This is a genomic window from Bradyrhizobium sp. Leo114, from assembly GCF_055229415.2.
In genome coordinates, this window is sequence record NZ_JBUYEN020000017.1 from 1 (window position 1) to 111,044 (window position 111,044).

Genomic DNA, 111,044 nt, shown 5'->3' on the forward strand with positions numbered 1-111,044 from the left:
GGTTGCACCCATGGGTCCCGTGCAACAAAAAGCACGGGGGTAGGACCACAGGTTCAACCGAAGCATTCCGGCTTTCCCTGCGCGATGGTGTTACGGTTTCCTTCGTGCTCTCCCCGGTGACCGGGCTCTCTTGCCACCGTCATCTCTCGCGCAACTTGTTCGCACGAAAAACTTAGCGCCAGCGTCGGGGCGCCAGGACCACACGACTTCGCCGTCCGTGATGCGTGTGCTCGTCAGTCACACCCATCACGTCCACCGCATCTCACCGCAACGTTCGTGACGATCGCGACCCGCCCCTCATTCGCGCTGAGACGCGCGGAGTTAAATCACTGATTTGCCCGACGGCGAAAGCGGAATGTTTTTCGCGCGAGGGCTGGACACGTTTCTGCTGATTTGCCCGACGGGTTGTTTTGTCGCACTCCAAGCATCCACATCGTCATTGCGAGCGCAGCGAAGCAATCCATAGCGCCGCAAGTGGAGGAATGGATTGCTTCGCTGCGCTCGCAATGACGGCTGCGTGGGGGTTAGAGGGAATGGCGGATTATGCCGTTCGCTTTCGCTGTTCGGGCGAGAGCGAAAAACTCATCCGCCTACACCGCTACGCCGCCGCCACCGTCAAACTGGCGCCGTCGGCGCTGACAACCTTGACGCGGCTGCCGGCGGGCGCGTCGGGGCCGGCGACGCGCCAGATCGTGTCATCGATCCGCACCGTGCCTGAGCCGTCGATGATCGGCTTCTCCAGCGTGAACTCGCGGCCGATCAGGGCTTCGGTGCGCCGGTTGAGGAACGGGCTGCTCGCGCTCGCCGAGGTCCCGCTCTTGGCGAAGTGCCGCCATGCCGGCACGGCGGCGACCGCGAACGCGGCGAACATGAGGAACTGCGTCTGCCAAAGCGGATTGATGACGAACGACACCAGTCCGACCATGAGCGCTGATAGCCCGAGCCAGAACAGGAACACGCCGGGCGCCGCCAATTCCAGCGCCATCAGGATGAAGCCGAAGATCAGCCAGTTCCAGGTACCCAGTGTCGAAAACATCTCGGTCATGACACGACCTCTAATTCCGCAGACGCAATGCTAGCACGCCCGCGCCCTCACCGCTCCGGCGCGATTGGCGGCGGCGTCGGGCCGGCCGGCGGCACCGAGGAGCGGCGCGCGGCGGCGGCTGCTGAAGCTGTGCTTTCGCCGAAGGTGGCGCGCGCGATCTCGCCGATGCCGGCAAGCGAGCCGAGCACGCTCGATGCCTCGATCGGCAGCATCACGATTTTCTGGTTCGGCGCTTCCGCCAACTGCCCGAACGCCTTGATGTACTTGTCGGCGATGAAGTAGTTCAGTGCGGCGACGTCGCCCCTCGCGATCGCTTCGGACACCATCTGCGTTGCCTTCGCCTCAGCCTCCGCCAGTCGCTCGCGCGCTTCGGCGTCGCGGAAGGCGGCTTCGCGGCGACCTTCGGCCTGCAGGATCTGTCCCTGCTTGGCACCCTCGGCGCGCAAAATCTCCGATTGCCGCTGGCCTTCCGCCTGCAGGATGTCGGCGCGCTTGACGCGCTCGGCCTTCATCTGCCGGCCCATCGCCTCCACGAGATCCGCCGGCGGCACGATGTCCTTGATCTCGATGCGATTGACCTTGACGCCCCAGGGCGAGACCGCGGCGTCGACGACGCGGAGCAGCCGCTCGTTGATCTCATCGCGATGCGACAGCACCTGGTCGAGGTCCATCGAACCCATCACCGAGCGGATGTTGGTCATGGTCAGCACCGTGATCGCCTGGTGCAAATTGGCGACTTCGTAGCTCGCCTTCGCGGCGTCGAACACCTGGAAGAAGGCAACGCCATCAACGGTGACGGTGGCATTGTCCTTGGTGATCACCTCCTGCTCGGGGATGTCGATCACCTGCTCCATCATATTCATCTTGCGCCCGATGCGGTCGAAATAGGGCACGATGAGATTGAGGCCAGGGAGCAACGTGCGCGTGTATTTGCCGAAGCGCTCGATGGTCCAGCCATAGCCCTGCGGAACGGTCTTGACCCCGGCGAACAGCGTGACGATGACAAGCAGAACAAGGGCGATGGCGAAAATGTCGAAACCACTCATAAAGTCCTCCAAGACCGGCGAAAGCCGGCGCGGCCCTGCATTTGGTCTGCAAAACCGCAACGCCGGTTCAGCCGGCTGTTGGTTGACACATAGTTAAGGAGCGGTTTGCGAGGCTGCCAGATATAGCCTGCGAACGTAAATGATGTGTGGGCCGTCACGCGGATGCTCGTTCAGTAGCCCGGGTGGAGCGAACGCGTAACCCGGGACATCTGCATCTGCGTTTGCGACTGGCCCCGGGTTGCGCTGGCGCTCCACCCGGGCTACGGGCCGACGTTAGATCCACCCTTGCAGTTCGCGCAGCACGAGTTGGCGGATCACGTCCATGCCGGGCTCGCTGTCGTTCAGGCAGGGAATCGCCGCAAACTGCTCGCCGCCATTTTGCTTGAAGATGTGCGCGTTCTCCTGCGCGATCTCTTCCAGCGTCTCCAGACAGTCGGCGGAGAAACCGGGCGTGACGACGGCAATTCGTCGCACGCCGTCCTTGGCGAGCTTTTCGACGGTCTTGTCGGTATAGGGCTGCAGCCAGACATCGTTGCCGAAGCGCGACTGGAAGGTCAGCATCAGCCTGGAGGCATCGAGCCCGAGGCGCTTGCGCAGGCATTCCGTCGTGGCGACGCACTGGGCGAAATAGGGATCACCCTGATCGACATATTTCTGCGGCATGCCGTGGAAGGACGCCAGGATCAATTCCGGCTCGAACGGCAGCGTCGCCAGGTGCGCGTTGATCGAAACCGAGAGCGCGTCGATATAGACAGGATCGTCATAGTATGGCGAGGACACCCGCAAGGTCGGCTGCGCACGCAAGCTGGAGAGCACCCGGAACGCCTCGTCGCAGACGGTCGCCGATGTCGCGGCGGAATATTGCGGATAGAGCGGCACCACCAACAACCGGTTACAGCCCTGCGCCGTCAGCGCCTCGATCCCCGCCCGGATCGAGGGATTGCCGTAGCGCATCGCCCAATCGACCACGACATGATCTTCCCCGATCGCCGCCGCTAGCTTCTCGGCCTGCGAGCGCGTGATCGTCTTCAGCGGCGACTCGTCCTTCTCGGTATTCCAGATCTTCCGGTAGTCGAGAGCCTTGGTGCGCGGCCGCGTGCGCAGGATGATGCCGTTGAGGATCAGCTTCCACAGCAGCCCCTGATCCTCGATCACGCGCGGGTCGGAGAGGAATTCCCTCAAATAGACCCGCACGCCCGGGGCGTCGGCGGTGTCGGGCGTGCCGAGATTGACCAGCAGCACGCCGATGCGATCCGGCTGGGCTTGCGCTGCCGGCGTCGTGTTTCGGACTGGGACGGCCACGGTCATGACGGCCGTGGCTTCGCGCGTTGCCCCATTCTTGTCAAGACAACGCACCGTTAGCTAGGCTCCCCTCCGCAATGCGGGGGAGGAACCATGACGGTTGCCGAATGGTGCGTGTTCGGAACGTTGATGCTGTATTTGTTGACGCTCGCAGCCGCCAAGTGGACTGCGAGCGGCCGTTTCGACAATTCCAACCCGCGCGATCCCGCCTTCTACGACGACCCGATCCGGGCCCGCGCGCTCGGCGCCCACCAGAACGGGATCGAGGCGTTTCCGTTCTTCGCCTTCGCCGTGCTGCTCGCCGAATTCCGCATCGGACCGTTACGGCTGATCGATGAGCTCGCAGTGCTGTTCCTGATCGTGCGGATCGCTTACGTCTTCACCTATCTCGGCAACCGCCCAACCCTGCGCTCGATCCTCTGGACCATCGGTTTTACGATCAATGTCGCGATCTTCTTCCTGCCGATGATAAAGCGATATCTGACGGTCTGAGTTCTCCCTCTCCCCGTTCTTACGGGGAGAGGGTTGGGGTGAGGGGCTGCCTTCGCGAAAAAGCTGGAAGTTGTGTTTGCGGAAACAGCCCCTCACCCGGCGCAATGCGCCGACCTCTCCCCGCGAAGAGCGGGGAGAGGTAACTTCAAAGGCCGCTCCGCGGCGCCGTCACATGAAATAGGCGCAGGTCGGCGGCTCGGTGGCGAGGTAGCCGAACAGCAATCCCAGCCCAAACAGCAGCACCAGGCCGGCGGCGCCGAACTCGATGCCGCGCATGAAGAGCATGCCGTTGCCGTCGCGGCCGGCGCTGACGCGTTGCGCCAGGCCGCGGGCGGAGACGGCGAGGATCGCGATCGTCGCGACCGTGATCGCGGTGCCGAGGCCCATCACGAAGGTCGCGGCGATGCCGGCCCAGAACAGGCCCTGCGCCAGCGAGAATCCCAGCACCAGGATCGCACCCGAGCAGGGCCGGATGCCGACGGTCACGATCGCGCTCAAGCCGCGGCGCCAACCGCCGGGGCCGGCGAGCTCGCTCGGCTCGGGACCGTGCGAATGGCCGCAATGCTCGTCATGGACATGAGCGTGGGCGTGCTGGTGCCCGGCGCCATGCCCGTGCTCGTGCCCATGATCGTGGTGATGATCGTGGTCGTGGTCATGGTGATGATCGCGGTGATGGTGATGACCGTCATCGTGGTGGTGATGCGGGACACCGGCGATGGCCGGCTGCGGCACATTCGCCTGCAGCGCGCGGAAGAAGCCGCCGCCCTTGCTCCAGACCAGCCGCGCACCAAAGGCGGCAATCAGGGCATAGCTGGCGATCTCGATCGCTTTTTCCGCGCCGCACGAGGTTTTCGCGGTGGCGTTGAGCAGCCAGGCGCCGATGACGACGAACACCACGGCCACCACGGCCTGCAGCAGGGCCGAGGCAAACGACAGCGCGATGCCGCGCGAGGCGGTTTCCCGGTTGGCGACGAGATAAGAAGAGATCACCGCCTTGCCGTGGCCGGGGCCTGCAGCATGGAAGATCCCATAGGCGAAGGAGACGCCAAGCAACGTCCAGACTGCATAGCCATCGGTCTTGGCAGCACGGATGGACGCGGAAATCTCGCGGTAGAATTCCCCCTGCTTGGCGAGCAGCCAGCCGATGATACCGCCGACCTGCGGCTCGGCCGCCCGCCGCGGGGCGCCGAAGGGGTTTTGCGCTGACAGCGCATGCATCGCGGCATCGGCCAGCGCAAAGACTGCGAGCGCCACGGCGGCAATCGCCAGGCTACGCGCGACGGATGATCCCTGCTTCATGGACACTCCACCACGATCTTGTTGGCGAACATCGCGCCGAAGTTGGAGCTTTCGCCGCTCAGGAAGTTCTGCTCCCCGAGCTGCTGCGCGCTCGCGGTGCCGTCATTCGGCCGCTGGAATTGCAGCTTGCAGTCGGCCGGTGCGCCGACCAGCTTGGCGGGGTCCTTGTCGGCATATTTGAAGTCGATGAAGAAGGCGGGGTCGAACACTTCGAGCGAAAGCTGCCTGGTCTTGAACGGAGTCTTCGCCGGCAGCGTGAAGTGCAGCGTCAATTCCGTGTTGTTGTATTCGAGGAAATAATCGACCGGCTCGGTGAACTTCTGCTTCTTGCCGTCGGCCTTGGCGAAGGTGAAGTAGGCGTATTCCTTCAGCGACTCGACATTGGTCTGGGCGAGCGGCGCCAGCTCCTCGCGGGTGAAGGCGCCCTTGGTCTTGGCCTCTATGCCCTGCAGCGCATAGGTCGAGAACATGTCGTCGAAGGTCCAGGCGTGGCGGACACCGGTGATGGTGCCGTCAGGCGCATAGATCACCTCGCTCCTCGCGGTGATCCAGACATGCGGATGGGCTTGTGCGGCGGCCGCGCCGAGCATCACGGCGCCGGCGGCCAGGAGGCCGAGCCAATTGCGGGACATGCGCCTCACTTCAGGCGGCCTCGGCAGTCTCGAGCAGCCCGCGCCGGCGGAGCAGTGCATCCGGCTCCGGCTCGCGGCCGCGGAAGGCGACATAGGCCTCTTCCGGATCGCGCGAGCCGCCCGACGAATAGATGTCGTCGAGCAGGCGCTTTGCGGTCGCGGGATCGAAGATGTCGCCGGCCTCCTCGAAGGCGCCGAAGGCGTCCGCGTCCATCACCTCCGACCACATGTAGCTGTAATAGCCGGCGGCGTAATGGTCGCCGGAGAAGATGTGGCCGAACTGGGTCGGCCGGTGCCGCAGCGCGATCTCGGCGGGCATGCCGATCTTCTCGAGCTCCTGCTTCTCGAAGGCCCTGACGTCGCGGCTGGCTTCGGCCGGCTGGGTGTGGAATTCGAGGTCGATCAGCGCCGAGGATACGAACTCCACGGTGGCAAAACCCTGGTTGAACTTCCGCGCGGCGAGGAAGCGCTGCAGGAGATCGTCCGGCAGCGGCTCGCCGGTCTCATAGTGCCTTGCGAAGCGCTGCAGCACCTCCGGCCGCTCCTGCCAGTGCTCGTAAAGCTGCGACGGCAGCTCGACGAAATCGGTGAACACGGAGGTGCCCGACAGCGAGGGATAGGTGACGTTGGACAGCATGCCGTGCAGGCCGTGGCCGAATTCGTGGAACAAAGTGCGGGCATCGTCCGGCGACAGCAGCGCGGGCTCGCCGCCCGCGCCCTTGGCGAAATTGCAGACATTGATGACGAGCGGGGCAACCGCGCCGTCGAGCTGCTGCTGATCGCGCAGCGAGGTCATCCAGGCACCGGAGCGCTTCGAGGGGCGGGCGTAATAGTCGCCGTAGAACAGCGCCTTGTGCTTGCCGTCGCGATCCCTGACTTCCCAGACCCGGACGTCGGGGTGCCAGGCCGGGATATCCTTGCGCTCCTCGAAGGTGACGCCGAACAGGCGGGTGGCGCAGTCGAAGGCGGCCTCGATCATGTGGTCGAGCACAAGATAGGGCTTGATCGCGGCGTCATCGAAATTGGCGCTGATCTGCCGGAGCTTCTCGGCGTAGTAACGCCAATCCCAGGCTGCCAGCGCAAAATTGCCGCCCTCCTCCGCGATCAGCGCCTGCATCGCGTCGCGGTCGGCGAGCGCCCGCGCCCTCGCCGGCTTCCAGACCCGCTCCAAGAGGCCGCGCACGGCGTCCGGCGTTTTCGCCATGGAATCCTCGAGCCGGTAGGAGGCGTAGTTCGAGAAGCCCATGATCTTGGCGGCTTCCTCGCGCAGCGCCAGGATCTCGACGATGGTCGCGTTGTTGTCGTGGGCGTCGCCATTGTCGCCACGCGCGGTGAAGGCCTTGAAGACCTTTTCGCGCAGGTCGCGGCGATCGGAGGTTTTCAGGAACGGCTCGACCGAGGAGCGCGACAGCGTCACGATCGCCTTGCCGGCCATCCCGCGCTCTTCCGCCGCGGCCTTGGCGGCGGCGACAAAGCTGTCCGACAGCCCGGCGCGGTCGTCCTCGGCGAGCTCCATGAACCAGTCCTGCTCGTCGCCGAGCAGATGGTGGCTGAAGCTGGTGCCGAGATGGGCGAGCCGCTCGTTGATCTCGGCCATCCGCGCCTTGGCGGCGTCGTCGAGGCCGGCGCCGGCGCGGCGGAAGCGCGTATAGGTGCGCTCCAGCAGCCTGAGCTGTTCGCCGCTCAGGCCGAGCGAGGCGCGGTTCTGGTGCAAGAGCGCGATGCGGCCGAACAGCACGGCGTTCATCATGATCGGGTTCCAGTGCCGCGCCATCCGCAAGGAGACTTCCTTGTCGATCTCCAGGATCGCCGGATTGGAGTGCGCCGACACCAGGTCATAGAACACCGCCGAGACCTTGGAGAGCAGCTTGCCGGAACGCTCCAGCGCGGTGATGGTGTTGTCGAAGTCCGGCGCCGCCGGATCATGAACGATCGCGCCGATCTCGGCGGAGTGATCGGCAAAGGCCTGCTCGAAGGCCGGCAGGAAATGCTCGGGCTTGATCTCGTCGAAGGGCGGCGTCTCGAACGGCGTCTGCCAGCCCTGCAGCAGCGGGTTGGCCAAACCTTGCGAACTTGCCGACATGCGAAATCCTATTTTTGTCCAAGATATTGCGGCAAACTATACCACACCGTGCGGCAATTTTGGGCCTTTTGCGCTTGATCGCAGGGCCCATTTCAGGGACATTGCGCCCCTCAAAAAGGACCTTCTTCCATGAGCCTGCAGCCCTCCTCCACCGGCAACCGCCAGATCGTCTGGCCGAGCGTGATCACCGTGATCAGTGCGGCGATCCTGATCGGCGCGGAAGTGTTCGGCGGTGCCTTCGCCGGCGGCTGGGCGCTCGCGATCCTGTTCGGGCTCGAAGACACCGCCGCGCACATCCTGCAAGCGGTGCTGTTCGCGCTCGGCGTCCTCGTGATGATCGCGTTCATCCGCGCAGCGCAGCGCATCGAGCCGTTCACGCGGCGCGCGTGAGGCGCGACTGCGAAAACACTGTGGCAGAAGGCTCAAACGCGCAGCCGACTGCTAGCTTCTCTTAACGTCCATTCATATTCGACGTGGTGCGCGCGTGCAGCGACAAACAATCGCAAGCTCGCGTTAGGGAAATCTGCGCGCAGCCCAAAAAAATTCTTGCGCAGCTAAGTCAAAACACTTATTTCCAGCCTTGCCCAATTTCGCACGTGCCTGTGGTCGTGTGTCAGTCGGTAGGTATCCGGACAAGAGGCCGGACAGCCGCCAAGGGATGAAGAACCGAGGGTCGCCTCTGAAGCGGCCAGCATCTCTCTCAAGGGATGCCAATGAAGGTCTCTCCATCTCTTGCAACCGTGACTGGCAGCCGGAGGCGAACCGGCGCACCCCGCTCTCAACGGGGGACGCGACTTAAAGCAACGACGGAGCGGGCTTTTTTGGTCTCTACCGGCATTCCAACGCCGGCGCGGGCTACTGAAAAGGCTTGTCCTTCATTGCCAGGTGAGCGGGCGGGAAATCTCCCAACCAATCCACGGCAGCACAGTCTGGTTTGAGTTTTTTGGCTTCGTTGCGCCTCCATCGCGCAATTCGGCCAAGGCACTCTTATCCGGCGTCACGTTTTTGAATGCGGCCCCGTCGCTGGGGTCGTTGGGAGAGTGCCATGACCGAGCGCATCCAGGAATTCCTGCGTCACCGCCGCAGCGAGGGCCTCGACACCGAGCCGTGCCTCGTCGTCGACCTCGAAGTTGTGCGCGACAACTACCAGAGCTTCGCGAAGGCATTGCCGGACAGCCGCGTGTTCTACGCGGTGAAGGCCAACCCGGCGCCGGAAGTGCTGTCGCTGCTCGCCTCGCTCGGCTCCTGCTTCGACACCGCGACAGTCGCCGAGATCGAGATGGCGCTGGCCGCTGGCGCGACGCCGGACCGCATCTCCTATGGCAACACGATCAAGAAGGAGCGCGACATCGCGCGCGCCTTCGCGCTCGGCATTCGCCTGTTCGCGGTCGACTGCGCCGCCGAGGTCGAAAAGGTCGCCCGTGCCGCCCCCGGCGCCAAGGTGTTCTGCCGCATCCTCTATGACTGCGCCGGCGCCGAATGGCCGCTGTCGCGCAAGTTCGGCTGCGACCCGGAGATGGCGGTCGACGTGCTCGACCTCGCCAAGCGCCTCGGCCTGGAGCCTGTCGGCATCTCCTTCCATGTCGGCTCGCAGCAGCGCAAGGTGAAGGCGTGGGATCGGGCGCTGGCGATGGCCTCGACCGTATTCCGTGACTGCGCCGAGCGCGGGATCAACCTGTCCATGGTCAACATGGGCGGCGGCTTCCCAACCAAGTACCTGAAGGACGTGCCGCCGGTGGTGCAGTACGGCCGGTCGATCTTCCGCGCGCTGCGCAAGCATTTCGGCAACCAGATCCCGGAGACGATCATCGAACCGGGCCGCGGCATGGTCGGCAATGCCGGCATCATCGAGACCGAAGTCGTTCTGATCTCCAGGAAGAGCGACGAGGACGAGGTGCGCTGGGTCTATCTCGACATCGGCAAGTTCGGCGGTCTCGCCGAGACGATGGATGAGTCGATCCGCTACGCGATCCGCACGCCGCATGACGGCGCGGATATGACGCCGTGCGTGCTTGCTGGCCCGACCTGCGACTCGGCCGATGTGCTGTACGAGAAGCTGCCGTATCCGCTTCCGGTGACGCTCGAGATCGGCGACAAGCTGCTGATCGAGGGCACCGGCGCCTATACGTCGACCTACTCGTCGGTGGCTTTCAACGGCATCCCGCCGCTGAGGACCTACCACATCTGACGTCTCTTACCTCTCGCGTTTGCGGGAGAGGGAGAAGAAAACAGGGAGCCGGCCTGCCGGCTCCCTCCCCGACATTTTCGAATTTTCGAACGACGCTTTCACCGGTGTGCCCGCCGCTGGAAGCGGGGACTGACGTGCCATGACTGCTTTGCGGAAGACCACCGTTGCCCTCACCCCGAGCGCCGCTCCGTTCGCGATCCGTGCGGAACGTTCCTCGGACGTCGAGGCGCGTGAAATGCTGCTGGATGTCTGCTTTGGCGAGAACCGCCATCAGCGCACATGCCAGCGCCTGCGCGACGGACGCGCGCCCGCCGAAGGCCTTGCGCTGTCGGCGGTCGCAAGCGGCCGGCTGGTCGGTACCGTTCGGTTGTGGCACGTCAGCGCCGGGGGCAACCCCGCGCTGATGCTGGGGCCGCTGGCGGTGGATTCCACCTGCCGCGGCCTCGGTGTCGGCGCCGCGCTGATGGACCGCGCGATTTCGATCGCGCGGACGCGCGGCCATGGCGCGGTGATCCTGCTCGGCGATGCGCCCTATTACGCCCGCTTCGGCTTCTCGCCGGAAAGGATGAGCGAACTCGTGCTGCCCGGCCCGTTCGAGCGCGACCGGCTGCTCGGTCTCGAACTTGCCGAGGGCGCGCTCGACGGCGCCAGCGGCATGGTCACCGCGACCGGCGCATTGCTGCTCAAACGCAAGGCACGCGCATTGCGCGCCGTGCCGCAGGCCGCGTGACGGTTGCGATCATGGCCGAAAACCTTCCCGCAACCAGCGACGTCGCGCGTCCAGTTCTGCGCAGCATCATCACCACCATCGTCCTGATCCTGATCTCGGTCATGATCGTCAGGGACATCTTCGTGCGCCGCTGGAGCTCGCCGTCCGCTCCGGCAGCAGATACGACCCAGCACTCCCGCTGATCGCAAGACCGGAGCCAAAGGTTGCGCGGGCGGGAAAATCCCGTAAACCCGCGCAAGTACCCGTATGTCCCGCAACGCTGAGAATAGGAGGTCCTGAATGTCCCGACGCCTGATTTCGACCGGCTCGCCTTTCGAGAAGACCGCCGGCTACAGCCGCGCCGTGATCGACGGCGATTTCGCCTTCGTCTCCGGAACCACCGGCTATGACTACACGACGATGACAATGCCTGAAGATGTCACGAGCCAGTCACGGAACTGTTTCAAGACCATCGAGGCCGCCCTGAAGGAAGGCGGCTTCGCGCTGGCCGACATCGTCCGCACGACCTACTACCTGACGGATGCCAAGGATGCGGACGCCCACTTCGCGGTCTGCGGCGAGTTTCTCGGCGACATCCGCCCGGCCGCCACACTCTTGATCGTCGCGGGACTTTTGAAACCCGAGATGAAGGTCGAGATCGAAGTCACCGCGAAACGACGTACCGCCTGAACCACCAAACCTGTCCACCCGCTCGAGCCAATCTCCTGGAGATATTAGATGAGCCCCTCCTCGCAGATCCACGCCAAGATTTCCGGCCCCATTGTCATGATCGGCTTCGGCTCGATCGGCAAAGGCACGCTGCCTCTGATCGAGCGGCATTTCGATTATGACAAGTCGCGCTTCGTCATCATCGATCCGCATGAGGACGGCGAGCTCGCCAAGAAGCATGGCGTGCGCTTCATCAAGGATGGCGTCACCCGCGACAATTACCGCGAACTGCTGGTGCCGCTCTTGACCGCCGGCGGCGGACAGGGCTTCTGCGTCAACCTCTCGGTCGACACCTCCTCGGTCGACATCATGACGCTGTGCCGCGAGATCGGCGCGCTCTATGTCGACACCGTGATCGAGCCGTGGGCCGGCTTCTATTTCGACAAGAACATCGGCACCGAAGGGCGCTCGAACTACGCCCTGCGCGAGACCCTGCTGGCCGCCAAGCGCAAGAACCCGGGCGGCACCACCGCGGTCTCGACCTGCGGCGCCAATCCCGGCATGGTATCCTGGTTCGTCAAGCAGGCGCTGCTCGACATCGCCCGCGACACCGGCGTCGAATTCAACGAGCCGAAGAGCCGCGAGGGCTGGGGCCAGCTCGCCCATAAGCTCGGCGTCAAGGGCATCCATATCGCCGAGCGCGACACCCAGCGTTCGAAGAAGCCGAAGCCGATGAACGTCTTCGTCAACACCTGGTCGGTCGAGGGCTTCGTCTCCGAGGGCCTGCAGCCGGCCGAGCTCGGCTGGGGCACCCATGAGAAGTGGATGCCGGAGAACGGCCGCACGCACGCGCATGGCTGCCAGGCCGCGATCTATCTGCTGCAGCCCGGCGCCAACACCCGCGTGCGCTCCTGGTGCCCGACTCCAGGCGCGCAATACGGCTTCCTCGTCACCCATAACGAGTCGATCTCGATCGCGGACTATTTCACCGTACGCGACGGCGAGAAGGTGATCTATCGCCCAACCTGCCATTACGCCTATCACCCGGCCAACGACGCCGTGCTGTCGCTGCACGAGATGTTCGGCGCTGCGGGGCGGATGCAGCCGAAATGGCACATCCTCGACGAGAACGAGATCGAGGACGGCATCGACGAGCTCGGCGTCCTGCTCTATGGCCACGCCAAGAACGCCTATTGGTACGGCTCGCAGCTCTCGATCGAGGAGACCCGCCGGATTGCGCCCTATCAGAATGCGACCGGCATGCAGGTGTCCTCTGCGGTGCTCGCCGGCATGGTCTGGGCGTTGGAAAATCCGGAAGCCGGCATCGTCGAAGCCGACGAGCTGGATTTTCACCGCTGCCTGGAAATCCAGCGGCCGTATCTCGGCCCGGTGAAGGGTTTCTACACCGACTGGACCCCGCTGAACGACAGGCCGGGCCTGTTTGCCGAAGACATCGACACGTCCGATCCCTGGCAGTTCCGGAACGTGCTGGTGCGCTGACGCGCGCGCTCCTCTCGTCATTCCGGGGCGCGCGTAAGCGCGAGCTATGATGTGCAATTGCACATCAGAGAATCCATCGGACCGCGGGCGCGGGCGGAGAAATGGATTCCGGGTTCGGCGCTGCGCGCCGCCCCGGAATGACGGAGGCTACTTTTGCGAGGCCGGAATTTATCTGCGGCCTTCAACGACCTCGCCATCTTCCTTCACGAAACGTCCGACCGGATTCTCCAGAAGGTCGATGACCGCCTCGGACGGCCGGCAAAGCCGCACGCCCTTCGAGGTAACCACGATGGGGCGGTTGATCAGGATGGGATGCGCCATCATGAAATCCAGCAATTCGTCGTCCGACCATTTGGGATCATCGAGGCCGAGGTCCTTGTAGGGCGTGCCCTTCTCACGCAGCAGGGCGCGCGCCGGGATACCCATCGCAGCGATCAGCTCCTTGAGCTTCTCGCGCGACGGCGGCGTCTTGAGATATTCGACGATCGTGGGCTCGACACCGCTTTGCCGGATCATGGCGAGCGTGTTGCGCGACGTGCCGCAATCCGGGTTGTGATAAATGGTGACGCTCATCTGGTTGTCTCCGCAATTGGGACCGGGCCGCGCGCCTGAGGTCGCCCGAGCAGCCAAATCATCAACAGCATGCCGGCGAACGCTCCGCACAGTTCCGCAAGTATGAAGCCAGGCAAATCGATCGGGCGAATGCCTGCAAATGTGCTCGTCAGCGAGCGCGCGATTGCCACGGCCGGATTGGCGAACGATGTCGAGGCGGTAAACCAGTACGCGGCCGTAATGTACAGGCCCACCAGCCAGGGAACGGCGGCGCGCTGAAAACGGATGCCAGCCAGAATCGTTGTGATCAGGCCAAAAGCTGCCACGGCCTCCGCGAACCATTGCGGTCCACCTGTCCGCGTTTTGGTGGAGAAATCAATCAACGGTAGGGCGAACATCAAATGCGCGGCCATCGTTCCGGCGATACCGCCTGCGATCTGCGCCATCACATACAGTGCAGCCTCGTTCGCCGGCAGTTCGCGTTTGCCGGTGAAGACAAGTGTTACGGCCGGGTTGAAGTGCGCTCCGGAGATAGGTCCGAGCACGCTGATCAGCACAACCAGGATTGCGCCGGTCGGCAACGTATTGCAGAGAAGCGCGAGAGCGTCGTCCTTGGTCAGCGCCTCGGCCATGATCCCGGACCCGACCACGGCGGCGACGAGAATTCCGGTACCCAACGCCTCGGCCACAAGGCGCCGTGAAAGGTCGAAGGCCTCCATCAGCCGGCCCTTGGCGTCGGATGCGTCGCGCCCAAGCGCACCGAGTTGCCGGTGCAGAGGAGCAGAACCTTGTAGAGATGGTCAGCCACGGGTTCGCTCCTTTCGTTTTGGTGAACAGCACGATTGCAGGCTATTCACGACCGGCGCGCAGACCTCCGGTCGTCCGTCGCAGCAATCCCGAAGCAGGAACAGAGCGACATCGCGAAACTCACCCAGGTTGGCGCGGTAGACGATCGAGCGACTATGCCGTTCGGAAGTCACGAGGCGCGCTCTGGTCAAAATCGACAGATGCGCCGACAGCGTGTTCGGCGGCACTTCCAGCATGCGGGCAAGATCGCCAGCCGCAAGGCCGTCAGGCTCGTGCCTGACCAATGTCCGGAAGGCCTCCAGGCGGGTCGATTGCGAGAGGGCCGCGAGCGCCAAGACCGCTTCTTCGGTTTCCATATATCCAGATTTATGGAAATGTATGGCCAAGTCAACCCAATTCAGCATACCGGGATCGGCGGACTTATTTCGAATATTCTAGAAATATAGTTTGACAAGGAGACGGGTCGCGCTCATCTTGGTCACCATGAAGCTCGACGAAGCAGCAGCCCGCCTCGAAGCGCTGGGCAACCCGACCAGGTTGAAAATCTATCGCGCGCTGGTCCGTGCAGGGCGTGCAGGCATGCCGGTCGGGCGCCTGCAGGAGCGGCTCAAGATTCCGGCGTCGACACTGTCGCACCACATCAAGGCGCTGGTCTCCGTCGGTCTGATCTCGCAGGTACGCGAGGGCACGACACTTGCTTGCCACGCCGAATACGACACGATGCAGGGCTTGGTGGATTTCCTCGTTGCTGAATGCTGCATCGACGAGACCCAATGCAAAGACGCTCAGACGGCGGCCTGATTTTTTTTGTCCGATTATTCGGTAATTCTAGAAGGTTGGGAGAAGCAAAATGAGCGCAGCAAAGACCGTCGCGATCGTAGGAGCCGGACCCGTCGGCCTGGCGGCAGCCGCGCACGTGTTGGAGCGCGGCATGACGCCCGTCGTGCTCGAGTCCGGGCCAGAAGCGGGACATGCGGTCCGTCAATGGCAACACGTCCAGCTCTTTTCACCGTGGGAATACAACGTCGACCGGGCGGCCGCGCGGCTGCTCGCGCCAACTGGCTGGAATTCGCCGGACCCGCAGGTGTATCCGACCGGGGGCGAGCTCTTGGCACAGTACCTTGTCCCACTCGCGACGCGCACGCGCTTGAAGGACGTGATCCGCACGTCGAGCCGCGTCACCGCCGTTTCCCGCGTCGGCTTCGACAAGGCGAGGACAAGAGGCCGGGAGGCGGCTCCGTTCGAGATACGCTACCAGAACGGCAAAGGGCGCGAGACCCTGCGCGCTGAGGCCGTCATCGACGCCTCCGGAACGTGGGCCTCGCCGAATCCCGCCGGCGCCAATGGCCTGCCGGCGATCGGCGAACGCGAAGCACAAGCGAGGATCGCCTACGGCATGCCGGATGTCCTCGGGAGAGACCGTGAGCGCTACGCGGGCAAGATTGTCGCCGTGCTGGGCGCCGGACACTCGGCGATCGGTACCCTGACCGACCTGGCGACGCTTGCCCGTCAGGTGCCGGGCACCCGCCCGATCTGGCTGCTCCGGGGCAATGATCCGGCCAAGGCATTCGGGGGCGGCGCGAACGACAAGCTCGCTGCGCGCGGCGAACTCGGCACACACTTCGCATCGCTGGTCGCATCAGGTGAGGTACAGGTTGAGGCCGAATTTTCCGTCTCGGCGATCTCGCCGAGCGACGGCCGGCTTCGGATCGCGACGTCGTCAGCCTGCTGCGGACGCAGCGTCGTCGCCGACGAGCTGGTCATCGCAACCGGCTTCCGTCCGGACCTCTCCTTCCTCAGCGAGATTCGGCTTCGGCTCGATCCCGCGATCGAGGCGCCCGTCGCGCTCGCACCGCTGATCGATCCCAACGAGCACTCCTGCGGCACCGTGCGCCCGCATGGCGCGCGCGAACTGCAGCAGGACGATCCGGGCTTCTACCTCGCCGGCATGAAATCCTACGGCCGGGCGCCAACCTTCCTCATGATCACCGGCTACGAACAGGTGCGCTCGATCGCGGCCGATATCGCCGGCGACAAGGAAGCTGCCGAGCGCGTCGAACTCGAGCTCCCCGAAACCGGCGTCTGCACACGCGGCGGCGTGGAGGGCGGTATCGTCGCATCCGGCTGCTGCGGAGGGCCGGCACCCGCCGGCATCGACGCCTGCTGCTCCGACGATGCGATCGCGAAGGTCGCCGGCAAGCCCGGCTGCGGCTGCTAGGGCCGCCGGCGTGAACGGACAACGCTTGCGGGTGGTTGCCGCGCTGGGGACCGCCCAGACGCTGGCCTGGGGATCGAGCTACTATCTGCCGGCGATCCTGGCAGACCCCATTGCCCACGATCTCGGAATTTCGACCAACTGGTTCTTCGCCGCCTTCTCGGCCTCGCTTGTGATCTCCGGATTATTGGGTCCACGCGTCGGCCGCCAGATCGACCGCGTCGGAGGGAGGCAGGTCCTCTGTATCTCGAACGTGGTTTTTGCAGGCGGGCTCGCATTGCGCGGCGCATCGGCCTCGGTGTGGATGATGTCGGTGGCCTGGCTCCTGCTGGGCATTGGCATGGGCCTCGGACTCTACGACGCGGCGTTCGGCGCGCTGGGGCGTATCTACGGCAGCGACGCGCGCGCCTCGATCACCGGCATCACGCTGATTGCCGGCTTTGCCAGCACGGTCGGCTGGCCGCTGAGTTCATTCGGGCTCGAGACGATCGGTTGGCGGGAAACCTGCTACGCCTGGGCGATCGCGCACATAGTGATCGGTCTCCCCCTCAATCTCGCGCTGCCCAGCACGGCAAAGCCGGTCCGCTCAGAAGGACCCGTGGCGAAGCCGCATATTACGATCGACCGCACCATGGTTCTGCTCTCATTCGCGTTCGCGGCCGCCTGGACGGTGACATCGGCGATGGCGGCGCATCTGCCGCGGATCGTCGAAGCATTCGGCGCGACGCCAGCGCAGGCAGTGTTTGCCGGCATGATGATCGGACCCGCGCAGGTCGCAGCCCGTGTGATGGAAGCGAGCCTTCTTAACCGTTTCCACCCGCTCGTCTCGACACGGCTTGCCTGCATCACTCATCCCATCGGAGCGTGCGTAATCGGTATTTTCGGCGGTGGTGCTGCCGGCGTCTTCGCTCTGCTACATGGGGCCGGCAATGGTATTCTGACCATTGCACGAGGAACGCTCCCATTGGCGATTTTCGGACCGGAGAACTACGCCTATCGACTTGGATTGATCGGCGCACCATCCCGCATTTGCCAAGCATTGGCGCCCCTTGGATTCGGACTGCTCATAGATACCCTGGGCCGATCGATCGTGATCGTATCGGCCGGATTGAGTCTTTCGGCACTGATAGCGCTCTTGTCGCTCTCGCAATCTTCGGCGGTCAAAGCGTGATGATTTTTTGTTCGAATCGGCGTGACCGCAGTCGTTCACCTCTCCCCGATGGGGAGAGGTGAGGCACTTCCAGCGTGGCGCCAACTCGACCTGATCTCATCACGCCTAAAGCGACAGCGCAGTCGCCCGTGGATAGCGCCACCTGATCGGTGATCCGTGACGCATGCCGGGCCGGCGCTGCGGCCAACGAGGTCATGCGCGGCCTCGCGCCGCGCATGCACGCTTCGCCTCGGTTGGCCAAGACGTGGATTGCCGGGTCAAGCCCGGCCATGACGAAGCCGCGAGGGTCTGGCGCGGTCTCCGGTCATTTCGCCATATAATCGAACGCCACCGTGCCGAGCCCCAGCGTCAGGTCCGCCTTGAAATGCAGGGCGGAGACGACCTCGCGGACCGGAAGCCGCGCGACGTCGCAGAGCGCGTGTGGAAACAGGCCGAGAGCGGCAGGGCCGGTCCAGGCTTCCTTCAGCGTGATCTCTTCGAGATGGAAGCGCACGAGCTCGCAGATGCGCGGGCTGCCGTCGACATGCGGGATGATCTTCAGGATGAAGTTCGGCGCCTTCATGCCCTTCAGCACGGCGTCATGATCGACCGGACGGTGTTTGTAGCCCATGGTGGCGGAAGCGCAGAGCACCGAGCCGTAATGCAGGGAGCCGACCAGCACATCGCTCTCGACCTCGATCTTCGGCCTCGCCAGTTTCTTCGGGAATCCCCATAGCTCGCGGCCGCCGGCGATCGGCCCTTCGTCGTCCAGATACATCGCGTGGGTATAAGCCCCCTCCTCCCCTTTGAAGCGAACCGGGATCACCTGGCCGGTCTCGGTGTAGTCGCCAAAGCCGGTGGAGTCGGGCATCCGGATGAATTCGTATTTCACCACGGGCTCGGCGACCTCGAGTGGCTCGGGCACCACGGCGGCGAGCGCTTCGGGATCGGTCCTGTAGGTGATGACGAAATATTCTCGGTTGAAGAAGCGATAGGGCCCCGGCGGAAACGCGGGGCTGGTGAGCGGCATCGAATAGGCACTTCGCCTGACATCGTCGATCTTCATCTGCTGGCCCCAAAGGTCGTTGGCGTTTCGTTGACAACCACGATTATGCGGCGGCAGAGGGACGCAGGCGAGACTGTAAATTCGGCAGGGTACGTTCAGGCCGGTCCGCGGGAATGAGAGGACATCACTTTTTCTGGACCGGCGGGGCGGTCTTCTCTGCGGGTGCCGGTGGCAGCGCCGGCTGCGCGCCGGTCTTCTGCGCGTCCGGGTCGGGACGTGCGGGCTCGGGCGCCGGCGTGGTCGGCCGCTCGCCGCCTGGCTTTGATTCGGCTGGCTTCGTCTGCGGCTCGGGCGGGGAAGACTGCACTGGCGGCGTCGCCTGCGCCACCTCCTCGGATTGACGCGCGGCGATCTCCACCAACGAAGCGGTCGAAATCACCAGTCCGCCTACAAACAGAGCGGATGCGATCAGAATATCCTTCCGGTAGCTGCGCTGCCTGTCGGTCGCCATCTCGTTCTACCCGCGTCATTGTCTGCGGGTTCAACGATTCCAGCGAGACCTGGTTCCACGCACGGGGCAACGGGAACTGTACCGACCTGGGGCGCGGGTGGCCCGAGCCACCGGACCCGGAAAAGAACGGCCTATTTTCCGAGCGACGGCGGCGGTGTTGCATCCGTGCGCGTGGGCAATATGGGATATTCGATCCTTGGCAATTGCCCGGTCAGCGAATTCAGGAACGCCACGATATCGTTCTCTTCCTTGTCAGTTAGCTTGGCACCAAGCTGAACTTCGCCCATCACGCCGACGGCTTGCTTCAAGCTCCAGACCTGGCCCGAGTGAAAGTACGGTGCTCGCAGGGCGACGTTGCGGAGAGGCGCGGCGCGAAACACGTACTCGTCACTCGCCGTCTTGGTGACCGCGAACCGGCCTTTGTCGCCGCTGGGCAACACGTCCGAACCCGGCTTTTCGATCACGCCGAACGGGAAGTAGTCCTGGCCGCCGATGTTGATGCCGTTGTGACAGGACGAGCACCCCTTGTCCATGAACAGCTTCAATCCCGCCTTCTGCTGCGCGCTGAGGGCGTTGGCATCCCCTTCAAGGTACTGATCGAAGGCCGCGGCCGGCGTAATCAGAGTCGCCTCAAACGCCTCGATCGCCTTGGCAAAGTTGTCGAAGGTAACTGGGGATGCTTCGTTGGGGAACGCCTTCCTGAACATCGCGACATAGTCGGGCATGGACGTCAGCGTCCTGATCACGTGATCGGGTGTCGCGTTCATTTCGACGCTCGCCTGCACAGGACCCTTCGCCTGCGCCTTGAGGTCCGCCGCGCGTCCGTCCCAGAACTGCGCCACATTGAACACCGCGTTATAGACCGTTGGCGCCCGGCGCGGCCCCTTTTGCCAGCCGTGACCGACGGAGGTCGGACCGGCGTCGACGCCGCCGGTGCCAACGTTATGGCAGGTGTTACAACTGATGATCTCGCTAGCCGACAGGCGCGGATCAAAGAACAGCATCTTGCCGAGCTCGATCTTGTCGCGCGTGACGGCGTTGTTTTTGACAGCGGGGAGCACCGAAGGGATTGGTGTGAAGAGCTGCTTGGCAGCCTTCATGAGATCGTCATCAGCGACAGCTTGTGAAGAGGCCAGCATCGCAACTGCGACAGATAAGAACTTGCGCATAGTATCGAGCTCCCAACCACGACCAATGTTGGAATAGGTCCAAATGCACTCGCTCCTCATTGATCGGGATCAAACGGCCCGCTTCAGGTCGAAACCTGCAATGCTGCCGCTGTTCGCGGACGCTATTGCATGCTGTCGATCGACCGACCTACGCAACCAAGGCTGATCACAAGGGCCGGGGATCGCTGAGATCCACGACATTGTCCGCGTCGCCAAGGACGGATCTTCGGTGCGTGATGGCCAGCACCGTGACATCGCGAACCAGGGTACGAACGTGGTTCATGATGTCCCGCTCGGTCGCGTCATCGAGCGCGGAGCTCGCCTCATCGAGGAAAAGAACGGTCGGGTTGCCATAGAGGGCGCGGGCGATCGCGATGCGCTGGCGCTCTCCGCCCGACAGCTTCAGGCCGCGTTCGCCGACCCTGGTCTCGAAGCCCTCCGGGAGCGCATCGATGAAAGACAGGATAGTCGCCTTCTCCGAGACGTCGCGAAGCCGGGCCTCATCGCGAGGGCGACCCAGAATGATGTTGTCTGCAAGGCTTTCGTTCAGCAGCGCGACGTCCTGAGGCACGACCGCTATGGCGCGGTACCAGTCGGCGCGCGCGATGCGCAGGAGGTCGATGTCATCGACCAGAATGCGACCTGAATGAGGCTCGATGGATTTCAGCGCGAGCTTGAAGATGGTCGACTTTCCAGAGCCGGTCTCGCCTACGATAAACGTGATGGAGCCGCGGCTTGCCGTGAAGCTGATGCCATCGACCCCACGACCATTGCCGTAATCGTACCTGATATCGTCGAAGGTGATGCGTCCCTCTCGGGGGACAAAGGTCTCTGCATGCGGCGATTCATTCTCTTCCGGAGCCCGCCACATGTCCGCGAGCGGAATGAGTTGCGCTCGGGAACGCGCGAAAACGTCCATCGTCTGGGCGATCATCTCGAACGGCAGGTTGAGCTGGAGCAACAGGGCGTTGAACAGCACGATATCGCCGACCGTCATCGCTCCGGCCTGATGGCGGGGCAGCAACAGCAGGAAATTGACGGCGAATTGGATCGAGAGACCCAGGCCCAGCAGGGCCGACGAGCCGGCGCGACGGAATGTGTAAGCCCGCCAGCCATCCTTTACCGCGCGAGCCTTCTCGGTGAAGCGGCGGCTCATCCACGCATGACTGCCGAGATGACGCAACGTCTCCATCGCGTTCATCGCGTTGCCGACGAATCGAGCATTTTCCTGCGCAGCCGAGACGGCGGCGTCGAGAAGGGCCTGCGATCGACGCGTCGAGACGAATGTCACCGTGATCATGGCGGCGCCGTAAGCGGCGACGATCGCCACAACCTCGATGCTCAAGAGAGCGCCGAGGGTGACGAGCGTGAGCGCGATCTGCGTTGCGCCCGGAATGAACACGATCAGCGCGATGTGCATGATCGTCGTCAGCGCGCCACGCCCCTGGGCGCCGGCAGTCTGGATCTCGGCCGGGTTATGCTCGACGAAGAAGTCGGATCTTTTCCTCAAAATGCGTTCGAAGAACCGCGTGCTCACGATGAAGCCGAGGTTTTCGGCCGTCATCACCGACAGGTGTTGCACCGCGCGCTGCAGCGCCGAGGCTAATCCCACCAGCGCGGCGTAGAGCAAGAACGCCCACAGAAGGTCCGAGACAACAGTCTCTTTGGTCAGCCGGTCCACAAGGCGGGAGAACAGGTACGGCGCAGCGATGCCGCTGGCGCTCGACAGGAAGACGACCGCCGCCACCAGCGACAGCGCCCGCCAGTCGGATTTCCAGTAGGCATGGAAGATTTCGGCGATAGGGGCGTTGCTCGCGGGCTTGGTCATAAGTTTCTGATTTGCAGCGATTCACGCAAATTGCGGTTGGCCAATTCTGTCTCAGAGGCCATGACCGATCAACGATAGCGGCGACGGCTTTAGGAAAAAACGTAAACCCTCTACTCAATGGGAGCATGGTCAGGTACCCAGTCCGCACTGAACACCCGCGAACGATGTGAAGCTGCTCACATTGCTCGTGGGAGTTTCCTGTTAGTTTGACGATGATCCATCCGATGCCGGAGGGCACGGCCATGCAAAGCACAGCTTGTTTGGAATGGATACAGCGTTGGCGTAAGCAGGGATCGCTTGTTGCTTTTGTCGGCTGCTGCAGCATCTGCCTGATCTCGGCCTCTGCCACGTGTGCCGCCCAGGCACCCCTCAAACCCGCGGATCAGCCTAACGGCACGTCATCGGAAGACCCGGCGGCAACCGCCGTCTTCATTGTCGACGCAAAAAAGTGCGAGAAGAAGGCTTCCGACACCTGGTCGGACCCTGAGGTGTGGGCATGGCAACAAATCTGCCGGCATCTCAATGTCGATTTCGACGAGAAGGAAGCGAACGACTACGCGGACAAAAGGGAGGGCAAGGATTCACCGAAGCGCGATGCAGTGTACCGGCAGAAGCTTGAAGCTCTTCGAACGGAAAACAACAAGAACCCCGAGAAGCTGGCCACCGACGAATCGCGAACGCTCAGCAGCAAATTTCTGGCGATGATTTTCGGCGATCCGGAATTGAGGCATCACACGTGGAATGTACCGCTCAGGTTGTTCGGGTTCAGTACCGACCGACTTGCTATCGACACCGCGGCGCTGAAATCGCTGGATATACAAAACGCTTACGTCGAGAGGTTCGTAATCCAGAATACGACCCTTGATGGCGATCTCAGGCTGGAGAACTCCCACTTGGCAAGCATCAAGATGCAATTGGTAGCGGCCAAGCATTTCCTCCTGAACAAGGTATCGGTTACCGCGAAGAAGGTCGGAGCGGACCATGTGGATCCCGATCCGCAGTCATTGGAGGCAGAGAAGCCAGATGGAGCACTGACGATTCATACGGCCCGGATCGAGGACCGGGTATCGATCCTGGAAGGGTCCTACGACGCCATCGACTTGAAGCGCGTGAAAGTCGGCGACCTGTTCATCCTCCATCCTGACTGGAACCGCTTCAGGGACCTCGATAAGCCAGAGCTGAGCATCACCGAGTCCGTGGACCACGGGGTCTTCGCCTTTCAGGCCAACCCTACGGGCGCATCGCCTCGGCAGATCAAGCTCGACCAGTTCATCTTCGCCAATGCCTATTTCGGTCCGGACCCGATGCCGGTCGTCCGCGCCATGGATGCATACGCCGGAATCCGCACTCACGGTCGTCCCGACCTGGAGCCGTATACGCTGATCGCCAAGTCGTACGCACAACGCGGCGAAACCCACAACTCCGACAAGATCCTGATTGCCAAGAACAACCAAGACTGGCACTGGGCGGATATAGCGTCGGTGGATTTTCTTGGCCTCACTTTCACATGGCTTGTCGCCGATTACGGCTTCCATCCGGAAGTGGGTTTCTTGTGGATCGCCGGATTCGTGCTGCTTGGCTGGGGAATCTTCTGGCACGCCTCCACTCGTCTGGCAGCAGGCTCCTACCAACCGAAGAGTCCATTCCTGTTAGCTCTAGATTCAGTGATCCCGGGCATCCACTTGGACAAGAACCACCAAGATGTGCGCTATAATGGATGGCCTCAGGGCATGCTCTATCTGCTCCGGATCCTTGGCGCCGTGCTGGTCTTCGTTGCCTTCAGCTATCTGCAGAAGAAGGTGCTAGGCTGACCGCGGGAAGTCGCTTCTTCCGTTCAAATCCACGTCGTACATGCCTGCTTCGTTGGTGGCATGGAAGCGCAGCCGTAGCCAAGCGAGACGCGCGCCTGCACGTATCGAAGGGCGATTGTTTAGTTGAATTCTCGTGGATGACGGCAGCTTCCAAAGAACGAACGAAAGTCGAAGGTCAGACGCAAACGCTGTTGTCATATCGCGCCGTGCGCGGAGTTGTGTGCAGCCTTTCGCTTCTCAATCTGCGTGAAAAGCTAGATGGAATCTAAGCCCGCCGCATTGTGACCGCACCACGACCTCCTGTAGGTCGCGATCTCGGTAGCCGACAGAAGTCGGCTGGGGATTTTGGGGCGACTGATCTGATGACGTGCGGGACTACACTTCACAAGAAAACCCTTCTGGCTGCAGCGAGCGCACTTGCGTTGATGATTGATGGCGGGGACGCAGCCGTTGCGCAGACGTCGCACGAGCTGCCGGCCGTGCAGGTGCATGCGCCAACGCCGCGCGCGGCGCGTCGTGTCGCACCGCGCCAAAATGCCGCAACTGCGCCGCGTGCGGCTCCGCGCCCTGTCGAGCCTCGTGCGCGGACGACACCGCCGACCGGCATGATCGGCAGCCTGCCGCCATCCTATGCGGGCGGGCAGGTGGCTTCGGGCAGCCAGGTCGGCATGCTCGGCAATCGCAACGTGATGGACACGCCGTTCAACCAGACCAGCTACACCGCGCAGACAATCCAGGATCAGCAGGCGCGAAAGCTCGATGACGTGCTCGCCAACGATCCGTCGATCCGTTCCAACGTGCCGCGCGCCTACGGCTTCGACTTTGTGTCCATCCGCGGCTTCGACGTGCCGAGTTCGGCCTACGGCATCAACGGACTGTACGGCATCGCATCGGCTTTCTCGTTCTCGTCGCTGGCCGCGATCGAACGCGTCGAGATGCTGAAGGGGCCGGGCGCGCTGCTGAGCGGCATGCCGCCGGGCGGCGGCGTCGGCGGCAGCATCAATCTCGTCACCAAGCGTGCTGGCGATGATCCGATCGCACAGCTCACCAACACCTATGCGTCGCGCTCGCAGTTCGGCACGCATTTCGACGTCGGTCGCCGGTTCGGCGAAGCGAGCGAATTCGGCGTTCGGTTCAACGGCAGCTATCGCAACGGCGATACCGAACTCGCCAACCAGAGCCAGGAGCTCGGGACGGCAGCGCTAGGCCTCGACTACCGCGGCGAGCGCGTCCGCCTGTCCGCGGATGTCGGTTACGAGAAGAACAACGTCGACGCCATGACGCGCTTCGTGGTGTTAGGTCCGACGCTGACCGGCGTGCCGGTGCCGCCGGATGCACGCGCGAGCTTCATGCCAAGCTGGGGCTATTGGAACGGCGAAGGCAAATTCGGCCTCGTGCAGGGTGAGGTCGACATCACCGAGAACCTGACGGCCTATGCCCAGGCCGGCGTGGTGAAGGGGGAGACCAAGTATCTTTATTCGGATATCAGGGTCACCAACCTCAACGGCAATTTCGACGGTTCGCCACGACTGAACAGCCAGACCCGCGACCAGGCGGCGGTGCAAGCGGGCTTCCGTGCCTCGGTGGATACCGGGCCTATCCATCACGCGATCAATTTCAACGCGACGGGATCCGAAGGTGACGTCGGCATCATCAACACGACGGGCACGGCCTTCACGTCCAATCTCTATAGCCCGCGTCCGAGCCCGACGCCGCTGATCTCGGTTGGAGCACCGCCGAAAATCTCGGATACGCATCTGTCGAGCTTCGGCATTGCCGACACCATGTCGGTGGCAAACGGTCGCGTCCAGTTCACCGCGGGCGTGCGCCAGCAATATGTCGAGAGCCGCTCGTTCAGTGCGACGACCGGGCTGCAGACGTCCGGCTATGACACTTCGGCGACGACGCCGGCCTATGCGGTGGTGATCAAGCCGCTGGAGAACGTCTCCATCTATGCCAACTACATCGAAGGGCTCGAGGCCGGCACCGTGGTCGGCGCTCAGTATGCCAATGCCGGCCAGGTGCTGCCACCCTATCGGACCCGGCAGTATGAAGTCGGCGCCAAGGTCGATTGGGGCCGGATAACGACGACCGTCAGCGCCTTCGACATCAACCGGCCGCTGCAGCTCGTCGATTTCGTCACCAACACGCTGACGCAATCCGGCGAGAGCCGCAACCGTGGCGTCGAGCTGAATGTCTTCGGTGAGGTCACGCCAGGCGTGCGGCTGCTGGGCGGCGTGATGTTCATCGATGCGCGTCAGGACAAGACCGAGCGCGGGCAGTTTGACGGCTACCGGACTTTCGGCGTGCCCGACACACAGCTCAATCTCGGCGGTGAGTGGGACGTGCCGTTCCTGCACGGCCTGACGCTGACGGGACGCGCGATCTATACCGGCAGCTTCTTCGTCGATCAGGCCAACACGCTGCTGGTCTCGGACTGGACACGCTACGACGCCGGTGCGCGCTACACCTTTACGGCGCCGTGGAACAACAAGCCGGTGGTGGTGCGCTTCCAGGTCGAGAACCTGTTCGACAAGAACTACTGGCAGGGCGCGAACACCAACAGATACGTCTATCTCGGTGCGCCCAGAACCTATCTGGTCTCGACGACTTTCAACTTCTAGCGATGGCTGAACCAAATCATGTCTAACCGACGAACCGGAAGGCAGCTTGCCGTTGGTGCTCTGCTGATCGTCTTGCCAATGCTGTCTCATTGGGGAGCCGCGAGCGCGCAGACCGTCAACTCGTTCGAGGGCGACCGCGGACCAGGTCAGGCGGTGTGCAAATCGAACGGGGGGCCGATCCATTGTGATCGGGCGGAGATGGACGTTGCCGCGAGCGGCAAGCAGATTGTGCAGGTCACCTGGCAGAACGTCAACGTGTATGACACTACGGGCAAGCTGTTGAAATCCACGCCGCTGGCCGCACTGATCCGCGGTGCCGGGCTCGACCCGAACCCGGCGAAAGGCGGCGGGCCGTTCGAGCCGCATGTCGTCTACAACGAGTTCATCGAGCGCTGGATCATCACCGTGACCTGCGCCAACGACTGCACGCTTGTGAGCGCCAGCGCCGACGCGACGGATTCGTGGGGCGGCACCTACCTGTCCTGCCTGCAGGGCGGCCCCTGCCTCGACCGCAATCCCGGCATCAAGCTGGGCTACGACAAGAACGGTGTGTACATCTGCGGAGGCCACGTCGGCGACGACAATCCGAGCACGGTGCCGGGCGTGTCCTACGACTGCTTTGCAGTACCGCCGGATGAGATCAAGGCGATCGCGCAAGGCACAGCGCCAACCCATATCAACCGTGGCCACAAGCTGCCGCTCGACATCGTCCCTGCGGTTGACCACGATCGATCGAAGGCACCATCGGCTCTGGCGTTCTTTGCCAACAAGAGCTGCGACCACGCGGCGCAATACTCCTGCCAGCGGTCGACCAATTTCTCGTTTCACTGGATCGTGAACACCTTCAGGTGGAATGGCGCCACCGGCACCTACAATGCTGGCGGCGCCCAGCAGGTGATCAAGACCGATATCGGCTCGAAGGAGAACAAGTGGCTCTACAACACGCCGTGCTGCGGCCAGACCATGTCGATCCCGCAGGCCGGCAGCGACGTCACCCTTCGCGCCGCAACCAGCCACCGCCTGATGAATGTCGTCCAGCACGGCTCGCACCTGTATGGCGTCCTCGGGTCCGGGCCATGCACTGACTCCTGCGGGGCGCAGGGCGCTGATGCCAACAATTTGCTGATCTGGGTGGACCTCGATTGCTCGCAGCCGGCCGCCTGCGTGGTCAGCCAGACGGCAAAGATTGCCAGCCCTGACAATCACCTGGAGTTTGGCACGATTGGCGTGGACGATGCAGGGAACCTGGGCATCGTCGGCACGTCCTCAAGCGCGCGCGCAAACCTGTCGGTCCTGCTCTGGACCCGCCGCCAGGACGATCCGGCCAACACGTTCACCGGCCCGACGACGATCGTCGCGGGCACGCATCCCTACACCTGCCCGAATGAGAGGAACGTGAGCCCGATGGGGAATTCGGTCGGCATCCTGACCGCGCTCGACCCGGTGGACCGCAAGACATTGTGGGCGACCCAGCAGTGGGCCAATGATGCCACTCCCTGCGTCTGGAACACACGCATCGTCGGCTACAAGGTCGCGCCGGAGAAGCGCTGACGATCGAGGCCCCCCATCGGCTGTGTTGACTTTCCAGATGGCGTGGCGCACCCCGCCACCTGGCGCTGCGGCTCCCATTGGAACTTTCTCCCGCGCGGCCGTTTTTAGTGGTCCGGCGTGGTGGGTTAGTGCGCATGGCACTAAGTGCACCTCGCCTCCGTCTCTGGGAAGGAGCTTTCCCGCGATGGAGCATGAGACCAGGATTGAAAATCGACTGCTGGCCGCGCTGCCGCAAGCGGACCTGGATTTGCTTGCGCCCCATTTCCGGAACGTGTCGCTCAAACGCGACGCCGTCCTGGCGCGATCGGGCGATCTGATTGAACAGATCTATTTCCCGTCCAGCGGGCTGGTCGCGCACGTTATGGACATGCCGAACGGACAAACGGTCACCACCGCGATCGTCGGCAAAGAGGGCGCGGTAAACATCCTCACGGCGCTCGGGCCGGCCCGCTCGCCGATGACCATGGTGGTTCGGATCGCCGGAACTGCTTTGCAGCTCTCTCCGGCACGCTTCCATGCGGCGCTCGAGCACAGCCACGCGCTCAAGGCCGCCGTCAATAGGCTCAACAGGGCCCTGATAGTGCAGCTCCAGCATGTTGCGGCTTGCAATGCGCTGCACTCAGTCGAAGCCCGGTTGGCCCATTGGCTGCTGCACATCCACGACCGGACCGAAAGCGACATGCTGCCGCTGACGCAGGAGACGCTTTCGGAGTTGCTGGGCGTGCGACGAACGACGGTGACCCATGTCGTATCCAAGCTCCGCGCGTCGGGAGCGATCAGGTCCAATCGGCGAAGCTCGATCGAAATCGACAGGCCGCGGCTCGAAGCAGCGGCATGCGACTGCTACCAGATCATGCGCAGCAGGATCGAGCGCATCGTTTCGACGAACGAGATGACGCCGCGCGGTCACTCCTGGCCAGCGCATGAAAGGCCGCGCACGCACGCCCCGCTACCGACCGCCGAGAACGGAGCGCAGCACCGCGCGCACGCCCACGGAGCGGCCGCTCACCGTGCAAGGCACCGTTGAGGAACGGTTAGCTAGTGGCCAGCCTTAGCACACGCTCCTCACTCTTTCGTCCGTCTCGTAAACCCACGCTTCCTTGGCAAACCATTCATGGTTGGTCTGGCAGATCGAGCAATAAGTGCGCGCGAAGAACACCGTACTGCATCGAAACTTCTCGCGATCGGCTTTCATGCCCGTAGGGATCGCGCGTCCCGTCTGCGGGCATTTGATCATGACGATACCCATCTTGGTCCTCCCTCAATGTCCCGAGTTGCTGCATCAGCAGCATTCCGCGGGCCATCGGCTGGACTCCGCCTCTTCTCGCGGGAGGCGCTTTTCGTCCAGCCGATTCTCGGTGGTGCTTAAGAGAAGTTCGATCTAGGGACCTGTCCGCAGCACCCTGGCAAGACTCTTCCTGATAGGCTCGGCAGTCTCCTTCGCCACTTCCTGAGTGAGCTCCCACAGTTCCTTGTTCTGAGCGGAGGTGACCTCAAAATTCTTGCGGCCATGCGTGGCCGATAGCTGGATGATCTCTGGCAGCGACTTCGTCCCCATCAGATGCGTGAGAAATTCGAGAGCGGAGCTGGCGTTCGTGCCCGAGATCTCGATCAACTTGGCCGCGTAGTCGGCGGCGCCTTTCGCGTTGGTTGAGCAGGCCTCCTTGAGGATGTCGGCGATCTCGCCAGAAGCGGCCTTCATCTTTTCGCAATTTTCCTTCGCCCGCAGCATGCTTTGCTCGGCGATGTTCTGATACACTCCCGGTATCGCGAACAGCGGCATGTCGAATCCGCGTTTCGCGTCAGCACCGGCAGTCGGATTGGCATTCATTTCATTCGAGTATGCATCATTCACGGGTTGTAATCCTTTCAAGCGAGACTGGAACCAGCGGCAGTTCGATACGCAATCCCGGCTCTCTCGAAGCGAGCGTGCCACGAACGAGCCGGGAAGGATTTCCCAGATGTCGGACCGGACGGAGTTGTCGCGCCGTGCCCCCATCTACCGGACTATGCTCGACCAGCGCCGAGACTTCGGTTCGCTTTCTGACTCTCGAAACGTTTTTCGTAGGTAGCGACCGCCTCGCTCCGTAGGTCCATACGGCGCAAGTCTCCGGCGTATGAAGCGCGCCGCCTGACGGGGATTGTGTTCACGGCAAAAGAGCGGCCGAGCAACCAGCCGCTCCCTCCTTTTTTTGCGCCGGGTGACCCGGTGGTACGCAATCGCTGCTACCGCCCCGAGCCCATCGCGCTTGTCCTCAGCGACTGACAGGTGCAGCCTAACCCAGGACCAATGTCCTTACTCGGGCATCCAATGATTGGATTCACACAGCCGCCGTGCGACGCCGGGGTCATCGAGGCGACACCGGCTTTTGACGCTGCCCTGTCACAGAGACGCAAGTGGCTGACGCTGGCCGCAGCCGTCATTGGGTCCAGCATGGCTCTCCTCGACGGTTCTGTCGTGAACATCGCGTTACCCGCAATCCAACAGGCGCTGAATGCAGATGCGGCTGCGACACAGTGGATCGTCAACGCCTACCTGCTGCTGCTTGGTGCGCTCGTGCTGATCGGAGGTTCGGCGGCCGATCTCTACGGCCGACGCCGGATTTTTGTTATCGGCATCGCGGTCTTCACCGCCGCCTCCATCGTCTGCGGGCTCTCACCGAATATCATGGTGCTTATCGTCAGCCGTGCGGTTCAAGGTCTTGGCGCCGCGCTGTTAACGCCGGCCAGTCTGGCGATGTTAGGAGCGACCTTCGGCAAGGATGAACGGATCCGGGCAATCGGGATATGGGCGGGCGCAGGTGCACTGATGATGGCGGCCGGTCCGATGTTGGGCGGCTGGCTGGTCGACCAGGTATCGTGGCGGGCGATCTTTCTCCTCAATGTCCCGCTCGCCATTGCCGCGGCCGGACTTGCGCTTCGCTTCGGCTGCGAAAGCAGCGATCCCCGGGCGAAGCAACTCGACTGGAGCGGCGCCGCCTCAGTCGCGATTGGCCTTGCTGCGATGACATGGTCCCTCAGCGCCATTCCGGCGTCGGGATTTCGCGACAAGACAGTGCTGGTTGCCCTGGGAGTGGGAGCCGCTTTCCTGGCTTCGTTCGTCGTGATTGAAGCCCGTCTCCATGAGCGGGCGATGATGCCGTTGTCGCTCTATCAATCTCGCGATTTTTCAGCAACGAATGCGTTGACGCTGTTGCTCTACTTCGCGCTCGGAGGTGCGCTCTATTATCTGCCGTTCGGCCTGATCCGCGTCGGCGGCTACTCGGCGACCCAGGCCGGCGCAGCGTTGCTGCCTTTTGCCCTGATCATGGGATTCGGGGCGTCATTCGCCGGGACCATTGCTGACCGTTGGGGGCCGCGGCTGTTGCTCACTGTCGGGCCCATCGTCGCAGCCTGCGGATTTACGATACTTGCCTTTGTCGATCTCAGGCAGCCTTACTGGATTAGCGTATTTCCGTCGATGGTCCTGCTGGGCGGGGGGATGTCGATCACGGTTCCACCGCTGACGTCGACTGTGATGGCAGCCGCCGGCGAAGCCCACGCCGGGATTGCTTCGGGCATCAACAACGCGGTCGCTCGCGTTGGCGGCCTGCTCGCGGTTGCGGCACTCGGCGTGGTGTTCTTTGCAAACTTCTTGCATGATCTTGCCGGAGCAACGCCCGCGCAAGCCAACGAGGCCCTGAATGCCGTGATGTCCGGACAGGCGGACGCTCATGCAGGGGCAATAGCCGCATTCGAGCGGGCGCTGAGCACGATCATGCTGGTGCCCGCAAGCTGCGCCGCACTTGCCGGCCTCGCCGGTTGGGTGTGGATCGCGCCGCGCCCCAAGCGTGCAGGCACCTGACACAACCCCGCAGCCAGGCGCAGTTCGACGCCCTAATCGGCTGTGTTGACTTCCCAGGTGGCGTGGCGGACGCCGGCCTGACGCTGCAGGTCCACCGCGACGGCATTGAGCTCATTGGGATTGACTGACGTGCTGACCAGCGTCGCCACGATCTCCAGGAGATCGTCACCGATCTCCTGGAGATCGATATCAGCAACCGGGTAGCTGGCGGCCTCGAGCTTCTCGACCAATTGGTCGCGCATGGCCGGCAAGGCGTCGCTGGAGACCGCGAGCTTGAAATAGTAGGTCGCCTCCGATGCCTGCTCGTCGAGCGGGATGCGGTTGATGGCATTCACCAGCGGCCGCAGCAGCGTGTTGCCGGCGAGGATGAAGAAGGTGAGCGCTGCGGCCTGCGCCTCCATGTCGGCGCCGGCGCAAGAGCCGACCGCGGCTGATGTCCACAAGGTCGCCGCCGTGTTGAGCCCGCGCACATCCATGCCCTGCTTCATGATGACACCGGCGCCGAGAAAGCCGATGCCCGACACGACATAGGCGATCACCCGCACGGCGCCGTCCGCGCCCGACAGTCGCATCGCAAGATCGACGAACGCAGCCGCTCCGACCGCGACCAGCACATTGGTGCGCAGGCCCGCGGTGCGCTGGCGATATTGCCGCTCGGCGCCGATCAGCGTGCCCAGCACAAAGGCTGTGGTCAGGCTTATCAGCGTGTCGAAGAAATCAGCGAGTTGGAAGGTCGTCAGAAACCGCATAGCCCCTCAATACGGCTTGGACACGACAGGTGATTAAAACGCCAACAGACCTCCGTCGCCGTCTTCGTCCGCGAATGCCAATAGCGTACCTTTGGCGTTCCAGGCCAGTGCGGCGACTGGCACGCCCTGGTTGCGACGGAGCAGTATCTCGGCCCCGTCCTCCATCCGGACCATCAGCACGGTGCCGTCGCTATAGCCGGCCGCCAGGATGTCGTCCTTCGGATGGCAGGCGACGACCGCGACGCGCGCCTGCAACGGCGCCAGCATCGCCGGCTGCTTGCCCATCGGGCCATCCTTGCTGTTGAAGGGCCAGATGATGACGGTGTCGGCCCCTGAGGTAGCAAGCCCCTTGCCGCCGGCGCTCCACGACATCGACCGCACCCGGCCGGGATAGCCGCTCATCCGCATGTGCCTGTTGTCGGCGAGCCGCCAGCCATGCAGCGCCGGCTCATGCATCGCGGTGACCAGGAATTTGTTGTCAGGGCTGAAGGTGACGGCGTGATGCGAGCCCGCCCATTCCAGGAATTCCGGCTTGGCCGCCATGTTGGGAAACCACAGCGTCGCGCCGCCATAATGGGCGATTGCGAGCCGGAGGCCCTTTGGCGCAAAGGCAAGACCGCCGACGGTGGACGGCGCATCGAAGGATTTTTCCTCGCCCTTGGCCGGACGCACGAACGCGGTCTTGCCCACCGACCACGCCACCGCGCCATCGGAATGCAGCGCCACGGCATCGATCCAGCGCCGCTTCGGGTCGGTCGCCAAGGTCGAGACCTCGCCTTTAGCATTGAGCGCGACCAGCTTGCCATCGTCACCGCCCATGACGATCCGCTCGCCATCCGAGACGGAGCAGAGGATCGCGCCGCCATGCACCGGCGTCTGCGAGACTTCGCCCTCCCCGCCGACGACGGCGACATTCTCCTCGGCGCCGATGAAGTGGGCGGTGTCGCCAAGGAAATGCACTGATGTGACGGCCATGCCGAGCGGCACTGGCCGTACCTGATCGGTCATCGAAGCGATGGAGGGCACCTCGCCCGGGTCGAACTCGCTCATCACGAGACGATGCAGCGCTCAAAGCCGTCGCGGATCGCCTGCTCCGGCAATTCGCGGCCGATGAAGACCAGCCGGCTCTCGCGCGGCTCGTCCTCCTTCCACTTCCGCTGATGGTCGCCTTCCAGCATCATGTGGACGCCCTGGAACACGTAACGGTCGTCGTCGCCGGCGAAGGCGAGGATGCCCTTGGAGCGCAGGATCTTCTGGCCCTCGGTCGCCACCAGGTTCTGCAGCCACGGCATGAATTTCGTGGGGTCGAGCGCCTTGTCGGTGCGCAGCGACAGCGATTGCATCTCCTCGTCGTGGTAGTGCTTCATGCCGTGGCCATGATCATGGTGGTGATGATGGTCGTGGCCATGGTGGTGATGATCATGGTCATGATCGTGATCGTCGGCTTCCAGGAAATCCGGTTCGATGTCGAGGATGCGGTCGAGATCGAAGGCGCCCCGCTCCAGCACGTCGGCCAGTTCCACCTTGCAGCGCTCGGTCCGATGCAGCTTGGCGTAAGGGTTGATACCGCGGATGCGGGCCTCGACCTCGGCGAGCTCGGGCTTTGAGACGAGGTCGGTCTTATTCAGCACGATGACGTCGGCGAACGCGATCTGGTTCTTGGCCTCGGGCGCATCCTTCAGCCGGTCGCTGAGCCATTTGGCATCGGCCACGGTGACGACGGCATCGAGCCGGGCGTTCTTCTGCACGTCCTCGTCGACGAAGAAGGTCTGCGCCACCGGCGCCGGGTCGGCGAGGCCCGTGGTCTCCACGATGATGGCGTCGAACTTGCCTTTGCGCTTCATCAGGCCGTCCATGATGCGGACGAGGTCGCCGCGAACGGTGCAGCAGATGCAACCGTTGTTCATCTCGAACACTTCCTCGTCGGCCCCGATGATCAGGTCGTTGTCGATGCCGATCTCGCCGAATTCGTTGACGATGACCGCGTATTTCTTGCCGTGGTTCTCGGACAGGATGCGGTTGAGCAGCGTGGTCTTGCCGGCGCCGAGATAGCCCGTCAGCACGGTCACAGGGATCTTTTGCGAAGAAGGTTCTGGCATGGCGACTCCGGGGGCGGAACTAACGATCGCGCTGCCCGGGCCGGCAGGGAGGGCCCCTGCCCTAGTGGCCAAGCGCGCTGGTCAAGGCCTTTATATTGTGCCTTACCACCCCAATGTAAGTGGGGGCCTCGCCCTTTTCGGCAGTGAGACTGTCCGAATAGAGGGTCCCGCCGATCCTGGCCCCGGTCTCCTCAGCGATCCGCTGGATCAGGCGGGGATCGCTGACATTTTCGAGAAAAATCGCCGGAATTTTCGCCTTTTTGATCTGGGTGATGATCCCTGCGATATCGCGGGCGCTGGGCTCGGATTCGGTCGAGACCCCTACGGGGGCAATGAACTCGATACCGTAGGCGGCCGCAAAATAGCCGAAGGCGCGGTGGGTCGAGATCACCTTGCGGCGCGCCTCCGGGATGGTGGCGACCGCCTGCCGCGCTTCTCTGTCCAGCGCGTCGAGCTCTGCCAGATAGCTTTCCGCATTGGTGCGGAAGGCGGCGGCGTTCGCAGGCGCAGCGGCCACAAGCGCGTCGCGGATATTGGCGACATAGATCTTTGCATTAGCAACGGACTGCCAGGCATGAGGATCGGGCGCCGAGCCGAGCTTGAGCGGCGCAATGCCGTCCGTCACGGTGATGATGGTCGCTTTGCCGCCGGCGGATTGCACCAGCCGCGGCAGCCAGCCCTCCATCCCGAGCCCGTTGATGAAGAGCAGCTTCGCTTCCGCGACCTTTCTGGCGTCCGCCGGCGTCGGCCGGTACACGTGGGCATCGCCCTCGGGGCCAACCAGCGCCGCGACATTGACCTTGTCGCCTCCAACGTTGCGGACCAAGTCGGCGAGGATCGAGAAGCTGGCGACCACGTTGAGGCGCTCTTGCGCGCGCGCCGGACCTACAAGCGTGACGAGCGCGAGCAGCGCAAGCCAGAACCACCGTCGCATCGCCGCTAGGCCTCCAGATGCCGGCCGGGGAACATCTGGCGGACCAGTCCGCCGACATTGCCGAACAGGAGCGAGACCAGATAGAGCCCGGCCGCGACCAGAATGATCGCGGGGCCTGAGGGAATTCGCGTCTGGAACGACAACACCAGCCCGGCATAGCCCGAAAGGATCGCGCTTGCGACCGCGATGCAGATCATGCCGGTGATGTCGCGCGACCAGAACCGCGCGATGCCGGCCGGCAGGATCATCAATCCGACGCCGAGCAACGTGCCGAGCGCATGAAAGCCGTTGACGAGGTTGACCACGACCAGCGCCAGGAACGCCAGATGCGCCGGCGCGCCGGCGCGGCTGACCGTGCGCAGGAACACCGGATCGACGCATTCGATCACCAGCGGGCGGTAGATCACCGCGAGCACGAGCAGCGTGATGGTGGCGTTGAAGGTGATGACCAGCAGAGTCTGGTTGTCCATCGCGAGAATGTCGCCGAACAGCACATGCAGGAGGTCGATATTGGTGCCCTTGATCGAAACAATGGTGACGCCGAGCGCCAGCGAGACCAGGTAGAAGGTGGCGAGCGAGGCGTCCTCCTTCAGCTCCGTGTTGCGGGCGACGAGGCCGGCGAGCAGCGCCACCGTAAATCCCGCGGCCAGGCCGCCAACCGTCATCGCGAACAGATTGAGCCCGGAGAGCAGGAAGCCGATCGCCGCCCCCGGCAGGATCGCATGCGCCATGGCATCGCCGACCAGGCTCATCCGCCGCAGCATCAGGAACACGCCGATCGGCGCGGCGCCGAGCGAGAGCGCGACCACGGCGGCAAGCGCGCGGCGCATGAACTCGAACTCGGTGAAGGGCGCGATCAGCGCGTCAGTGAGCATGGCTTCAGGCGGCGCGCGAGGTGTCCACGGCACAGGCGGCGGCGCGGTCGTCGAAGGCTTCGCACATCCGCATCGCCACCGTGAGATTATCAGGCGTCAGCACTTCGGCGGTCGGCCCCCACGCCACCGGCCCGCGCGCGAGCAGCAGCGTTTCCGGGAAATTGGCGCGCACCATGTCGAGGTCGTGCAATGCCGCCAGCACCGTGCGTCCCTCGCTGTGCCAACGCTTGACCAATGCCAGCAGGTCGGCGGTGGTCTTGGCGTCGATGGCGTTGAAGGGTTCGTCGAGAACGATCAATCGCGCATTCTGTAGCAGCACCCGTGCAAACAGCATGCGCTGCATCTGGCCGCCGGAGAGCGTGCCGATCGGACGGTTCTCGAACCCGTTGAGCCCGACCGCGGCGATTGCGGCGAGGATCTTCTCGCGCGCGTCCTTGCCGATGCCGCCGAACAGGCCGATGCCGCGCCACAGGCCGGTGCCGACAAAATCAAACACCGAGATCGGGAAACTGCGGTCGATCTCGGCCGACTGCGGCAGATAGGCGATGTCCCTGTGGTCGAGGCCGCCGAGGTCGATCGCACCGGAGAGCGGCTTCAGGATGCCGGTGATGCCTCGCAAGAGCGTCGACTTGCCGGCGCCGTTCGGGCCGATCATTGCGAGCAGCGCGCCGGAGGCGACGTCGCCGTTCAGATGATGCACCGCCGGATGGCGGTCATAGCCGAGCGTGACGTTGCGGAATTGCACTTGCGCGGGCATCGCTCACCTCATCGCCAGCAGCACGAAGGCCCACAGGCCGGCACAGACCGCGAGCGCCGCGGCAAGGCGTGCGACGACCGTCATGCGCAGGATCGACCAAGTCGCCGCCTGCGCCGGATGCGGCGTTGTCGGACCATGGCTGTGGACGACATGGTCGTGGCCGTGTCCATGGACGTGGTCGTGGGTATGGGGATGTGCGTGAGCCATTTCGCGGGAACGTTACATTATAACATTACGCGAGTCCACCTGATCGATGGTTCACGGTTTGCCGATCGCCATCGCGATGGCGGCGGCCAGGAAGGGAAACGGCACCGAGACCGCGGCGCGGAACCAGACGAAGCGGGCCGGCATGAACGGTATCTCCCACAGGATCACCCTTTGGAAGGCGAACAGCGCCCAGGCGACGACATAGGCGATCACCTGGGGTGGCCCGCCGCCGGCCTTCAGCGCCACCGCGCCGATGGAAAAACCGACCACCGGCCCGCCCGGCGTCGCTGCGCCCGCGATGACGGCGGTCGCGACGCCGAGCCAGCCGCTGTCGGGCCCGAGCCAGCCGGTGATGATCTCCTGCGGGATCACGGCGGCGATATAGCCCGACCCGACCACGCCGATCGCGATCCGCGGCATGATATTGGCGAATTCGAGCGAGCCTTCGCGCAACGACGACACCAGCACCGTGCGTCCACGGCGCCAGGCGATGAAGCCGACGCCGGCGACCGAGCCCCACAGCAGGATGTCGATCAGGAGCGCGGCGCTCATTCCGGTGCGCCGTTCGGATAGACGCGGGCATAGACGAAGCGGCCGAAGGCGCCGGCGAGCACTGGCAGCGGCAGCGAGATCACGATCCGCCACAGCGTGAACTCGGTGCCCATGATCGGCAGTTCCCAGGCCACCGCGCGGCCGTAACCGATCAGCGTCCAGCTCACCACCATCGCGATCGTCGCGCCGAAATCGGCGCCAACGGTGAGCAGCGCCGCCGCCACCGGATAGGCGGTGAAGGGACCGCCTGGCAGGATCGCACCGAAGGCGGTGCCGATCAGAAGGCCCTTCAATCCCGACTTCGGTCCGAGCGAGCGCGAGACTTTTTCGTGCGGCAGAATTTCCGCGATGAACGCACCGAGCAGGCAGCCCGCGAGCACGCGCGGCAGGATCCCGCCGAACAGCGAGAGGTCGTGGGTGAGGATCTCGATCACGCCGTCAGCGCCGTCGCGCCGATAGACCAGGCCGGCGCAGATGAGGACGAGCACAAGGATTGAGATCATCGACCAGCCGATCGGCTTGCGCACACGGCCGGGAGGCGTCTCGGCCTCCGCGGCGTCATCGGCCGGCGGCGGATCCTTTAGCGGTGCATCTGACAAGGCAATGGGGCCAGGGCGGGGTGAGAATGTCCATCCTGCTTAGTCCCGTCACAAAGGCGACGCAAATGGAAGCTGGCCGCGTATCCATGCGCGCGCAGGCTATGGCCATGCGCGGTTGCGGCGCCCTCTCCATTTGTCATTCCGGGGCGATGCCAACGGGTCCGCGCAAAGCGCGGCCCGATGACAGGCTCCGCATCGAGCCCGGAATCCATTTCACAGCCTGTGCATGTGGCCCGTGGATTCCGGGTTCGCGCTTCGCGCGCCCCGGAATGACGGAGAGATCATGTGAGGTGGCGGACGATGGCGAGGCCGGCGAACAGGCCGGCGATCGAGAGCACGACCGAGCCGAGCACGTAGAATGCCGCGAGCCCGAGTTCGCCGCGTTCGTAGAGCAGCGCGGCGTCGAGCGAGAAGGCGGAGAAGGTGGTGTAGCCGCCGAGGATGCCGGTCATCAGGAACAGCCGCCAGGGCTGCGATGCCTCGCCCTTGAAGGCGAGATAGCCCGCGATCAGGCCCATCACGGTCGAACCGGTGATGTTGATGATGAAGGTGCCGTAGGGAAAATCGGTGCCGAGGCTGCGCGCGCAGGCGAGATTGATGAAATGGCGCAGCATTGCGCCGAGGCCGCCGCCGAAGAAGACCAGAAAATAGCTTGCTGCCGTTCCCACCACTGCCCCGCTGGTGTGCCGTCGAGAGGGACTATCACCTCTCCTTGAACGATGTGCGCACCCACAGTCTCTCCCTTGAGACGGTGCCCGCGTGGAGAGATGATCCCTCCCCGGTTCGCATTGCGCTTCGCTACATGCGAACAGACCCTCCCCTTTCGGGGGAGGGTCGGGAAAGTCGCATCCGGAACGACGGCCTAAACCGTCACACCTTGCCGAACAGCTCGTCGACGTAGTCCCAGTTGACGAGGTTGTCGACGAACGCCTTCAGATAGTCCGGACGGCGATTGCGATAGTCGATGTAGTAGGAGTGCTCCCAGACGTCGACGCCCAGGATCGGGACCGCGCCATGGACCAGCGGGTTCTCGCCATTCGGCGTCTTGGAGATTTCGAGCTTGCCGCCCTTGACCTGCAGCCAGGCCCAGCCGGAGCCGAACTGGCCGACGCCGGCGGCGGCGAAATCGGCCTTGAACTTCTCGAAGCCGCCGAGGTCCTCGTTGATCTTCTTCTCGAGACGGCCCGGCAGCTTGCTGCCGCCGCCATTCGGCTTCATCCACTTCCAGAAGTGAATGTGGTTGTAGTGCTGGCCGGCATTGTTGAAGACGGCCGCGTTCTTGTTGTACGAGCCCTTCACGATCTCCTCGAGGGACTTGCCCTCGAATTCGGTGCCTTTGATCGCGTTGTTGCCGTTGGTCACGTAAGCCTGATGATGCTTGTCGTGATGGTACTCCAGCGTTTCCTTCGACATGTAGGGCGCGAGGGCATCGTGGGCGTAGGGGAGGTCGGGTAGCGTGAAAGTCATGGTGTGATGTCCAACATGAGGGGAGACGACACTAACGGAGACCTCTTATAGAAGGTTCCATCACACTTAAACACCGCATTTTCGGCGCAGGCATGCAGGCCGTGCGGGCGATTCGCAGAACGTCAGCGCAACGAACCAACTCCAAAATAGTGTTGGGAATGAAATGCTTAAGATCAACTCCGAGCGGCAGGGTGCGGACGGAGGTGCGTTTTCCCGTTTGTGCGAGTAAGATCGCGCCGATGGAATGCAAGGACCCACTCAAGTGAGCATCGAGATCGAAGTCCTCAACGGCGATGCTTCCTGGAAGACGGTCGAGCCGCTGTTTCGGGCGGTCTGGCCGCGCGAAGTGGTCGCGAAATTGCCGTGGGGCCATATCAAGTGGGCCGGTGCCGACCTGCGCGTCTTGCTCGAAGCGCCCGAGGGCGGCGTCGGCTGCCATGTCGGCATCCATTTCCGCACCATCACCTGGAACGGACACCGGATCCATATTGGCGGCATCGGCGGTGTTGCGACCCGCGAGGACTGCCGGCGCCGCGGCTATGCCTCGATTGCGCTCAATGCCGCGGTCGAGACCGTGCGCGCCAATGAGGCGGCGCGCTTCATGCTGCTGTTCTGTGAGCCGCACAATTTCGCGTTCTACCAGGCGCGCGGCTGGCGGCCCTTCACCGGCGAGGTCTATTGCGAGCAGCCGGGCGGACGCGTCCGCTTCGAGGCGATGACACCGTTCGTGTTCGACATCAAGCGCGCGCCTGATACGGGGACCATCGACCTATGCGGCCTGCCGTGGTGATCTCTGCATAGGTTAGCCTGGCCTGCGCCGTCCGTAAGATGCGGGGCATCATCTTCACACAATCTTCAGGGCGAGACGCAGTGACAGATGCGCATCACTGGGGCAAATGATCGCGCGCCGACGCGCGGAAGTGAGATTGCACAAAGCCGATTTGTTGCTATGCAGGCGTGCCTTTTTGGGGAACGAATCATGGCTTGCAGATCAGCTCTCATCGCAGCGGTGCTGGCGGTATTACTGGCCGCACCGACGGCGCGCGCGCAAAACGCGGCCGATCCATCCGGCGTCTGGCAGACGCAGGCGGGCGACGCCCGCGTCAAGGTCAGCAAATGCGGCGGCGGGATTTGCGGCGTGATCGTCTCCCTGCGCGAGCCGATCGATCCCGCAACCGGCAAGCCGCAGGTCGACAACAAGAATCCGAATCCGTCGCTCACCACCCGTCCGATCATCGGGCTGCCGCTGTTTTCGGGCATGCGGCCGGCCGGCGGCAAGTGGACCGGTCAGATCTACAACGCTGACGACGGCGGCACCTATGCGAGCAGCATTTCGCTCGCCGGCCCCGATACGCTACGGGTCGAAGGCTGCGTCGGCGCGCTCTGCGGCGGCGAAAGCTGGACGCGGGTCGGGCGCTAACTCTTCAGATCTGCATCGCCTTCATGGCTGACGCGGCGGAGGCGTAGCCGCCGCGGGCGCCGTCGATGAAGTGCACGTGGTTGCTGCGCATCGCCGACGGCGTGAAGCAGGTCATCATCGCAGCATCCTGCCGGTGCAGGCCGTAACGCACGACGCCGTTGGCCGCGGCCTGCGCGAGACGTTCGGCGAGCGCCTGCGCCAACTCCTCGCTGCAGTCGAGGATCATCCGCAATCCGTCGTCATATTTGCGGAAGTCGGAATTGTCGACCACCTGCTGCATATAGTCCTTCGCCGCGAACTTGCCGATTTTGAGCTCGAAGCGGATGACGGTGTAGACCCACAACGTGCTGACGAACACCAGCACGCGCCGCGCGAAGAGCGGACCGCCGCGCTTGGTGCGCGCCTCGAAGTCGAGGCCCTGCGGCGGCCAGCGCAGCGCCGGCCCGCCCGACGGCACCGGACGGCCAGCATCCGGGCTCTGCTCGGCGAGAGCGATGATGTCCTCAATCACCTTGCGGAACGCGGGGGGATCGCCGCCCTTCGCCGGCACCACCAGCACGGACAGGATGACACCGCGGGCGGAAGGGATCTCCTCGAAGCGGCAGGAGAGCCCGCTGAGATCGGGCTGAGTGCCCGGCGGCGCCGGCGCGACGGCAAATTCACCCCGCTTCATCGCGGCTTCCGCGAAGCCAAGCCCGCCACCGGAGAACATCGCGTAGGAAAGATTGGTCGACGGTCCGAAGCGCGCGACGCGCACATCAAGTCCTTGCGCACGGACTGCTTCGATCGGCACCAGCGCCACGCGCATGATGAGGTCGAGATCGTCCCTCACCCAGGTCGCGGTCGCCGCCAGCGCCTCGCGCGCGGCGTCGACATCGGCGGGCGCGACCGCAAAGCTCGCGCCATCGCCGCCGAACACGAAGGGGAATTCGCGGCCACTGAGTGCATTGGTGACGGCGGCGATGACGGCCGCGCCCGCCATGTTGACGGCCTTGTAGCGCTTTGCGGCAATCGCCTTGGTCGATTCCACGATGTCGGCGACGCCGATGGTCCAATCATCGGGCAAAGGCGAATACAGCGACGGCTCCATCAGGCGGGCAAAGCCGCGGAACACCGGAATGCCGCCGTAGAAGATCTCGCTGCCGCCTGCCGCCGCCATGGACCGCTCCGCTTTCGGCGCCTGTCTAGCAGATACGGCCGGTCTTGGGATCGGTTGCGTAGAACCGAACACCGTCATGGCCGGGCTTGTCCCGGCCACCCACGTGAGCGCCGCCTCCCAGAAAGGAAGACGTGGATGCCCGGGACGAGCCCGGGCATGACGGAGCAACAGTGCGCGTTACGCTTTCGCCAATCCGCGCAGCACGAGCTGGTTGAGACGGCCGGCAAAGGCGGCCGGGTCCTCCGGCAGTTCGCCTTCGAGAATCTGCGCCTGCTCGAGCAGAAGCAGCGACAAATCCCTCGCCGCGTCCTTTTCGCGCGTGATCGCGGCGACCAACGGATGGCGCAGATTGACTTCGAGGATCGGTTTGGTCACCGCACCGCGGTTCTGCTGCGCGAGCAGTCGCTCCAGCATGCGGTCGCGGCCGCCGCCGACCAGGCACGAAGCGCTCGAGGTCAATCGCTGCGAGGCGCGGACGTCGGCGACGCGCTCGCCGAGCGCTTCCTTGATCGCGGCGATCGTCGTGGCTTCATCCGCGGCCGGCTCGTCCTTCTTCTCGTCCGCCTTGTCGTCGACGAACGGGATCAGGCTGAAATCGACGTCGCCCTGGCTCAGCGACTTCAGCGGCTTGCCGCCGAAATCGATCGGCGCCGAGGTCCAGAACGCATCCACGGGATCGGTGAGCAGGAGCACCTCGACGCCGCGTGCTTGCGCGGCCTCCAGCTTCGGGTTCGACTTCAACCGCTCGATGCTCTCGCCCGTGAGGTAGTAGATGTCGGTCTGGTTCGGCCTGATAGCCTCAACATATTGCTTGAGCGAACGGTTCTCGCCCGCGGTGGTCGTGAAGCGCGCCAGGCCGAGCAGCTTCTCGCGCCGCTCATAATCCTCCCACAGGCCCTCCTTGAGGACCGGGCCGAACGCGTCCCAGATCTTGGCGAACGCGCCCTGCTCCTTATCCGCCAATCGCTCGAGTTCGCCGATGACGCGGCCGGTCACGGCATTGCGGATTTGCGCGAGCTGCGGGTTGTTCTGCAGCATCTCGCGGGAAATGTTGAGCGGCAGATCCTCGCTGTCGATCACGCCGCGAATGAAGCGCAGATACGCGGGCAGAAGATCGGCATCGTCGGCGATGAAGACGCGGCGGACATAGAGCTTCACCCTGTCCTTGCGCGCCGGCTCGAACAGGTCGAACGGCTTTGTCGACGGCGCAAACAGCAGCACGGCATAGGACTGCCGGCCCTCGGCACGATAATGCAGCGTCATCGCCGGCTCGTCGAAGGCGCCGGCGATCGATTTGTAGGCTTCCTTGTAATCCTCCGCCGACAGCTCCGATTTCGACCGCTGCCACAGCGCGCTCGCGGAATTGATCTGGCTTGGCTCGCCCTCCTCCGCCACCAGCTCGATCGGGAACTGGATGTTATCAGAATAGGCGCGGACGATGCGCTCGATCTCATAGGTCTCGAGATATTTCGCGGCGTCCTTCTTCAAATGCAGCACGATCTCGGTGCCGCGGGTGACGCGCTTGGCATCCTCCTCGCTGGCGGGCGCGATCTCGAAGCCGCTGCCGCCCGACGAGGTCCAGGTCCAGACCTCACCGCTCCCGGCGCGGCGGCTGATCACGACGATCCTGTCGGCGACCATGAAGGCGGCATAGAAGCCGACGCCGAACTGGCCGATCAAATTGCCGCCGTCCTTGGCCTCGGTGAGCCGCGCCAGGAACGACTTGGTGCCGGAGCGCGCGATGGTGCCGAGATTGTCGATCAGCTCCTGCCGGTCCATGCCGATGCCGCTGTCGATCACGGACAAGGTATCGGCCTTCTTGTCCGGCCTGATCCAGATTTTCGGCGGCGCACCATCGGCGATCAGGTCCGGCGCGGCAATCGCCTCATAACGCAGCTTGTCGCAGGCATCGGAGGCGTTGGAGATCAATTCGCGCAGGAAGATATCGGTTTCCGAATAGACCGAATGCACCATCAGGTGCAGGAGCTCGGCAACCTCGGCCTGGAACGGCTGGGATTCGGGGGAGGTCGTGGTGGCAGTCATTGCTGGGCTCAGGTGAAACCAATAGGGGGTAGGAAACTCCAGATATAGCGCAGCCATCTCCGCCCGCAAGATTTGCCGCGACGGCAGCGGGATGATCCGACCGCGGCATTGCGCTATGTCGTTGAACCTACTATAAATATGACCACTGTAGTCACACGAGGCAACATGCGCAAGATTCAGCTGAAAGACGCAAAGGCGAAATTGTCCGCCGTCGTCGATCAGGCCACGCGGGGCAAGCCGTCCGTCATTACCCGCCACGGGCGACCGGAGGCGGTCATCCTCGGCTTTGAGGATTGGGAACGGCTGTCGCGCGTACCCTCCTTCGGCCGTCTCTTGATGTCCGCGCCGATCGAAGCCGGTGACTTGCCCGAGCGTAACCAGGCGCCCTCCCGCGACGGCGGCCTGTGACGCGCTATCTGGTCGATACCAATATCATTTCGGCTGTGGCACCCACGTCGGCGGTGACGCCGCAGCAGCTTGTTGCCTGGATGGATTCTCATTCGCTTGCTTTGTTTCTGTCGGCCGTCACTGTGGCCGAGATCGCCGATGGCATCGCCAAGGCCAAGCGCGAGGGTGCCAAGCGGAAGGCCTCCAGGCTCTCGGATTGGTCGCGAACCGTGCTGCATCTCTATGGTGATCGGGTGCTCCCGTTTGATACGCCGACGGCAGAGATCGCTGGCCAGCTGACTGATCTTGCACGCAGCCGTGGGCATGCTCCAGGCTTTGCAGATGTCGCGATTGCCGCAACAGCTCATTGGCACAAACTGACGCTCCTAACCCGGAATGTTCGCCATTTTGTGCCTATGGACGTCACCGTCATCGATCCATTCCAGGAGCCGCCTCCAGCCAAATAGATCGCTATCAATTTCCCAGGCGAGAGCCCTCCCTTTCACGCCTCACCCAGTGATCGCCGCAAGATAGCGCGCGACCGACACATCGAACGCCGCCTTCGCATCGTGCTCAATGTTACGTCCCCACCAGGCGCCATAAATGCGACCGAACGCAAGTGGCGCGATCGCCTCAGCGATACGGCGCACGGCGACAGCATTCAGCGGCGTGTAGTTCGGATAGGAGTACATGAAGCTGACGTGACGGCGATCCATCGCCACCTGCGCGACATCGCCGGCCAGGAGCGCGCCGCTGCCGTCCGCCCCCGTGCGCCAATGCAGCACGGTGGCGCCGGTGAAATGCCCGCCGGCGCGGACCAGCCGAAGATCGTCCGATATCGCGAGTTCCTCCCCCCGCCACGGCACGATCGACGGATGCGGCCGCGTGATCCATTGCGCATCGTCCCCATGCAGATAGACCGGCGCGTTGCCGAACGCTTCGCTCCAGTCGGCCAGCGCCCCATAATAATGCGGATGCGATATCGCGATCGCCTTCAGTCCGCCGCGCGACCTGACGTAGTCGATCGCCTCGCGCGTCGCGAGCGGGATGCAGTCCCACATCACAAGAGCTTCGCCATCGGGGACCAGCAACGCACGCTGGCCGATCGCCAAGCGCGGCTCGACCGCGATGCCAACGAGCCCAAGATCGTCGCGCCAGACGACATGATGGCGTTTGGCCAGTTCCTCGCGGCTGAGCCAGACCTGTCCGTTCCAGTTCACGAACTGCCGCTCGTCCTCGCAGATCCGGCAAGACGGCGGCGGATTGGCGCTGTCGGAAAACTGCGCGCCGCATTGTTCGCAAGTCCAGGTTGGCATGAGGGTCACTCCATTTGGAGGCCCAAGATAGCATGCAATGCGGCGGTTCTATCTCGCCTATATCGGCTTCCGCTGCGTCTATCCGCCTGAACCCAAAGCATCGTGATGAGTGCTGCAAAATAAAAGCCCGCCAGAGGCGGGCTTTCACGATGGTCAATCAGAAACGATCAGTGCTTGGAGCCAAGACTGACGATGACGCCGGTCGGTTCAGGCTCGTGCGGCATCAAATTCGTCAGGGTGTCGTCGCTCCAATGGGCGAGGTTCACGATCTTGCCGATCTGTGTGTCCGTCTCCGTGGACTCGCTCGGCTCGAGTACGTTGAGCCCGTTGGTGTCAAGGAAGTAGGTGTGATCACCGAACAAGCGGTTTAACTGGGCGACCGCCGGATGATCGTCGGGAAGGCAGTGAGCATCGAATTGGCTCAAGGCCCGCTCGACCTGCGATGAGTTCAGTCTCATGTTCCTCGCTCCTCTGGATTGGAGGGTTGCACCGCGCAACGGCCTAAGCCGGACGCGGCCGCCTGCATTCGCGGGACAGCCATCCCGCCAACACGACGACGCACTGGAGCTTCACTTGTGCCGCCGCTGGATGATTTTCTTCGAATTGCCATCCTGTCGCCGGCTCTTCGCCAAATACGATCCGTTTCGACCGCGTTTCAACGAACGTGAAGTGCGGGACATTGGGTCCGAGCCCGCCTATTCAACCCCGCGCTCGCATTAAATTCGTGGGTTCCCCAAGGTTCATTCCTCGGGAACAGGATGCAACCTCGCCAATTCGTCGAGCGAAAGCGCGGCTTCGCGTTCCGTCAACGTAAAGCGCACGATCACATCCTGACGGGTGACCTGCCCCCAAAGTCCCTCCGTAGACCACTTTTGCGGCACGGGCCCACGCGGACCTTCGATCCAGACGAAGTACCACTGTGTCATGACAAGTGCCTCGCCTTAAGCGATGCGCAATTATAGCGCGTCCGCTGCAAGGATCGAACCCGGCCACCAAGCTCAAGCGGCCACCGGACTCACATGAACAAGCGCGCGAGGTAGCTCAGACCGACGACGAGCCCGATCAGCCCGATGGTGATGCAGATCACGATCAGCCCGGCTTGCTCAAACACACGGTCGCGCATGGGCGCAAAGCTCCTGCTCAATGCGAAACCCGCAACACAGTCAGCGCTCGCGTTCGGCGATCCGGCGTTTGAAATTCGATGGTCTGGCCGACTGATAGGCCGATCAGCGCGGCACCGACCGGAGTCAGCACCGAAATGCGCTTGCGCGAGATGTCGGCTTCGTGCGGATAGACCAGCACCACCTCCCTCGCCGCACCGGTGCTGTCGTCACGATAGTCGACCTGCGAGCCCATGCGGACGACGTTTCGCAAATCGGCATCGTCAGGCGCGATACTCGCTCGCTCCATCTCGCGCGCAAGGAAATAGGCCACGCGCGGAAAAAGCTCCATGCTTGAGTTGGCAAGTCCGCTCAGCCGCTGCTTCTCCTCCGTTGTCACCCGGATCGGCGGCAGATTGGGTTCGGTATTCTTACTCATTGTTGTCACCTTTGTTCAGGCAGCCGTTGGCCCTGGGTCGTCGTCGATCGCGCCATCTTTTTTCCGGACCACAGGCGCACGGAACAGCGGCACGACATTCGACTCGGCTTGCTTCACACTTTCGCGCGTGCGCTCGAGCCGGCGGTCATCGGATGCGGTGTGGACGGTCTCTGACGGAGGCGGCACGGCAAGTTCCTTCTGTTCAAAGTAAATCGGGCTCCTGCACGGAAGCCACGAACTCGAGATATCGATGAGAACAGAACCCGGACGGCTCGATCGGCCGTCCGGCTAAGTGCCTGCGTGCAGGCGGCCGGCGTGCAGACAGAAGCGCGCGATGCGCGGATCAATGTCGACAACGTATGTCATAATGCACTCAACATAGCCCCACATGGCACCGTCGCCATTGCGGCGAAAGCGCGCACCTCGCCCGACGACGCGCAATTGCTTGCCTTTGCGCGCGATCGAAACCTCTCAGGGGACCGCCGATCGCAGTATTGCTAGCGCCGCTCGCTGGGTCTTTCCGTTCGTGGTGTCTCTGCTGCCGCCTGCTGCGCCATTTCCGAGGCAATCGCCTGCGCCATCCGCAAATGACTCAGGACGGTTGGCAGAAGGTCTGACGCAAGATCCTTCAGTTCAGCGTTCTCCCCTGAACCGATCTCGTACTCCAGAAGCTGAGCAGTCTTCTGATGGTCGATGATTTGTCCTTCGATGTAGGCGCGATCGAATTGAGGACCGCTGAGCTGCTCCAACTTCGCACGCATGGCTTTGTGTTCTTCGTCGAGTTTGTCGGGCGCTGCAATCCCGTTCGCTTTTGCGAGTGCTGAAAGCCGATCATTGGCAGCACTGTGATCGCGAACCATGCGTTGTGCAAATTCCGTCACGGCGCGGCTCGCCCCTTGCTGCGCCGCGAATCTGCCAAGATCCACTTCGGCCAATCCTCCGGTTGCTGCGGCATTGATGAAGGCGCGATCCGCTTGATTGGCTTGGCGCGGCGCCGGCACACCCGGAGCAGATTGTCTCGTTCCCGGCGGCATGCCGCCGGGGTTACCCGGCGCGGGGCTCACGGGATTGGTCGACTGGCCGAAAGCCGCCGGAGAAAGAAATGCAATCGCGATCGCTAAGAGCGTTAGAAGACGCATCACTCAATCTCCTTTTGCGACTCGCTGGGATAACTGCCGGCACCCGACTGGCATCACAGCGTCAGCATGTACGCCACCAGCGAATCCTTCTCCTCCTGCGTCAGCTTCAAGCCGAGCACCAGATTGAAGAACTCGACGGTGTCGGCGAGCGTTAGCAAGCGCCCGTCGTGCATATAGGGCGGTGAGTCCTTGATGCCGCGCAGGGTGAAGGTCTTGATTGGTCCATCAGCCAATGCGACGAGACCATTGACGGTCTGACCGACATTGTAGAAGCGCTCGAGCTTCAGGTCGTGCATATTGTTGTCAAGGAATGACGTCTGCGGCACGTGGCACTGTGCGCATTGTCCCTTGCCCAGAAATACCCTTTCTCCCTCGAGTTCCTGCTGTGTCGCCTTGCTGGGATCGAGCCGGCTCAGTGGATCGAGCTTTGGCGCAGGCGGGAAATCGATGATGTTCTGCATCTGCGCCATCATCGGGACCTGATCGAATCGGTCGGGCAGGTGCACGCCTTTCCGCTGCGCGCTGACGTGATCGCCGTTGAAATAGGCCGTCCGCTGCTCGAACTGCGTGAAGTCCTCGATCGAGCGCAGCGACCGTTTCGAACCATGAATTTGCTGGTTGAACATGCCGCGAAGGCTGACCGTATCGAGGCGGAAGCGGGCCGCCTGAGGGCGCACGTCAGGCGTCTGGTGGAAGGCCGCGTTAGTGTGGAAATTCGCATGACAGTCGAGGCAGGTGACGCCAAGGCTTTGGTCTGCGCTCTTGCGATCTTCTGTCTGGTTGAACTCTTCCTGCGGGAACGGCGTCAGCAACAGGCGCATTCCCTCCATCTGCACGGGCGTGATGATGCCGATCATCAGTTGATAGTAGTTCTTTATCGTCAGGAGCTGGCCGTGTGAGACATCACCCAGTTCCGGATGGCTGGTCAGAAAGATCGGCGGCGGAAACTCCGGCGTGAATTGGTCGGGGAGATCGAAATCAACATCGAAGCGCCTGATGTTCCGCGATTCCTGCCGGTTGATTTCGTCGATTTGCTGGTTCGGGAAAACCTGGCCGCCGGTCGCCTGCTTGACATGCGGCAGCGGCATGAAAGCAGCCGGCAATAGTCCACGCTGCCTTATCTCGTCCGGACTCATCGCCGACAGACTGTCCCAGGTTACTCCTGCCGGCAGCCTGATGCGGACTCCGTCCTGCACGGGCTTTCGGCCGCCCGACATCATCACATTCGCGATCGGCCGGTTCGAGAGGTCGTAGCGCTGCTCCAACAGGGCCTGCTGGCGCTGCATGACCTGCGATTTCTGCGCCTCATCTAGCGCCTTCACCACATCAAGCGGCTGCGTCGGAAGCGGCCTGTAGGTCGCGTCTGGGGGCAGAGGATCGGCCAATGCAGCGACTGCAATCAAGCTCGCTACGGCCAGTGCGGCCGCAATTTTCGGGTATTTCGACATGAGCGACCTCCGGTTCGGAGCACGCACCAGAAGTGCCGATGCAGGACCTACGCAGATGCGGAGCGCAACGCGATCGAATCTGCTTCGTTCCTACATTCCCCGATGTTTGATCATTCCGGGAGCTCAAGCCACGGCGGTCAGGCGTGGCGTCTTGGTCAGGTTGTTGGGTCACTTGGCGTCAGTTGATGATCTGGCCGCTTCAACCGGCTGGCATTGCGCCAACACTGCACACGTTACCGTCGGTGCTGCTTGACAATCGAAAACAGCTCAGACTATGTAATGTTATAACATTACATATGGATGCCCCAATGCCCTCTGCCGGGCGAAAATTCCTCGAGTTGCAAAGGCTGTTCGATCTCCATGCAAAAACTGCCCGTCACCGTCTTGTCCGGCTTCCTCGGGGCTGGAAAGACAACTTTGCTGAACCACGTGCTCAACAACCGGCACGGCCTGAAGGTGGCCGTGATTGTGAACGACATGAGCGAGGTGAACATCGATGCGGACCTCGTCCGCGATGGCGGTGCGAATCTTTCCCGGACGAACGAGAAACTGGTTGAGATGACCAACGGGTGCATCTGCTGCACCCTGCGCGACGACCTGCTGAGGGAAGTGCGCGCGCTGGCTGAAGGCGGAAAGTTCGATTACCTGCTGATCGAATCGACCGGCATCTCCGAACCGCTGCCGATTGCGGCCACATTTGATTTCCGGACCGAGCACGGCGAGAGCCTGTCCGATGTCGCGCGGCTCGACACGATGGTCACGGTCGTCGATGCCGTGAACCTGTTGAGGGACTATTCCTCCACCGATTTCCTTAGCGAGCGCGGCGAGGCCCTCGACAACGACCGGCGCACGCTGGTCGATTTGCTTGTCGAGCAGATCGAATTTGCCGATGTCGTCGTGCTGAACAAGGTGGATGACGCAACACCCGTGCAGCGCGATGCTGCACGCAAGATCATCCGGGCGCTCAATCCTGAAGCCGAGATCCTGGAAGCCAATCACAGCAAGGTCCCATTCGACCAGATCCTCGATACCGGCCGCTTCGATTTTCAGAAGGCGCAACAGCATCCGCTGTGGTTCAAGGAATTATACGGCTTTGCCGACCATGTGCCGGAGAGCGAAGAATACGGCATCAAGAGCTTCGTCTATCGTGCGCGGCGGCCGTTTGAGCCGACGAAATTTCATCACTTCCTTCATGACGCCTGGCCAGGCGTCATTCGCGCCAAGGGGCATTTCTGGATTGCCACGCGTCCGCAGTGGGTCGGTGAGATGAGCCAGGCCGGCGCCATCACCAAGACCGAGGCCTTGGGATTCTGGTGGGCGGCGATACCGCGCGAACGGTGGCCACGGGATCCCGAGTGGCAGCGAATATTGAAGAAGAGCTGGAACGATCTCTATGGAGATCGCCGGCAAGAACTCGTCTTCATCGGCACCGCTATGGATGAAGCCGCGATCCGTGCACGGCTCGACGCGTGCCTTGTGAAAGGAAAGCAGGGGATGGATACGCAGGCCTGGGCCGGCCTGCCCGATCCGTTTCCGGTGTGGAAACGCGCCAACGACGCGGCCTGACGCGCCAGAGCCCTTCATAGAGTTCAGGATGCGCCGGAACGCCGTTCGCGTGCCAATAGTTCGCGCTTGCGCTGGACGCCCCAGCGATAGCCGGAGATCGAGCCGTCCTTCTTGATGACGCGGTGACACGGCACGAGGACCGCGACCGGATTGCAGGCGATCGCCTCCGTCACTTCGCGCGCGTCGCGGGTACCCAGCTTGGCCGCCAGGGCGCCGTAGTTGGTCGTTTCGCCGACGGGAATTGCACGCAGCATCGACCAGACTTCGATTTCATACGGCGTCCCGCGCAAGTCGAGCGGAATCGCGGGATCGAAACCCGGCGCTTCGATCACGCGTTGCACCTTCTCCAGCACATCGGTCAACTCCTGCTCGCTTCCAATGAAGTCGGCCTCCGGGAAGCGGAGGCGCAATGCGTCCTCCACCCCGGAATGATTCGTGCTGAATTCGAGGGCGACGAGCCCCTTGCCGGACATCGCCACCATGAAATCGCCGAGGGAACTGTTCCCCCAGGCAAAGCGAATGATTCCGCGCATCTTGCGCTCCTGCGAATTTCTTTCTGGCGAGACGATAGAAGACAGCGATAGCGTTGGCCGATCCGGTCCTTGCTTTCAAATCGAAAAACGACAGCAACAAGATCGCGTCTGCGGCGCCGCTAGGTCGCGTCGTGAAAAATAATCCCGACGGTGTGCCGCATGCCGGAACGCACGCGACTCACGCCGTGACGAAGGCTCACGCGGTAATTGCCCTTCGATCCCTGCACCGGCCGGTTATGGACCGCGAAGGCCACTGCGTCGCCCTGCCGGAGCGGCACGACTTCGACGCGGCTTTGCATGCGCGGCCGCTGCTCGGTCAGAACGAACTCGCCACCTGCGAAGTCCGCGCCGGGTTGCGAGAGCAGAATCGCGACCTGGACCGGGAATGCGAGATCGCCGTAGAGATCCTGATGGAGGCAGTTGAAATCACCCGGGACGTATTGCAGCAGAAGCGGCGTCGCGCGCGTCTGGCCGGCGTCGTGGCATTGCTTGAGGAACGAGGCGTGGTCGCCTGGATAGCGCTCGCTTATTCCCATCCGGGCGTTCCATTCGTTGGCAACGCCTGCAAGGCGCGGGTAGAGCGCCGTTCGCAAGGAGCCGATGAGGTCGGGCAGCGGGTATTTGAAGTAGCGATACTCGCCCTTGCCGAAGCCGTGCCGCGCCATGTGGATATGACTTCGGAAATGGCTCTCGTCGGGATAGAGGCTTGCGATGGTGCGGCATTCCTCAGGTGAAAGCAGCTTGGGCAAGACGGCGCAGCCGTAATTGTCGAGCTCACCTGCGAGCACCTGCCAGTCGTAAGCGGCCACCCGTGCCTCTGCGGACGCAACCGCGGGGGCACGGGTGATGGTGGACGAACGGACTGTCATGAGATCGTTCCTTATCAGTATCTGCGCTTATGATCGAAAATGCTCCGTCAGCTCACGCGATGCGGATGATTGTCGTCTTCGCGAGAAGATAGGTCTCGCCGGTGCGAAAGCGGAGCCGGATATCTCCGTTCTCGAGCATCTGCCACTCTGCATGGCCGTCGGCGACGAGCCGGCGGAAATAGGCCATCACGCGCCCTTTTGCCGGATCGGCGTGAACGAGACCTGCGGTCGCATCGGGCATTGTCCTGGTGCGGCGGCGATTCTTGCGCTTTATTCTTGCGTCCAATGCACTCCGAGGAAACATCGTCTGAAGCGTTCCTTGCCAGTCGATCGGTGCCGGCGATCACCAGCGACTTCAACAGGCATGCATCGATCACCTGAATGACCGAGTAAAAATGCACGGGAATGCGACCAGGGCACTCCGAATATTGCTTTCAAACTCGCGATGTTCTTGTACCGTGCGTGCATTCCCGATCGAGCAGCGCGCGCTTGCGTTCGATGCCCCAGGCGTAGCCGGAGAGCGAGCCATCTTTCCGAACGACGCGATGGCAGGGAATGGCGATGGCAAGCTTGTTCGCCGCGCAAGCGCCGGCCACCGCGCGCACCGCCTTGGGGGAGCCGATACGCTGTGCGATTTCGGCATAGGACACCGCTTCGCCGACTGGGATCTCCTGCAGAGCCCGCCACACCCGCTGCTGGAAGGCGGTGCCGCGGACGTCGACGGGAAGGTTCAAGCCGATCGCCGGCGCTTCGACAAAGCCGACGACCCGGGCAACCAGCGCTTCATAGTCGTGATCACCGCCAATGAGATGCGCTTTCGGAAAACGATCCTGGAGATTGCGGACGAGTTCGTCCGGATCGTCGCCCAGGAGGATCGCAGCCACGCCCTTCGTGCTCGAGGCAACGAGGATCGCGCCGAGAGATGTCTGCCCGACAGCGAACTTGATCTCCTCGTTGGTGCCCCCGGCGCGATACTGCGACGGCGTCATGCCGAGCATGTCCGTCGACTTCTCGTAGAAGCGCCCGCTCGAATTGAAGCCAGCGTCGTAGATCGCCTCGGTGACGGAGTTGCCCGAGGCCAATCCCCGGCGAACCTTCCCGGCACGATGGCCGGCGGCGTATTCCTTCGGCGTCAGCCCGGTCGTGGCCTTGAACACGCGATGGAAATAGCTCGGACTCCGGCCGATCGCCGCGGCCAATTGCTCCAGCGAAGGTTCTTCCTCGCTTTCCTCGATGATCCGGCACACCTTCGCCACCAGGGCCGCGTTCTCGGCTTCGGTCGAAAGGCCTTCCGGATTGCAACGCTGGCAAGGCCGGAAACCTGTCGCCCTGGCGCTTTCCAGACTGTCGTGGAGCTGCACGTTCCTCGGGTTGGGAACGCGCGAAGGGCAGGACGGCCGGCAATAGACGCCTGTCGTTGCGACCGAGTACCAGAGATGGCCGTCGGCCGTCTTGTCACGCGCGACAATGCGTGCCCATCGCGGATCATCCCCCACCGACGTGGGCGTTGACTTCGGGGTCCTGGCGGGCGTCGCAGTCATCTTCTTTCTCATATGGTGTTGGATCGATGATGCCGCCAATTCCCCGCCGACGCACTCCGATCCTTGCTTTCGAATTCGATTGCTCATGCCGGCAACGGGATCAGGGGGAACACAGGCTTGACGAGTTCCGGGGATGGCCTGAAGCAATAAGGCCCGCACGTGCGTGCGGACCTTATTTGATGGCCGGGCGTGGGCGGCCTAGGCAGCCTTGAGCAGTCCGAGCTGGGTGAGCGCGGTCACGCCGTCGTCGAGACCGATTTCCTCGACGATCTTGCCGTCGATCACCTTCAGCACCGTGGTGCCGGTGAAATGCATCTTGCGGCCCGTTGCGGCCGGCAGGCCGCCGACCAGGAAATCGTTGAAGGCCGGCCCCTTATGGGTGCCGCCACCTTCCCATTGGCCGACGACGTAATCGCCTTCGGCGATCAGGTCCGCAGTGCCCCAGAAATTGAGATCGGGGAATGCAGCACGGAAATCGGTCATGAACGCCTTGATATCGGCGCGGCCGCGGCGAGGCTCATGCAGCGAATATTTGAGCAGCATGTCGGGCGCGGCGATCTCGTCGATAACAGCAAGATTGACGTCCTTGCCCCAGAACTCCGTGAACCAGCGGCCGACAACGGCCTTGTTATCCTCTTCCTTGCTCATTGGAATGGCTCCTTGTGTCTCGTGACGATCACCGACGTCGGGTGGTGATCTAAACGAGGCTTACGCTTGACCAAAGGAAGCCGAACTCCGGTTCTTGCGCTGAAATCGAAACGGCGGAGCCGCCGGCGCGATGCGGGCGGAGATCACGGCCGGCATAGATCAGCCGTTCCGCCTTCGCAGTCCGGCAAGCTGGGATGGAAGAAGACCGTAGGTCTTGCGATATATCTCAGCAAAGCGCCCCATATGCGTGAAGCCCCATTTCAGGGCGACTTCGGAGACAGGCAGGATGTTGTCCGAAGATGTAAGCTCCAGATGTGCGGCTTCCAGCCTGATGCGACGCAAGTAGGCAACCGGCGTTGCACCGTAGTGCGCTTGGAAAGCGGTCTGCAACGTCCGTACGCTGATACCCGCTGCGGCTGCGGCGTCGCTCATGGTAAAGGGCCGATGAATGTTGGAATGCATGTAATCGACCGCCCGCCGAAGGTGGCGCATGGTTGATTCAGATGGCTCCCGCAATTTGCCTGATGTCAGTCTCTCAAGCACCAGCAGGAGCAAGGATTCGCTCAGCAGCGCCATTGCGATGGGGGAGCGCCCCTGAAGATCCTCATCAAGAACGGCGGACACGACCGCTTGCGCGGAGTGATAAAGTGATTGCGTCGTCGTCTCCGTCAGATGATGGAGCATCAGAGGCGTAAGATCTTGAACAGAGAGCTTTTCATCGAATGTGGAAAGCGCCCGCATCAATTCCGGGCGTTCGAACCGGAGCCCTCTCGTTGCATGAGCTCCCTTGGTCGAGATTCGGCTTGGCGCGTCTGTCAGATGTGTAAACAGAGATCCTGGAAGCGCTCGGCAGGCACCGTACCTGCCAATTGCAGCAACAGCGCCAATGACAGGCTGCGAGACATGCAAGGTCTCCGCTGACTCGTTGAGTGTTATTTCGTAGCCGTGGCTACCCTGCACTCGCCAGCAGGTCAGGCCGTTGACCGCAGCGAAGTTGGCTCGCCACGAAAATTGTCGCCCGGCCTTCTCCGGCTCCGCCGAAACGTCCGGCAGGAATATCGAGAGACAGTCAAGGTACTTATCGAAACCAACCCCACGCTTGTCTTGGGACGCAACACGCAAAAACGAACTCATAATTCCGAGCAGGCCATACCGTAATTGTTTCGCGATTAATCGAAATTCTCCGGTTAAGCAACGCGGTGCCACGAGGCGTCAATTTTAACGGTGGCTATCCAATTCGCGCGAGATATGGCCAAAAGGCGAATCGCCCGCGCGTCGGTAACACCTCATTCAGCAACGCTGCATACGCATGAGATACGTGGCAGATGACGTGAACAGCGCTCCTGCTTATGTCCGCCGACATCCCGGGAAATGTTGGCAACATCACGATCACAAGCGCGCGGATGCAGCTTGGACAGGGACGCGACTCTCTCTGTTCATCTCAAGCCGACAAGCCATCAAACGAACGATGGCGGCAGCAGGAGGAATGAGGTGGATGTTCGCAACATTGCAAGCTCCGTTGCCTCCCCGTCGCTCGCGCAGGTACCAGCGCACCAAAAGACAGCCGCGATAATTTACGAACAGGCGAGACCAGGAAAGTGAATCGCATGATCGAGGCCGCCACGACAGTCCGACAACTTCATATCGCCCTCATAACCGAGACGCCGGAACGGACAAGACCGCTGGCATCCATACTCAGTCAAACCTGCGACGTTCATTTGCTGCCGCCGGCGATTGACCCTCTTGTCATCGATGATTTCGCTTCTTGCGTCGTTCTTGACGTTGATCTTTCGTCAACGCAGGTGATCCGAGCGCTTCGTCCCACTCGTCAAGCAATCCTGGCACGTTCGCTGCCCAGCCTCCTCGTTATCGACAAGAGCATTGGAGAACTCGCGCTTGCCGAAAGCATACGTCGCGCAAGGACATTCGGCGTACGCAACTACATCCATCATCCATTCGATGCCGATGAAGTGCTGCGGATATTTGCTCCAATGCATGACGCGCGCGCCAAGTCAGAAGCATCATCGCGCAACAAAATCGTATTGCGGGGCGTTTTCGCTGCTCATCGCGCGCTGGCGCAGACAATCGAGGCGCCGCACAACGAGAGCTCATTTCCATTCGAAACTCTCGAAGCCAACACCCCGCTGATCCTGGAGGCGCTCGACGTCTGGGGAATTGGTCCCTGGATGGAAACGGTGCGGAGGCATCATGGCGGCACCTACAGGCACAGCCTGCTCGTGACCGGTTTCGCCGTTGCGTTCGCACAGAAGCTGAAGATGCGTCCCAAAGACCAACAACGCATCGCGCACGCCGCGCTGCTGCACGACGTCGGAAAATCGTTCATTCCAATTGATATTCTCGACAAGCCGGGAAAATTGACCGACCATGAGATGGAGCAGATAAGACAACATCCCCGGTACGGATATGACCTGCTCACGCAACACGGCGGCTTTCCGGCTGAGATCCTCGATTGCGTGCTTCATCACCACGAGTTGCTCGATGGATCGGGTTATCCGGACCGGCTTCGCACCGGGCAGATTGCAGATCTCGTACGCGTTATCACAATTGCCGATATTTTTTCCGCACTGGTCGAAGATCGACCTTACCGCCAATCGCTGCCGCCAATGAACGCCTTCAGGATAATGCAGGATATGGGAAACAAGCTCGACGGCGATCTACTCAACGCGTTCCGCCCTGTCGTCGAGGATGCGGCGTGAGGTACGGATCCCCCGGGCTCTCATCGAAGAACATCTTCGGCGAGCGCACGTGACGGATGACGTGTGTCGCCACGCCGGTTTTGTGGGCGCACGTACATGATGACGGCTTCCGGGAGCTCTGCTTTCACCTTCAGCGCGGCGACGAGCGCGTCTTCTCCATCCAGGACGACATGGTCTGTTTTCCCCCTTAGCTTAAACCCGACGGTAAACTGCATCCCGAAATCTCCACTCGTGTGCCGCTACGCTGTCCTTGGCCATTGCCGTTCTCCTTCGCTGCGAAGCGATGGGAGCTACGCCATTGGCGTGAAAAATATGACCCGGAGCAGATGCGTGTAGTCGGACTCGAACACCATGATCGCCACGAATACCAGCACCAGCCCCGGCGGTAGCAGGATGGCATAGACCAAGGCCAACCGTTCCCAGGCCATGTGCATGAAGACGGCGACGATCAGACCGGCCTTCAAAACCATGAACAGCAGGATCAGCGACCATCTGAGATGGCCGTGGAGGCCGAAATAGTCGACGAGAAAGGAGCAGGTGCTAAGGACGAACAGCCATCCCCAGACCACGAGATAGAGCTTGATCGGGTGCTGCTGGCCCTTTGCTTGGGCGGCTCCCGGCGCATGGGCCTCATGGGCGTGAACGTGCAGCGAAGGTTGTTGGCCTTCCACATGTATCGCGGCTTCTGTCATGCGCCAACCTCACCAAAGATAGAAAAGGGCAAAGATGAACACCCACACAAGATCGACGAAGTGCCAGTACAGGCCGGTGATTTCGACGATCTCGTAGTACCCTTTGCGGCTTGTGAAAAAGCCGCGCCTTTCGACATCGAAGTCTCCCCGCAAGACCTTTCGTGCGATGGCGATCAGGAAAATCACACCGATGGTCACGTGGGTGCCGTGGAAGCCGGTGATCATGAAGAAGCTGGCGCCGAACTGCGCCGCGCCCCACGGGTTGCTCCAGGGCCGGACGCCCTCCATGATCAGCTTGGTCCACTCGAAGGCTTGCATTCCGACGAACGTGGCGCCGAATGCAGCGGTGACCAGCATCAAGGCTGCGGTTCTGACGCGATCGCGGCGGTAGCCGAAATTGACCGCCATCGCCATCGTGCCGCTGCTGCTGATCAGGATGAAGGTCATGATCGCGATCAGGATGAGCGGGATGTGCTGACCGCCGATATTGAGGGCAAAGACTTCGCTGGGGTTGGGCCACGGCACTGTCGTGGACATTCGCGCCGTCATGTACGACAGCAGGAAGCAACTGAAGATGAAGGTGTCGCTCAGGAGGAAGATCCACATCATGGCCTTCCCCCAGGAGACGTTCTTGAATGCGCGCTGATCGGAGGACCAATCGGCAACGATCCCTCGCCACCCCGCCAGCCGCGCGGGCGATGCTCCGATGTTTGTCAGCGCAGTCTCTGCCATCGATCCCTGCCCTCCCTAACTGAGCAACTGGCGACAGATGTCGACGAAATTATCTGTCCAGCCCGTCAGCAGACCGAGCAAGACCAGCCAGACCAGCAGCAAGAAATGCCAATAGATAGCGCAGAGCTCCACGCTCGCGCGCACCTTTGCGACCTCAGCGCCACGCCACACTTTGGCGATCGTTCTGCCGAGCGCCACGAGACCGCCCATCAGATGCAGCCCATGCACCGCGGTGATCAGATAGAAAAAAGAATTCGCTGGGTTGGACGCGACGAAATACCCGGCGGCATTCAACTGTCGCCACGCCAGAAGCTGCCCAACCAGGAATGTAACGGCGCATGCTCCGCCAGTGCAGAGGCCGACGCTGACACTGTCCATGTCGCCGCGGCGCGCGGCCATGTACGCCCATTGCAGCGCGACGCTGCTCAACACCAGCACGCCCGTGTTGAACCACAGCAGCGCCGGCACCGGCAGCGTCCGCCAGTCCACCATGTTCATGCGCATGGAGTAAGCGCTGATGAACAGCGCGAACAGCGAGCCGACGACCGCGAGAAACACCCCCAATCCGATCTTCGCCGCCTGCGACGACGATCCGCTCTCCTCGCGAAGATCGAAGATCACTCCTTCCTCCAGCCAGGGTTTTGCTGTCAGCCGTTGCTGCGAGAGCCACCATCCCGCAATTGCCGCTATTCCAGCCATGAACAGGATAATGGCGCTCACGGATGGGCCCCCTGCGGCGATAGTTTGGCTGGCGGTTCATTTTGCGGCACGAAGTCCCTGGCGGCGCCAGGTACGCTGTAGTCGTAGGCCCAGCGATAGACGATCGGGAGCTCCTTGCCCCAGTTGCCGTGCCCCGGCGGGGTCTCTGGTGTCTGCCATTCCAGCGACGCGGCTCCCCAGGGATTGCCGCCCGCCTCTTTCCCTTTGAACAGGCTCCAGATCAGATTGAATATGAAGACAAGCTGGGCAAAGCCGACAATCAGGGCCGCCACGCTCATGAACGCATTGAGGTCATGGGCAGAGGCCGGGATGAAGGCGGTTTCGCCGATATCGTGATAGCGGCGCGGCACGCCCAAGAGGCCGAGGTAGTGCATCGGGAAGAAAACCGCGTAAGCCCCGAGGAACGTGACCCAGAAGTGGAATCGTCCGAGCGCCTCATTGAGCATTCGTCCCGTGACTTTCGGATACCAATGATAGATCCCGCCGAACACGGCCATGATCGGTGCAATGCCCATCACCATGTGGAAGTGGGCGACAACAAACATCGTGTCCGACAGCGGAACGTCCACGACCACGTTGCCGAGAAACAGGCCGGTCAGCCCGCCATTTACGAACGTGATGATGAACGCCAGCGCGAACAGCATCGGGATGGTGAGATGAATATCGCCGCGCCAGAGGGTCAGCACCCAGTTGTAAACCTTGATCGCGGTCGGGATGGCGATGATGAGCGTCGTGGTGGCGAAGAAGAACCCGAAATACGGATTCATGCCGCTCACATACATGTGGTGCGCCCATACGACGAAGCTGAGAGCGCCGATTGCCACGATAGCCCACACCATCATGCGATAGCCGAAGATGTTCTTCCGCGCGTGGGTGCTGATCAGATCGGAAATAATGCCGAAGGCCGGCAAGGCGACGATATAGACTTCGGGATGGCCGAAGAACCAGAACAGGTGCTGGAACAGGATTGGGCTGCCGCCGCCATATTTCGTCAGCTCGCCCATCTCGACGAGGGTCGGCATGAAGAAGCTGGTGCCGAGGAGCCGGTCAAGCAGCAGCATCACCGAGGCGACGAACAGCGCCGGGAAGGCCAGCAGCGCCATGACGGTGGCGGTGAATATGCCCCACACCGTCAAGGGCATCCGCATCAACGTCATGCCGCGCGTGCGCGCTTGCAGCACCGTCACCACATAGTTGAGGCCGCCCATGGTGAAGCCGATAATGAACAGGATCAGGGAGGCCAGCATGAGAATGATGCCCCAGTCCTGCCCGGGAGTGCCGGAGAGAATCGCCTGCGGTGGATAGAGCGTCCAGCCGGCGCCCGTGGGCCCGCCAGGCACGAAGAAGGTCGAGACCAGCACCAGAACCGCGAGCAGATAGACCCAATAGCTCAGCATGTTCACATAGGGGAAAACCATGTCCCGGGCACCGACCATGAGCGGGATGAGGTAGTTGCCGAAGCCCCCAAGGAACAACGCGGTGAGCAGGTAGATCACCATGATCATGCCGTGCATGGTGATGAACTGGAGATATTGGTTGGCATCGATGAAGGAGAACGTGCCGGGAAATCCCAGTTGCAGTCGCATCAGCCACGACAGCACGAGCGCGACCATTCCGATCGCCATCGCCGTGATCGAATACTGGACGGCGATGACCTTGGCATCCTGCGAAAAAACGTACCTCGTCCACCAGCTCTTCGGATGATAGAGTTCGACCTCAGTAACCTCAGCGGGCGGAACGCCTGCGATTGTGTCATACGGGACATCGACCATCGGAATTCCCTCCTTGGCCTTCCGTTCAGCGAGGAGTTCGCCTTACGATGGATGGCGCCTCCTCGGCGGTATGCTCATTCGCTGCCTGTCTTGTACGCCGCCTTCGCGACGTTGCGCTGGCCCGACAGCTCAGCGAATGTCCGCTGTTTCTCCAGCCACGCGTGATATTCTTTCTCTTCCTCGACGACGACCTTGCTGCGCATTTGCGCGTGCGCGGCGCCGCAGAGCTCTGCACAGAGGACCTCGAACGTTCCGGTGCGCGTGGGCATGAACCAGTAATAGGTCACCGAGCCTGGTATCATGTCCATCTTGGCCCGGAACTCGGGCACATAGAAATCATGCAGGACGTCAATTGAGCGGAGCAGCACCTTCACAGGCTTGCCGATCGCCAGGTGCAGATCGTCGTTTTGAACAACGATGTCGTCTTTTCCGTTCGGATCGTCGGGATTCAAGCCCATGGGATTGTCGGCACTGATAAGGCGGGCGTCGGTGGTCCCCAGCCGGCCGTCTTTTCCAGGAAGCCGGTAGCTCCATTGCCACTGCTGTCCCATGACCTCGACTTCGGTCGCACCGGCCGGGACGGTCACGAACTGGTGCCAGACGACCAGTCCCGGTGCCAACATCGCCGCGACGCCGATTGCTGTCCCGACGCTGAGCCACCATTCGAGCCGCTTGTTTTCAGGATTGTAGTCCGCCCGCCTTCCCTCCTTGTGGCGGAAGCGGAAGACGCAGTAGGCCATGAACGCGACGACCGCGACGAAGACCGCGCCGGTGATCCAGAATGTCAGGGTGATGGTGTCGTCGATGTAGCCCCAATTCGAGGCAAGCGGCGTCCACCACCACGGGCTGAAGAGGTGGAACACCACGGAGGCGATTGCGACCAAAAGCAGAATAATTGCTACAGCCATCCCTCATGCATCCTTGCCGCTAAAAGGCTGCGGATACGAACCGGAGGGCGGAGCTCACGTCTGTCGCGATGGCGGACTTTACATCCGCTGTCGTCGTGCCTCTTGCCTCGCCCATTCCACTGGTCGCGACGCGGATTGCACGCCACGACCGCAAGTCTCATCGGAGCTGGGGGCGTTGGATGAAGGATGGTACGCGTCGAGCCGGGCGTCAATAGTGGAGTATGCCGCGCCCCGCGTCAGCGGCGTCGCGCAAACCGTCAATTGTCGGACGGCAACCGTCGCCTGATAATGCGACGCAACAAGAGAGATTGTGCAACCGCACAATTCACCCAACCGTGAGCGCCATCTTGCTCTCATCTCTTTAAGCTCCTACACCATTGCGACAGGTGTCGCCCGGCAAAGCTCCTTCTCGCTGAATCTGGCTCGCCGGGCTCGATCGCGATTTCCGCGCATGAGGCGAATGTGCGCGAGTTGAAGGCCGCGCCGTTCCCCCTTGCGATCACGAGCAAGGAGACCGGAGCCATGGCCACTCAGTATTTTGCAAGACCTCACCTGCAATTCTTCGGCGTCTCCACCGCCTATGCCGTTCGCAGGATCAGCCTTTCGGACTTGCGCGACGCGCTGCGCCTGGGCTGGGAAGACTTCCAAGCGATACCAACTCACGCTGTCGTCCTGTGCGGAATTTATCCTGTTCTCGGTCTTGTGCTGTTCAGGCTGGTCCTTGGCTATTCGGTGCTGCCGCTGCTGTTTCCACTGGCGGCCGGTTTTGCGTTGATCGGCCCTTTTGCCGCGCTCGGCCTCTACGAACTCAGCCGCCGCCGCGAACGCGGCGAGGAACCCGCGGCATGGCATGCGATGCACGTGCTGAGCGCACCGTCCTTCGGCGCCATTCTCGGCCTCGGCGTGCTCCTGCTCGTTTTGTTCGGGGTCTGGATCGCCACCGCGGACGCTATCTACGTTGCCACGTTCGGCCATGCCGCGGCCGCGAGCATCCCTGATTTCGCAACGCGCGTGCTGACGACGCCGGAAGGCTGGTCGCTCATCATCATTGGCTGCGGCGTCGGCTTCCTGTTCGCCGTCGTGTCCCTGTGCGTCAGCGTCGTATCGTTTCCGTTGATGCTGGACAGACATGCCACCGCGATAGACGCCATCCGGACGTCGCTGCGGGCCGTGAAAGAGAACCCATTTGTGATGGCCGCATGGGGGCTGATCGTGGCGGCGCTGCTGGTGATCGGTTCGCTGCCGTTCTTCGTCGGCCTCGCTGTCGTGCTGCCGGTGCTCGGTCATGCCACCTGGCATCTTTATCGGAAGGTGGTCGAGCCCGACCCGAATCCCCCCCAGGAGGAGCCTCGCACGCCGATAGGTCATCGCTACGCAGCAGATTTCCCGGCGTCGCTGTTCCCGTGGAGCCACGAACGCTAGCCGGAGCGCCCTTGAACCTGCCAGCCCGGCCGTTGGCGCCATTCAGGTCATCAAAAGAAATCCCCAGCGATCGGGTAAGATCGCTGGGGCTTGCTATCAACTTTGGTTGCGGGGACCTGCAACCATCTCAAATTATTAGTTGAGGCAACGGCTAGAGGGGCTGATCGGTCGGACGGAAGGGATAGAGCGAAACTCGAAGTGGCGGAGAGACGGTCAGTCAATCCCCGTTGAAAGACAAAGCCCTCTACGTCCGCTTTGTCCCGATAGCGACCAAGTTCGTGGGGCAACGCAGGATATCGCGATGGGCCAGAAGCTGACATGGATCTTCCCCAGGGCGGCAATTCATTGTTCATGTCTGCTGCATGCGCGAGCAAGTCGTCTCGAAAGGCGCGACTTCCAAGTCGCATGGTTTTGCGACTTGATGGTGTGTCGAGGAAAGATCCCGGCGCCAAATCCTGTTGCTCACTTGCCGCCAGTGACATCGAGGAACGTGCCAGTGATGAACGAGGCCTCGGCGCCGGCTAACCACAGGATCGCGCGCGCCACCTCTTCAGGCTGCCCGCCTCGTCCCATCGGGATCGAGTCCTTAACGCGATCTACCCGCCCCGGCTCTCCGCCGCTCGCATGCATTTCGGTGTAGATGTGTCCGGGGCGAATGCAGTTGACGCGAATTCCGTCGCGCGCGACCTCTTTGGCGAAACCGGTCGTGAATGTCTCCAGCGCACCCTTCGATGCGGCGTAGTCGACATATTCGCCCGGACTGCCGAGCCGGGCCGACGCGGACGAGACGTTGATCACGGAGCCGCCCCGCCCGTTGTACCGATAGGACATCCGCCTGGCGGCCTGCTGGGCGCAGAGAATGGGACCAATCGCGTTGACGGCGAAGATCCGCTGCATCCGCTCGAAACCAAGGTCCTCAAGCCGGGACTGCCGCGCAAGGACAGCAGCGTTGTTCACCAGGACATCGATCCGGCCGAACTCCCGGTCGATCGCCGCGAAGAGCTGCGCCACCTGCTCCGGATCCGCACTATCCGCGCGCACGGGCAACGCCCGCCGCCCCGCGGCTTCCACATCAGCCGCCACTGCAAGGGCGGCAGCTTCGTTGGAGACGAAGCTGATCGCGACGTCGTAGCCCTGCGCGGCAGCAAGCCGCGCAGTTGCCGCGCCGACGCCACGACTTCCACCCGTTATCAGAATGAGCGGCGCCTGCGAGGTGGTATCCATTGAGCGAACCTCCATGTAGTGATGGGATGATGATCCAGGACTGTGACCGGCCGATAGGCACGGCGCGGCGACATTGGTCGTTCCGCCGCCCGTCCGGGATCGGCATCAAACGAACTTCTCGCGCGGTCCTGCGGCGGAGCTGCGCAGGTGGGGCCGCAGGGCCAGCACGAGTGGGACGACCAGGGCGGCAGTCGCCGCCGAGGCCAGCACGCCGATCATCCGACTGCTGTGATCGGCAATCGCGCCGTAGAGGATCGGCGCGAGACCTCCTGCGCCGATGACGCTCGTATAGAAGACCGCGAAAGCCCGCCCCGTATCGCCGTCGGAAAGCTCCGGCACGGTGCCATAGAGCACCGACGAGGTGCCGTTCAGCACGATGCCGAGCAACGGCAGCAGGATGAGCGTTGACGCCAGTGGCGTGAATAGCGTCGCCACGATGAGCAAGGCTGTTACGGCCTCGCTCACCATGACGCTACCGACAACGCCCAGCCGCTCGCCGAGCCAGCCGAATGTCGCCTTGCCGAAGGCGCCACCGATGAACAGCAGGGCAAGCGCGACTCCAACGGCCGGCAAGCCCCCGCCCTGTCCATGGATGAGGAAGGGCAGAAACAGCAGATATCCCATGCGGGTCGCCGTATCGAGCGCGCCGATCGTCGTGAGGATGCCAAAGCCGCGGCGGCCGCGGCCGGACGTCGCCTCTCCCGTAACATTCCTCGTCACGGAGGCCGCCGGTGCCAGCGACACCAGCGCGACCACCAGGACGGCTCCAAGCATCGCCATCAAGCCCAGCACCGATTGCCAGGCGAAGGTCGGCAGCAGCACCGCGATGAGCGCCGGCAACGCGGCTTTTCCGAGATCGCCCGAAAAGTTGTAGATGCCGAGCGGACGTCGCGCCGCCGTGCCATAACTGTCGGTGACGAGCATCGAACCACGTGGGTGCTGGATGCTCGATCCGATGCCGGCTACGACGAGGCCGACGCAAAGACCCGCGAAGCCGAACGGCAGCGCCATGATCAGCAAGCCCCCCGCCGCAGCGACGGTGGACAGGACTAGCGCCGCGCGCGGCGACAAGCCGCGAAGAACGCGGTCGGCCGGGATCTGCATGCCCCCCATCGTCCCGAAATACAGTGCGCGCACGACGGCGAGCGCCGCATAGGACAGGCCGAACTGCGCCTGCCAGACCGGCAGGAAGGCATAGAGACCGTCGGTATAGCCGTCATGAAGCGCGTGGGTGAGGGACGCGGCCAGCAGGCTGCGCGATTTCGCCGGGGCCGATGAACTTGATGCGGTTTCGCGCGGACGGCTGGCAGCCGCCATCGCTGCGTCGTTCATGTCGATTCCTCCGCTTCCGGGGGGTTAAGGAGAGCTCTTGCGATGATAGAAAATCTACATTGCGATCTGTTTCGGGCCCGCCGGCGCGCTGTTGCTCGCGATGATTCCACTCTGAACTATTGAAGCAACCGTCACAAATCAGTAATAATCGAGCTATGAGTTAGGATTTCTATCCAATGAGTATTCCCGTCCAGCGCAGGACTTTGCCACCGCTCAACGCCGTCCGCGCTTTCGAGTCGGCAGCTCGTCTTGGCAGCTTCAAGGAAGCGGCGATCGAATTGGGCGTGACACATGGCGCAATCAGTCAGCAGGTGCGCCTCCTTGAGGATCGGCTGGGAGCGCCCGCGCTGTTCTGGCGATCAACGCGGCGGGTCACGCTCACTCCAGCCGGCACAGCGCTGCTCGAGGAGATCGGCCCGGCGCTCGATCGCATTTCGTCCGCTGTCCGGCGCCATCACGCGACACGCGGCGAAGTGCCAGCCGCCGTGCTGCGCGTCAACGCGCTGGCGACGTTCAGCATGCGCTGGCTTCTTCCCCGGTTGAGCCGTTTTCGCGACGAGCGACCCGACATCGAGGTCCGCCTCACCACGTCAAACGACCCGATCGACGCGCTTGCCGAGACGTTCGACGTGGTCATCCGCGGCGGCCCGGATTCGTTTCATGGCTTTACGTCCCGGCTGTTTCTTTCGGAGCGCCGATTGCCGGTCTGCAGCCCCGCACTCGTAGCGAAGCTGCCGCTGGAGGACGTTTCCGATCTCGCGCAGCACACGTTGCTGAACGTCACGTCGATGCCGCGGCTATGGCACGATTGGCTGGTGCAAGCCGGACAGCCTCGCGTCACCCCGGCGGCGACGCTGACACTCGATCATTTCTTTCTGACCATTCAGGCGGCGATCGATGGTTTGGGCGTGGCGATGGGACCGACCGCCCTGATCGGCGACGACGTCGCGGCCGGCCGCCTGATCGCGCCGTTTCCCGATGTCAGCCTTCCGGCGAGGAGCTACTTCGCCTACTTGCCCACGGGCACCGAAAGTGGCTCACAGACAGCGGCGTTTTGCGATTGGCTGGAGCAAGAAGGGCAGCAATCCGGCGGAAACGCAACGGCCGCATGACGAACTGACCATGCCGCCTGGGCTCGCAAAACCCTCGAACGTTCCGCAGCGGCTATTGTTCAACGCTTTTATCGATCGTTGCTGCTAGTCTGGATTTCGGTTGTTGCAAATCCCGGACCCGAGCCGGACATGCTTCAACGTCGGTCAAGGGGCCCTTGCCAATGCAAATGTCAGCTTCCGGTCACGATGGGTCATTGAATGCCACGCTGAGCGGTGTCCGGCCTCTCCCCGTGAGCTGACGCGGCGATCTTCCATCCGGGTTTCGACTATAGGCCACAAGGCGACCTCGGAGGCAGCCGATTCGGGTGACCTACCGCTCTAGCTCTGTGCGAATTCGATCACGGTGCTGGATGTGCAGCACCTGACATGCATTAAAGTTCTCCAGAAGTATCTTAGCTTCCGCTAGATCGTGGCCGAGGCGGGCGAGGTTTACAATCCGTTGCTCTTGCTCAGCAATGTGTCGTTCTGCCTCGGCAACGTGCCGCTCGGCTTCCTCCAAGTGACGAAGCTGCATCGCGCGAACTTCTGATTGAAGAAGGTCTGACATAGCTCGCTCCCGTCCTGTGCAGGCGGGAGCGCAACCGTCTCTCAGCCACCAGCGCCCGTATCGCTCACTGCCAGTGATGTCCTGACTCTACCATCACCTGATCAGGCAGCGGGATGAATTCGTGGTGCTGTCGCCCGAGGAAAGTGTCGGGGCGGGGGCAAGTCTGGAGAACCCTGATGGGGGCTGAGACAGTTCGCTTGGCCTGTCGAATGACGCGGTCAAGTGCGGCGGCGTTCTCGCGATGGATCATCGGATAATGAGGGCCGTTCATGGTCGTCACCGGGACCAGATGTTGGGTTGATCCGGCAACGTTGACCCAATCGTCTCAAAAAACGAGAGCCTGCGCCCATTAACAATGTCAGAATCCGGTGACGGCCAATTGCCCAACTCCGGCAACCGGCCGAGGATGCTGCGTTCGGCCTTTACGCTGCTCGACGTGTCCGGTCCGGGACACAAGCGGCATTACGATGCCGCGTTCAGCGAAGTCCGGTCTACCGCGGCGAGCCGACGTAACAATCCCTAATGCAGTCTTCAGCTATGGCCACAAGCGGACATCGCTCACCCGGGCCCTCGCACCCGCGCCCTTTGATCGCTCAGCGGAACAACCTCCACCGTGGCACTTTCGGTCATGCGGTCGCGCTCGATCGTCAGCCGCACCTGCCGGCCGACCGGCGTCAGCCCGATCAGGTTGCGCATCTGCGTCGCGCTGCGGACGGGGACGGGAATGTCGTTGGCCTTGAGGATGATGTCGCCGCGGCGCAGCCCCGCGCGCTCCGCCGGAGAGCCGGGACTGACTTCCTTGATGCGGGCGCCCTGCGTCGCGCCCGTGGCCGGCGCTTCCATGTCCTCCAGCGCAATGCCGATGCGCCCGCGCTCGACTCGTCCGGTCGCCGCAAGCTGGTTCATTACCTCGCGCGCCATGTTGATCGGCACCGCAAAGCCAATGCCAACATTGCCGCCGCCCGGCGAGATAATCGCCGTATTGATGCCGACCAGCTGACCTCGCAAGTTGATCAACCCGCCTCCAGAATTGCCGGGATTGATTGCCGCATCGGTCTGGATGAAATCCTCATAGCCGTGCTTGCCGAGCCCGGTGCGCCCGAGCGCGCTGACGAGGCCCGAGGTGACGGTCTGGCCGAGGCCGAACGGATTGCCGACCGCGATCACGAAGTCACCGACCTGAAGCGCGTCGCTGTCGCCGAGTGCAATAGCCTTGAGCCCGGCAGGCTCCCTGATCTGCAGCAGTGCGATATCAGTGGGCGGATAGCGGCCCACAACCCGACCGGCGAACTTGCGGCCGTCCTTGGTCCTGATCTGCACTGCGGTGGCATTGGCGACGACATGGTTCGCCGTCAGCACATAACCGCGCTGGGCGTCGACGATCACGCCCGAACCGGTCGCGCTGACTTCCTTCTCCAGTTGCTTCGGGACGTTGAAGAACTCGCGGAACAGCGGATCCTGGTAAAGCGGATTGTCCTCGCGCACCCGCCCCTGTACCGAAATGTTGACGACCGCCGGCGTCACTTCCCGCACGAGCGGCGCAAGCGTCGGCACGCGGCCTGTATTGAGGTCCGGAATCTGGGCGGTGGCCGGCGCTGCCGACAGCGCCCACCACAACCCGGAGATGACGCCCAGCCATCCGAGCAAACGCAAAACTCGCATGAAATCTCCCCCAGAATCTGTCTTTCGGCCTCCAGCGGCCGCCGCGTCGGTTAGCTGGTTGAGCGAAAATGGCCGTTCAAGAGGCAGCCTGGCACTCGGTCGCCCGGAGTGACAAAAATTTATTTAGGGACCCTTGACGGACTTTTTTCCGCTTCCTAGGTCGTTTTCCGCCCGGGGCCGGTCCCGGACCCGGCTTTATGACATCGCTGACCTGACAAGGAGGATGTGCATGCATTTCCGTCCATTGCACGACCGCGTGCTCGTGCGCCGCATCGATGCCGAAGAGAAGACCGCCGGCGGCATCATCATTCCCGACACCGCGAAGGAAAAGCCGCAGGAGGGCGAGATCGTCGCCGCGGGGCCTGGCGCGAGGAATGAGCAGGGCCAGTTGACCCCGATCGACGTCAAGCCGGGAGACCGCGTGCTGTTCGGCAAGTGGTCCGGCACAGAGGTGAAGATCGACGGCCAGGACTACCTGATCATGAAGGAGAGCGATCTTCTGGGCGTGGTCGACAAGACCGGCTCGCTCAAGAAGGCCGCCTGAGCAAATTGCAAGAGCTGACAGTCATTAGGAGAAAGGAGCAGGCAAATGGCTGCCAAGGACGTGAAATTCTCCACGGAAGCCCGCGAGCGGATGCTGCGGGGCGTGGACACGCTGGCCAACGCCGTGAAGGTCACCCTCGGTCCCAAGGGACGCAACGTCGTGATCGAGAAATCCTTCGGCGCACCGCGCATAACCAAGGACGGCGTCACCGTCGCCAAGGAAATCGAACTGGAAGACAAGTTCGAGAACATGGGCGCACAGATGGTGCGCGAAGTCGCCTCCAAGACCAACGACCTCGCCGGCGACGGGACGACGACTGCGACCGTGCTGGCCCAGGCCATCGTCAAGGAAGGCGCGAAATCCGTTGCCGCTGGCATGAACCCGATGGACCTCAAGCGCGGCATCGATCTTGCGGTCGACGCCATTGTCAATGACCTCAAGTCCCACGCCAAGAAGGTCACCTCCAACGAGGAGATTGCCCAGATCGGCACCATTTCGGCCAATGGCGATACGGAGATCGGCCGCTTCCTTGCCGATGCGATGCAGAAGGTCGGCAATGAGGGCGTCATCACCGTCGAGGAAGCCAAGAGCCTCCACACCGAGCTGGAGGTGGTCGAGGGCATGCAGTTCGACCGCGGCTTTGTCTCGCCCTACTTCGTCACCAACACCGAAAAGATGCGGGTCGAACTCGAGGATCCCTACATTCTGATCCATGAGAAGAAGCTGTCCGGTCTACAGACCATGCTGCCGCTGCTCGAAGCGGTGGTGCAGTCTGGCAAGACGCTGCTGATCGTGGCCGAGGATGTCGAGGGCGAAGCGCTTGCCGCGCTCGTGGTCAATCGACTGCGCGGCGGCCTCAAGGTCGCGGCGGTGAAGGCGCCAGGCTTCGGCGATCGCCGCAAGGCCATGCTGGAGGATATTGCAATCCTCACCGGCGGCACCGTGATTTCGGAAGATCTCGGCATCAAGCTCGAGAATGTCACGCTGAAGATGCTCGGGCGCGCCAAGAAGGTCGTGATCGACAAGGAGAATACGACCGTGGTCGACGGCGCCGGGCCCAAGAAGGACATCGAGGCTCGTGTCACCCAGATCAAGTCGCAGATCGAGGAGACCACCTCCGATTACGATCGCGAGAAGCTGCAGGAGCGGCTGGCCAAGCTCGCCGGCGGCGTCGCCGTAATCCGTGTTGGTGGTGCGACCGAAGTCGAGGTCAAGGAGAAGAAGGACCGGGTCGACGATGCCATGCATGCGACTCGCGCTGCGGTCGAGGAAGGCATTCTGCCGGGCGGCGGCGTGGCGCTGCTGCGTGCGCTGAAAGCGCTCGATGGCTTAAAGACCGCCAATGCCGACCAGAAGGCCGGCGTCGATATCGTGCGCCGCGCCATCCAGGTGCCGGCGCGGCAGATCGTCCAGAACGCCGGCGAGGACGGCTCGCTCGTCGTCGGCAAGCTGCTCGAGAACTCCGACTACAATTGGGGATTCAACGCGGCCACTGGCGAGTACCAGGACATGGTGAAGGCCGGCGTGATCGATCCCGCCAAGGTCGTTCGCACCGCCTTACAGGACGCGGCCTCCGTCGCGGCTCTGCTGATCACCACGGAAGCACTGGTCGCCGATAAGCCCAAGAAGTCCGAACCGGCCGCGGCAACGCCGCCGACGGATTTCTAATCAAGCACGCGCCCGGCCGGAAACGGCCGGGCTCTCCGCCAACCGCGACGAGAAAGGAAGCTCACAAGCGCCAGGGAGCCTCAGATGAGCACTCGCATTCAGGATCGATCGCGCAAGGTTGGGGCGACGGCAATGCATTGGCTCATGTTCGCCCTCAGCCTTCTCACGATCGCATGGATCAGTTTTCCAACGACAGGAGGATGAGATGACCCGAAACTACGCATCCAGCTCGGCTTGGCCCAAGACATCAGGACGCGGCGTCCGCAGAACCGTCGCAGCCGCTTTTGCCATGGCGATGGCGCTCGTGCCCGTTAGCGCCTGGGGGATGGATAGTACGCCAAGGTTGGTGCTCGACAGCGCGGGCCACCTTCTGCCGCTGCCAGCCATTTCCTATCTGGAGTCGGTCCGCTGGATGAGCTGGAAACCGCGGTCCCCGCTTTTCAAGACCGATATCCTGCTGTTGCCGGACAATATTCAGCCAGGCTCCTTTCAACTTCCATCCGAACATGAGCGCAGCTTGCCGAGACTGAGCTGAGTCCGCACGTGGCGCGATCCGCGCTGCATGGGTCGCGCCTGCTGCTACTGAGGGCAACCATGTTCGAATTGGCACACCGTCAGCAGATTTCCGAGCGCTCCGATTCACACCTGCCCGACGCCGTGCGCGCGTTCCTGATCGAGAGCGACCGGCGGGTGATCGCGCATTGCCATAGCTTGCTGAAGGGAAGCGGCCTATCCGCTGAGGAGCGCCGCCGGTTGATTCGTCTCGCCAGCGAGGCCGAGGCTGAGCTGGAGCATCTGGCCGCCCAAGCTGGGGAGCAGCAAAAATTTCGGGAGCGCCCTTGAAACCATAGTTGTTTTTCGTAGTTCTGTTTTGCCGCAAGGCTGCGGCGCCGGATGCCAGATCGGGTCCGGCGGACTGAACTGGGCGCCGGACCGGTGTCCTGCGCTTCTTCGTATCCATCTTGCTCTTAGGAGGACTTGGCTATGAGGAACTTCGATTTCACTCCCCTGTGGCGGTCGACCGTCGGATTCGATCGCATCTTCGATCTGCTCGACGAGACGCAACGGACCGTCGAGGAACACTATCCACCCTACAACATCGAACGGCTGGGCGAAGATCACTATCAGATCACGCTTGCGCTCGCCGGTTTCAGCCCGGACGAGATCGCGATCACGGCCGAGCAGAACGTGCTGACCGTCGAGGGCCGCAAGGCCAACGAGGCGAAACGCGATTACCTCTATCGCGGCATCCCGGCCAAGGGTTTCAAGCGGCAGTTCAATCTTGCCGATTATGTGCAGGTGAAGACGGCAGCGTTCGACAACGGACTGCTGCGGATCGAGCTCGTCCGCGAGCTGCCCGAGACGATGAAGCCCCGCCGCATTCCGATCGGCGGCACCGAGCAGATCACCCACAAACAGGCGGCCTGACGCCGTCCGTGTCCAACGACATTGGTGCGCATGGTGCGGCATCCGCGCCACCCGGCGTATTTGAGGGAGGAGTCCAACATGACAATGCGCGATCTAATTCCGTGGAACAAGAACCAGCAGCTCACGACGGGCGAGGCTTACGATCCGTTTCTGACGTTTCACCGTGAGATGAATCGACTTTTCGACGACGTCTTCCGCGGGTTTGGCAGCTTCGGCAGCGTCGGCCGGCCCGGGTCCCCGCTGATCGAAGGCCAGTTTGGCTGGCCGCGCATCGAGCTCAGCGAAACCGACAAGGCCGTGACGATTTCCGCCGAGCTTCCGGGACTGAGCGAAAAGGACGTCCAGGTCGAAATCGCAAACGGCGTCCTCTCGATCCGCGGCGAGAAAAAGGCCGAACACGACAATGGCGGGCGCTACAGCGAACGCTACTATGGCTCGTTTGAGCGTCGTATCCCGCTCGATGGCGTCCAGGAAGACAAGGCCGAAGCCAACTTCCGCAATGGCGTCCTCACGGTGAGCCTGCCGAAAACCGAGCAAGCCAGCCAGGGCGTCAAACGGATCGCCATCAACACCAGCAACTGACGTGCCCAGGACGGCGGCGCCCGCGTCGCCGTCCGCCACCAACCTGCAGAAAGGAGCAAGAGGAGAGCAAGACATGAGCAGGCCTGATCGTTTGACGGGCAGTGTAGATGCCTCATTTCATCCTGTATCTCACTATAGTTCGCCAGCCGATGTCCTGAATGATGAGGTGCTGTCGCCTCCTGAGAAACGGGTCATTCTCTCCTCCTGGGCTTCGGACCTGTACACCGTCGATTCCTGCCCAGCCCTTCGCAAGATCCCGGGGCTTGCTGCTCCCATGCATCTTGAGGATATCCTCGCAGCGTTGCGGCAGCTCGACGAAGAGGAGAAAAGGGGCGGCGCCGCTGCGGTAAGATTCACCGCACAAGCGCAGCAAGCAGCGAGAAATCGCCAGCCCCGCATCGCTATCTCGGCGAAGTCTCGGTGGAGCAGTGCGGCCAATGTGCGGCGGTATCGCCGATTGCTCGCAACGCATTTGACGGAAAACGAGCGGCGGTTGGTCGAGCACAGACTGGCGGAGGAGCTTGCTCAACTCAGAAGTCAAAGCAATGTCACTGAATCATCGGAGTCTCAGTAGAGATCCGCGGCCGCTGCACCTCTGGCGATGTGCGGCCAAGCTCGTGAACACATGAGGGCCTCAGGCAACGCCGGCTCAGAGTAACGAAGGACGGACTGAAAAATGAGGATTGCTCAGATTGCCCCGCTGTACGAGAGCGTGCCGCCGCGGCTCTATGGAGGAACGGAGCGGGTCGTCTCATACCTGACGGAGGAGTTGGTTCGGCAGGGACACGAGGTGACACTGTTCGCCAGCGAAGATTCCATCACCTCTGCCGAACTTGTACCCTGCACGCCGCGCGCCTTACGCCTCGAGCCGGGCGTCCGCGACGCTGTACCCCACCACATGATCATGCTCGACAAGGTGAGAGAGCGCGCCGACGACTTCGACCTCCTCCACTTCCATATCGACTACCTGCACTTTCCGCAGTTTCGCCCGGAGCGTGCTCGCACGCTAACCACCCTTCACGGCAGGCAGGACCTTCGCCGACCATATGCCTTTCTACCGGCGGTTCGCGGACATGCCGCTGGTATCGATTTCAAATGCGCAGCGCATGCCGCTGCCAAACGCAAACTTTGTCGCGACAGTTCATCATGGCCTGCCGCTCGATCTACTGACGCCTAATTTCGAACCGAAAGGCGGCTATCTCGCATTTCTTGGACGCATCTCACCGGAGAAACGGCCGGACCGTGCTATCGCGATTGCTCGATCGGCCGGCCTTCCCCTCAAAATCGCGGCAAAGGTTGATAAAGCAGACGACAGCTATTTCCGCGACGTTATCGCACCGATGCTGCAAGGAGGCGGAGTGGAATTTGTCGGCGAGATCAACGAAAACACAAAGAACGACTTTCTCGGCCAGGCTGCCGCATTGCTGTTCCCGATCGACTGGCCCGAACCGTTCGGTCTGGTGATGATCGAGGCCATGGCATGTGGTACCCCGGTGCTTGCCTTCCGCCATGGGTCGGTCCCTGAAATCGTCGAGGACGGACTGACCGGCCGGATCGTGTCTGACGTGGAGGAGGCGGTGCGCGCCATTCCGGGCCTGCTGGCCCTCGATCGCAAGGCGATCCGTGCGCGCTTCGAGGAGCGCTTCTCCGCCGCCCGTATGTCAACGGATTACGTGAGGCTCTACCAAAAGATGCTCCGAGAGCACGCCGCGTCCGACGGACGGCTATCGACGCTCGCCGCCCGTTCGGCCCCACCAGCGGACACGGATCAGAAATACCATCCGCAGCATGGAAGGATAATTGAAACAGCAAATTAAGCCGAAATCGAATATCGGAGGTCAGCGATGCCGACCGGTTTCTATTCCGGTCTTCCCCAATCAATGAGGAGGAACGGATTTACGTGGAGTCGCTGATCCGAGAGGATTTTGAGCGTTGCCATCCCGATGACAGGCTCGACTATCTTAGACGCCGGGGGCGTTTTCCAAAGAGGACAAGGGACTGTTGCGGGACTGGATGGCGGTAGCGGTCCGCCGCGTCGCTGGTACGACGATCTATCAATCTCGCCGGCTCGATTTGCGGGCATTCAAGCCGAGGGAACCGACTCATCGGATTTTGCTCAGAAAGACTGTCTATGTCCGAAAGGAGAATAAATCTCGCTTCGGCTTAACACAGGTAAGTGGACTCGCTGCTCGGATGAGGTGATGCTACTTTTTCCCGAGTGGAGGCGTGCATGGGTTTTTCGATCGAAGGCGGTTCTAAAGAGGACTTTCAAATCGTGATTATCGTGGTGGATAGGCTGGAACAGGAAAGGGCTGAGCTGCTTGCTCTTCGAAAAAAGGTGTCGGACACGGCCGCTGGGCGAAGGGTCTGCAGTGCGCCATCGCGCTCAATCGCCAAGAACGACGCCAAACCGAGGACATGAGCCATGAAGGACCTCACCGGAAAGTGGCACCAACTTCGAGCTGATGCGAAGCACTGCCGACCTCGGCATGTCGGCGACCGATCCACGTCAACGCGAGCTGTTTAAGCATTTAGGTGATGAGCTTGCTATCGCGGCGCTTGAGCTGGAACAGGTCGTGAGAAGCCAAAACCCGCATTCGGATTTGGACGAGCAGTGCGACGTCCTGCCCAAAGCCATCGCCGGCAAATGAGTCCCCCGGCGCTTGCGGCGCGACTGTTGGCCGAAGATGCTTCTCGTGACTTGGTGGTCCGTAACCTCCTCTTTCCAACGATGTTCCTACGCTTGCGAGATCGCTCCTGCGTCCACCTGACACAGGCGCTGCGTTTCGATCGCAAATTCCGCGTCGCCCACGAGTCGCGTTCTGGGGGGGGCGAGTGCGGGACCCAAACCCCGTCATTGGCCTCGCCAACCTAGTCGGGCCGGCTTGGCTCGGCAGAGATTCGAAGAGCGTCGATGACCAAGCAAATGGTCGATCGTGGCAAGCGGGCTCTATCGAACGCCGCGCCAGGTTGACGTGGAGGCGCTTCTGATGCGCCGCTTCGGCGCTCGGCCGCCCGATACGCGCAGCGCGGCCGCCCCGGCTACCGGTGACGTCGTTGTCGCCTCTGCGCCTTCGGCGAAGCCTGTCGCCTTTCCTACTGCCGAGTCCGGCGATGACGGGCCGGGGTGGACTTGGCTTCGCCTCACCTGCTCTTCGGCGGGCGACTCCACGGGGGCAAGAGCAATTGGGATATCGCGCGATTCACGTGCGAGCGCAGCATTTCTGTCAAGCGCTCCCTCCATGATGGCCCTGCACTTGTTAAATCAAGGGCGCCTTCGACGAGACGTGATGGCTGACGATTTTCCAGTCGCCGTCCTCGCGGGCGATCACCCAGGTGATCTTGAGCGACAGTTTTATCGCACCTTGATCAACGTCAAATGACGCCGTGCCGGCGACATTGACCAGATCGGGGCCGACCTGTTCGAAGACGACGTCGCTGAATTGAACGGTAGATGTCCGCCACCGCGGCAATCCCCTGAAGTAGGCCGCAACACCGTCTCTCCCGCGATACAGTTTCGGGTTCGAGCCGAAGAACAGCGCGTGCTTCGAATAAAGCGAGGAAAGCGCGTCGGCGTCCAATCTGCTGAAAGCCGCGGCCCATTTCGCGATGATGTCGGATGCGATGTCGTCGGCAGCATGTGGCATCGAATATCCAATCGTTTTGAACGGGCTTCAGCCCCTGGCGTATTCCTTGGCAGAGGTGTCGCGTAGGCCGACAGTACGGTTGAACACCAGCTTTTGTGATGTCGATTGCCTGTTGCGCACGAAATAGCCCTTCCGCTCGAACTTCATCACCTCGTTCGAATTGCTTTCGACCACGCTGGCCTCGATCCGCGCGTCGGACAGCACTTCCATCGACTGCGGATTGATGTCGGCGGCAAAATTGCCGGCTTGGGGCTCGGCTTGGCGAACACTGATTGTAAACGCGGATTTCGGCTAGGTGCGACTGGGCGCGCCAGCAGCCAATGCATGGTGGCCTTGACCTTGCGTCCGCCCGGCGCGTTGCCGCCGCGGGTCGCGCAATCCTAGGTACAGCGCAGCTCGACCACCGCGCCGACGTCGTTCTTGATGACGCCGGTGCATTTCATGAAATGGGCATAGGCTCAGGGGGAGCGACAGAACGCGATAGTCCTTGTCTTCTTAGAGCGGACAGTTCGGTTGAAATGCCGGCGGTCTCTTTTCCACGAGAGCCGCAAGGCCTTCCTTCACTTCCGGTCCTGTAAATCCCATGAATTCAAGCGCCAACGAAGCATCGAATGTCGGCCCGGCCTGCCGGAGCCAATTGTTGAGCGCGTATTTCGTCCAGCGAATGGCACTCGGCGGTCCTGCAGCAAGACGGCCGGCAACTTCGATCGCTTTTGCGTCCAGTTCAGCGTCCTCGCAGCACATCGATACGACACCGATCCGCTCCGCCTCTTCGCCTAAAAGCTGATCGCACAGCAACAGATAGTATTTTGCCTTCGCCATTCCGCACAACAGCGGCCACACAATCGCCGCATGATCACCCGCTGCCAAGCCTAGCTTCGTATGCCCGTCAATGATGCGCGCCGTCTTGGTGGCGATGGAGACGTCTGCCAGCAAGCCGCAAGCGAGGCCGGCACCGACCGCCGGCCCCCTGATTGCACTCACGATGGGCTTGGAGCAGTTGATGACGTTGTAGACGATGTCTCGGGCTTCCTTCCAGTTACGGATCCGCGTGTCATGATCGTCGATGATGCGCTCCATCATCGCGAAATCGCCGCCTGCTGAGAAGGCCTTGCCCGCACCGGTCAGGATAACGGCCGAGACGCGCGGATCGCTGTCGATATCCCGCCAGATCATGCCGAGCTCGCCGTGCATTTTCTCATCGGCGGAGTTCATCTTTCCGTTCGACATGGTAACCCGTAGGACGCGCGGCTGCGGCCAGTCGAACTGAAGCCGCGCGTACTTGGCGTATCGATTCTCGAGGCCGGCCGCCAACGTCTCGTCGTTCATCTGGCTCTCTCCGTTTGCTTTGAACAACCACCGCTAACGCTGAGCGTCTCATCACGTCAGGGAACGCACCGATGCTGCGAATTTCTGACGGCGTCAATGGGTATTCACCCAAAATGTCGCCTCAAACTGCATATGAGTTTCTTGAGAACGCTTTTCTAATTTGACGCCATTATTTGCGAACGGGTATCGTGTGGAATGTCTTGGCCATATCATCTCCCAGCGCTGGTGCGGATATCGTCGGTCGATGGCGTCGATATTGGCTGGCGGATCCAGGACTCCTTAGCATTCGCAATCGAGCTTGAGAAAATCGGCATCGATCGGATCGATTGCTCGTCCGGCGACATGAAGCTGCTGCGGGGCCGCTCTATGGTCTGGCGAGCGTCGGGCTTCAATGTGGCCAACGCCGCACGCATCCTGTGCGAGGAGGAAAGTCCATCGATTGCCGTAGGCCTCATTCGTGAACCCGAATACGTCGAATCCACACTGCGAGACGGAAAGGCGACCATGATTGCGCTTGGCCGAGAAGGTCGCTGGCCGGTGCAGGCGGCGCTTTCAACTGGGTTGCGATCCCGAGTGGGCCGGCCGCCCCGACCAGTATGGTAGCTGCTGGCTCAAGAGTCGGGTTTGACAGCAGGGCAAGTAACGGAGATGGCGATCGTGAAAAGGAATGAGCCTGCCACACGGGCGCCCACGCGCGGTTTGACACCTGAATTGCGTCGCGACATTCCCAAGGTTACGCAGAGTCTAGTGCCGCCAGATCAGAAGATCGACAGCACGGTCAAGTCAGCGAAGCGCGTGTTCGAGGTTCTTGAGTTTTTCGAGGAGCATCAGTCCGCCGCATCGGTTATTGACGTGGCTGCCGCGTTGCATTTTCCGCAGTCGAGCACGTCCGCTCTGATGCGGACGATGACCGCGCTTGGCTATCTGCATTATGACGCCGGCCGCCGAACCTACGTCCCGACGGCGCGGATCTCGATGCTGGGCCACTGGCTCAGCCCCGTTCTGTTCCGCCGTGGGCGCTTGATCAACCTGATGGAGGATTTGTCGGCAAAGACCGGGGAGACCGTCATGGTCGGCCTGCGCAACGGTCTGGCCGCGCAATATATCCACGTCATCCAGTCCAAGGTTCCCATGCGCTTGCATGTGCGCTCCGGAACGCTTCGCCCGCTGGCAAAGTCCGGATTGGGCTATGCGCTGCTGTCTAGGTATTCCAACAAGGAGGTCCGCCGTCTGGTCAAGCTGCTCAACTCCTATGAAATGCATCCCGAGAAGCAGGTCGATATCAAGGCGTTGCTGGTCGAGCTCGGCAAGGTGCGAAAGCAGGGCCATGCATTGTCGCTTAGTCTGGTGACGCCAGGCGCCGGCGTGGTGGCCATGGCTCTCCCGCGAGTAGCTGAATCCAGCGAGCCTCTCGCCATTTGCGTTGCTGGCCTGACCGACGCGCTTGTCTCGCAAGAGAAGGCATTTGCGGCCGTGATGCGTGATGCGATCAAGTTTCACTTGAGCGATTGATTGTGTCGCAATCGGCGATTTTCGCGGGTGTGCAAAGGTATTCGCCATTCTGCTTTCGGTGGATTTCTCGATCGATCTTGCCGGCATGCTCAAGCTGTCGCCAGAGGAGATCGCAAGCCTAGAATCGAGCGGACGATCGGAATGCCCAAACCGAATAGGCCGTTGTTCCGCTCGAGTTACGTTCCGTCCAAGTCAGGAGCCACCATGTCAGATGAAGACAATATCGTCGTTTCCACCGCCGAGCGGATCTTCGCCGATCTGGCGGATCTGCAAGAAGTTGCGCACGCTCAGGGCGATGCGTGGAAGGCGCCGTTGTGGCGCGCACTTGCCGAGGCCGGTCTGCCGTTGGCGTGGGTATTAGAGCAGCACGGCGGTTCAGGCGCGAGCCTGATCGACGGCTTTGCCGTGCTGCGCGCAGCCGGAAGGTCAGCTCTTGCGGTGCCGCTGGCGGAGACCATGCTTGCGGGGTGGCTGTTGTCGCAGGGCGGAATCGTCGCGCCGGAGGGAATGATGACGGTGTTGCCCGGCGGCCCGCGTGAACTGATCGGACTGGACGCCGAGGGACGATTGACCGGACAGGCGAGGCGCATCCCGTTCGCGCGCGACGCCGCTCATTTTGCCGTTCTCGCCAAGAGCGCTGCAGGAGTCAGGATCGCTTTGGTGGATGCCTCGCTGTGCCGCATTGATCGCTTCGAGAACCTTGCAGGCGACGCGGCGGATACTGTTTCTGTTGCTGGCGTGCTGCCGGTCGCTATTGCGACTGCGCCAAACGGGTTCGATCCGACCACCCTTTTCTTGATGGGCAGCGCCGTGCGCAGCCAACAGATCAGCGGGGCGCTGGAGGGGATGCTGGAGTTGTCCGTGCGTTATTCGACGGAACGCGTTGCCTTCGAGCGAACCATCTCGAAATATCAAGCGGTGCAGCATAATCTCGCGCGACTAGGTGGCGAGGTCGCCGCCGCGGTCACTGCGGCGACTTCTGCGGCCGATGCGATGAGCGCGGATCCGCGCGATACGGACGGCATCTTGCTTGAGGTGGCATCGGCAAAGATTCGCTGCGGCGAGGCCGCCGACAAGGGCGCGTCGATCGCGCATCAGGTGCACGGCGCCATCGGCTTCACGGCCGAGCATGTACTGCATCGCCTGACATTGCGCGCTCTGGCGTGGCGGGATGATTTTGGAAGCGAGAGCTACTGGTCCTCCGAACTCGGCTGGTGGATCGGCAGGCGCGGCGCCGATGAACTGTGGCCGCTGATCGCATCGCGTTGACCGGATTTAGGCGCCAAGACCATGACAACAGCATTACGATTCGATCCCATCCGGCTGCCGGAGCATTGCCAGGAGTTGCGTCGCGAAGTCCGCGCATTCCTTGCAGACGAGGTTTCGGCCGGGACCTTTGATCCCCTGAGATCGGGAAGCGCCGAAGGAGAAGGCGCCAAGGCGTTTAGCCGGCGCGTCGGCCAGCGCGGCTGGATCGGGATGACCTGGCCGAAGAGATACGGCGGTCAGGAGCGCAGCTTTCTTGAGCGCTACGTGGTGACCGAAGAGATGTGCGTAGCCAACGCGCCGGTTCGTCCGTTCTTCGTCGCTGACCGGCAGAGCGGCCCGACGCTGATCCGCTACGCATCGGAGCAAATCAAGCAGTCCATCCTGCCCCGGATCATCCGCGGCGAGGCCAGCTTCTGTATCGGCATGAGCGAGCCCGGTTCGGGATCGGACCTGTTTGCCGCCAAATCCAAGGCCACCAAGACCGATGGCGGCTGGCTGATCAACGGCACCAAGATCTGGACCAGCAACGCCAACGTGTCCGACTACATGATCGGCCTATTCCGGACCTCGGCACCCACCAAGGAAAACAGGCGGCATGGCCTGACGTCGTTCCTGGTGGATATGAAAACGCCAGGCATCACCTGCAACGTCATTCGCCAGATGTCTGGGCAGCGCGAGTTCAACGAAGTGGTGTTTCAGAATGCGTTCGTTCCTGATGGCAACCTGCTTGGTGAGATCGACGGCGCCTGGAAGCAGGCAACCAGCGAACTCGCCTACGAGCGCAGCGGGCCTGAACGCTTTCTCGAAACCTACGCGGTTCTGACCGAACTGGTTCGCTCGCTCGGACCGGATCCTGATATCCGCGCGGCGGAAGGTCTGGGGCGACTGGTGGCGCAACTCCACACGCTACGGCGCATGTCGGTCTCTGTCGCCGGAATGCTCGAAGCCGGTAGGGAGCCGGTGGTCGAAGCAGCCATCGTCAAGGACATGGGAACGATTTGGGAGCAGCGGTTGCCACACACGGTGCGCGATCTCGCCGCCTTCCTCGATCCCGAAGCCAGCAACCTCGCTACCCTTGATGAGTGCCTCGCCTTCAACCTCAAGATTGCCCCCAAGCTCACGATTCAGGGCGGCACCACTGAGGTTCTGCGCGGAATCATCGCGCGCGGGCTCGGGCTACGCTGACATCAGGATTCTGAGGAGCCGCTCATGGCCGCTGCGAGTAATACCATGTTGAATCCCTCGCAGGACACGTCGCGCTCATCGAAGTTCGCCGGCCGCCGCTGAATTTCTTCGACTTATCGTTGATCCAGCAGATCGCCGACGCTCTGGAGCGGCTGGATGCCGATGACAATGGTCGTGCCGTCGTTCTCGCAGCGCACGGCAAAGCGTTGTGCGCCGTAAGGTCGGCCGCGATCTGGCCGACGAGATCGCTGAATGCGCGCGGTCGCGCTTATCTCGACGCGGGACCACCATGCGCACCGGCCTTGCCGAACGGGTGGCCACGGCGACCGACTATGAGTTGACGGAGCAATCGTGCTTCGGCAGACCCAGGATTTCAAGGAGGGCGTCAGGACAACGGCAGAATGTCGCCCTGCGAATTTCGCATGAGCGTGAAGCCGGCTTGCAGTCGAAGCTCTTGAAGAGTTGCGAAACCGTCTTCAGCGGATCTTGATGAGCCGCTTGCCGGTATTCTCGCCTCGGTAGAGTCCGGCGATCGCGCCCGGCGCGTGTTCGATGCCGTTCTGTATGTCTTCGGAATAGCGCAACCGTCCATCGCGAACCCATTGTGCTAGACGAGAAACGGCCTCTTCGTACCGAGGTGCGTAGTCGAAGATGACGAAACCCTGCATGCGTGCGCGCTTGACCAGCAAGTGACGCTCGACGCGCGGACCGTTTGGCCAAGGATCCCAAGTCGAGAACGAAGCAGTTCCGCAAATCACCACGCGCGCGCCGACGGCAAGACGCCCAAGTACGATGTCGCTGATGACGCCACCGGTATTGTCGAAATAGAGATCGATCCCCCGCGGGCAAGCCTTGCCGAGCGCGGAGTCCAGATCGTCGCTCTTGTAATCGTACGCCTCGTCATAGCCGAACAGCTCACGGCACTGGGCGACCTTCGCCGGTCCGCCGGCGATGCCGACCGTTTGGCAACCCGAAAGCTTCGCGATTTGGCCAACCGCCGACCCCACCGCTCCGGCCGCGGTCGACACCACTACCGTATCGCCAGGGCGCGGCTGGCCGATGTCCAGCAGCCCGAAATAGGCGGTTATCCCGTTGAGACCGGTGACGCCGAGCGAGAGCGAAAGCGGCAGGTCGTCTTCCCGGATCTTTCGCGTGACAGCGGCAGGTCCGACGACCGCGAATTCCTGCCACCCGAACATGCCCATCACCTTGTCGCCCGGCTTGAAGTCGGGATGTCCTGACTGTAGCACTTCGCCGGCGGCGAATGAGCGCATCACTTCGCCGATGCGCACGGGCTCCGAATAATTGGCGACGTTACTGACCCAGCCGCGCATAGCGGGTTCGACTGAAAGAAAAACGTTTTGTATCAGGATCTGTCCGTCGAGCAGATCGGGAACGTCAGTCTCGATGATCTCGAAATCGTCGGCCTGCGGAATATCGGCCGGCCGGGATTTCAGAATGACCTGACGATTGCGATTGTTCTTCATGGCCAACGGTTCCTATTGAGGTCGATTTCGGAAGGCGATGCCGCCCAATCTTCAATAGAGGAAGACCGTGCGAGTTCGCCAGTCACCCTTGGTCGATTCCCAAAGGCGATTTCTTGTCGTTTGCGCCGCTTGATATGGCGTGTGACTGAACGCTTGCAGTATGCGATCAAATCCCAATCCCAACATCTGTTCGAAACAGTCCGCGGCGGTTCACATGGCGGCCAGTTTTTCGCGCAGCCGGTCGACAGCCTCGGGATTAGCCAACGCTGAGAGGTCGCCGGGATCCTTGTCCTCGAACACGGCACGCAACACGCGGCGCATGATCTTCAAATTGCGGGTGCGTGGCAGATCATCGACGAACAGAATCATTTCGGGGCGATAAGATGCGCCCATTTCTGCGACGATGGCCGACGACAGTTGGTTTTCGAGGCTGCGATCGCCCACGACGCCCAGCATCGGCACGCAGGCACACACGATGGCCGAGCCCTTGACCGGATGCGGAATGCCGAACACGGCGGCTTCCGCAAGCTTGCCGGTCGCGATCAGAATGCCTTCGAGTTCCGACGGCCCGGTGCGCTTGCCGGCGACCTTGATGGTGTCGTCGGAGCGGCCGAGAATGTAGTAGAGTCCGTCCCGGCCACGCATCGCGAAATCGCCGTGAACCCACAATCCGGGCAGTGTGCTCCAGTAGCTTTCGATATAGCGCGCATCGGCCCTCCACAGGCTCTTGGTCAGTCCAATCGAGGAATGCCGCAGAACCAGTTCGCCGACCGTCCCATCGGGAACGCGCCGCCCCGTCAAATCGACGATGTCGGCGCCCACGCCTAGCGCGGGTCGCGCGAAAGAGCCCGGGTTCATCGGGTGATTGGGTGTTCCCGTGAAGATGCAGCCACCGACTTCGGTGCCGCCTGACATGTTGATGATCGGGATCTTCTTCTTGCAAACGTGCTCGAAGAACCACAGCCAAGGCGCTGTGGTCCACGCTTCGCCGCCGGAGGCCGTCATCCGCAGGCTGGAAAGATCGTAGGATTCGACTTCGAGCCCGTAACGCATCAAACTGCGCACGATCGTCGGCGACACACCAAGGTAGGTCACCCGATGCTCGGCGATCAGTCGCCAGAACCGTCCCGCATCCGGATAGTCCGGAGTACCTTCGACTACCAGCAAGCTGCCACCGGCGAAACTCGGGACGCAGGCGCACATCGAGCCGACCATCCAGCCCATATCGCTGAAAAAGAAAAACCGATCCGTCGATTTGAAGTCGCTGCAGATGATCATATCGCGGGTCACCATCGAGCCGATGAACCCGATATGGTTCCAAACGCATCCCTTCGGTTCGCCTGACGTACCTGAGGTGTAGAGCAGGATCGCCGGGTCTTCCGCCTGCATCTCGGCAGTTTCAATCATGGCGCCCTTGCCGGCGATGGCATCATCCCACCAGAGGTCCCGGTCCTTCCGCATTGGCGTGTCGATCGCAAGACTGCCGCGACGCGCAACGATCACGTTTTTTACGGTCGGCGAGGCCTCCAGGGCCATGTCGAGCACAGATTTGAGCGGCCCCGGAGCGCCGCGCCGCCATGTGCCGTCAGCGGTGATGACGGCCTTTGCTTCTCCATGATTCAAGCGGGTTTGAATCGGCGCATGGCCGAACCCGGAGAACAGCGGCATGACGATCGCGCCGAGTTTCAGGATGGCAAAGAACGCGACGAACGTCTCCGGCAGGTTCGGCATGTAGATTGCGACCACGTCGCCGCGTCCGATTCCGATATCGTGCAGCCCCTGCGCCAACCGCCCGACTTCGCGGTCGAATTCACGGTAGCTCAGCGAGCGGCGTTCACGCTTGTCTTCGCCTTCCCAGACGAGGAACGTCTGGTCCCACACCGCAGTGTCGCGATGCTTGTCGAGGCAATTTAGCACGATATTGGTGGTGCCGCCGACGCACCAGCGCGCCCATGCCTGACCGCTGGAATCATCCAGCATCTGGTCGTAGTTGCGATAAAATCTCACATCGCAGAACTTGAAGACTTCCTGCATCAGCCATGCGGGATCGGCTTCGGCTCTTGACGCGAGTTCGTCATAATCGCTTTGTCCGGTGGCACGCAGAAACGCCGTCAAATTGCTTGCCGCCGCCAGTTCCGATGGCGGCATCCAGATATACGGCGTGGCGTCGTTCATGTCTGTCATCTGGGCTATCTCACGCGCAAGTGCGTTACTTCTTGAACAGCGGGCAGGCGCTTTCTTCCGGCGTCACAAAAGCATCTTTGCCGGGGATCACCTGAACCAGCTTTTCGTAGTCCCATGCCCCCTTCGATTCGGCGGGCGACTTGGCCTGCACCAGATACATGTCATGGATCAACTGGCCGTCTTCGCGCAGCGACGCGTTGCGGGCGAAGAAATCCTCGATAGGCATCGACTTCAATTGCGCGATCACCTTCGGGCCGTCGTCAGTGCCGGACTTTTCGATGGCCTTGAGATAATTGGTCACCGCTGAGTAAAGCCCGGCATGAACCATATTCGGTCGCTTGCCGGTCTTGTCCATGAACTTCTTGGCGAAGGCCCGCGTTTGGTCGTCGAGATCCCAATAGAAGCCGGTTGTCACCAGCAGCCCTTGCGCTGCCTGCAATCCAATAGCGTGGATATCGCTGCTCTGCATCAAGAACACCGCCAGGCGCTGCTTGCCTTTGGTGAGTCCGAATTCCTGAGCCTGCCGGATCGAGTTTGCGAGGTCGCCGCCAGTGTTGGCGAACGCGACGACGTCGGCCTTGGAGTTTTGCGCCTGCAGGATATAGGACGAGAAGTCCATACTGTTGAGGGGATAGCGAACTTCACCGGCGATAGCGCCGCCGAGTCTTTCCACCGTCCTGGCCGCATCATTGCGCAACGCATGTCCGAAAGCGTAATCGACGGTCAAGAAATACCAACTCTTGGCGCCCTCCATGACGAGCGCCCGCGCCGTGCTATTGGCGAGTGCGTAGGTGTTATAGATCCATTGTACCGAATTTGGCGAACAGGCTTTGCCGGTAAGATCCGACGAACCTGCGGAAGCAACCAAAATCGCCTTGTTTTTCTGCTTGGCTAGTTCCAGCACGGCAAAGGCCACGGCCGAGTTGACGAGGTCGACGATGACGTCAACCTTTTCATTTTCGTACCAGCGCCGCGCGATGGCAGCACCGACGTCCGCCTTGTTCTGGTGGTCGGCATCCACCATGACGATCGGCTTGCCGGCGACCTTGTCGCCGAAATCCGCGATCGCCATCCGAACGGCTTCTACCGACAACGGACCGGCGGCATCGGCGTAAACGCCGCTCAGATCAGTCAGCACGCCGATCTTGACGCTGTCGTCCGATATTTGTGCATGCGCCGATGTCGTGATCAGCGTTGCGACGCAGACGAGGGTAAATAAGTTCCGCATGATCTTCATGGTTTCCTCCCAGGTGTCGTTCAGGCCTGTTTGGCTTTTTTTTTGTTGTGGAGCGCAAATCGAAAATTTTCGGCCATGAGGCCGGATCCTGGCTGCTCGGAGCGCGTGCTTCTGGATCTTGTGTTAGTGTCATCGGCGGCGCATCGATATAGGCGATCCACACCGGCAGTTTGCCGTAGGCCAATGCGCTCGCGCAGAAACTAAATACGGCTTGGCCGCAACTGCCGAAAGAGCCAGGTTGTCGACGCTTTCGACTTCCGCAGCCGATATGTTTATGTCGGCGCAGCGGATCATGTGCTCGAGGCGCGGTACGCGGGATTGATCGGCATGATCGATGCGCCGATGCCGTTCAGCGCCAACCAGTGAACCAAAAAGTCCGGGTGGTTCTCGATCAGTCTTCCGATGTGGTGGCCCCGGACGTAACCGGCGGCGCAACAGTGCGCCTGTAGCGCTGCCACGATTGCCGCGCAACCAAAGCGGGCGCGGTCAGACGTATATTTTCGGTCGGTGCGCGGAGGGACACAGACAGACGAGCTGAAAGGCGAGGCGCCGGCTGTCGATAAGAAGATGCTGTGGAGCATGTGCATGCGAGCCAAACGCCGGAACGTGAGATAAAATCGCGCGCGCAGAAACCAATTCCGCGTGGTTGGCCAATAGGCGGGCGTTCCGAACCAATGTCAAACAATTAAAGAGTTCTATAAAACTCATATGTATTTTAGGCCTCACTTCATCAGATCATACATCCGTTGTTGGTCAACTTTCTCATCCATGTGATCGACCGTCCAATGGTGCGCGAACGGTCTCTGGAGCGAGCGGCCGAGCGGGGTGAGTACATACTCGACGCCGAGGCCAGGACCGTCGATAACCGTGCGTTTCACCATACCGTTGCGCTCGAGTTTCCGCAGCGTCTGGGTCAGTACGCGCTGGGTAATGCCATCCAGCGGCGCTTGATCGCGTTGAAGCGGCGCGGCTCACGAAGCACAGTCAGCACGAGCATTACTGGCGGATTAGCGCTGAGCGTGAACGAGAGTCATCGGAGATGGATATGCCTCCCGGCAATACACGAAAGTCACTTGCGTTCCACCTTCCGCGACACAGATGGGCGCCCGACAACACTAGCGTAGCAAATGTGCGGTAGCAGTTGTGGTGGTATAGGCGCTGCACGGCCCATCAGGCTCCGAAGCAGCAGCAATTGTCCCGATCCGCCTCAAGCAGGAGAAGGAGTAGCGATGAAAGCTGCAGTGTATGATCAAAATGGGCCGCCAGAAGTTCTTCGTTATTCCGACGCCCCGGATCCAGAGATTGGCTCTGGAGACATCCTGATTCACGTGGAAGCTGTTTCCCTTGAAGGCGGCGACGTGATCAACCGTCGCAGTTCCCCGCCGGCGCATCCTGCATACATTGTCGGTTATGCCGCAGCCGGGACCGTGGTAGCGATCGGCAACGAAGTCACGAATCGCAAGATTGGCGATCGGGTCACATCCTGGGGGCTGAGTGGTTCTCACGCGCAACTCCGCGCGGTGTCGGCGCAACAGACCTGGATTTTACCTGCACGCGCGGACATTGCGGAAGCCGCAGCAATCCCGATTGGCTTTGGGACGGCCCACCATTGCCTGTTTGCACGAGGACGGCTTTCAAGCGGAAGCACTGTCTTGGTTCAAGGTGCAGCAGGGGGCGTCGGGATCGCAGCGGTGCAGCTTGCCCATCAAGCCGGAGCGACTGTGATTGCCGTCGCAAGCGGCGAGAATCGTGCCAGGGGGCTGATCGAGCTCGGCGCCTCGAGTGTCATCGACCACAACCGCGAATCCGTCGCCGATGTGGTTCGTGATCTCACCAACAATCGCGGCGTCGACCTGGTGGTCGATCCGGTCGGCGCCACCTTGGCGACTTCTCTCGCAGCGCTCCGCGATGAAGGAAGTCTGGTGTCCGTAGGAAATGCGGGCGGTGGGTCATTGACGGTTGACCTCTGGCAGGCACTGCAGCGCAATCAATCGATCCTTGGCGTGTTCATGGGAACCGTGCTGTCACGTCCAGAAGTGCGTCGAACTGTCGACACGATGCTTGCTGACCTCTCGCAAGGCAGGCTCACCGTGCCGATCGATAGGCGATTTCCACTAGCTCAGGCTGCCGCCGCTCACCGTCATGCCGAGGACAACAAGATCCTCGGCCGCATCCTTCTAATCCCCTGACGACTGTGGACCCAACGCTGCATGGCGTTCGGTCACATTGCAGAAGGTGTTTATGACGGCGAGACGCCGTATTAAGGCCCGACCCTGTTAGGCCGAGCCTTGGAGGGACGGGCTGAGTGCGTCCCAGGCGATTGCGCCACCGTCGGCGGTCAGGATGGCGCCGGGGTTCACGCTCGCGGCGCCTTAAAGAACTAAAGATCCACGATCGCTGCTTCTGCTTCGCCGACAAAGTTTCCGGACTGTGCATGCTCGAAGCGCTACGGGACCGCGGCTCTATGCTTGAGCCGGGCGTCCAAAGGCCTTAGCCTGTCGGCTACGTCGAGGGCGTACACCCCTGCACCTACCTCCGAAGCGATCAGCCCGTCACGGCTTGTTTGAAGCCGGCCGTAGATCGCAGAGTACGCCGTGAAGCCGTCATGGCCGGCTCCCGCCGACGTGGCAAGGCCGGATATATCGACGACGCGGACATTCGCGGTCCTTGCCCCTGAGATGACGCGAGGGTCGTCGATGTCCGCCGCCCCAGCCCGGAGTTGCCCTCCCGCGAGAAACCTGGAAAACGACAGAGCCTGGTCTTCTTTGGAAACAAGCACGGTGATGGGCGAGCGCAGGCGGCCAATGACGCGTAATTGCTGAAGGAACACCTCGGTGTCAATGTCCGGCGCCGCGAGCGTTACATCGTTGAGCTTCTCGATAGTTCGAACGTCCGACGCGATGCGAATTTGCCGAACGACTTCCATGGTTAGCCAAGACCCCATGCTATGCGCGACGAGCTTGACACCCCTCACCCTACGCTCGGCCGCGAGCCGCGTGACAAGATGGGCGAGCGCGTCACGCGAGAGGGTCACCGCATCCTTGTCGGCGATATAGCCGGTGAGTTCTGCCCTTGACGGCCAGGAGAATAGAACCGCGGACCGACCCGCATCCGAGTCAGCAACGAGCTGAGCCGTCCGAAACAGCGACTCTTGAAAACTATTGTTGTAACCGTGAACGAAGATGCCGACGTCGCGGCCAAGTGAATCACCGCGAGCAGCAGCCTGCCCGATTTCGACCAGGAACCTCTCTTCATCGAGACGCTCTGCCGAAACGACTGAAAAATGCCTAGCTGGGTCAGGAGCGTGTGTTGGCCACTCAATCTCGGTCGGCCTATGAGTGGGAGGGATGGAGATCACATAGCGGAAGTACGCCGGCGTTGCAGCGCCACCTTCGGCGAGAGGTACCGACGCTTCAGGCTGCGCAGCACGAGTGCTCGCGACAAAGACTTTCACAAGTTTCGCAGCGCCGACGCTCGGAACGGGCTCGAGCACCCACGGCCCGGGCCGACGCGCGCAGCCACCAAGCGTGATGGCGCAAATTACGATCAAAGCTGTCATGTTATAGCGAGCCGACCGTCGTCGGAACCTCATCGATTCCGCTCCCCCCATATAGTCGTGATGCCCGCGGTTCGTCAGCGCGTCAGCTAAGCCACCAATAAAGTCTAACCCGTTACCGTCGCAGGTTTGCGCCGAACCGAAATCGACCAAACGCAACGGTCACCACGCCACGGCAGTAGCCCGAGCGCCGAACGGGGACGATCGTTAAATCGATTCGACTCTATTGTCGGAGTCCGACGTGCGTATATGAGCAGCAGCCAAGGCAAACACTCGTAGAGTTGAAGTAAGCTAACGAGGTTGCATCCTGGCCGATAGTCTGCCGTTTAGGAACGCTGCGTTCCGAATATGGCAACGTCACTTCAATCCACGGCGGCACGGCCAGCTTCGCGCGTGCGAATTCGCACGACGCTGGGCCTGTCCCGCTCGGGGCAACGCGGCGTTTCCGACCCTTCGACCCGAGCCGATGGTATGTGGCTTATAAAACGAATAGGTTCAATACAGCCATAAGAGGAAGCCGATTTCCTCAGCAAGTTCATGCTCTAAATACCTGAAATGCGACACGATGATTCCACTCGAACGCGTCGTCGCTTCCAAGGCCGGCTGTCAACATTCTAAGCCGTGTATTACTTCAGCAGTGCCGAAAAGAATTCTCGAAAGCAAGGAGGAACACATGCACCTTCGGAGACGGCGCGCATCCGACGACACGCTCAGCAGACAGGGACATCGGTTGTAGCGCGGTTCACAGTGCAGGCCTTTCCAGTCAATGATGTCTTTCGACCCTGAACGCAGTTCTTTCCGAGCGGCATCAGCCCTTTGTCATCGAAACCGAAACGTTCCTGATGTCGCCTTGGGAGGTTATCGATATTGACTGCCTGTTTCCGGATGTCGTGAGCGCTAAGTTAGCATTGAACCCGGGCGCATCGACGGTTGCAGTCATTCGGCTTCCTTGAGCACTGCCTTGCAGGCTTCCGCTGATGCCACGAGATGCCTCACTCCAAGAGCCGGACAGGCGCCCCCCCTCGCTGATTACATCGCTGCTCAGCTCGAACTTGTAGCTGTCGCTCGCGCAACGAAGCGTCTGCCGTAGTGTCGCTCCGTCGAGAGATACACGGTACGTCGCACGGCAGCGCAGCCGCTCCTTCGAACCATCGGACATGGAAATACTCCCATTTCCGGACCACGAGCCCGCGAAGCCGGAGAACGGAGCCGACTGCGCGTTCGCCGGCGCAGTCACAAATACGAGGAAAGATGCAGCTGCAACATGTCGACATTGTCTTTGGAGGGACATTTTAGATCCTATCGATGAAATCAAATTCGTTATGGCTCTCGTTTTCTTTTACCCTTTGAATCCCGATCGGCCGGTCGAGGTCGATTAGCGATCGGGCTCAGAACACGTGGCGCACTCACACTATAACCAAGCGACGTCTGAACCAGACCAAGCTCACATCCCTCGTCTCGAAAACCAAAGCGCCATGCCGCATTACATCGAAAAAACACGGGTGCCGACCCTTCAGATCGGCGACGTCGTCTTCACGGTCAATCAACCGGCACATAAAACCGCCGGTATGCAGTGACGCCGTCCAAGCCTGATGCCGCTCCTTAGTCGCTATGATCTCCGCTCTTTCGAGCTTGCGGGGCACCGGCAGATGCTAGTTGATCTCGGCCGAAGTGCCACGCAGCCTGATGAAGTCCCGCGGGATTCATTTGTCCCCGTAATAGCTACCGAAGTATTTAACGGGTGACCAATTCGGAAGAATCGCAGGAAGTTTTGGAGATAGAGTGCTGTAGTCCTGTGCACCAAACACAACCTTGCCGTCCATGATAGTTAGAACAGAAGAGACGGATTTGATCTGATCCTCCGGTACGGAAAAGTAATCCCTGTCGAGAATAACGAAATCCGCGAGATTGCCCGGCGCTATTAAGCCCATTTCGGATTCTGTATTCATGAACCACGCCGGGCCGCTGGTGAACAATTTAAGCGCCTCGGCGCGGGAGAGGCGGTTGTCCTTGGCAAGGACTTCGGATCCGGACACAGACTTTCCGGATACCATCCAGCTAATCCCGACCCAAGGGTTGAACGTGGCTGCACGGAACGCGTCGGTGCTCATGGCCAGCGGAATGCCACTGTCCACGAGCTTGCGCAGACGCGGGGTCTGCAAAGCCTTCTCGCGACCATGGGTTTTGATGAAAGCATCGCCGTGCAGCGCCATCTTGTGATCCAAGGCAATGCCGCCACCCAGCTTTTTCACCCGCTCGATGTTCTCGGGGCTAATGGTCTCAGCATGTTCAAGGCTCCATCGCAGACCATCGAACGGAATCTCTTCGTTTATTTTCTCCAGAGCGTCGAGAAAGGGGGAGATGTTCTCATTGTAGCTGATGTGCATGCGGAACGGGATGCGTCGCCGGACCAGCTTCATCACGTCCTGCTCGACGAAGCGCCGCATCTTCTCCGGCTCGATGATGACCGCCGGACGATCGAAGTTTTCGTGATCGTGCACTTCCCCGTTCAGAACTTCCCCAGCCCCTCGATATTCATGGCCATGTGCCAGGGTGGGGTGCAGGTTTTGCCCGGTGCTTATCGGCGCTGTTTTCGTGATCGCTTCGAGTTGCAGATCCACCATGTTTACCGGCCCGCCGTCGCCGAGTTGCAAATCCACAAAGGGCATGCGCACGTTAAGACGGTTGTCCCGTGCAAGCATGTCTACCCTTGCCTGGGCTGTCGGGTATGCCCACCTGCCGCCGTTATCGATGATCGAGGTCACGCCGAACCGGTTCAGACCGCGAATGATATAGATCAACGAACTCACTTCTTCGTCGAACTTGGGCTGCGGCACCATGGTCTCGAGGGTGAGAAACAACCAAGTGTAGCCGAAGACCACACCGGTGGGGTTGCCGCGGCTGTCCTTTTCGAATTCTGTGTCCGGCACCTTTGGGAACCGATCGGTGCCCATGCCAAGTGCCTCCATCGCCCGCGTGTTCAAGAAAGCGCGGTTATAGGCATATTGCACGATCAACGGGCGATTGGGCACGGCCTTGCGCAGTTCGTCCAAAGTGGGAAAGCGGTTCTCCTCGAATTGGTATGGGGACCAGCCTCCGATTACTTTGACCCATTGACCCTCCGGCGTGCGTTCGGCCTGCTCGCTTAGCATCGTCAACGCCTCACGCAGCGTCGGTACGCCATCCCACCGTACATTGTAGTTATAAGCCATGTCGTTGAGTACGTGCGTATGAGCATCGATTATGCCGGGGATGAGCCTTCGGCTGCGCGCATCAATCACCTTGGTCGTGGAATTCTTCAGACCAAGAATGTCCACATCAGAGCCGACGGAATAGATGCGGCCTTTTTTGACGGCCAAAGCCGTAGCTTCGGGCTGCCCAGGATTGCCGGTGAAGATCTTTGCGTTGATAACGATTAGATCAGCGCCAGGCTGTTCCTGCGTCGTTTGTGCCTGAGCCGCGGAGAACGAAGCAATCGTCACAAACGCGATGAATATTTTTTTGATCATTTTACTCTCGTCGGCAATTTTAAGGTCGATCGGCCTCGCCAGAGGGTAGCCGTCATGGCACGTTCCTCGTCGCAGGAGGCAGGATGGCGAGCATCGACATCTACCGTTTGCCAACTCGCAATTCACCGCGATCAGCCAGCACGTCAACGTGCTCCGTGCGCGCCAGCCCCGTTCCCATGCGCTAGAAAGCGCGATCCAAGTCCTTGCATGCCGTTGTCAAAGTTGGCTGGTTGGACGACAAACGCCCTTATGACGATGCCTAAACGGCTAGTACCATTGACGTTTATTCGACGGTAGTTAGTCGCAGCGATACACTGTGTCGCAGAACCGGGAACGAGCCGGTGACTTGCACTAGACGATAGCGCATACTCGAATGCGCCAACCGAGCGCCGGCTTCAGGAACGTCAGGCGATCGCGTGATAGCAGCATTGTCGGTAGTCGGCAGCCAAACATCCTCCGAGAAAGCGGCAAGACATTGAACCGGACGCGCGGGAAGATCCGACCCGAGCGAATGCCGTTGCCGCTGCGAAAGGTCAAAGGGCTTTGATGGACGCCAAGCTCTTCTTCAAGTCGAGCGAGGCGCCTGCTGACAATAGATTTGGGAACGCCAAGCCGGTGCGCAGTTGGCGTTATCCCTTCCCCGTCGGCAACCTCAATAAAGGCACGTAAGTCTTCATTTCCGCTACAATAGTCCGTTTCTGATTTCGCGACACGGTATGTCTCAAGACAACCCCAAGGCCACGTATAACTGCGTTCCTAGTTTCGCGACACAGTGTGACAAACAACGATCCTACCGGACCGTTAGCGATACTGGCAAACTCCACACCGGTGTCGTCGCACGGGGCGGGAATCCGCATTCAAAACTTAAGCGCATAAGGTTTTCATGAAATTCCGCAACGGCCTTTCTTCACTTCTTCGTCCCGAGGACTCGGCTCTCGTTCTGATCGATCATAAGCCTTTCCAGCTTACGAACGTGAATAGCCATGACTCTCAGGCGGCGCTGAACAATTTCACCGCTCTGGCGAAGCTTGCAAAAGCCTTCAATGTTCCGACGATCCTCACCAGTGTGCTGGCGGCTCGTGGCGGCGTTCTCTTCAAGCAAATCACTGACGTGTTCCCGGATCAGGAAGTGATCGACCGCACCTGGGGAACGCTTGCGAGCACAAGAGGGTGGTCGATCTGGTCAAGGCGACCGGCCGCAAGCAACTGGTCGTCGCAGGCCTGCGGACCGAAGTCTGCCTCGCATTGATCTCGCACCTCGGCGGCACCGGCATTGCGTTTGAGTGGGAGCAGCAGCTTCTGAATACGCCTGTGCCGTCCCCGGCTTAACTTCAGCGGGGTGACGAGGTGCGTGCAGAATGCATTACGTAATCGCTCTATGTGTATTGGACTTCGTCATTCCGACAAGACTGACTCTCATCTTCAAAAGCGTCTGCAGCCGCGCCAGGCGAGCGCGATTGCGGACAGTAAGGCGGAGCGTCGCGTTCGCGACGTCACTCGCCGCTATGCCGCTTGTTGCGCAGGCGCAGGTTAGGACCGATGTCGAGCGCGCACCGACACTGACCAACGAGCGTTATAACGAGAATTGGACATATCTCGCGAATCCCGCGTCGCGCACGGGTCGCTGGACAGAGCCATTCAAGTACATTCCGCTTGGTGATGACCGATCTACGTATCTCGTGACGGGCATGGAAGCCCGCTCTCGCTACGAGGGCTATGCCAATGTAAACTGGGGATCGGCGCCGAACGATAGTTACATCTGGCATCGTTTCATGCCGTATGTCGACCTTCACGCGGACAGTGTCCGATTTTTTGCGCAACCCATCGTTTCTGCGATCTCAGGCGTCGACCGTCCAACGCGGCCCGTCGATACGACTGGCACCGATATGCTTCAGGCGTTTGGTGAGGTCCGGCTGGATGTCGCGGATCGTACCTCGCTGAGCTTGTCGGCGGGACGTAAACTGGTATCGCTGGGCGCAGGCCGCTTTATCGACACGCGTTATGGCGTCAATATTCCTCAGGCTTTTGAGGGCGCAGACGCGACGCTAACGGGTCAATTCCGCCAGGTCACCGCTCTGTATTATCGCCCTGTCGACAACAGGCCGGACGATTTCGACGATCGCAGTTCGCGGCAGAAAGCCGTTTGGGGCGTCTATGCGACCCAATGGCTGAACGCGACGCATGCGAATGGCGTCGACGCCTTTTATCTGGGTTTGCGTGACAACGCTGCGGTCTATGACCAAGGCACCGGCAAAGAGGTCGTTCACACCTTTGGAAGCAGGGTTTTTGGAGATACCGGCTCCTGGCACTGGAATATCGAAGGCGCACTTCAGGGTGGTCAATTCGCAGGTTACCGTCGGACCGGCTGGGGAGTCGGCGGCGAAGTCGGCTACCGTTTCCTGGACGCTCCCATGAAGCCGGATGCGAGCTTTACGGCTGAAGTCATATCGGGTGATGACAACCCGCGTGATCAGCAACTTGGGACGTTCAATCCTCTCTTCCCACGCGGCAAGTACTTCGGCGCGTTATCTCCAATCGGACCCCGCAATCTGATTCGTGCGCGGCCCAGCGTAACGATTGAGCCCTATAAGGATGTTGCAGTGACGCTCACGGGAGCCGCTTACTGGCGGCAGAGCCTGGCTGACGGCGTTTACGGCATTGCAGGCAATGTCGTGCGAAGCGGCAAGGACAGCACAGCGCGTTTCATCGGCACACAGCTCGAACTTGCCGTCGCCTGGCAGGCAACGCCGGAACTCAATCTGACAGCATCCCTGAGCGCGTTCCGGGCGGGGTCGTTCATACGGGAAACCGGACCGGCGCAGACCATAAAGATGCTTGGCGTCATGGCGACCTACAGGTTCTGACCATAAAGCACCCGCCTCGCTCATCCGCACACGTACCTGCATCAACCAATGAAACGAAAGGCTATTGATGGAAATCGGAATAGACAGTTTTGCAGCCATTCTCCCTGACCCGCAGAACGGAAAACTTCCGTCGGCAACTGAGCGAATGGCCAATCTCATCGAAGAGGTCGAAGTTGCCGACCGGGCCGGGCTGGACGTGTTCGGGATCGGAGAGCACCACCGCGCGGAATTTCTCGATTCTGCTCCTACGATCATTCTGGCGGCAGCAGCGGCGAGAACGTCGAAAATTCGACTGACAAGCGCAGTCACTGTCATCAGCGCTGCCGATCCCGTGCGTGTGTTTCAGGAGTTCGCGACCCTTGATCTCATCGCCAAGGGCCGCGCCGAAATCGTCGTCGGTCGAGGGTCATTCGCCGAGGCGTACCCGCTGTTCGGCCTGGCTGCGCGGGACTACGATGATCTATTTGCCGAGAAGCTCGATCTGCTGCTCAAGCTTCGAGAGGCGACCCATGTGAAATGGCAAGGCCGTTTCCGACCTGCGCTCGATCTTCAGGGAATCTATCCGCGACCGCATCAAGCGCGGCTGCCGATCTGGGTCGGCGTCGGAGGAACACCGGAATCGTTCGTTCGTGCAGGTAAGCTCGGACTTCCGCTCATGATCGCGATTATCGGCGGCACGTTCGAACGCTTTCGCCCGCTCGTCGATTTGTATCGCGAAGCCGGTGCCAGGGCCGGGCATGCTCCCGAAAACCTGCCGGTCGGCATCCATGCCATGGGCTTCGTCGGCGACTCCGACGCCGCTGCTGCCGATTCCTTTTTCCCGGGCTGGGCGCATCTTACGGGGAAGATCGGCCGCGAGCGTGGCTGGTCGCCGCCGACACGTCAGCAATTCGACTACATGGCGGGTTCTGAAGGAGCCTTCCTGGTCGGCAGTCCGGCGACGGTTGCCGCGAAGATGCTTCACGCAAGCGAGGTGCTTGGTGGGCTTTCGCGCATCACGTTCCAGATGAGCACTGCATCTCTTGAGACGTCCGCGATGAAACGGTCGATCGAGCTCCTCGGTACTGAAGTAGCGCCGATCGTTCGCGCGGCTCCCGGGATACTGCGGCGCATGCCGGGGCCAGCGTAATGCGGCCGAATGCGCTTCCGGAAAGCTCACAACGAGAGGAAGAATGTCAACGTTCACCACGACAGATGGCACCAGCATTTTCTACAAGGACTGGGGTCCGCGAGACGCCAAGCATCGCTTTGAGCTACCCATCGATGAGAGCGGGATAGCGGCAGCGTATTGCAGCTTTACAGGAGATAAAATCGTCCTCACGCACACGATTGTCCCGCAGCAGTACGAGGGACGAGGCATCGGCTCTCGTTTAGCACGCGGCGACTTCGGTGCGAGCGGTCGCGAGGTCGTCCTCGATTGGCCATCCATGACCGCCTACTGCGAACGCCATTCCGAGTATTCGGACATCGTATTCGGCGCAACCCGATCAGGAGAAACAAGATGATGGAATTGATTATTGAAGAGCGGCGTCGCAACCTCGGTGGCAGCTTTGAAGTCGGCCGCGTTCTGCCCTTTGCAAAACGACGCATGGTCGGCCCCTTCATCTTCTTCGATCACATTGGCCCAATGGATATTCCGGCGGGTATTGATCGCAGCGCAGACGTGCGGGCTCATCCGCATATCGGTCTTTCGACGGTGACTTATTTGTTTTCCGGCGAGATTATGCACCGGGACAGCCTTGGCTATGAGCAAGCGATCCGCCCCCAAGAGGTAAACTGGATGGTTGCTGGCCAAGGCATCACGCATAGCGAACGCTTCGAGCATGCGCGGGCACATGGTGACCGGCTTCACGGCATACAGGCCTGGGTGGCGTTGCCAACAGGGATGGAAGAAGTTGCTCCATCCTTCAACCACTATTCTGGAAGCGCCCTGCCTCAATGGGATGACAAAGGAGTTGTCGGCCAGCTCATTGCTGGCAGCGCATACGGCCTGACGGCTTCTGCACAGACGCATTCGCCGTTGTTCTACGCGCATCTTGCGATGGAGCCCGGTGCAACCGCAGAAATTCCGAACGGTCACAAGGAGCGTGCGTTCTATATAGCGACAGGCGCGGTGGAAATGGATGGCGTCCAATACGAGGCGGGAAAAATGCTCGTACTCGATCCGACTGCTTCGCGCGTCAAGGCGTTGAAACAATCCACACTCATGGTTCTCGGCGGCGAACCGGTTGGCGAGCGGCTTCTCTACTGGAACTTTGTATCCTCGTCGCGCGAGCGGCTGGTGCAAGCGGCGGAGGACTGGAAAGCCGGAAAGATGAAGCTTCCGGATGCGGACGATAAAGAATTCATTCCGCTTCCTGACGGCCCGATACCCGGTACCTCGCTGAAAGCACCCTCCAAACTTACGGCATGAGCGACCTCATGGCTGACGCAAATCTCGGCGCGACGATCGGACCTGCCGTCGTCCTTATGGGCGCGGCTGTTGTTGCGGTCCCGCTATTCCGGCGGCTCGGGCTTGGTTCGGTTCTTGGCTATTTCGCCGCTGGGCTCCTAGTCGGCCCGTCTGCGATGAGCGTATTCAGCGATCCCAACGCCATCTTGCATTTCTCAGAACTGGGGGTGGTCATGTTCCTGTTCGTGATCGGACTGGAGTTGCGGCCGCAGAAGCTATGGGCGATGCGCGGCCAGATATTCGGTCTGGGATTGGTTCAGGTCTTCGCGGCGGTTGCAGCGCTCACGCTGACGGGCCGGCTGATCTTCGATCTTCCGGGTCCTGCTGCCTTTATTGCTGCAGCTGGCTTCGTTCTTTCTTCGACCGCCGTAATCATGTCCCTGTTGCAGGAGCGCGGCGAATTGTCGGGCGCTCAGGGCCAGAAGTCTGTCGCGATCCTGCTTTTTGAAGATTTGATGATCGTACCGCTTCTGGCGGTCGTCGCGTTTCTATCGCCAGTAACGCACGGCGCACAAAAATGGACCGATATCGCGCTCGCGCTTGCCGCCTTGCTCCTGCTGTTGGCGGTGTCGCGCTGGACGCTCAATCCGTTCTTTGCGCTCTTGGCAAAAGCGCGGGCCCGCGAAGTGATGACGTCGGGGGCATTGCTCGTTGTTTGCGGCGCGGCGTTGCTAATGGACGCCGTCGGGCTCTCCATGGCGATGGGGACCTTTCTCGCCGGGGTGATGCTTTCGAATTCAAGCTACCGCCACCAGATCGAGAGCGACGTTGAGCCGTTTCGCGGCCTGCTGATGGGCTTGTTCTTCATGGCGGTCGGCATGTCGCTCGACCTGTCCACCGTCGCAGCAGAATGGCGGCTTCTGCTATGCTTGCTGCCCGCCTTTATCATCGCCAAGGGTATCGTGGTGTATGCCGTCGCACGCCTGTTCGGCACGGATAACACACACGCCATTCACCGGACCTCGATGTTCCTGCAAGGCGGCGAGTTTGCCTTCGTGCTCTATACGGCTGCTGCATCCGGGGGCGTGATCAATGCCCGCGAAAACGCGCTATTCGGCACGGTCGTCATCCTGTCCATGGCTTTGACCCCGCTGCTGATCCTTGTGGTCGATGGTTTGCTGCGCGGTAAGGTATCGATGGAGGACGTCGAAGCGGCCCGAGACCTGAAAGGCCGCGTGCTTCTCATTGGTTTCGGGCGCTTCGGTCAAATTGCTTCCCAGGTGTTGTTGTCGAAAGGCGTCGAGCTTTCAGTGATTGATCGCGATCCCGACCGCATTCGCGATGCCGATCGATACGGGTTCAAGGTATTCTTCGGTGACGGCACCAGGCTCGACACGCTACGCACGTCCGGCGCAGGTGAGGCCGACGCAATCATGATTTGCATCGGCGCGCCGAAGGAGACCATGCAGATCGTCGAGCTGGCGCAACACTCGTTCCCGCAAGCGAAGGTCCTTGTAAGAAGTTACGACCGCGTGCACTCCGTGGACCTACTTCGGGCCGGTGTCGATTATCAAATCCGCGAGACGGTGGAGTCGGCGTATTCGATGGGAGCGCAGGGTCTGCGGGAACTGGGCTTTGCGGAAGTCGATGTCACGGAGGCCGCTGACGATATTCGTCAGCGTGACGTCGAGCGCTTGTCGGAACAGGTGCAAGGCGACGCCATGTCGGGGATGAACAAGCTGCACTTACGACCTGTTCCAGAGCCGTTGACACATCGCCCAACGCGTGGCCCCGCGGGGGGCATTATCGAGCAGATCTAACGGTTTACCATTTCCGAACAGAAATCTTGAGACGCTCCCAGCAATGCGCAGCAAGCTCCGGCATAGGCCGCACCGAAGATCGAATTTTAGCGCGGGCTTCCAGTATCTTCATCTTCGCTGCAGAGAAAATCATACCCGTACGCATAGTGCGCGCCGCGGGTCTCGCCTCTCGGACCATGGATCGGCTGCCGCACGATGCCTTGGACGCTCATAAACACATGCTTGGCTTCTTCGAATTCGTCATCGTCGGGTCTATAATCCGCACCTTCGTCCAGCAGCCGCCCCTTGGCGGCATCGATCGCAATCGCCGAAATCATATGAGCAGCGCGAGGGCGGATCCGCGAACGCGCATTCGACTACGATCAATGCCAGGCGCAAGATCGATCGGCCCGATATGGTCAAAGAAGATGAAAGGACCGACCATGCGCCGCCTCGCGAACGGCAGCACGCGGCCGACTTCGAAGCTGCCGCCGAGATTCCGGCGCCGCTGCTCGATGACCATTTCTATCATGTTGTCTCTCCTGATCGGCCCGTGCCGTCGCCGATGTCGGAATATTCGGGATGGCGTGCATAATAGGCAGCCATGAAGGGGCAGTGCAGGACTGCCTTGCGTTCGCTCGCACGGATCGCATCGAAGACGCCGCGTGCGAGCCGCGAAGCAATCCCTTGCCCGGAGAATCGCTGCGGAACTTCAGTGTGGGTGAGGATGAGCCGATCGCTTTCGTTGCGATAGTAGGCAGCCGCGATCTCGCGGCTGCCGTCGATCGCTAGTTCGAAACGATGTTCGGCGGGGTTGTCCCTAACTGCGCTCATGCCCCGGCCCGGTCCTCGATGAACGCCAGCAGATCGGCGTTGATGAGATCGGGATGCGTGGCGAACAGGCCGTGTGACAGGCCTGGATAGGTCTTCAGCGTGCCGTTCGTCAGCAGGTCGATCGCCTTGCGCGCCGAAGCGTCGATCGGCACTACCTGGTCGTCCTCGCCATGCATCAGCAGGACCGGCAGGGAGACGGCCTGAAGGTCCTCGGTGAAGTCCGTCTCCGAGAAGGCGGCGATGCAGTCGTAGTGGGCCTTGGCGCCGCCCATCATCCCCTGCCGCCACCAGTTGCGGATCAGCCCTTCGCTTACGTCCGCGCCCTCACGGTTGAAGCCGTAGAATGGCCCGGCAGGAACATCGAGGAAAAATTGCGCACGGTTGCGAGCGAGCGCCTCGCGAAATCCGTCGAACACCTCCATCGGCAGGCCTCCAGGATATCGCGGTGTTGCGAGCATGATCGGCGGCACCGAACCGATCAACACCGCCTTCGACACGCGGCCAAGCTCGCTGCGGGCGACATAGCGGATCACCTCCCCGCCGCCGGTCGAGTGTCCGACGTGGATCGCGTCTTTCAGGTCGAGCTCCGAGACCAACGCCGCGACATCGGCCGCGTAGGTGTCCATCTCATTCCCCGTATCGGTCTGGTCGGAGCGACCGTGCCCGCGTCGGTCATGCGCAATGACGCGATAGCCCTTGCTGAGGAAGAACAGCATCTGAATGTCCCAATCGTCTGCGCTCAATGGCCAGCCGTGATGGAACATGATGGGCTGGGCCTTTCTCGGACCCCAGTCCTTGTAGAAGATCCGGGTGCCATCCCGCATTGCCAGCATCGCCATTTTTGATCGTTTTCCTTTCTTGTGATTAAGATGGAAATCAGCTCAGGCCGATAATATTCAGGCGGAGTGCATCCAGCTCCGCGTCGGGCTTTTCGTGGGCCGCTCTCAGCATCTGCTCGGCGTCGGCACCGACCACCGCGCGGCTCGGCGCAGGATGTTGCTCGGCGATATCGATCACGCGCGCTGCGGCTTCAGCCGACTCGATTCCGGTCGCCTGCATGCTGTCGAACCAGTCCGCGAAGGTGCCGAACGACTTGCCGTAGAGTTTGCGCTGACCTGACGTCATTCCGTTTGTGATCCGCGCCAAGGCCGCCGTCTTCGCTGGACCGCCGGTCTTCATGTTGCCGGTGGACACGACCACGACCTCGATGCCGAAAGGCTTCAGTTCGGCGCGGTAGACAGCCGAGAACACCTCCATCGCCGCATGCGACGCACCCGACGGTCCGCTGAACGGCAATGGCAAGCTCGCCATCCATGTGCTGACCTGCACGATCCGTCCGCGCGCATTCCGTAAGGCCGGCAAGAACGCGTTGATCACTAAAAGGGCGCCGAACACGTTGACTTCGAATTCCTGCCGGATGGCGTCGGGCAGAAGGATCTCGATCGGACCGTGAGTGAGGATGTCGGCATTGTTGATCAGGAGGTTGAGCCCGGCCGCGCCAAGTGCTTCAGTCACACCGGAGGCCCAAGCCTCCACGCCCATCGCCTTTGTGACGTCGCAGACGGTCAGGCTGACACGTCCGCCGGAAGCGTCCCTGAGATCCTGAACCTCCGCGGCGGACATCGCCGTGCCGAAGACGATGTAGCCCTTGGCGGCGAGTCCGAGCGCAATGTCGCGGCCAAGGCCGGTGCCGGCACTGGTGATTACAACGGAACGGCCGGATCGTGGAGATGTGGATATCATCACGTGTTTCCTTCCAGAGACGGAACACTCCTCACGGATTTGCGCCAGCCGCCCGAACAATCGGCGCGACTTCGGTGCCTAGGAGCTCGATCGAGCGCTTCATCGCAGCGGTTTCGAGCGAAGCGGTGCTCATCTGGAATGTGACGCGCGAAACGCCGCCGAGCGCCTCGCTGGCGTGGAGCATCTCGGCTGCGACCGTCCCCGGATCACCAATCAGGAACGCACCCTCCGGACCGGCCATTTCTTCGAACTGCCGCCGTGTCGGCGCCGACCAGCCGCCTTCACGGCGCGGGCGCAGTCGATGGCCCGCGCGCTTTCTCTTAGCGGCCCGTCCAAGGCGGGTGACGAGGATCGACAAGCATTCAACTCTTTTGCTACGCATCGCGCTTGCTTCTCGTCACCCAGTTCAAATCAGCCCGCGGCGCGCGGGACCGGAGTGTTGAGCAGCTGCTGCTCCCACAGATAGGCGATGCCACTGCCACCGACGTGCTGGATGATGACCTCCGTCAGCCCGGCAGCAGTCTTCGCACGTGCCCAGTCGCGCTGCCATTCAGCAGCGAGCGCCAGCCAGGTCATCATGTTGATGCCGGCTGCGATCATGCGCTGGATGGCAACCTCGTGAGCCTCCACCGAGGTGCCGCCCGACGCGTCGGTAATCACCGTGACGTCCCAGCCTTCACCGGCGGCCTGGATCGCAGGCATTGCGACGCAGATCTCGGTCCACAAGCCGGCGATAATCAGCTGCTTGCGACCCGTCGCCTTGACCGCATCCACCACCTTCTTATCTTCCCAGGTATTGATGAACGTCCGGTCGATCACCTCCTGGCCCGGGAACACATCGGTGACCTGCGGGAAGATGACGCCGCCCCGACCGGCGATCACACTGGTCAGGATCGTGGGAACACCGAAGACCTTTGCGGCTTTCGCAAGCGCCGTCGTGTTGTTCACGACCGCCTGAGGGTCGTGGCTGTTCAGGTTGGCGAGCTGGTAGGGCTGGTGGTCGATCAGAACGAGTACCGAGTCCTCGGGACGAAGAAGCGACGCAAGGCCGTTGCGAAAGGTCATGAATATCCTCTACTGCCGTTAGATGAGGCTGATTTGTGGGAGACATCCGCCGACTGCGACGACGTCTGCGTGGACAGTGCCATTCCCATTTGCGATACGGTAGCGCTCGCCCTTGCCACACTGTGTCGCAAAAACAGGAACGCTAGAATTGGACATCGAAGAACTGCGAACATTCGTAGAGGTCGCTGACGCCGGCGGAGTATCACATGCTGCGCGTCGGCTCGGGGTCTCCAAGTCGATCGTTAGTCGGCAGCTCGCTCGGCTTGAAGCAGAGCTCGGCGTCCAGCTGCTCGCACGAACCACTCGCGGCGCCGTACTCACAGAGGCGGGTTCCACATTCCGAGATCACGCCGCCAGAGTCTGCGCCGAGATCGATGTTGCCAAGGAAACGATCCTACCCGCAGGTGATCTTCGCGGCCGCTTGCGGATTGCTGCACCACTTACCTTTGGCCCGACACATCTTGCTCCGGTGTTCGCCGAAATGGCGCGACGTTACCCTCAGCTTGGCATCCACACCTGCTACACTGATCGCTTCGTAGATCTCATCGCAGAGGGTTATGATTGTGCGGTACGGCTTGGCCACCTTCCGGACTCTAACCTGATCGCAAGGCGCGTCGGACCGATCTATGGGAAGTTAGTTGCGAGTCCGGAGTATATCAAAGCGCACGGATCGCCTGAGACACCGGATGAACTCCTCACGCATCAGTCTGTCATGCAGGGCACTGAAACCTGGCAGTTCATGGATGGTGAACAAATCGTCACGGTGCGACCGCAGGGGCGCTTCAAGGCCGACAACGGCACAGCGCTGGTCACTGCCGCCATAGCAGGACTCGGCATCGCTTATCTCCCCGAGGGCCTGATCCATGAGCATCTGGCCTCTGGCACGCTTGTTCCGGTCATGACCCGGCACCCGATACGTCCGGCGGGTGTATTTGTCGTCCGGCCACCAGGCCAGCATCCCGCTCGCAAGATAAGAATCCTCACCGAAATGCTGATCGAGTGTTTCGGAAAAGCTCCGGACGTTGTCGGCACTGCACCTGTCTGAGTGGAGCACTGAGCCAAGGTGGATAAGTGATATGCGCGATCTAGGTCCCTCAAGCGTTCGCGAACGGATAGATCAACACTCCCGACGCCATCTCCTGCGGAGCCACGACGACTTGCCGTGAGCCGTCTCTGAACTGGTCGACACTATTGCTAACGACGCCCTGGAACTGCACCTGCAACACGCGGGGATGCGTCCACTCGCCGCGCGACCCGAAGGTGATGTTGCCCATAACTGTCGAGAACACCGCACGTCGCGTGAACTCAGAGAGCGCGGCGTCGTCCAGACTTCCCGTGCCCTCAATAGCCAGGCCCACGACCTGCATCTGCGAGCAGGCCAATGGCGCCATATAGTGCCCGAGTGGATCCACACCTGATCCTGCGGCGCGCGACCTGTAGGTCTCCAACAGCGCACTAACGCCCTCAAAGGCCAAGGAGGGTGCCGGGACCCAATATTCATAGTTCACTATCCCGTTGAGCAGCGGCCCGAGCTTGCTCTTAACATCAGCATTCTGCGGGCCGATCATGCTCAGGCCGACCATTTTTGGCCGGAAGGGGTGCCTTTCGAGGGCTTGAACGAGATCGATCGTATCCTGGAGGTACGAGCACAGGAACAGAAGATCAGGTCCGCTTTGTGCCACGTCGTCGAGAAGCGGCGCGAAATTGCTGGCTGCGAGCGGATAGGTTGCCTCGTGAACTACCTCAAACCCGTATTTCGCCGCATTGGCTTTGGCACCAAGAATCGGGTTCCGGGAAAATACAGCGCCAGCCGAGAGCAGTGCCACAGTCGTCGGCCGAGGGGTTTGCCGAGCGGCGGTTTCGAAGAAGCCCTCTGTGAGCGCGACATTGGGGTCCGGCCCCGTCGGAATCATAGCGAAGTAGTTTTCGTAGTTCAGTTCGTTGTTAGCGCCGAGCGCCATAAGCCCAACGAAGTAACGCTGGCGTGAGATGATCTCGGGCATGGCGGCAAGGTTGGTGTTTGTTCCGTACCCCCCAATGACGAGATCCACCCCATCCTCGTCCATCAGGCGCGCGTATAGCGACGCCACGCGAGACGCGTCCCCTTCATCATCGTAGCGGACTAACTCCACCGGGCGTCCAAGAAGGCCGCCACCACTATTTACATCATCACGCCAGATATCATGCGCGAGCTGCGCGGACTTACTGTTCCCCGACAGCGGTCCGGTGAGCGATAGGCAGTAGCCGATCCTGATCGGCGAGGAGTCAGACGTCATTGGTTAAGCACCCGGCTGATCAAGGAAAACATGGAGGGACCGGATGACTCCACCCTCGAAAAGCGCCAAGTCTTGGCGACGGCTCGAACACCCGAAACGGCGGCGCGCGTGAGATGCGGGATCGGCCCGTCGCCGAGGTCGCGGTAAGTGACGCCGGCGTCGGGGTTCGCCCTCAACAAGCGCTGTACGGCGTCTTCGACGAGAACCCGTGGTACAGACGCTTCGGCCGCGACGCTACTATTGATGACGAGGCTCTGGCGCACACAATACTCCACTTTGCTACGACTACGGACGTAACATTGCGGCAGGTACTCCTGTAGCGTCGCAAAGTGACTAGCTGTGTCGCGGAAAGTGGAACCCCAACAAGTTTGCTTTCGCCAAGAGCGGTCATTCGAAATCGTCCGGCAAAGCGACTGTGCGATTCCAAGTTCGCTCATCTCCCACGGGGTGAGAGACATCACCTGAGACTTCGGGCGAAGCTAGAGCCCATTTATGCGCCGACGCCTATGCGTCTAGCTGTCTACACGGACAAGATTACGCGGCGCCCGCCTCAGCGCCGCCGCTGGCTGCCAGAAGAGCCGGCCGAATGCAACGTCTGCACCGCCGCCGGGCCGCGCGCGAAAGGGCCCGAGCAAAAGCTTCCTGACGCTCTCCTCAGTCGACCTGCATCGGTTTTCCAGCTGAGCTCGGGTTGTTGCAACCAGCGAATGAACGATCCCACATGGAAATGGCCCTCCTCGCTATTGGAGGCGGGCCATTCAGGCGAGCTTTACCCGGGGCCCTCTGCCGGCGCCGTACAATTCCCAGATCTTGCACCGGCGAAACATTCGCTTTCTTCGGCGTTCCTACCCTAGCAACACAGCTTCGCATTTATCGACACTGATAGAGGGGGACCTCGAACACTAAGTTCGTGGATAAGGCTGTCGAACGCCTTTCGTTATACGAACGACCTGAGTGCTTGAAACAGCGATGATAGACAAGGCAAACATGATCGATCTGAGCGGGAAACGTGCATTGGTCACTGGCGGCTCGCGAGGCATCGGGGCCGCAATCGCGCTGACGCTGGCGGAGACCGGCGCTGACGTCGCGTTTACCTATCAGCATTCGGCCGAGAAAGCTGAAGCGGTGGCTAAGTCCATCAAGAGCATGCGGCGCCGCGCAATCGCGATCCAGGCCGATAGCGCCGACCCGGAAGCTATCGCGCGCTCCGTGAGTGAAGCCGTCTCAGCATTGGGAGGGCTCGATATTCTCGTCAACAGCGCCGCCATCGGTCACAACGGAACGATTGCCGACCTTAGTGTGAGCGAATACCAGGCCGTGATGGATGTCAATGTGCGAGCGCCAGTGCTGTTTGCGAAGGCAGCAATTCCGCATCTCGCCAAAGGCGGACGCATTATCTCGATCGGTTCGGGCCTTGGGGAGCGAGTCCCGTTCCCGGGCGTGACGGTCTATGCGATGTCCAAGGCGGCCCTTACCTCCTTCACCCGCGGGCTTTCGCGCGAACTAGGGCCAAACGGGATCACCGTGAACCTCGTGCAACCCGGCTCGACCGATACCGATTCAAACCCGGCGGACGGCGCGGCTGCCGACTTCCAGCGAGCCCTGACGTCTTTGGGGCGGTTCGCCGAGCCGCGCGAAGTCGCGAACGCTGTGGTCTTTCTTGCCAGTCCTGCGGCAAGCGTGATCACGGGCGCCATCCTGACCGCGGACGGGGGCGCGATCGCCTGAGCAAAATTGACCTTCGGCAGCGGTAGTGCGCCGGATCTTTCGCGACTATGTCGTAGGCAAGTCAGCGAAACGCATCGCTATGGAGCTAAATAAGGGTGGTGTTGCGGCACCCGGCGGTGGGGATTGGGGTTTCAGCACTATCAACGGTAACACCAAGCGCGGCAATGGCATTTTGAACAACGAAATGTATGTCGGCCGGATCGTTTGGAATCGACAACGATTCGTCAAAGACCCCGAAACTGGCAAGCGTCAGGCACGGATGGAGGGCTCGGCATCGATCGAGGCTGCTCGGTCCGAGATCAAACGGATAGATCGCGAACTCGATACCCTGCTGGACTTGATCCTCAAAGGTAGTGCTGCCGATAGGATCAATTCAAAGATGGTTCAGCTTGAGAGCCGTAAGGCCGAGCTCGAACAGGTATTGTCCGACGCGGATGAGCCGCCACCGCTGCTACACTCCGAGATGGCAACTTTCTATCGAGAACA

Annotated in this window: 115 protein-coding genes and 4 pseudogenes (1 of these 119 running past the window's edge); 49 read left to right on the forward strand and 70 right to left on the reverse strand. The window is 61.6% G+C overall.

Features of this window, described 5'->3' with window-relative positions; translation table 11 throughout:
* Nucleotides 1-598: 598 nt before the first annotated feature.
* The 3 genes from ACZIRK_RS21200 to hemH form a co-directional block, all read right to left on the reverse strand.
* Complete coding sequence (locus tag ACZIRK_RS21200; RefSeq protein WP_130229434.1) at nt 599-1,045, reverse strand: NfeD family protein; 447 nt, start codon at nt 1,043-1,045, stop codon at nt 599-601.
* Between the two features lie 47 nt (nt 1,046-1,092).
* A complete protein-coding gene (locus tag ACZIRK_RS21205) occupies nt 1,093-2,091 on the reverse strand; it encodes an SPFH domain-containing protein (RefSeq protein WP_028162981.1) in 999 nt (332 codons plus the stop codon).
* Between the two features lie 273 nt (nt 2,092-2,364).
* Nucleotides 2,365-3,399, reverse strand: coding sequence for a ferrochelatase (gene hemH / locus ACZIRK_RS21210; RefSeq protein ID WP_130229435.1), 1,035 nt, complete (start codon nt 3,397-3,399; stop codon nt 2,365-2,367).
* 87 nt (nt 3,400-3,486) lie between these two features.
* Here hemH and ACZIRK_RS21215 point away from each other — a divergent pair, with 87 nt between their 5' ends.
* Nucleotides 3,487-3,885 (forward strand): MAPEG family protein, encoded by a 399-nt coding sequence (locus ACZIRK_RS21215; RefSeq protein WP_130229436.1) that lies wholly within the window; start codon nt 3,487-3,489, stop codon nt 3,883-3,885.
* A 168-nt stretch (nt 3,886-4,053) separates the two neighbouring features.
* Here the strand turns inward: ACZIRK_RS21215 and ACZIRK_RS21220 are convergent, their stop codons facing one another.
* Genes ACZIRK_RS21220 through ACZIRK_RS21230 form a run of 3 tightly spaced genes read right to left on the reverse strand, consistent with a single transcriptional unit; the run spans nt 4,054 to nt 7,899 of the window.
* Complete coding sequence (locus tag ACZIRK_RS21220) at nt 4,054-5,184, reverse strand: nickel/cobalt transporter (RefSeq protein ID WP_130229437.1); 1,131 nt, start codon at nt 5,182-5,184, stop codon at nt 4,054-4,056.
* Nucleotides 5,181-5,816, reverse strand: coding sequence for a DUF1007 family protein (locus ACZIRK_RS21225; RefSeq protein WP_130229438.1), 636 nt, complete (start codon nt 5,814-5,816; stop codon nt 5,181-5,183). Before ACZIRK_RS21225 ends, ACZIRK_RS21220 begins: the two co-directional genes overlap by 4 nt.
* A 10-nt stretch (nt 5,817-5,826) precedes the next feature.
* On the reverse strand, nt 5,827-7,899 hold the full coding sequence (locus ACZIRK_RS21230) for a M3 family metallopeptidase (RefSeq protein ID WP_463328066.1): 2,073 nt from the start codon (nt 7,897-7,899) through the stop codon (nt 5,827-5,829).
* A 129-nt stretch (nt 7,900-8,028) separates the two neighbouring features.
* Here ACZIRK_RS21230 and ACZIRK_RS21235 point away from each other — a divergent pair, with 129 nt between their 5' ends.
* From ACZIRK_RS21235 to ACZIRK_RS21260, 6 genes are all read left to right on the forward strand, one after another.
* Entirely contained in the window at nt 8,029-8,289 is a 261-nt protein-coding gene (locus ACZIRK_RS21235; RefSeq protein WP_130229440.1) for a hypothetical protein, read from the forward strand.
* Nucleotides 8,290-8,944: 655 nt separating this feature from the next.
* Nucleotides 8,945-10,087, forward strand: coding sequence for a type III PLP-dependent enzyme (locus ACZIRK_RS21240; RefSeq protein WP_028162988.1), 1,143 nt, complete (start codon nt 8,945-8,947; stop codon nt 10,085-10,087).
* 139 nt (nt 10,088-10,226) lie between these two features.
* Entirely contained in the window at nt 10,227-10,817 is a 591-nt protein-coding gene (locus ACZIRK_RS21245; protein WP_130229441.1) for a GNAT family N-acetyltransferase, read from the forward strand.
* A gap of 11 nt (nt 10,818-10,828) precedes the next feature.
* Entirely contained in the window at nt 10,829-10,999 is a 171-nt protein-coding gene (locus tag ACZIRK_RS21250; protein WP_208823941.1) for a hypothetical protein, read from the forward strand.
* A 97-nt stretch (nt 11,000-11,096) separates the two neighbouring features.
* Nucleotides 11,097-11,486: a RidA family protein gene (locus ACZIRK_RS21255; protein ID WP_130229443.1), complete on the forward strand. Its 390-nt coding sequence runs from the start codon at nt 11,097-11,099 to the stop codon at nt 11,484-11,486.
* A gap of 48 nt (nt 11,487-11,534) precedes the next feature.
* Nucleotides 11,535-12,965, forward strand: coding sequence for a homospermidine synthase (locus ACZIRK_RS21260; protein ID WP_130229444.1), 1,431 nt, complete (start codon nt 11,535-11,537; stop codon nt 12,963-12,965).
* Nucleotides 12,966-13,133: 168 nt separating this feature from the next.
* Here the strand turns inward: ACZIRK_RS21260 and arsC are convergent, their stop codons facing one another.
* From arsC to ACZIRK_RS21275, 3 genes are all read right to left on the reverse strand, one after another.
* Nucleotides 13,134-13,538 carry an arsenate reductase (glutaredoxin) gene (gene arsC, locus ACZIRK_RS21265; protein ID WP_130229445.1) on the reverse strand — a complete coding sequence of 135 codons (405 nt, stop codon included), beginning with the start codon at nt 13,536-13,538 and terminating at the stop codon, nt 13,134-13,136.
* Nucleotides 13,535-14,236 carry an aquaporin gene (locus tag ACZIRK_RS21270; RefSeq protein WP_130229446.1) on the reverse strand — a complete coding sequence of 234 codons (702 nt, stop codon included), beginning with the start codon at nt 14,234-14,236 and terminating at the stop codon, nt 13,535-13,537. The genes arsC and ACZIRK_RS21270 overlap by 4 nt, the downstream gene beginning before the upstream one ends.
* An 81-nt stretch (nt 14,237-14,317) precedes the next feature.
* Nucleotides 14,318-14,680: an ArsR/SmtB family transcription factor gene (locus ACZIRK_RS21275; protein WP_130229447.1), complete on the reverse strand. Its 363-nt coding sequence runs from the start codon at nt 14,678-14,680 to the stop codon at nt 14,318-14,320.
* Nucleotides 14,681-14,807: 127 nt separating this feature from the next.
* Between ACZIRK_RS21275 and ACZIRK_RS21280 the strand changes: the two genes are divergently transcribed.
* Genes ACZIRK_RS21280 through ACZIRK_RS21290 form a run of 3 tightly spaced genes read left to right on the forward strand, consistent with a single transcriptional unit; the run spans nt 14,808 to nt 17,710 of the window.
* Nucleotides 14,808-15,125, forward strand: coding sequence for an ArsR/SmtB family transcription factor (locus tag ACZIRK_RS21280; RefSeq protein WP_028162996.1), 318 nt, complete (start codon nt 14,808-14,810; stop codon nt 15,123-15,125).
* Nucleotides 15,126-15,174: 49 nt separating this feature from the next.
* The gene (locus tag ACZIRK_RS21285; protein WP_130229448.1) at nt 15,175-16,542 is read left to right on the forward strand and encodes an NAD(P)-binding domain-containing protein; all 1,368 of its coding nucleotides are present in this window, start codon (nt 15,175-15,177) and stop codon (nt 16,540-16,542) included.
* Nucleotides 16,543-16,552: 10 nt separating this feature from the next.
* Complete coding sequence (locus ACZIRK_RS21290; RefSeq protein WP_463328067.1) at nt 16,553-17,710, forward strand: MFS transporter; 1,158 nt, start codon at nt 16,553-16,555, stop codon at nt 17,708-17,710.
* Nucleotides 17,711-18,014: 304 nt separating this feature from the next.
* Here the strand turns inward: ACZIRK_RS21290 and ACZIRK_RS21295 are convergent, their stop codons facing one another.
* From ACZIRK_RS21295 to ACZIRK_RS21310, 4 genes are all read right to left on the reverse strand, one after another.
* Nucleotides 18,015-18,755 carry an acetoacetate decarboxylase gene (locus tag ACZIRK_RS21295; RefSeq protein ID WP_130229450.1) on the reverse strand — a complete coding sequence of 247 codons (741 nt, stop codon included), beginning with the start codon at nt 18,753-18,755 and terminating at the stop codon, nt 18,015-18,017.
* A gap of 124 nt (nt 18,756-18,879) precedes the next feature.
* Nucleotides 18,880-19,206, reverse strand: a complete 327-nt coding sequence (locus tag ACZIRK_RS21300) for a hypothetical protein (RefSeq protein ID WP_463328068.1) — start codon at nt 19,204-19,206, stop codon at nt 18,880-18,882.
* A 131-nt stretch (nt 19,207-19,337) separates the two neighbouring features.
* A complete protein-coding gene (locus tag ACZIRK_RS21305) occupies nt 19,338-20,375 on the reverse strand; it encodes a cytochrome-c peroxidase (RefSeq protein ID WP_130229415.1) in 1,038 nt (345 codons plus the stop codon).
* Between the two features lie 166 nt (nt 20,376-20,541).
* Nucleotides 20,542-22,203 carry an ABC transporter ATP-binding protein gene (locus ACZIRK_RS21310; protein WP_130229414.1) on the reverse strand — a complete coding sequence of 554 codons (1,662 nt, stop codon included), beginning with the start codon at nt 22,201-22,203 and terminating at the stop codon, nt 20,542-20,544.
* A 206-nt stretch (nt 22,204-22,409) separates the two neighbouring features.
* Between ACZIRK_RS21310 and ACZIRK_RS21315 the strand changes: the two genes are divergently transcribed.
* The 4 genes from ACZIRK_RS21315 to ACZIRK_RS21330 all read left to right on the forward strand — a co-directional run bounded on the left by ACZIRK_RS21315 (nt 22,410) and on the right by ACZIRK_RS21330 (nt 29,216).
* The gene (locus tag ACZIRK_RS21315) at nt 22,410-24,014 is read left to right on the forward strand and encodes a hypothetical protein (RefSeq protein WP_463328069.1); all 1,605 of its coding nucleotides are present in this window, start codon (nt 22,410-22,412) and stop codon (nt 24,012-24,014) included.
* A 362-nt stretch (nt 24,015-24,376) separates the two neighbouring features.
* Complete coding sequence (locus ACZIRK_RS21320; RefSeq protein ID WP_130229412.1) at nt 24,377-26,638, forward strand: TonB-dependent receptor; 2,262 nt, start codon at nt 24,377-24,379, stop codon at nt 26,636-26,638.
* Between the two features lie 18 nt (nt 26,639-26,656).
* Nucleotides 26,657-28,189: a hypothetical protein gene (locus ACZIRK_RS21325; RefSeq protein WP_130229411.1), complete on the forward strand. Its 1,533-nt coding sequence runs from the start codon at nt 26,657-26,659 to the stop codon at nt 28,187-28,189.
* A 184-nt stretch (nt 28,190-28,373) separates the two neighbouring features.
* Nucleotides 28,374-29,216 carry a Crp/Fnr family transcriptional regulator gene (locus ACZIRK_RS21330; RefSeq protein WP_130229410.1) on the forward strand — a complete coding sequence of 281 codons (843 nt, stop codon included), beginning with the start codon at nt 28,374-28,376 and terminating at the stop codon, nt 29,214-29,216.
* 24 nt (nt 29,217-29,240) lie between these two features.
* On the opposite strand, the gene ACZIRK_RS21335 is transcribed toward ACZIRK_RS21330, so the two are convergent.
* Nucleotides 29,241-29,438, reverse strand: coding sequence for a hypothetical protein (locus ACZIRK_RS21335; RefSeq protein WP_028163005.1), 198 nt, complete (start codon nt 29,436-29,438; stop codon nt 29,241-29,243).
* 132 nt (nt 29,439-29,570) lie between these two features.
* Nucleotides 29,571-30,188 carry a phasin gene (locus ACZIRK_RS21340; RefSeq protein WP_245475035.1) on the reverse strand — a complete coding sequence of 206 codons (618 nt, stop codon included), beginning with the start codon at nt 30,186-30,188 and terminating at the stop codon, nt 29,571-29,573.
* Nucleotides 30,189-30,500: 312 nt separating this feature from the next.
* Here ACZIRK_RS21340 and ACZIRK_RS21345 point away from each other — a divergent pair, with 312 nt between their 5' ends.
* Entirely contained in the window at nt 30,501-32,033 is a 1,533-nt protein-coding gene (locus tag ACZIRK_RS21345; protein ID WP_130229409.1) for an MFS transporter, read from the forward strand.
* A 32-nt stretch (nt 32,034-32,065) separates the two neighbouring features.
* On the opposite strand, the gene ACZIRK_RS21350 is transcribed toward ACZIRK_RS21345, so the two are convergent.
* The 11 genes from ACZIRK_RS21350 to ACZIRK_RS21400 form a co-directional block, all read right to left on the reverse strand.
* Nucleotides 32,066-32,782: an MgtC/SapB family protein gene (locus tag ACZIRK_RS21350; protein WP_130229408.1), complete on the reverse strand. Its 717-nt coding sequence runs from the start codon at nt 32,780-32,782 to the stop codon at nt 32,066-32,068.
* A gap of 33 nt (nt 32,783-32,815) precedes the next feature.
* Nucleotides 32,816-33,832, reverse strand: a complete 1,017-nt coding sequence (locus ACZIRK_RS21355; RefSeq protein WP_463328070.1) for a WD40 repeat domain-containing protein — start codon at nt 33,830-33,832, stop codon at nt 32,816-32,818.
* Nucleotides 33,832-34,881 carry a CobW family GTP-binding protein gene (locus ACZIRK_RS21360; RefSeq protein ID WP_130229407.1) on the reverse strand — a complete coding sequence of 350 codons (1,050 nt, stop codon included), beginning with the start codon at nt 34,879-34,881 and terminating at the stop codon, nt 33,832-33,834. The genes ACZIRK_RS21355 and ACZIRK_RS21360 overlap by 1 nt, the downstream gene beginning before the upstream one ends.
* 61 nt (nt 34,882-34,942) lie before the next feature.
* A complete protein-coding gene (locus tag ACZIRK_RS21365; protein ID WP_130229406.1) occupies nt 34,943-35,815 on the reverse strand; it encodes a metal ABC transporter substrate-binding protein in 873 nt (290 codons plus the stop codon).
* A 5-nt stretch (nt 35,816-35,820) separates the two neighbouring features.
* A complete protein-coding gene (locus ACZIRK_RS21370; RefSeq protein ID WP_130229405.1) occupies nt 35,821-36,690 on the reverse strand; it encodes a metal ABC transporter permease in 870 nt (289 codons plus the stop codon).
* Between the two features lie 4 nt (nt 36,691-36,694).
* A complete protein-coding gene (locus ACZIRK_RS21375) occupies nt 36,695-37,447 on the reverse strand; it encodes a metal ABC transporter ATP-binding protein (protein ID WP_130229404.1) in 753 nt (250 codons plus the stop codon).
* A gap of 3 nt (nt 37,448-37,450) precedes the next feature.
* Nucleotides 37,451-37,654 (reverse strand): hypothetical protein, encoded by a 204-nt coding sequence (locus ACZIRK_RS21380; RefSeq protein ID WP_130229403.1) that lies wholly within the window; start codon nt 37,652-37,654, stop codon nt 37,451-37,453.
* Between the two features lie 51 nt (nt 37,655-37,705).
* Nucleotides 37,706-38,206 carry a hypothetical protein gene (locus ACZIRK_RS21385; RefSeq protein WP_208823980.1) on the reverse strand — a complete coding sequence of 167 codons (501 nt, stop codon included), beginning with the start codon at nt 38,204-38,206 and terminating at the stop codon, nt 37,706-37,708.
* Nucleotides 38,203-38,805 (reverse strand): permease, encoded by a 603-nt coding sequence (locus ACZIRK_RS21390; protein ID WP_130225394.1) that lies wholly within the window; start codon nt 38,803-38,805, stop codon nt 38,203-38,205. The genes ACZIRK_RS21385 and ACZIRK_RS21390 overlap by 4 nt, the downstream gene beginning before the upstream one ends.
* Nucleotides 38,806-39,086: 281 nt before the next feature.
* Nucleotides 39,087-39,473, reverse strand: coding sequence for a fluoride efflux transporter CrcB (gene crcB / locus ACZIRK_RS21395; protein WP_130225395.1), 387 nt, complete (start codon nt 39,471-39,473; stop codon nt 39,087-39,089).
* Between the two features lie 202 nt (nt 39,474-39,675).
* Nucleotides 39,676-40,272 (reverse strand): superoxide dismutase, encoded by a 597-nt coding sequence (locus tag ACZIRK_RS21400; protein ID WP_130225396.1) that lies wholly within the window; start codon nt 40,270-40,272, stop codon nt 39,676-39,678.
* A 262-nt stretch (nt 40,273-40,534) separates the two neighbouring features.
* Here ACZIRK_RS21400 and ACZIRK_RS21405 point away from each other — a divergent pair, with 262 nt between their 5' ends.
* Nucleotides 40,535-41,062: a GNAT family N-acetyltransferase gene (locus ACZIRK_RS21405; RefSeq protein ID WP_130225397.1), complete on the forward strand. Its 528-nt coding sequence runs from the start codon at nt 40,535-40,537 to the stop codon at nt 41,060-41,062.
* 189 nt (nt 41,063-41,251) lie between these two features.
* Entirely contained in the window at nt 41,252-41,692 is a 441-nt protein-coding gene (locus ACZIRK_RS21410) for a DUF2147 domain-containing protein (protein ID WP_028163020.1), read from the forward strand.
* A gap of 4 nt (nt 41,693-41,696) precedes the next feature.
* On the opposite strand, the gene ACZIRK_RS21415 is transcribed toward ACZIRK_RS21410, so the two are convergent.
* Together ACZIRK_RS21415 and htpG are read right to left on the reverse strand one after the other, a co-directional pair.
* Nucleotides 41,697-42,851 carry a DUF3095 domain-containing protein gene (locus ACZIRK_RS21415; protein ID WP_463328071.1) on the reverse strand — a complete coding sequence of 385 codons (1,155 nt, stop codon included), beginning with the start codon at nt 42,849-42,851 and terminating at the stop codon, nt 41,697-41,699.
* Between the two features lie 177 nt (nt 42,852-43,028).
* Nucleotides 43,029-44,894 (reverse strand): molecular chaperone HtpG, encoded by a 1,866-nt coding sequence (gene htpG, locus ACZIRK_RS21420; RefSeq protein ID WP_463328072.1) that lies wholly within the window; start codon nt 44,892-44,894, stop codon nt 43,029-43,031.
* A gap of 165 nt (nt 44,895-45,059) precedes the next feature.
* On the opposite strand from htpG, the gene ACZIRK_RS21425 reads away from it, so the two are divergent.
* Both ACZIRK_RS21425 and ACZIRK_RS21430 read left to right on the forward strand, forming a co-directional pair.
* On the forward strand, nt 45,060-45,302 hold the full coding sequence (locus tag ACZIRK_RS21425; RefSeq protein WP_130225400.1) for a type II toxin-antitoxin system Phd/YefM family antitoxin: 243 nt from the start codon (nt 45,060-45,062) through the stop codon (nt 45,300-45,302).
* The gene (locus ACZIRK_RS21430; RefSeq protein ID WP_130225401.1) at nt 45,299-45,748 is read left to right on the forward strand and encodes a type II toxin-antitoxin system VapC family toxin; all 450 of its coding nucleotides are present in this window, start codon (nt 45,299-45,301) and stop codon (nt 45,746-45,748) included. Before ACZIRK_RS21425 ends, ACZIRK_RS21430 begins: the two co-directional genes overlap by 4 nt.
* Nucleotides 45,749-45,790: 42 nt before the next feature.
* Here the strand turns inward: ACZIRK_RS21430 and ACZIRK_RS21435 are convergent, their stop codons facing one another.
* The 6 genes from ACZIRK_RS21435 to ACZIRK_RS21460 form a co-directional block, all read right to left on the reverse strand.
* Nucleotides 45,791-46,597: an MBL fold metallo-hydrolase gene (locus tag ACZIRK_RS21435; protein ID WP_130225402.1), complete on the reverse strand. Its 807-nt coding sequence runs from the start codon at nt 46,595-46,597 to the stop codon at nt 45,791-45,793.
* 167 nt (nt 46,598-46,764) lie between these two features.
* Nucleotides 46,765-47,055 (reverse strand): hypothetical protein, encoded by a 291-nt coding sequence (locus ACZIRK_RS21440; protein WP_130225403.1) that lies wholly within the window; start codon nt 47,053-47,055, stop codon nt 46,765-46,767.
* A 282-nt stretch (nt 47,056-47,337) separates the two neighbouring features.
* Entirely contained in the window at nt 47,338-47,523 is a 186-nt protein-coding gene (locus ACZIRK_RS21445) for a hypothetical protein (protein WP_130225404.1), read from the reverse strand.
* Nucleotides 47,524-47,737: 214 nt separating this feature from the next.
* On the reverse strand, nt 47,738-48,136 hold the full coding sequence (rnk, locus tag ACZIRK_RS21450; RefSeq protein ID WP_028163028.1) for a nucleoside diphosphate kinase regulator: 399 nt from the start codon (nt 48,134-48,136) through the stop codon (nt 47,738-47,740).
* Between the two features lie 497 nt (nt 48,137-48,633).
* Nucleotides 48,634-49,275 carry a DUF4142 domain-containing protein gene (locus ACZIRK_RS21455; protein WP_130225405.1) on the reverse strand — a complete coding sequence of 214 codons (642 nt, stop codon included), beginning with the start codon at nt 49,273-49,275 and terminating at the stop codon, nt 48,634-48,636.
* Between the two features lie 53 nt (nt 49,276-49,328).
* Nucleotides 49,329-50,723, reverse strand: coding sequence for a cytochrome B6 (locus ACZIRK_RS21460; RefSeq protein WP_130225406.1), 1,395 nt, complete (start codon nt 50,721-50,723; stop codon nt 49,329-49,331).
* Nucleotides 50,724-51,083: 360 nt separating this feature from the next.
* On the opposite strand from ACZIRK_RS21460, the gene zigA reads away from it, so the two are divergent.
* A complete protein-coding gene (gene zigA / locus ACZIRK_RS21465) occupies nt 51,084-52,289 on the forward strand; it encodes a zinc metallochaperone GTPase ZigA (RefSeq protein ID WP_130225407.1) in 1,206 nt (401 codons plus the stop codon).
* Between the two features lie 23 nt (nt 52,290-52,312).
* Here zigA and ACZIRK_RS21470 read toward each other — a convergent pair whose 3' ends face one another.
* From ACZIRK_RS21470 to ACZIRK_RS21495, 6 genes are all read right to left on the reverse strand, one after another.
* Nucleotides 52,313-52,822, reverse strand: a complete 510-nt coding sequence (locus ACZIRK_RS21470; RefSeq protein WP_130225408.1) for a methylated-DNA--[protein]-cysteine S-methyltransferase — start codon at nt 52,820-52,822, stop codon at nt 52,313-52,315.
* A 119-nt stretch (nt 52,823-52,941) separates the two neighbouring features.
* Nucleotides 52,942-53,691 (reverse strand): 2OG-Fe(II) oxygenase, encoded by a 750-nt coding sequence (locus ACZIRK_RS21475; RefSeq protein WP_130225409.1) that lies wholly within the window; start codon nt 53,689-53,691, stop codon nt 52,942-52,944.
* A gap of 52 nt (nt 53,692-53,743) precedes the next feature.
* Nucleotides 53,744-53,932 carry a hypothetical protein gene (locus ACZIRK_RS21480; protein WP_130225410.1) on the reverse strand — a complete coding sequence of 63 codons (189 nt, stop codon included), beginning with the start codon at nt 53,930-53,932 and terminating at the stop codon, nt 53,744-53,746.
* Between the two features lie 193 nt (nt 53,933-54,125).
* Nucleotides 54,126-55,232: a bifunctional DNA-binding transcriptional regulator/O6-methylguanine-DNA methyltransferase Ada gene (gene ada / locus ACZIRK_RS21485; protein ID WP_165435174.1), complete on the reverse strand. Its 1,107-nt coding sequence runs from the start codon at nt 55,230-55,232 to the stop codon at nt 54,126-54,128.
* Nucleotides 55,233-55,430: 198 nt separating this feature from the next.
* Nucleotides 55,431-55,880 (reverse strand): ester cyclase, encoded by a 450-nt coding sequence (locus ACZIRK_RS21490; RefSeq protein ID WP_028163034.1) that lies wholly within the window; start codon nt 55,878-55,880, stop codon nt 55,431-55,433.
* A gap of 159 nt (nt 55,881-56,039) precedes the next feature.
* Nucleotides 56,040-57,014 (reverse strand): helix-turn-helix domain-containing protein, encoded by a 975-nt coding sequence (locus ACZIRK_RS21495; RefSeq protein WP_245474672.1) that lies wholly within the window; start codon nt 57,012-57,014, stop codon nt 56,040-56,042.
* Between the two features lie 473 nt (nt 57,015-57,487).
* On the opposite strand from ACZIRK_RS21495, the gene ACZIRK_RS21500 reads away from it, so the two are divergent.
* Nucleotides 57,488-58,597 carry an HD-GYP domain-containing protein gene (locus ACZIRK_RS21500; protein WP_130225412.1) on the forward strand — a complete coding sequence of 370 codons (1,110 nt, stop codon included), beginning with the start codon at nt 57,488-57,490 and terminating at the stop codon, nt 58,595-58,597.
* 20 nt (nt 58,598-58,617) lie between these two features.
* Here the strand turns inward: ACZIRK_RS21500 and ACZIRK_RS21505 are convergent, their stop codons facing one another.
* From ACZIRK_RS21505 to ACZIRK_RS21530, 6 genes are all read right to left on the reverse strand, one after another.
* Nucleotides 58,618-58,812 carry a hypothetical protein gene (locus tag ACZIRK_RS21505; protein ID WP_130225413.1) on the reverse strand — a complete coding sequence of 65 codons (195 nt, stop codon included), beginning with the start codon at nt 58,810-58,812 and terminating at the stop codon, nt 58,618-58,620.
* Nucleotides 58,813-58,887: 75 nt separating this feature from the next.
* Nucleotides 58,888-59,289, reverse strand: a complete 402-nt coding sequence (locus ACZIRK_RS21510) for a cytochrome C oxidase subunit IV family protein (protein ID WP_165435175.1) — start codon at nt 59,287-59,289, stop codon at nt 58,888-58,890.
* A gap of 9 nt (nt 59,290-59,298) precedes the next feature.
* Nucleotides 59,299-60,021, reverse strand: coding sequence for a heme-copper oxidase subunit III family protein (locus ACZIRK_RS21515; RefSeq protein WP_130225414.1), 723 nt, complete (start codon nt 60,019-60,021; stop codon nt 59,299-59,301).
* Nucleotides 60,022-60,036: 15 nt separating this feature from the next.
* Entirely contained in the window at nt 60,037-60,741 is a 705-nt protein-coding gene (locus ACZIRK_RS21520) for a cytochrome c oxidase subunit 3 (RefSeq protein WP_463328073.1), read from the reverse strand.
* Nucleotides 60,738-62,513 carry a cytochrome c oxidase subunit I gene (gene ctaD, locus ACZIRK_RS21525; RefSeq protein ID WP_130225416.1) on the reverse strand — a complete coding sequence of 592 codons (1,776 nt, stop codon included), beginning with the start codon at nt 62,511-62,513 and terminating at the stop codon, nt 60,738-60,740. The genes ACZIRK_RS21520 and ctaD overlap by 4 nt, the downstream gene beginning before the upstream one ends.
* A gap of 74 nt (nt 62,514-62,587) precedes the next feature.
* A complete protein-coding gene (locus tag ACZIRK_RS21530; RefSeq protein WP_028163039.1) occupies nt 62,588-63,421 on the reverse strand; it encodes a cytochrome c oxidase subunit II in 834 nt (277 codons plus the stop codon).
* Nucleotides 63,422-63,943: 522 nt separating this feature from the next.
* Between ACZIRK_RS21530 and ACZIRK_RS21535 the strand changes: the two genes are divergently transcribed.
* The gene (locus ACZIRK_RS21535) at nt 63,944-64,843 is read left to right on the forward strand and encodes a DUF2189 domain-containing protein (protein WP_028163040.1); all 900 of its coding nucleotides are present in this window, start codon (nt 63,944-63,946) and stop codon (nt 64,841-64,843) included.
* Between the two features lie 462 nt (nt 64,844-65,305).
* Here ACZIRK_RS21535 and ACZIRK_RS21540 read toward each other — a convergent pair whose 3' ends face one another.
* Together ACZIRK_RS21540 and ACZIRK_RS21545 are read right to left on the reverse strand one after the other, a co-directional pair.
* Entirely contained in the window at nt 65,306-66,067 is a 762-nt protein-coding gene (locus ACZIRK_RS21540) for an SDR family oxidoreductase (RefSeq protein WP_130225417.1), read from the reverse strand.
* A gap of 105 nt (nt 66,068-66,172) precedes the next feature.
* Entirely contained in the window at nt 66,173-67,399 is a 1,227-nt protein-coding gene (locus ACZIRK_RS21545; RefSeq protein WP_130225418.1) for an MFS transporter, read from the reverse strand.
* 176 nt (nt 67,400-67,575) lie between these two features.
* Between ACZIRK_RS21545 and ACZIRK_RS21550 the strand changes: the two genes are divergently transcribed.
* Nucleotides 67,576-68,511, forward strand: coding sequence for a LysR substrate-binding domain-containing protein (locus tag ACZIRK_RS21550; protein ID WP_130225419.1), 936 nt, complete (start codon nt 67,576-67,578; stop codon nt 68,509-68,511).
* Nucleotides 68,512-68,821: 310 nt separating this feature from the next.
* On the opposite strand, the gene ACZIRK_RS21555 is transcribed toward ACZIRK_RS21550, so the two are convergent.
* Together ACZIRK_RS21555 and ACZIRK_RS21560 are read right to left on the reverse strand one after the other, a co-directional pair.
* A complete protein-coding gene (locus tag ACZIRK_RS21555) occupies nt 68,822-69,058 on the reverse strand; it encodes a hypothetical protein (RefSeq protein ID WP_245287231.1) in 237 nt (78 codons plus the stop codon).
* Between the two features lie 558 nt (nt 69,059-69,616).
* Nucleotides 69,617-70,720, reverse strand: coding sequence for a trypsin-like peptidase domain-containing protein (locus ACZIRK_RS21560; protein WP_130225420.1), 1,104 nt, complete (start codon nt 70,718-70,720; stop codon nt 69,617-69,619).
* Nucleotides 70,721-70,949: 229 nt separating this feature from the next.
* Here ACZIRK_RS21560 and groES point away from each other — a divergent pair, with 229 nt between their 5' ends.
* The 11 genes from groES to ACZIRK_RS21615 all read left to right on the forward strand — a co-directional run bounded on the left by groES (nt 70,950) and on the right by ACZIRK_RS21615 (nt 77,593).
* Entirely contained in the window at nt 70,950-71,264 is a 315-nt protein-coding gene (groES, locus tag ACZIRK_RS21565) for a co-chaperone GroES (RefSeq protein ID WP_165435176.1), read from the forward strand.
* A gap of 45 nt (nt 71,265-71,309) precedes the next feature.
* A complete protein-coding gene (gene groL, locus ACZIRK_RS21570; RefSeq protein WP_130225422.1) occupies nt 71,310-72,932 on the forward strand; it encodes a chaperonin GroEL in 1,623 nt (540 codons plus the stop codon).
* A 205-nt stretch (nt 72,933-73,137) separates the two neighbouring features.
* Entirely contained in the window at nt 73,138-73,467 is a 330-nt protein-coding gene (locus ACZIRK_RS21575; protein WP_130225423.1) for a hypothetical protein, read from the forward strand.
* 59 nt (nt 73,468-73,526) lie between these two features.
* The gene (locus ACZIRK_RS21580) at nt 73,527-73,775 is read left to right on the forward strand and encodes a hypothetical protein (RefSeq protein ID WP_130225424.1); all 249 of its coding nucleotides are present in this window, start codon (nt 73,527-73,529) and stop codon (nt 73,773-73,775) included.
* A 141-nt stretch (nt 73,776-73,916) separates the two neighbouring features.
* Nucleotides 73,917-74,360, forward strand: coding sequence for an Hsp20 family protein (locus tag ACZIRK_RS21585; protein WP_130225425.1), 444 nt, complete (start codon nt 73,917-73,919; stop codon nt 74,358-74,360).
* A 78-nt stretch (nt 74,361-74,438) separates the two neighbouring features.
* On the forward strand, nt 74,439-74,942 hold the full coding sequence (locus ACZIRK_RS21590; protein WP_165435177.1) for an Hsp20/alpha crystallin family protein: 504 nt from the start codon (nt 74,439-74,441) through the stop codon (nt 74,940-74,942).
* Nucleotides 74,943-75,015: 73 nt separating this feature from the next.
* A complete protein-coding gene (locus ACZIRK_RS21595; RefSeq protein WP_130225426.1) occupies nt 75,016-75,516 on the forward strand; it encodes a hypothetical protein in 501 nt (166 codons plus the stop codon).
* A 102-nt stretch (nt 75,517-75,618) separates the two neighbouring features.
* On the forward strand, nt 75,619-76,119 hold the full coding sequence (locus ACZIRK_RS21600) for a glycosyltransferase (RefSeq protein WP_463328075.1): 501 nt from the start codon (nt 75,619-75,621) through the stop codon (nt 76,117-76,119).
* Nucleotides 76,016-76,759, forward strand: coding sequence for a glycosyltransferase family 4 protein (locus ACZIRK_RS21605; RefSeq protein ID WP_463328076.1), 744 nt, complete (start codon nt 76,016-76,018; stop codon nt 76,757-76,759). The genes ACZIRK_RS21600 and ACZIRK_RS21605 overlap by 104 nt, the downstream gene beginning before the upstream one ends.
* A 413-nt stretch (nt 76,760-77,172) precedes the next feature.
* The gene (locus ACZIRK_RS21610) at nt 77,173-77,364 is read left to right on the forward strand and encodes a hypothetical protein (protein ID WP_130225427.1); all 192 of its coding nucleotides are present in this window, start codon (nt 77,173-77,175) and stop codon (nt 77,362-77,364) included.
* 67 nt (nt 77,365-77,431) lie between these two features.
* Nucleotides 77,432-77,593 (forward strand): hypothetical protein, encoded by a 162-nt coding sequence (locus tag ACZIRK_RS21615; protein ID WP_165435178.1) that lies wholly within the window; start codon nt 77,432-77,434, stop codon nt 77,591-77,593.
* 609 nt (nt 77,594-78,202) lie between these two features.
* Here ACZIRK_RS21615 and ACZIRK_RS21620 read toward each other — a convergent pair.
* The 3 genes and pseudogenes from ACZIRK_RS21620 to ACZIRK_RS21630 form a co-directional block, all read right to left on the reverse strand.
* Nucleotides 78,203-78,589 carry a YybH family protein gene (locus ACZIRK_RS21620; protein ID WP_463328077.1) on the reverse strand — a complete coding sequence of 129 codons (387 nt, stop codon included), beginning with the start codon at nt 78,587-78,589 and terminating at the stop codon, nt 78,203-78,205.
* A gap of 27 nt (nt 78,590-78,616) precedes the next feature.
* Nucleotides 78,617-79,044: pseudogene (locus tag ACZIRK_RS21625) on the reverse strand (glutamine--tRNA ligase); the annotation flags it as partial.
* A 40-nt stretch (nt 79,045-79,084) separates the two neighbouring features.
* On the reverse strand, nt 79,085-79,918 hold the full coding sequence (locus ACZIRK_RS21630; protein WP_130225429.1) for an enoyl-CoA hydratase/isomerase family protein: 834 nt from the start codon (nt 79,916-79,918) through the stop codon (nt 79,085-79,087).
* Nucleotides 79,919-80,143: 225 nt separating this feature from the next.
* On the opposite strand from ACZIRK_RS21630, the gene ACZIRK_RS21635 reads away from it, so the two are divergent.
* The 5 genes and pseudogenes from ACZIRK_RS21635 to ACZIRK_RS21655 form a co-directional block, all read left to right on the forward strand.
* Complete coding sequence (locus ACZIRK_RS21635) at nt 80,144-80,521, forward strand: beta/alpha barrel domain-containing protein (protein ID WP_130225430.1); 378 nt, start codon at nt 80,144-80,146, stop codon at nt 80,519-80,521.
* A 45-nt stretch (nt 80,522-80,566) separates the two neighbouring features.
* Nucleotides 80,567-81,430, forward strand: a complete 864-nt coding sequence (locus ACZIRK_RS21640) for an IclR family transcriptional regulator (RefSeq protein ID WP_130225453.1) — start codon at nt 80,567-80,569, stop codon at nt 81,428-81,430.
* 204 nt (nt 81,431-81,634) lie between these two features.
* Complete coding sequence (locus ACZIRK_RS21645; RefSeq protein ID WP_130225431.1) at nt 81,635-82,699, forward strand: acyl-CoA dehydrogenase family protein; 1,065 nt, start codon at nt 81,635-81,637, stop codon at nt 82,697-82,699.
* A gap of 21 nt (nt 82,700-82,720) precedes the next feature.
* Nucleotides 82,721-83,884: an acyl-CoA dehydrogenase family protein gene (locus ACZIRK_RS21650; protein WP_130225432.1), complete on the forward strand. Its 1,164-nt coding sequence runs from the start codon at nt 82,721-82,723 to the stop codon at nt 83,882-83,884.
* Between the two features lie 77 nt (nt 83,885-83,961).
* A pseudogene (locus tag ACZIRK_RS21655) lies at nt 83,962-84,099 on the forward strand (enoyl-CoA hydratase/isomerase family protein); the annotation flags it as partial.
* 261 nt (nt 84,100-84,360) lie between these two features.
* Here ACZIRK_RS21655 and ACZIRK_RS21660 read toward each other — a convergent pair.
* The 5 genes from ACZIRK_RS21660 to ACZIRK_RS21680 form a co-directional block, all read right to left on the reverse strand.
* On the reverse strand, nt 84,361-85,371 hold the full coding sequence (locus ACZIRK_RS21660) for an NADP-dependent oxidoreductase (protein WP_456646001.1): 1,011 nt from the start codon (nt 85,369-85,371) through the stop codon (nt 84,361-84,363).
* 210 nt (nt 85,372-85,581) lie between these two features.
* Nucleotides 85,582-87,555, reverse strand: coding sequence for an AMP-binding protein (locus tag ACZIRK_RS21665; protein ID WP_463328079.1), 1,974 nt, complete (start codon nt 87,553-87,555; stop codon nt 85,582-85,584).
* 25 nt (nt 87,556-87,580) lie between these two features.
* A complete protein-coding gene (locus ACZIRK_RS21670) occupies nt 87,581-88,792 on the reverse strand; it encodes an ABC transporter substrate-binding protein (protein WP_463328080.1) in 1,212 nt (403 codons plus the stop codon).
* Nucleotides 88,683-88,976 (reverse strand): hypothetical protein, encoded by a 294-nt coding sequence (locus ACZIRK_RS21675; protein WP_165435173.1) that lies wholly within the window; start codon nt 88,974-88,976, stop codon nt 88,683-88,685. The genes ACZIRK_RS21670 and ACZIRK_RS21675 overlap by 110 nt, the downstream gene beginning before the upstream one ends.
* A 538-nt stretch (nt 88,977-89,514) precedes the next feature.
* Entirely contained in the window at nt 89,515-89,673 is a 159-nt protein-coding gene (locus ACZIRK_RS21680; protein WP_245474675.1) for a hypothetical protein, read from the reverse strand.
* A gap of 348 nt (nt 89,674-90,021) precedes the next feature.
* Between ACZIRK_RS21680 and ACZIRK_RS21685 the strand changes: the two genes are divergently transcribed.
* On the forward strand, nt 90,022-90,981 hold the full coding sequence (locus ACZIRK_RS21685; RefSeq protein ID WP_130225434.1) for a quinone oxidoreductase family protein: 960 nt from the start codon (nt 90,022-90,024) through the stop codon (nt 90,979-90,981).
* Nucleotides 90,982-91,238: 257 nt separating this feature from the next.
* Here the strand turns inward: ACZIRK_RS21685 and ACZIRK_RS21690 are convergent, their stop codons facing one another.
* The 4 genes from ACZIRK_RS21690 to ACZIRK_RS21705 all read right to left on the reverse strand — a co-directional run bounded on the left by ACZIRK_RS21690 (nt 91,239) and on the right by ACZIRK_RS21705 (nt 96,514).
* Complete coding sequence (locus ACZIRK_RS21690; RefSeq protein ID WP_463328081.1) at nt 91,239-92,285, reverse strand: alpha/beta hydrolase; 1,047 nt, start codon at nt 92,283-92,285, stop codon at nt 91,239-91,241.
* Nucleotides 92,286-93,156: 871 nt separating this feature from the next.
* Entirely contained in the window at nt 93,157-93,639 is a 483-nt protein-coding gene (locus tag ACZIRK_RS21695; RefSeq protein WP_130225436.1) for a hypothetical protein, read from the reverse strand.
* Between the two features lie 412 nt (nt 93,640-94,051).
* The gene (locus ACZIRK_RS21700; RefSeq protein ID WP_130225437.1) at nt 94,052-95,857 is read right to left on the reverse strand and encodes an amidohydrolase; all 1,806 of its coding nucleotides are present in this window, start codon (nt 95,855-95,857) and stop codon (nt 94,052-94,054) included.
* Nucleotides 95,858-96,208: 351 nt separating this feature from the next.
* Nucleotides 96,209-96,514 carry a helix-turn-helix domain-containing protein gene (locus tag ACZIRK_RS21705; RefSeq protein WP_463328090.1) on the reverse strand — a complete coding sequence of 102 codons (306 nt, stop codon included), beginning with the start codon at nt 96,512-96,514 and terminating at the stop codon, nt 96,209-96,211.
* Between the two features lie 226 nt (nt 96,515-96,740).
* Between ACZIRK_RS21705 and ACZIRK_RS21710 the strand changes: the two are divergent.
* From ACZIRK_RS21710 to ACZIRK_RS21735, 6 genes and pseudogenes are all read left to right on the forward strand, one after another.
* Nucleotides 96,741-97,186 (forward strand): annotated as a pseudogene (locus ACZIRK_RS21710) (isochorismatase family protein).
* Nucleotides 97,187-97,215: 29 nt separating this feature from the next.
* Entirely contained in the window at nt 97,216-98,721 is a 1,506-nt protein-coding gene (locus ACZIRK_RS21715) for an alginate export family protein (RefSeq protein ID WP_130225438.1), read from the forward strand.
* A gap of 67 nt (nt 98,722-98,788) precedes the next feature.
* Nucleotides 98,789-99,850, forward strand: a complete 1,062-nt coding sequence (locus ACZIRK_RS21720) for an LLM class flavin-dependent oxidoreductase (protein ID WP_130225439.1) — start codon at nt 98,789-98,791, stop codon at nt 99,848-99,850.
* Between the two features lie 43 nt (nt 99,851-99,893).
* Nucleotides 99,894-100,226: a GNAT family N-acetyltransferase gene (locus tag ACZIRK_RS21725; protein ID WP_130225440.1), complete on the forward strand. Its 333-nt coding sequence runs from the start codon at nt 99,894-99,896 to the stop codon at nt 100,224-100,226.
* Nucleotides 100,223-101,134, forward strand: a complete 912-nt coding sequence (locus ACZIRK_RS21730) for a pirin family protein (protein WP_130225441.1) — start codon at nt 100,223-100,225, stop codon at nt 101,132-101,134. Before ACZIRK_RS21725 ends, ACZIRK_RS21730 begins: the two co-directional genes overlap by 4 nt.
* Nucleotides 101,135-101,142: 8 nt before the next feature.
* Entirely contained in the window at nt 101,143-102,933 is a 1,791-nt protein-coding gene (locus ACZIRK_RS21735; protein WP_130225442.1) for a monovalent cation:proton antiporter-2 (CPA2) family protein, read from the forward strand.
* 86 nt (nt 102,934-103,019) lie between these two features.
* Here the strand turns inward: ACZIRK_RS21735 and ACZIRK_RS21740 are convergent, their stop codons facing one another.
* The 7 genes and pseudogenes from ACZIRK_RS21740 to ACZIRK_RS21770 form a co-directional block, all read right to left on the reverse strand.
* A complete protein-coding gene (locus tag ACZIRK_RS21740; protein WP_130225443.1) occupies nt 103,020-103,250 on the reverse strand; it encodes a hypothetical protein in 231 nt (76 codons plus the stop codon).
* Entirely contained in the window at nt 103,247-103,444 is a 198-nt protein-coding gene (locus ACZIRK_RS21745) for a hypothetical protein (protein ID WP_130225444.1), read from the reverse strand. The genes ACZIRK_RS21740 and ACZIRK_RS21745 overlap by 4 nt, the downstream gene beginning before the upstream one ends.
* Nucleotides 103,441-103,746, reverse strand: a complete 306-nt coding sequence (locus tag ACZIRK_RS21750; protein WP_130225445.1) for a GNAT family N-acetyltransferase — start codon at nt 103,744-103,746, stop codon at nt 103,441-103,443. The genes ACZIRK_RS21745 and ACZIRK_RS21750 overlap by 4 nt, the downstream gene beginning before the upstream one ends.
* Nucleotides 103,743-104,585, reverse strand: a complete 843-nt coding sequence (locus ACZIRK_RS21755; RefSeq protein ID WP_130225446.1) for an alpha/beta fold hydrolase — start codon at nt 104,583-104,585, stop codon at nt 103,743-103,745. The genes ACZIRK_RS21750 and ACZIRK_RS21755 overlap by 4 nt, the downstream gene beginning before the upstream one ends.
* A gap of 37 nt (nt 104,586-104,622) precedes the next feature.
* A complete protein-coding gene (locus tag ACZIRK_RS21760) occupies nt 104,623-105,489 on the reverse strand; it encodes an SDR family NAD(P)-dependent oxidoreductase (RefSeq protein ID WP_463328082.1) in 867 nt (288 codons plus the stop codon).
* A gap of 31 nt (nt 105,490-105,520) precedes the next feature.
* Nucleotides 105,521-105,775, reverse strand: a pseudogene (locus ACZIRK_RS21765) (LLM class flavin-dependent oxidoreductase); the annotation flags it as partial.
* Nucleotides 105,776-105,900: 125 nt separating this feature from the next.
* Entirely contained in the window at nt 105,901-106,554 is a 654-nt protein-coding gene (locus tag ACZIRK_RS21770; protein ID WP_456645986.1) for a hydrolase, read from the reverse strand.
* Nucleotides 106,555-106,702: 148 nt separating this feature from the next.
* Here ACZIRK_RS21770 and ACZIRK_RS21775 point away from each other — a divergent pair, with 148 nt between their 5' ends.
* A complete protein-coding gene (locus tag ACZIRK_RS21775; RefSeq protein WP_463328083.1) occupies nt 106,703-107,599 on the forward strand; it encodes a LysR family transcriptional regulator in 897 nt (298 codons plus the stop codon).
* Between the two features lie 49 nt (nt 107,600-107,648).
* On the opposite strand, the gene ACZIRK_RS21780 is transcribed toward ACZIRK_RS21775, so the two are convergent.
* Nucleotides 107,649-108,830 (reverse strand): amino acid ABC transporter substrate-binding protein, encoded by a 1,182-nt coding sequence (locus tag ACZIRK_RS21780; protein ID WP_463328084.1) that lies wholly within the window; start codon nt 108,828-108,830, stop codon nt 107,649-107,651.
* Nucleotides 108,831-109,817: 987 nt separating this feature from the next.
* On the opposite strand from ACZIRK_RS21780, the gene ACZIRK_RS21785 reads away from it, so the two are divergent.
* Together ACZIRK_RS21785 and ACZIRK_RS21790 are read left to right on the forward strand one after the other, a co-directional pair.
* Nucleotides 109,818-110,558 carry an SDR family NAD(P)-dependent oxidoreductase gene (locus ACZIRK_RS21785; RefSeq protein WP_130227581.1) on the forward strand — a complete coding sequence of 247 codons (741 nt, stop codon included), beginning with the start codon at nt 109,818-109,820 and terminating at the stop codon, nt 110,556-110,558.
* A gap of 25 nt (nt 110,559-110,583) precedes the next feature.
* On the forward strand, nt 110,584-111,044 hold the 5' portion of the coding sequence (locus ACZIRK_RS21790) for a recombinase family protein (RefSeq protein ID WP_130227582.1). 256 nt of this gene lie beyond the right edge of the window; the window shows 461 of its 717 coding nt (coding positions 1-461); it begins with the start codon at nt 110,584-110,586; its stop codon lies beyond the right edge, outside the window.

Bases quoted from the DNA above. Each gene is read 5' to 3' on its own strand.
- ACZIRK_RS21665 (WP_463328079.1), bottom strand. From the start codon at position 87,555: ATGACAGACATGAACGACGCCACGCCGTATATCTGGATGCCGCCATCG.
- ACZIRK_RS21225 (WP_130229438.1), bottom strand. From the start codon at position 5,816: ATGTCCCGCAATTGGCTCGGCCTCCTGGCCGCCGGCGCCGTGATGCTC.
- ACZIRK_RS21495 (WP_245474672.1), bottom strand. From the start codon at position 57,014: ATGAGTTCGTTTTTGCGTGTTGCGTCCCAAGACAAGCGTGGGGTTGGT.
- ACZIRK_RS21425 (WP_130225400.1), top strand. From the start codon at position 45,060: ATGCGCAAGATTCAGCTGAAAGACGCAAAGGCGAAATTGTCCGCCGTC.
- ACZIRK_RS21460 (WP_130225406.1), bottom strand. From the start codon at position 50,723: ATGTCGAAATACCCGAAAATTGCGGCCGCACTGGCCGTAGCGAGCTTG.
- ACZIRK_RS21770 (WP_456645986.1), bottom strand. From the start codon at position 106,554: ATGACCTTTCGCAACGGCCTTGCGTCGCTTCTTCGTCCCGAGGACTCG.
- ACZIRK_RS21300 (WP_463328068.1), bottom strand. From the start codon at position 19,206: ATGGCGACCGACAGGCAGCGCAGCTACCGGAAGGATATTCTGATCGCA.
- ACZIRK_RS21720 (WP_130225439.1), top strand. From the start codon at position 98,789: ATGGAAATCGGAATAGACAGTTTTGCAGCCATTCTCCCTGACCCGCAG.
- ACZIRK_RS21540 (WP_130225417.1), bottom strand. From the start codon at position 66,067: ATGGATACCACCTCGCAGGCGCCGCTCATTCTGATAACGGGTGGAAGT.
- ACZIRK_RS21630 (WP_130225429.1), bottom strand. From the start codon at position 79,918: ATGAACGACGAGACGTTGGCGGCCGGCCTCGAGAATCGATACGCCAAG.
- ACZIRK_RS21410 (WP_028163020.1), top strand. From the start codon at position 41,252: ATGGCTTGCAGATCAGCTCTCATCGCAGCGGTGCTGGCGGTATTACTG.
- ACZIRK_RS21780 (WP_463328084.1), bottom strand. From the start codon at position 108,830: ATGACGTCTGACTCCTCGCCGATCAGGATCGGCTACTGCCTATCGCTC.
- ACZIRK_RS21260 (WP_130229444.1), top strand. From the start codon at position 11,535: ATGAGCCCCTCCTCGCAGATCCACGCCAAGATTTCCGGCCCCATTGTC.
- ACZIRK_RS21545 (WP_130225418.1), bottom strand. From the start codon at position 67,399: ATGAACGACGCAGCGATGGCGGCTGCCAGCCGTCCGCGCGAAACCGCA.
- ACZIRK_RS21505 (WP_130225413.1), bottom strand. From the start codon at position 58,812: ATGCAGTTTACCGTCGGGTTTAAGCTAAGGGGGAAAACAGACCATGTC.
- ACZIRK_RS21280 (WP_028162996.1), top strand. From the start codon at position 14,808: ATGAAGCTCGACGAAGCAGCAGCCCGCCTCGAAGCGCTGGGCAACCCG.
- ACZIRK_RS21475 (WP_130225409.1), bottom strand. From the start codon at position 53,691: ATGACAGTCCGTTCGTCCACCATCACCCGTGCCCCCGCGGTTGCGTCC.
- groES (WP_165435176.1), top strand. From the start codon at position 70,950: ATGCATTTCCGTCCATTGCACGACCGCGTGCTCGTGCGCCGCATCGAT.
- ACZIRK_RS21700 (WP_130225437.1), bottom strand. From the start codon at position 95,857: ATGATCAAAAAAATATTCATCGCGTTTGTGACGATTGCTTCGTTCTCC.
- ACZIRK_RS21385 (WP_208823980.1), bottom strand. From the start codon at position 38,206: ATGAGCGCCGCGCTCCTGATCGACATCCTGCTGTGGGGCTCGGTCGCC.
- ACZIRK_RS21270 (WP_130229446.1), bottom strand. From the start codon at position 14,236: ATGGAGGCCTTCGACCTTTCACGGCGCCTTGTGGCCGAGGCGTTGGGT.
- ACZIRK_RS21785 (WP_130227581.1), top strand. From the start codon at position 109,818: ATGATCGATCTGAGCGGGAAACGTGCATTGGTCACTGGCGGCTCGCGA.
- ACZIRK_RS21295 (WP_130229450.1), bottom strand. From the start codon at position 18,755: ATGAAGATCGACGATGTCAGGCGAAGTGCCTATTCGATGCCGCTCACC.
- ACZIRK_RS21735 (WP_130225442.1), top strand. From the start codon at position 101,143: ATGGCTGACGCAAATCTCGGCGCGACGATCGGACCTGCCGTCGTCCTT.
- ACZIRK_RS21215 (WP_130229436.1), top strand. From the start codon at position 3,487: ATGACGGTTGCCGAATGGTGCGTGTTCGGAACGTTGATGCTGTATTTG.
- ACZIRK_RS21455 (WP_130225405.1), bottom strand. From the start codon at position 49,275: ATGCGTCTTCTAACGCTCTTAGCGATCGCGATTGCATTTCTTTCTCCG.
- ACZIRK_RS21235 (WP_130229440.1), top strand. From the start codon at position 8,029: ATGAGCCTGCAGCCCTCCTCCACCGGCAACCGCCAGATCGTCTGGCCG.
- ACZIRK_RS21650 (WP_130225432.1), top strand. From the start codon at position 82,721: ATGACAACAGCATTACGATTCGATCCCATCCGGCTGCCGGAGCATTGC.
- ACZIRK_RS21335 (WP_028163005.1), bottom strand. From the start codon at position 29,438: ATGGGTATCGTCATGATCAAATGCCCGCAGACGGGACGCGCGATCCCT.
- ACZIRK_RS21575 (WP_130225423.1), top strand. From the start codon at position 73,138: ATGACCCGAAACTACGCATCCAGCTCGGCTTGGCCCAAGACATCAGGA.
- ACZIRK_RS21255 (WP_130229443.1), top strand. From the start codon at position 11,097: ATGTCCCGACGCCTGATTTCGACCGGCTCGCCTTTCGAGAAGACCGCC.
- ACZIRK_RS21245 (WP_130229441.1), top strand. From the start codon at position 10,227: ATGACTGCTTTGCGGAAGACCACCGTTGCCCTCACCCCGAGCGCCGCT.
- ACZIRK_RS21745 (WP_130225444.1), bottom strand. From the start codon at position 103,444: ATGATAGAAATGGTCATCGAGCAGCGGCGCCGGAATCTCGGCGGCAGC.
- rnk (WP_028163028.1), bottom strand. From the start codon at position 48,136: ATGAGTAAGAATACCGAACCCAATCTGCCGCCGATCCGGGTGACAACG.
- ACZIRK_RS21435 (WP_130225402.1), bottom strand. From the start codon at position 46,597: ATGCCAACCTGGACTTGCGAACAATGCGGCGCGCAGTTTTCCGACAGC.
- ACZIRK_RS21230 (WP_463328066.1), bottom strand. From the start codon at position 7,899: ATGTCGGCAAGTTCGCAAGGTTTGGCCAACCCGCTGCTGCAGGGCTGG.
- ACZIRK_RS21535 (WP_028163040.1), top strand. From the start codon at position 63,944: ATGGCCACTCAGTATTTTGCAAGACCTCACCTGCAATTCTTCGGCGTC.
- ACZIRK_RS21660 (WP_456646001.1), bottom strand. From the start codon at position 85,371: ATGAAGAACAATCGCAATCGTCAGGTCATTCTGAAATCCCGGCCGGCC.
- ACZIRK_RS21760 (WP_463328082.1), bottom strand. From the start codon at position 105,489: ATGATATCCACATCTCCACGATCCGGCCGTTCCGTTGTAATCACCAGT.
- ACZIRK_RS21500 (WP_130225412.1), top strand. From the start codon at position 57,488: ATGATCGAGGCCGCCACGACAGTCCGACAACTTCATATCGCCCTCATA.
- ACZIRK_RS21325 (WP_130229411.1), top strand. From the start codon at position 26,657: ATGTCTAACCGACGAACCGGAAGGCAGCTTGCCGTTGGTGCTCTGCTG.
- ACZIRK_RS21610 (WP_130225427.1), top strand. From the start codon at position 77,173: ATGGGTTTTTCGATCGAAGGCGGTTCTAAAGAGGACTTTCAAATCGTG.
- ACZIRK_RS21350 (WP_130229408.1), bottom strand. From the start codon at position 32,782: ATGCGGTTTCTGACGACCTTCCAACTCGCTGATTTCTTCGACACGCTG.
- ACZIRK_RS21220 (WP_130229437.1), bottom strand. From the start codon at position 5,184: ATGAAGCAGGGATCATCCGTCGCGCGTAGCCTGGCGATTGCCGCCGTG.
- ACZIRK_RS21200 (WP_130229434.1), bottom strand. From the start codon at position 1,045: ATGACCGAGATGTTTTCGACACTGGGTACCTGGAACTGGCTGATCTTC.
- ACZIRK_RS21695 (WP_130225436.1), bottom strand. From the start codon at position 93,639: ATGTCCCTCCAAAGACAATGTCGACATGTTGCAGCTGCATCTTTCCTC.
- ACZIRK_RS21240 (WP_028162988.1), top strand. From the start codon at position 8,945: ATGACCGAGCGCATCCAGGAATTCCTGCGTCACCGCCGCAGCGAGGGC.
- ACZIRK_RS21340 (WP_245475035.1), bottom strand. From the start codon at position 30,188: ATGGGGGCACGGCGCGACAACTCCGTCCGGTCCGACATCTGGGAAATC.
- ACZIRK_RS21400 (WP_130225396.1), bottom strand. From the start codon at position 40,272: ATGACTTTCACGCTACCCGACCTCCCCTACGCCCACGATGCCCTCGCG.
- ACZIRK_RS21330 (WP_130229410.1), top strand. From the start codon at position 28,374: ATGGAGCATGAGACCAGGATTGAAAATCGACTGCTGGCCGCGCTGCCG.
- ACZIRK_RS21445 (WP_130225404.1), bottom strand. From the start codon at position 47,523: ATGACACAGTGGTACTTCGTCTGGATCGAAGGTCCGCGTGGGCCCGTG.
- ada (WP_165435174.1), bottom strand. From the start codon at position 55,232: ATGACTGCGACGCCCGCCAGGACCCCGAAGTCAACGCCCACGTCGGTG.
- hemH (WP_130229435.1), bottom strand. From the start codon at position 3,399: ATGACCGTGGCCGTCCCAGTCCGAAACACGACGCCGGCAGCGCAAGCC.
- ACZIRK_RS21510 (WP_165435175.1), bottom strand. From the start codon at position 59,289: ATGACAGAAGCCGCGATACATGTGGAAGGCCAACAACCTTCGCTGCAC.
- ACZIRK_RS21440 (WP_130225403.1), bottom strand. From the start codon at position 47,055: ATGAGACTGAACTCATCGCAGGTCGAGCGGGCCTTGAGCCAATTCGAT.
- zigA (WP_130225407.1), top strand. From the start codon at position 51,084: ATGCAAAAACTGCCCGTCACCGTCTTGTCCGGCTTCCTCGGGGCTGGA.
- ACZIRK_RS21530 (WP_028163039.1), bottom strand. From the start codon at position 63,421: ATGGCTGTAGCAATTATTCTGCTTTTGGTCGCAATCGCCTCCGTGGTG.
- ACZIRK_RS21740 (WP_130225443.1), bottom strand. From the start codon at position 103,250: ATGATTTCGGCGATTGCGATCGATGCCGCCAAGGGGCGGCTGCTGGAC.
- ACZIRK_RS21600 (WP_463328075.1), top strand. From the start codon at position 75,619: ATGAGGATTGCTCAGATTGCCCCGCTGTACGAGAGCGTGCCGCCGCGG.
- arsC (WP_130229445.1), bottom strand. From the start codon at position 13,538: ATGAGCGTCACCATTTATCACAACCCGGATTGCGGCACGTCGCGCAAC.
- ACZIRK_RS21560 (WP_130225420.1), bottom strand. From the start codon at position 70,720: ATGCGAGTTTTGCGTTTGCTCGGATGGCTGGGCGTCATCTCCGGGTTG.
- groL (WP_130225422.1), top strand. From the start codon at position 71,310: ATGGCTGCCAAGGACGTGAAATTCTCCACGGAAGCCCGCGAGCGGATG.
- ACZIRK_RS21275 (WP_130229447.1), bottom strand. From the start codon at position 14,680: ATGGAAACCGAAGAAGCGGTCTTGGCGCTCGCGGCCCTCTCGCAATCG.
- ACZIRK_RS21555 (WP_245287231.1), bottom strand. From the start codon at position 69,058: ATGTCAGACCTTCTTCAATCAGAAGTTCGCGCGATGCAGCTTCGTCAC.
- ACZIRK_RS21680 (WP_245474675.1), bottom strand. From the start codon at position 89,673: ATGGTGAAACGCACGGTTATCGACGGTCCTGGCCTCGGCGTCGAGTAT.
- ACZIRK_RS21730 (WP_130225441.1), top strand. From the start codon at position 100,223: ATGATGGAATTGATTATTGAAGAGCGGCGTCGCAACCTCGGTGGCAGC.
- ACZIRK_RS21345 (WP_130229409.1), top strand. From the start codon at position 30,501: ATGATTGGATTCACACAGCCGCCGTGCGACGCCGGGGTCATCGAGGCG.
- ACZIRK_RS21755 (WP_130225446.1), bottom strand. From the start codon at position 104,585: ATGGCGATGCTGGCAATGCGGGATGGCACCCGGATCTTCTACAAGGAC.
- ACZIRK_RS21305 (WP_130229415.1), bottom strand. From the start codon at position 20,375: ATGCGCAAGTTCTTATCTGTCGCAGTTGCGATGCTGGCCTCTTCACAA.
- ACZIRK_RS21670 (WP_463328080.1), bottom strand. From the start codon at position 88,792: ATGAAGATCATGCGGAACTTATTTACCCTCGTCTGCGTCGCAACGCTG.
- ACZIRK_RS21480 (WP_130225410.1), bottom strand. From the start codon at position 53,932: ATGCCCGATGCGACCGCAGGTCTCGTTCACGCCGATCCGGCAAAAGGG.
- ACZIRK_RS21615 (WP_165435178.1), top strand. From the start codon at position 77,432: ATGTCGGCGACCGATCCACGTCAACGCGAGCTGTTTAAGCATTTAGGT.
- ACZIRK_RS21640 (WP_130225453.1), top strand. From the start codon at position 80,567: ATGGCGATCGTGAAAAGGAATGAGCCTGCCACACGGGCGCCCACGCGC.
- ACZIRK_RS21645 (WP_130225431.1), top strand. From the start codon at position 81,635: ATGTCAGATGAAGACAATATCGTCGTTTCCACCGCCGAGCGGATCTTC.
- ACZIRK_RS21585 (WP_130225425.1), top strand. From the start codon at position 73,917: ATGAGGAACTTCGATTTCACTCCCCTGTGGCGGTCGACCGTCGGATTC.
- ACZIRK_RS21750 (WP_130225445.1), bottom strand. From the start codon at position 103,746: ATGAGCGCAGTTAGGGACAACCCCGCCGAACATCGTTTCGAACTAGCG.
- ACZIRK_RS21365 (WP_130229406.1), bottom strand. From the start codon at position 35,815: ATGCGACGGTGGTTCTGGCTTGCGCTGCTCGCGCTCGTCACGCTTGTA.
- ACZIRK_RS21550 (WP_130225419.1), top strand. From the start codon at position 67,576: ATGAGTATTCCCGTCCAGCGCAGGACTTTGCCACCGCTCAACGCCGTC.
- ACZIRK_RS21375 (WP_130229404.1), bottom strand. From the start codon at position 37,447: ATGCCCGCGCAAGTGCAATTCCGCAACGTCACGCTCGGCTATGACCGC.
- ACZIRK_RS21605 (WP_463328076.1), top strand. From the start codon at position 76,016: ATGCCGCTGGTATCGATTTCAAATGCGCAGCGCATGCCGCTGCCAAAC.
- ACZIRK_RS21590 (WP_165435177.1), top strand. From the start codon at position 74,439: ATGACAATGCGCGATCTAATTCCGTGGAACAAGAACCAGCAGCTCACG.
- ACZIRK_RS21380 (WP_130229403.1), bottom strand. From the start codon at position 37,654: ATGGCTCACGCACATCCCCATACCCACGACCACGTCCATGGACACGGC.
- ACZIRK_RS21715 (WP_130225438.1), top strand. From the start codon at position 97,216: ATGCATTACGTAATCGCTCTATGTGTATTGGACTTCGTCATTCCGACA.
- ACZIRK_RS21470 (WP_130225408.1), bottom strand. From the start codon at position 52,822: ATGCGCGGAATCATTCGCTTTGCCTGGGGGAACAGTTCCCTCGGCGAT.
- ctaD (WP_130225416.1), bottom strand. From the start codon at position 62,513: ATGGTCGATGTCCCGTATGACACAATCGCAGGCGTTCCGCCCGCTGAG.
- ACZIRK_RS21620 (WP_463328077.1), bottom strand. From the start codon at position 78,589: ATGCCACATGCTGCCGACGACATCGCATCCGACATCATCGCGAAATGG.
- ACZIRK_RS21415 (WP_463328071.1), bottom strand. From the start codon at position 42,851: ATGGCGGCGGCAGGCGGCAGCGAGATCTTCTACGGCGGCATTCCGGTG.
- ACZIRK_RS21490 (WP_028163034.1), bottom strand. From the start codon at position 55,880: ATGAGCAAGGAAGAGGATAACAAGGCCGTTGTCGGCCGCTGGTTCACG.
- ACZIRK_RS21320 (WP_130229412.1), top strand. From the start codon at position 24,377: ATGACGTGCGGGACTACACTTCACAAGAAAACCCTTCTGGCTGCAGCG.
- ACZIRK_RS21580 (WP_130225424.1), top strand. From the start codon at position 73,527: ATGTTCGAATTGGCACACCGTCAGCAGATTTCCGAGCGCTCCGATTCA.
- ACZIRK_RS21285 (WP_130229448.1), top strand. From the start codon at position 15,175: ATGAGCGCAGCAAAGACCGTCGCGATCGTAGGAGCCGGACCCGTCGGC.
- ACZIRK_RS21725 (WP_130225440.1), top strand. From the start codon at position 99,894: ATGTCAACGTTCACCACGACAGATGGCACCAGCATTTTCTACAAGGAC.
- ACZIRK_RS21355 (WP_463328070.1), bottom strand. From the start codon at position 33,832: ATGAGCGAGTTCGACCCGGGCGAGGTGCCCTCCATCGCTTCGATGACC.
- ACZIRK_RS21685 (WP_130225434.1), top strand. From the start codon at position 90,022: ATGAAAGCTGCAGTGTATGATCAAAATGGGCCGCCAGAAGTTCTTCGT.
- ACZIRK_RS21250 (WP_208823941.1), top strand. From the start codon at position 10,829: ATGGCCGAAAACCTTCCCGCAACCAGCGACGTCGCGCGTCCAGTTCTG.
- ACZIRK_RS21370 (WP_130229405.1), bottom strand. From the start codon at position 36,690: ATGCTCACTGACGCGCTGATCGCGCCCTTCACCGAGTTCGAGTTCATG.
- ACZIRK_RS21515 (WP_130225414.1), bottom strand. From the start codon at position 60,021: ATGGCAGAGACTGCGCTGACAAACATCGGAGCATCGCCCGCGCGGCTG.
- ACZIRK_RS21205 (WP_028162981.1), bottom strand. From the start codon at position 2,091: ATGAGTGGTTTCGACATTTTCGCCATCGCCCTTGTTCTGCTTGTCATC.
- ACZIRK_RS21360 (WP_130229407.1), bottom strand. From the start codon at position 34,881: ATGCCAGAACCTTCTTCGCAAAAGATCCCTGTGACCGTGCTGACGGGC.
- htpG (WP_463328072.1), bottom strand. From the start codon at position 44,894: ATGACTGCCACCACGACCTCCCCCGAATCCCAGCCGTTCCAGGCCGAG.
- ACZIRK_RS21595 (WP_130225426.1), top strand. From the start codon at position 75,016: ATGAGCAGGCCTGATCGTTTGACGGGCAGTGTAGATGCCTCATTTCAT.
- ACZIRK_RS21310 (WP_130229414.1), bottom strand. From the start codon at position 22,203: ATGACCAAGCCCGCGAGCAACGCCCCTATCGCCGAAATCTTCCATGCC.